General features: G+C 69.2%; 107 protein-coding genes and 3 tRNA genes (2 of these 110 running past the window's edge). 67 read left to right on the forward strand and 43 right to left on the reverse strand.

Annotated elements, in window-relative coordinates; genetic code table 11:
- The 10 genes in view from ACIO3S_RS18335 to ACIO3S_RS18380 are tightly spaced (at most 35 nt apart) and all read left to right on the forward strand, a layout consistent with a single transcriptional unit that may run on beyond the window.
- A protein-coding gene (locus ACIO3S_RS18335; protein ID WP_400467539.1) for an MlaE family ABC transporter permease crosses the window boundary here: on the forward strand, positions 1–353 show its 3' portion. It extends 370 nt beyond the left edge of the window; 353 of the gene's 723 nt are visible here — the last part of the coding sequence; the start codon falls outside the window, past its left edge; its stop codon occupies positions 351–353.
- 1 nt (position 354) lies between these two features.
- Positions 355–1,197 (forward strand): ABC transporter permease, encoded by an 843-nt coding sequence (locus ACIO3S_RS18340; protein ID WP_160026635.1) that lies wholly within the window; start codon positions 355–357, stop codon positions 1,195–1,197.
- Positions 1,194–2,474 (forward strand): MCE family protein, encoded by a 1,281-nt coding sequence (locus tag ACIO3S_RS18345; RefSeq protein WP_400466580.1) that lies wholly within the window; start codon positions 1,194–1,196, stop codon positions 2,472–2,474. The genes ACIO3S_RS18340 and ACIO3S_RS18345 overlap by 4 nt, the downstream gene beginning before the upstream one ends.
- Positions 2,471–3,502: an MCE family protein gene (locus ACIO3S_RS18350; protein ID WP_400466583.1), complete on the forward strand. Its 1,032-nt coding sequence runs from the start codon at positions 2,471–2,473 to the stop codon at positions 3,500–3,502. Before ACIO3S_RS18345 ends, ACIO3S_RS18350 begins: the two co-directional genes overlap by 4 nt.
- Positions 3,502–4,515: an MCE family protein gene (locus ACIO3S_RS18355; RefSeq protein WP_400466585.1), complete on the forward strand. Its 1,014-nt coding sequence runs from the start codon at positions 3,502–3,504 to the stop codon at positions 4,513–4,515. Before ACIO3S_RS18350 ends, ACIO3S_RS18355 begins: the two co-directional genes overlap by 1 nt.
- Entirely contained in the window at positions 4,512–5,540 is a 1,029-nt protein-coding gene (locus ACIO3S_RS18360; protein ID WP_400466588.1) for an MCE family protein, read from the forward strand. The genes ACIO3S_RS18355 and ACIO3S_RS18360 overlap by 4 nt, the downstream gene beginning before the upstream one ends.
- Before the next feature lie 35 nt (positions 5,541–5,575).
- The gene (locus ACIO3S_RS18365; protein WP_400466591.1) at positions 5,576–6,919 is read left to right on the forward strand and encodes an MCE family protein; all 1,344 of its coding nucleotides are present in this window, start codon (positions 5,576–5,578) and stop codon (positions 6,917–6,919) included.
- A complete protein-coding gene (locus ACIO3S_RS18370; RefSeq protein WP_400466594.1) occupies positions 6,919–8,064 on the forward strand; it encodes an MlaD family protein in 1,146 nt (381 codons plus the stop codon). The genes ACIO3S_RS18365 and ACIO3S_RS18370 overlap by 1 nt, the downstream gene beginning before the upstream one ends.
- Positions 8,061–8,642 (forward strand): hypothetical protein, encoded by a 582-nt coding sequence (locus ACIO3S_RS18375; protein ID WP_400466596.1) that lies wholly within the window; start codon positions 8,061–8,063, stop codon positions 8,640–8,642. Before ACIO3S_RS18370 ends, ACIO3S_RS18375 begins: the two co-directional genes overlap by 4 nt.
- Positions 8,639–9,145, forward strand: a complete 507-nt coding sequence (locus ACIO3S_RS18380; protein WP_400466599.1) for a hypothetical protein — start codon at positions 8,639–8,641, stop codon at positions 9,143–9,145. Before ACIO3S_RS18375 ends, ACIO3S_RS18380 begins: the two co-directional genes overlap by 4 nt.
- Before the next feature lie 76 nt (positions 9,146–9,221).
- On the opposite strand, the gene ACIO3S_RS18385 is transcribed toward ACIO3S_RS18380, so the two are convergent.
- On the reverse strand, positions 9,222–9,452 hold the full coding sequence (locus tag ACIO3S_RS18385; protein ID WP_160026644.1) for a hypothetical protein: 231 nt from the start codon (positions 9,450–9,452) through the stop codon (positions 9,222–9,224).
- On the reverse strand, positions 9,440–9,874 hold the full coding sequence (locus ACIO3S_RS18390) for a hypothetical protein (RefSeq protein WP_400466602.1): 435 nt from the start codon (positions 9,872–9,874) through the stop codon (positions 9,440–9,442). Before ACIO3S_RS18390 ends, ACIO3S_RS18385 begins: the two co-directional genes overlap by 13 nt.
- A 155-nt stretch (positions 9,875–10,029) precedes the next feature.
- On the opposite strand from ACIO3S_RS18390, the gene clpB reads away from it, so the two are divergent.
- The 6 genes from clpB to ACIO3S_RS18420 all read left to right on the forward strand — a co-directional run bounded on the left by clpB (position 10,030) and on the right by ACIO3S_RS18420 (position 18,949).
- Positions 10,030–12,621, forward strand: coding sequence for an ATP-dependent chaperone ClpB (gene clpB, locus ACIO3S_RS18395; protein ID WP_400466605.1), 2,592 nt, complete (start codon positions 10,030–10,032; stop codon positions 12,619–12,621).
- 130 nt (positions 12,622–12,751) lie between these two features.
- Complete coding sequence (locus ACIO3S_RS18400; RefSeq protein ID WP_400466608.1) at positions 12,752–13,288, forward strand: hypothetical protein; 537 nt, start codon at positions 12,752–12,754, stop codon at positions 13,286–13,288.
- A 23-nt stretch (positions 13,289–13,311) separates the two neighbouring features.
- A complete protein-coding gene (locus ACIO3S_RS18405; RefSeq protein ID WP_400466611.1) occupies positions 13,312–13,857 on the forward strand; it encodes a chloramphenicol phosphotransferase CPT family protein in 546 nt (181 codons plus the stop codon).
- Between the two features lie 184 nt (positions 13,858–14,041).
- Complete coding sequence (locus tag ACIO3S_RS18410; protein WP_400466613.1) at positions 14,042–15,094, forward strand: hypothetical protein; 1,053 nt, start codon at positions 14,042–14,044, stop codon at positions 15,092–15,094.
- Positions 15,095–15,121: 27 nt separating this feature from the next.
- Entirely contained in the window at positions 15,122–15,790 is a 669-nt protein-coding gene (locus ACIO3S_RS18415; protein ID WP_400466616.1) for a hypothetical protein, read from the forward strand.
- 129 nt (positions 15,791–15,919) lie between these two features.
- Entirely contained in the window at positions 15,920–18,949 is a 3,030-nt protein-coding gene (locus ACIO3S_RS18420) for a family 16 glycoside hydrolase (RefSeq protein WP_400466619.1), read from the forward strand.
- A gap of 20 nt (positions 18,950–18,969) precedes the next feature.
- Here the strand turns inward: ACIO3S_RS18420 and ACIO3S_RS18425 are convergent, their stop codons facing one another.
- A complete protein-coding gene (locus ACIO3S_RS18425) occupies positions 18,970–19,644 on the reverse strand; it encodes a DedA family protein (RefSeq protein ID WP_400466622.1) in 675 nt (224 codons plus the stop codon).
- A 68-nt stretch (positions 19,645–19,712) separates the two neighbouring features.
- Complete coding sequence (gene pyrE, locus ACIO3S_RS18430; RefSeq protein WP_201451205.1) at positions 19,713–20,249, reverse strand: orotate phosphoribosyltransferase; 537 nt, start codon at positions 20,247–20,249, stop codon at positions 19,713–19,715.
- Positions 20,250–20,268: 19 nt separating this feature from the next.
- Here pyrE and ACIO3S_RS18435 point away from each other — a divergent pair, with 19 nt between their 5' ends.
- Entirely contained in the window at positions 20,269–21,435 is a 1,167-nt protein-coding gene (locus ACIO3S_RS18435; RefSeq protein ID WP_400466625.1) for an aminotransferase class I/II-fold pyridoxal phosphate-dependent enzyme, read from the forward strand.
- Here ACIO3S_RS18435 and ACIO3S_RS18440 read toward each other — a convergent pair.
- On the reverse strand, positions 21,432–22,163 hold the full coding sequence (locus ACIO3S_RS18440; protein ID WP_350844206.1) for a VTT domain-containing protein: 732 nt from the start codon (positions 22,161–22,163) through the stop codon (positions 21,432–21,434). The genes ACIO3S_RS18435 and ACIO3S_RS18440 overlap by 4 nt on opposite strands.
- A gap of 104 nt (positions 22,164–22,267) precedes the next feature.
- On the opposite strand from ACIO3S_RS18440, the gene ACIO3S_RS18445 reads away from it, so the two are divergent.
- Positions 22,268–22,957 carry a TrmH family RNA methyltransferase gene (locus tag ACIO3S_RS18445; RefSeq protein WP_400466628.1) on the forward strand — a complete coding sequence of 230 codons (690 nt, stop codon included), beginning with the start codon at positions 22,268–22,270 and terminating at the stop codon, positions 22,955–22,957.
- Positions 22,958–23,031: 74 nt separating this feature from the next.
- Here the strand turns inward: ACIO3S_RS18445 and ACIO3S_RS18450 are convergent, their stop codons facing one another.
- The 4 genes from ACIO3S_RS18450 to ACIO3S_RS18465 form a co-directional block, all read right to left on the reverse strand.
- Positions 23,032–23,763: a septum formation family protein gene (locus tag ACIO3S_RS18450; protein ID WP_400466631.1), complete on the reverse strand. Its 732-nt coding sequence runs from the start codon at positions 23,761–23,763 to the stop codon at positions 23,032–23,034.
- 253 nt (positions 23,764–24,016) lie between these two features.
- Positions 24,017–24,580, reverse strand: a complete 564-nt coding sequence (locus ACIO3S_RS18455) for a dihydrofolate reductase family protein (RefSeq protein WP_400466634.1) — start codon at positions 24,578–24,580, stop codon at positions 24,017–24,019.
- A gap of 68 nt (positions 24,581–24,648) precedes the next feature.
- Positions 24,649–25,140 carry a SigE family RNA polymerase sigma factor gene (locus tag ACIO3S_RS18460; protein ID WP_350715840.1) on the reverse strand — a complete coding sequence of 164 codons (492 nt, stop codon included), beginning with the start codon at positions 25,138–25,140 and terminating at the stop codon, positions 24,649–24,651.
- On the reverse strand, positions 25,137–26,300 hold the full coding sequence (locus ACIO3S_RS18465) for a hypothetical protein (protein WP_400466638.1): 1,164 nt from the start codon (positions 26,298–26,300) through the stop codon (positions 25,137–25,139). The genes ACIO3S_RS18460 and ACIO3S_RS18465 overlap by 4 nt, the downstream gene beginning before the upstream one ends.
- A 93-nt stretch (positions 26,301–26,393) precedes the next feature.
- Between ACIO3S_RS18465 and fbaA the strand changes: the two genes are divergently transcribed.
- The 4 genes from fbaA (at position 26,394) to ACIO3S_RS18485 (ending at position 31,271) form a co-directional block, all read left to right on the forward strand.
- Positions 26,394–27,485 carry a class II fructose-bisphosphate aldolase gene (gene fbaA / locus ACIO3S_RS18470; RefSeq protein WP_400466640.1) on the forward strand — a complete coding sequence of 364 codons (1,092 nt, stop codon included), beginning with the start codon at positions 26,394–26,396 and terminating at the stop codon, positions 27,483–27,485.
- Between the two features lie 189 nt (positions 27,486–27,674).
- Positions 27,675–29,456: a fibronectin type III domain-containing protein gene (locus ACIO3S_RS18475; RefSeq protein WP_400466643.1), complete on the forward strand. Its 1,782-nt coding sequence runs from the start codon at positions 27,675–27,677 to the stop codon at positions 29,454–29,456.
- Between the two features lie 436 nt (positions 29,457–29,892).
- The gene (locus ACIO3S_RS18480) at positions 29,893–30,615 is read left to right on the forward strand and encodes a GntR family transcriptional regulator (RefSeq protein ID WP_350661264.1); all 723 of its coding nucleotides are present in this window, start codon (positions 29,893–29,895) and stop codon (positions 30,613–30,615) included.
- The gene (locus ACIO3S_RS18485) at positions 30,612–31,271 is read left to right on the forward strand and encodes a cache domain-containing protein (protein ID WP_160026661.1); all 660 of its coding nucleotides are present in this window, start codon (positions 30,612–30,614) and stop codon (positions 31,269–31,271) included. The genes ACIO3S_RS18480 and ACIO3S_RS18485 overlap by 4 nt, the downstream gene beginning before the upstream one ends.
- Here ACIO3S_RS18485 and ACIO3S_RS18490 read toward each other — a convergent pair.
- A complete protein-coding gene (locus ACIO3S_RS18490; protein WP_400466646.1) occupies positions 31,263–32,741 on the reverse strand; it encodes a DHA2 family efflux MFS transporter permease subunit in 1,479 nt (492 codons plus the stop codon). The two genes, ACIO3S_RS18485 and ACIO3S_RS18490, sit on opposite strands and share 9 nt — an antisense overlap.
- 87 nt (positions 32,742–32,828) lie before the next feature.
- Here ACIO3S_RS18490 and ACIO3S_RS18495 point away from each other — a divergent pair, with 87 nt between their 5' ends.
- The 6 genes from ACIO3S_RS18495 (at position 32,829) to ACIO3S_RS18520 (ending at position 38,839) form a co-directional block, all read left to right on the forward strand.
- On the forward strand, positions 32,829–33,242 hold the full coding sequence (locus tag ACIO3S_RS18495) for a DUF3151 domain-containing protein (RefSeq protein WP_400466649.1): 414 nt from the start codon (positions 32,829–32,831) through the stop codon (positions 33,240–33,242).
- Positions 33,243–33,286: 44 nt separating this feature from the next.
- Positions 33,287–34,789 carry a lysine--tRNA ligase gene (gene lysS / locus ACIO3S_RS18500; RefSeq protein ID WP_400466652.1) on the forward strand — a complete coding sequence of 501 codons (1,503 nt, stop codon included), beginning with the start codon at positions 33,287–33,289 and terminating at the stop codon, positions 34,787–34,789.
- A gap of 27 nt (positions 34,790–34,816) precedes the next feature.
- Entirely contained in the window at positions 34,817–35,797 is a 981-nt protein-coding gene (locus tag ACIO3S_RS18505; protein ID WP_400466655.1) for a helix-turn-helix domain-containing protein, read from the forward strand.
- Between the two features lie 152 nt (positions 35,798–35,949).
- Positions 35,950–37,233: an adenylosuccinate synthase gene (locus ACIO3S_RS18510; RefSeq protein WP_160026666.1), complete on the forward strand. Its 1,284-nt coding sequence runs from the start codon at positions 35,950–35,952 to the stop codon at positions 37,231–37,233.
- 9 nt (positions 37,234–37,242) lie between these two features.
- Positions 37,243–38,538, forward strand: coding sequence for a phosphoribosylamine--glycine ligase (gene purD / locus ACIO3S_RS18515; protein WP_400466658.1), 1,296 nt, complete (start codon positions 37,243–37,245; stop codon positions 38,536–38,538).
- 22 nt (positions 38,539–38,560) lie between these two features.
- Positions 38,561–38,839, forward strand: a complete 279-nt coding sequence (locus tag ACIO3S_RS18520; protein ID WP_400466661.1) for a hypothetical protein — start codon at positions 38,561–38,563, stop codon at positions 38,837–38,839.
- A 70-nt stretch (positions 38,840–38,909) separates the two neighbouring features.
- On the opposite strand, the gene ACIO3S_RS18525 is transcribed toward ACIO3S_RS18520, so the two are convergent.
- Positions 38,910–40,124, reverse strand: a complete 1,215-nt coding sequence (locus ACIO3S_RS18525; RefSeq protein WP_400466664.1) for a DUF4032 domain-containing protein — start codon at positions 40,122–40,124, stop codon at positions 38,910–38,912.
- A 39-nt stretch (positions 40,125–40,163) separates the two neighbouring features.
- Between ACIO3S_RS18525 and purB the strand changes: the two genes are divergently transcribed.
- Genes purB through ACIO3S_RS18540 form a run of 3 tightly spaced genes read left to right on the forward strand, consistent with a single transcriptional unit; the run spans position 40,164 to position 42,932 of the window.
- Complete coding sequence (gene purB / locus ACIO3S_RS18530) at positions 40,164–41,594, forward strand: adenylosuccinate lyase (RefSeq protein ID WP_400466667.1); 1,431 nt, start codon at positions 40,164–40,166, stop codon at positions 41,592–41,594.
- Positions 41,595–41,599: 5 nt separating this feature from the next.
- A complete protein-coding gene (locus ACIO3S_RS18535; RefSeq protein ID WP_400466670.1) occupies positions 41,600–41,992 on the forward strand; it encodes an NUDIX domain-containing protein in 393 nt (130 codons plus the stop codon).
- A gap of 40 nt (positions 41,993–42,032) precedes the next feature.
- The gene (locus tag ACIO3S_RS18540) at positions 42,033–42,932 is read left to right on the forward strand and encodes an oxygenase MpaB family protein (RefSeq protein ID WP_400466673.1); all 900 of its coding nucleotides are present in this window, start codon (positions 42,033–42,035) and stop codon (positions 42,930–42,932) included.
- On the opposite strand, the gene ACIO3S_RS18545 is transcribed toward ACIO3S_RS18540, so the two are convergent.
- Positions 42,919–43,236 carry an antibiotic biosynthesis monooxygenase gene (locus tag ACIO3S_RS18545; protein ID WP_160026672.1) on the reverse strand — a complete coding sequence of 106 codons (318 nt, stop codon included), beginning with the start codon at positions 43,234–43,236 and terminating at the stop codon, positions 42,919–42,921. The two genes, ACIO3S_RS18540 and ACIO3S_RS18545, sit on opposite strands and share 14 nt — an antisense overlap.
- A gap of 58 nt (positions 43,237–43,294) precedes the next feature.
- Here ACIO3S_RS18545 and ACIO3S_RS18550 point away from each other — a divergent pair, with 58 nt between their 5' ends.
- Entirely contained in the window at positions 43,295–43,873 is a 579-nt protein-coding gene (locus ACIO3S_RS18550; RefSeq protein ID WP_400466676.1) for an antibiotic biosynthesis monooxygenase, read from the forward strand.
- On the opposite strand, the gene ACIO3S_RS18555 is transcribed toward ACIO3S_RS18550, so the two are convergent.
- Positions 43,870–44,202 (reverse strand): ArsR/SmtB family transcription factor, encoded by a 333-nt coding sequence (locus ACIO3S_RS18555; RefSeq protein ID WP_400466679.1) that lies wholly within the window; start codon positions 44,200–44,202, stop codon positions 43,870–43,872. The two genes, ACIO3S_RS18550 and ACIO3S_RS18555, sit on opposite strands and share 4 nt — an antisense overlap.
- A gap of 86 nt (positions 44,203–44,288) precedes the next feature.
- Here ACIO3S_RS18555 and ACIO3S_RS18560 point away from each other — a divergent pair, with 86 nt between their 5' ends.
- A complete protein-coding gene (locus ACIO3S_RS18560; protein ID WP_400466682.1) occupies positions 44,289–45,497 on the forward strand; it encodes an MFS transporter in 1,209 nt (402 codons plus the stop codon).
- 5 nt (positions 45,498–45,502) lie between these two features.
- Here the strand turns inward: ACIO3S_RS18560 and ACIO3S_RS18565 are convergent, their stop codons facing one another.
- Both ACIO3S_RS18565 and ACIO3S_RS18570 read right to left on the reverse strand, forming a co-directional pair.
- Entirely contained in the window at positions 45,503–46,102 is a 600-nt protein-coding gene (locus ACIO3S_RS18565) for a nucleoside deaminase (protein ID WP_400466685.1), read from the reverse strand.
- Positions 46,102–46,698: a hypothetical protein gene (locus ACIO3S_RS18570; protein WP_350715812.1), complete on the reverse strand. Its 597-nt coding sequence runs from the start codon at positions 46,696–46,698 to the stop codon at positions 46,102–46,104. Before ACIO3S_RS18570 ends, ACIO3S_RS18565 begins: the two co-directional genes overlap by 1 nt.
- Positions 46,699–46,859: 161 nt before the next feature.
- Here ACIO3S_RS18570 and ACIO3S_RS18575 point away from each other — a divergent pair, with 161 nt between their 5' ends.
- Positions 46,860–47,756 carry a hypothetical protein gene (locus ACIO3S_RS18575; protein WP_400466688.1) on the forward strand — a complete coding sequence of 299 codons (897 nt, stop codon included), beginning with the start codon at positions 46,860–46,862 and terminating at the stop codon, positions 47,754–47,756.
- Here the strand turns inward: ACIO3S_RS18575 and ACIO3S_RS18580 are convergent.
- Positions 47,740–48,726, reverse strand: coding sequence for a sulfotransferase family protein (locus ACIO3S_RS18580; protein WP_400466691.1), 987 nt, complete (start codon positions 48,724–48,726; stop codon positions 47,740–47,742). The genes ACIO3S_RS18575 and ACIO3S_RS18580 overlap by 17 nt on opposite strands.
- An 83-nt stretch (positions 48,727–48,809) precedes the next feature.
- Between ACIO3S_RS18580 and ACIO3S_RS18585 the strand changes: the two genes are divergently transcribed.
- The 3 genes from ACIO3S_RS18585 (at position 48,810) to ACIO3S_RS18595 (ending at position 52,450) form a co-directional block, all read left to right on the forward strand.
- Positions 48,810–49,718, forward strand: coding sequence for a phosphoribosylaminoimidazolesuccinocarboxamide synthase (locus ACIO3S_RS18585; RefSeq protein ID WP_400466693.1), 909 nt, complete (start codon positions 48,810–48,812; stop codon positions 49,716–49,718).
- Between the two features lie 93 nt (positions 49,719–49,811).
- Entirely contained in the window at positions 49,812–51,374 is a 1,563-nt protein-coding gene (locus tag ACIO3S_RS18590) for a long-chain fatty acid--CoA ligase (RefSeq protein WP_400466696.1), read from the forward strand.
- A gap of 101 nt (positions 51,375–51,475) precedes the next feature.
- Positions 51,476–52,450: a hypothetical protein gene (locus tag ACIO3S_RS18595; protein ID WP_400466698.1), complete on the forward strand. Its 975-nt coding sequence runs from the start codon at positions 51,476–51,478 to the stop codon at positions 52,448–52,450.
- A 40-nt stretch (positions 52,451–52,490) separates the two neighbouring features.
- Here ACIO3S_RS18595 and ACIO3S_RS18600 read toward each other — a convergent pair whose 3' ends face one another.
- Complete coding sequence (locus tag ACIO3S_RS18600) at positions 52,491–53,429, reverse strand: NADP-dependent oxidoreductase (RefSeq protein ID WP_400466701.1); 939 nt, start codon at positions 53,427–53,429, stop codon at positions 52,491–52,493.
- Between the two features lie 105 nt (positions 53,430–53,534).
- Between ACIO3S_RS18600 and ACIO3S_RS18605 the strand changes: the two genes are divergently transcribed.
- Positions 53,535–54,089: a hypothetical protein gene (locus ACIO3S_RS18605; RefSeq protein ID WP_400466703.1), complete on the forward strand. Its 555-nt coding sequence runs from the start codon at positions 53,535–53,537 to the stop codon at positions 54,087–54,089.
- On the opposite strand, the gene ACIO3S_RS18610 is transcribed toward ACIO3S_RS18605, so the two are convergent.
- Positions 54,069–55,310 carry an MFS transporter gene (locus tag ACIO3S_RS18610; protein WP_400466706.1) on the reverse strand — a complete coding sequence of 414 codons (1,242 nt, stop codon included), beginning with the start codon at positions 55,308–55,310 and terminating at the stop codon, positions 54,069–54,071. The genes ACIO3S_RS18605 and ACIO3S_RS18610 overlap by 21 nt on opposite strands.
- A gap of 79 nt (positions 55,311–55,389) precedes the next feature.
- On the opposite strand from ACIO3S_RS18610, the gene purS reads away from it, so the two are divergent.
- Together purS and purQ are read left to right on the forward strand one after the other, a co-directional pair.
- Positions 55,390–55,641, forward strand: a complete 252-nt coding sequence (purS, locus tag ACIO3S_RS18615; protein ID WP_160026681.1) for a phosphoribosylformylglycinamidine synthase subunit PurS — start codon at positions 55,390–55,392, stop codon at positions 55,639–55,641.
- Entirely contained in the window at positions 55,638–56,306 is a 669-nt protein-coding gene (purQ, locus tag ACIO3S_RS18620) for a phosphoribosylformylglycinamidine synthase subunit PurQ (protein ID WP_400466710.1), read from the forward strand. Before purS ends, purQ begins: the two co-directional genes overlap by 4 nt.
- 31 nt (positions 56,307–56,337) lie before the next feature.
- Here purQ and ACIO3S_RS18625 read toward each other — a convergent pair whose 3' ends face one another.
- Both ACIO3S_RS18625 and ACIO3S_RS18630 read right to left on the reverse strand, forming a co-directional pair.
- Positions 56,338–57,690, reverse strand: coding sequence for a glycoside hydrolase domain-containing protein (locus tag ACIO3S_RS18625; protein ID WP_400466713.1), 1,353 nt, complete (start codon positions 57,688–57,690; stop codon positions 56,338–56,340).
- A gap of 77 nt (positions 57,691–57,767) precedes the next feature.
- Entirely contained in the window at positions 57,768–59,207 is a 1,440-nt protein-coding gene (locus ACIO3S_RS18630; protein ID WP_400466717.1) for an MFS transporter, read from the reverse strand.
- Positions 59,208–59,381: 174 nt separating this feature from the next.
- Between ACIO3S_RS18630 and ACIO3S_RS18635 the strand changes: the two genes are divergently transcribed.
- The 6 genes from ACIO3S_RS18635 to ACIO3S_RS18660 all read left to right on the forward strand — a co-directional run bounded on the left by ACIO3S_RS18635 (position 59,382) and on the right by ACIO3S_RS18660 (position 63,892).
- The gene (locus tag ACIO3S_RS18635; RefSeq protein ID WP_160026684.1) at positions 59,382–59,933 is read left to right on the forward strand and encodes a TetR/AcrR family transcriptional regulator; all 552 of its coding nucleotides are present in this window, start codon (positions 59,382–59,384) and stop codon (positions 59,931–59,933) included.
- Between the two features lie 24 nt (positions 59,934–59,957).
- On the forward strand, positions 59,958–60,464 hold the full coding sequence (locus tag ACIO3S_RS18640) for a general stress protein (RefSeq protein ID WP_400466720.1): 507 nt from the start codon (positions 59,958–59,960) through the stop codon (positions 60,462–60,464).
- Positions 60,465–60,566: 102 nt separating this feature from the next.
- Complete coding sequence (locus ACIO3S_RS18645) at positions 60,567–60,986, forward strand: hypothetical protein (RefSeq protein ID WP_350841963.1); 420 nt, start codon at positions 60,567–60,569, stop codon at positions 60,984–60,986.
- Positions 60,987–60,997: 11 nt separating this feature from the next.
- On the forward strand, positions 60,998–62,794 hold the full coding sequence (locus ACIO3S_RS18650; RefSeq protein WP_400466724.1) for a M91 family zinc metallopeptidase: 1,797 nt from the start codon (positions 60,998–61,000) through the stop codon (positions 62,792–62,794).
- Positions 62,781–63,389 carry a hypothetical protein gene (locus ACIO3S_RS18655; RefSeq protein ID WP_400466727.1) on the forward strand — a complete coding sequence of 203 codons (609 nt, stop codon included), beginning with the start codon at positions 62,781–62,783 and terminating at the stop codon, positions 63,387–63,389. The genes ACIO3S_RS18650 and ACIO3S_RS18655 overlap by 14 nt, the downstream gene beginning before the upstream one ends.
- A complete protein-coding gene (locus ACIO3S_RS18660) occupies positions 63,389–63,892 on the forward strand; it encodes a hypothetical protein (RefSeq protein ID WP_400466730.1) in 504 nt (167 codons plus the stop codon). Before ACIO3S_RS18655 ends, ACIO3S_RS18660 begins: the two co-directional genes overlap by 1 nt.
- Here ACIO3S_RS18660 and ACIO3S_RS18665 read toward each other — a convergent pair.
- Both ACIO3S_RS18665 and ACIO3S_RS18670 read right to left on the reverse strand, forming a co-directional pair.
- Complete coding sequence (locus tag ACIO3S_RS18665; protein WP_400466733.1) at positions 63,875–65,227, reverse strand: glycoside hydrolase domain-containing protein; 1,353 nt, start codon at positions 65,225–65,227, stop codon at positions 63,875–63,877. The genes ACIO3S_RS18660 and ACIO3S_RS18665 overlap by 18 nt on opposite strands.
- 61 nt (positions 65,228–65,288) lie before the next feature.
- A complete protein-coding gene (locus ACIO3S_RS18670) occupies positions 65,289–66,677 on the reverse strand; it encodes a sulfatase-like hydrolase/transferase (RefSeq protein WP_400466736.1) in 1,389 nt (462 codons plus the stop codon).
- Positions 66,678–66,859: 182 nt separating this feature from the next.
- Between ACIO3S_RS18670 and ACIO3S_RS18675 the strand changes: the two genes are divergently transcribed.
- Both ACIO3S_RS18675 and purL read left to right on the forward strand, forming a co-directional pair.
- Positions 66,860–67,507 (forward strand): hypothetical protein, encoded by a 648-nt coding sequence (locus tag ACIO3S_RS18675; protein WP_400466739.1) that lies wholly within the window; start codon positions 66,860–66,862, stop codon positions 67,505–67,507.
- 41 nt (positions 67,508–67,548) lie between these two features.
- Positions 67,549–69,837: a phosphoribosylformylglycinamidine synthase subunit PurL gene (gene purL, locus ACIO3S_RS18680; RefSeq protein ID WP_400466742.1), complete on the forward strand. Its 2,289-nt coding sequence runs from the start codon at positions 67,549–67,551 to the stop codon at positions 69,835–69,837.
- On the opposite strand, the gene ACIO3S_RS18685 is transcribed toward purL, so the two are convergent.
- Entirely contained in the window at positions 69,756–70,505 is a 750-nt protein-coding gene (locus tag ACIO3S_RS18685) for a DUF2306 domain-containing protein (RefSeq protein ID WP_400466745.1), read from the reverse strand. The two genes, purL and ACIO3S_RS18685, sit on opposite strands and share 82 nt — an antisense overlap.
- A gap of 103 nt (positions 70,506–70,608) precedes the next feature.
- On the opposite strand from ACIO3S_RS18685, the gene ACIO3S_RS18690 reads away from it, so the two are divergent.
- Together ACIO3S_RS18690 and ACIO3S_RS18695 are read left to right on the forward strand one after the other, a co-directional pair.
- Complete coding sequence (locus ACIO3S_RS18690) at positions 70,609–71,340, forward strand: TetR/AcrR family transcriptional regulator (RefSeq protein WP_400466748.1); 732 nt, start codon at positions 70,609–70,611, stop codon at positions 71,338–71,340.
- A 20-nt stretch (positions 71,341–71,360) separates the two neighbouring features.
- A complete protein-coding gene (locus ACIO3S_RS18695) occupies positions 71,361–72,470 on the forward strand; it encodes a CAP domain-containing protein (RefSeq protein ID WP_400466751.1) in 1,110 nt (369 codons plus the stop codon).
- A 3-nt stretch (positions 72,471–72,473) separates the two neighbouring features.
- On the opposite strand, the gene ACIO3S_RS18700 is transcribed toward ACIO3S_RS18695, so the two are convergent.
- The 3 genes from ACIO3S_RS18700 to ACIO3S_RS18710 are packed head-to-tail and all read right to left on the reverse strand — an operon-like array spanning position 72,474 to position 75,856.
- A complete protein-coding gene (locus ACIO3S_RS18700; RefSeq protein ID WP_400466754.1) occupies positions 72,474–73,976 on the reverse strand; it encodes a DHA2 family efflux MFS transporter permease subunit in 1,503 nt (500 codons plus the stop codon).
- Between the two features lie 54 nt (positions 73,977–74,030).
- Entirely contained in the window at positions 74,031–74,837 is an 807-nt protein-coding gene (locus tag ACIO3S_RS18705; protein ID WP_160026697.1) for an ABC transporter permease, read from the reverse strand.
- Positions 74,834–75,856 (reverse strand): ATP-binding cassette domain-containing protein, encoded by a 1,023-nt coding sequence (locus ACIO3S_RS18710; RefSeq protein WP_400466757.1) that lies wholly within the window; start codon positions 75,854–75,856, stop codon positions 74,834–74,836. Before ACIO3S_RS18710 ends, ACIO3S_RS18705 begins: the two co-directional genes overlap by 4 nt.
- 289 nt (positions 75,857–76,145) lie before the next feature.
- Between ACIO3S_RS18710 and ACIO3S_RS18715 the strand changes: the two genes are divergently transcribed.
- A complete protein-coding gene (locus ACIO3S_RS18715) occupies positions 76,146–77,102 on the forward strand; it encodes a helix-turn-helix transcriptional regulator (RefSeq protein ID WP_400466760.1) in 957 nt (318 codons plus the stop codon).
- On the opposite strand, the gene ACIO3S_RS18720 is transcribed toward ACIO3S_RS18715, so the two are convergent.
- The 3 genes from ACIO3S_RS18720 to ACIO3S_RS18730 are packed head-to-tail and all read right to left on the reverse strand — an operon-like array spanning position 77,082 to position 79,181.
- On the reverse strand, positions 77,082–77,642 hold the full coding sequence (locus ACIO3S_RS18720) for a GNAT family N-acetyltransferase (RefSeq protein ID WP_400466763.1): 561 nt from the start codon (positions 77,640–77,642) through the stop codon (positions 77,082–77,084). The genes ACIO3S_RS18715 and ACIO3S_RS18720 overlap by 21 nt on opposite strands.
- A gap of 8 nt (positions 77,643–77,650) precedes the next feature.
- On the reverse strand, positions 77,651–78,442 hold the full coding sequence (locus tag ACIO3S_RS18725) for a serine hydrolase (RefSeq protein ID WP_400466765.1): 792 nt from the start codon (positions 78,440–78,442) through the stop codon (positions 77,651–77,653).
- 10 nt (positions 78,443–78,452) lie between these two features.
- Positions 78,453–79,181, reverse strand: a complete 729-nt coding sequence (locus ACIO3S_RS18730; RefSeq protein ID WP_400466768.1) for a hypothetical protein — start codon at positions 79,179–79,181, stop codon at positions 78,453–78,455.
- A 63-nt stretch (positions 79,182–79,244) separates the two neighbouring features.
- Between ACIO3S_RS18730 and ACIO3S_RS18735 the strand changes: the two genes are divergently transcribed.
- From ACIO3S_RS18735 to ACIO3S_RS18745, 3 genes are all read left to right on the forward strand, one after another.
- The gene (locus ACIO3S_RS18735; protein ID WP_400466771.1) at positions 79,245–79,625 is read left to right on the forward strand and encodes a sterol carrier family protein; all 381 of its coding nucleotides are present in this window, start codon (positions 79,245–79,247) and stop codon (positions 79,623–79,625) included.
- Between the two features lie 319 nt (positions 79,626–79,944).
- Positions 79,945–80,802 (forward strand): hypothetical protein, encoded by an 858-nt coding sequence (locus ACIO3S_RS18740; RefSeq protein ID WP_400466774.1) that lies wholly within the window; start codon positions 79,945–79,947, stop codon positions 80,800–80,802.
- A gap of 126 nt (positions 80,803–80,928) precedes the next feature.
- Entirely contained in the window at positions 80,929–82,293 is a 1,365-nt protein-coding gene (locus tag ACIO3S_RS18745; protein WP_400466777.1) for a dipeptidase, read from the forward strand.
- On the opposite strand, the gene ACIO3S_RS18750 is transcribed toward ACIO3S_RS18745, so the two are convergent.
- The 3 genes from ACIO3S_RS18750 to ACIO3S_RS18760 all read right to left on the reverse strand — a co-directional run bounded on the left by ACIO3S_RS18750 (position 82,290) and on the right by ACIO3S_RS18760 (position 88,012).
- Positions 82,290–84,059, reverse strand: coding sequence for a sensor histidine kinase (locus tag ACIO3S_RS18750; RefSeq protein WP_400466779.1), 1,770 nt, complete (start codon positions 84,057–84,059; stop codon positions 82,290–82,292). The genes ACIO3S_RS18745 and ACIO3S_RS18750 overlap by 4 nt on opposite strands.
- Positions 84,060–84,232: 173 nt before the next feature.
- Positions 84,233–86,074 carry a sensor histidine kinase gene (locus ACIO3S_RS18755; protein WP_400466782.1) on the reverse strand — a complete coding sequence of 614 codons (1,842 nt, stop codon included), beginning with the start codon at positions 86,072–86,074 and terminating at the stop codon, positions 84,233–84,235.
- Positions 86,075–86,122: 48 nt separating this feature from the next.
- Positions 86,123–88,012 carry an ATP-binding protein gene (locus ACIO3S_RS18760; protein ID WP_400466785.1) on the reverse strand — a complete coding sequence of 630 codons (1,890 nt, stop codon included), beginning with the start codon at positions 88,010–88,012 and terminating at the stop codon, positions 86,123–86,125.
- A gap of 149 nt (positions 88,013–88,161) precedes the next feature.
- Here ACIO3S_RS18760 and purF point away from each other — a divergent pair, with 149 nt between their 5' ends.
- Both purF and purM read left to right on the forward strand, forming a co-directional pair.
- Complete coding sequence (gene purF / locus ACIO3S_RS18765; protein WP_400466788.1) at positions 88,162–89,709, forward strand: amidophosphoribosyltransferase; 1,548 nt, start codon at positions 88,162–88,164, stop codon at positions 89,707–89,709.
- Positions 89,710–89,723: 14 nt separating this feature from the next.
- Positions 89,724–90,791, forward strand: coding sequence for a phosphoribosylformylglycinamidine cyclo-ligase (gene purM, locus ACIO3S_RS18770; protein ID WP_400466791.1), 1,068 nt, complete (start codon positions 89,724–89,726; stop codon positions 90,789–90,791).
- A 108-nt stretch (positions 90,792–90,899) separates the two neighbouring features.
- On the opposite strand, the gene ACIO3S_RS18775 is transcribed toward purM, so the two are convergent.
- Positions 90,900–93,032: a PhoX family protein gene (locus ACIO3S_RS18775; protein WP_400466794.1), complete on the reverse strand. Its 2,133-nt coding sequence runs from the start codon at positions 93,030–93,032 to the stop codon at positions 90,900–90,902.
- A gap of 288 nt (positions 93,033–93,320) precedes the next feature.
- On the opposite strand from ACIO3S_RS18775, the gene ACIO3S_RS18780 reads away from it, so the two are divergent.
- Positions 93,321–93,512 (forward strand): DUF3073 family protein, encoded by a 192-nt coding sequence (locus tag ACIO3S_RS18780; protein WP_160026710.1) that lies wholly within the window; start codon positions 93,321–93,323, stop codon positions 93,510–93,512.
- A 42-nt stretch (positions 93,513–93,554) separates the two neighbouring features.
- On the opposite strand, the gene ACIO3S_RS18785 is transcribed toward ACIO3S_RS18780, so the two are convergent.
- The 3 genes from ACIO3S_RS18785 to ACIO3S_RS18795 form a co-directional block, all read right to left on the reverse strand.
- Positions 93,555–94,856 carry a hypothetical protein gene (locus tag ACIO3S_RS18785; RefSeq protein WP_400466798.1) on the reverse strand — a complete coding sequence of 434 codons (1,302 nt, stop codon included), beginning with the start codon at positions 94,854–94,856 and terminating at the stop codon, positions 93,555–93,557.
- 32 nt (positions 94,857–94,888) lie between these two features.
- Positions 94,889–98,311 (reverse strand): SCO7613 C-terminal domain-containing membrane protein, encoded by a 3,423-nt coding sequence (locus ACIO3S_RS18790; RefSeq protein ID WP_400466801.1) that lies wholly within the window; start codon positions 98,309–98,311, stop codon positions 94,889–94,891.
- 125 nt (positions 98,312–98,436) lie between these two features.
- A tRNA-Phe gene (locus ACIO3S_RS18795) sits at positions 98,437–98,510 on the reverse strand.
- A 115-nt stretch (positions 98,511–98,625) separates the two neighbouring features.
- Between ACIO3S_RS18795 and ACIO3S_RS18800 the strand changes: the two genes are divergently transcribed.
- Both ACIO3S_RS18800 and ACIO3S_RS18805 read left to right on the forward strand, forming a co-directional pair.
- Positions 98,626–98,701, forward strand: a tRNA-Glu gene (locus tag ACIO3S_RS18800).
- Positions 98,702–98,961: 260 nt separating this feature from the next.
- On the forward strand, positions 98,962–100,686 hold the full coding sequence (locus tag ACIO3S_RS18805) for an alpha/beta hydrolase (RefSeq protein WP_400466804.1): 1,725 nt from the start codon (positions 98,962–98,964) through the stop codon (positions 100,684–100,686).
- Positions 100,687–100,789: 103 nt separating this feature from the next.
- On the opposite strand, the gene ACIO3S_RS18810 is transcribed toward ACIO3S_RS18805, so the two are convergent.
- The 3 genes from ACIO3S_RS18810 to ACIO3S_RS18820 form a co-directional block, all read right to left on the reverse strand.
- Complete coding sequence (locus ACIO3S_RS18810; RefSeq protein ID WP_400466807.1) at positions 100,790–101,800, reverse strand: S1C family serine protease; 1,011 nt, start codon at positions 101,798–101,800, stop codon at positions 100,790–100,792.
- Positions 101,801–101,889: 89 nt separating this feature from the next.
- Positions 101,890–102,120 (reverse strand): nucleoside monophosphate kinase, encoded by a 231-nt coding sequence (locus ACIO3S_RS18815; protein WP_400466810.1) that lies wholly within the window; start codon positions 102,118–102,120, stop codon positions 101,890–101,892.
- 226 nt (positions 102,121–102,346) lie between these two features.
- Entirely contained in the window at positions 102,347–102,637 is a 291-nt protein-coding gene (locus tag ACIO3S_RS18820; RefSeq protein ID WP_400466813.1) for a YiaA/YiaB family inner membrane protein, read from the reverse strand.
- A gap of 94 nt (positions 102,638–102,731) precedes the next feature.
- Between ACIO3S_RS18820 and macS the strand changes: the two genes are divergently transcribed.
- The 5 genes from macS (at position 102,732) to ACIO3S_RS18845 (ending at position 107,772) form a co-directional block, all read left to right on the forward strand.
- A complete protein-coding gene (gene macS / locus ACIO3S_RS18825; RefSeq protein ID WP_400466816.1) occupies positions 102,732–103,865 on the forward strand; it encodes a MacS family sensor histidine kinase in 1,134 nt (377 codons plus the stop codon).
- Positions 103,862–104,503, forward strand: a complete 642-nt coding sequence (locus tag ACIO3S_RS18830) for a response regulator (RefSeq protein ID WP_400466819.1) — start codon at positions 103,862–103,864, stop codon at positions 104,501–104,503. Before macS ends, ACIO3S_RS18830 begins: the two co-directional genes overlap by 4 nt.
- A 52-nt stretch (positions 104,504–104,555) precedes the next feature.
- The gene (locus ACIO3S_RS18835) at positions 104,556–106,349 is read left to right on the forward strand and encodes a hypothetical protein (protein WP_400466822.1); all 1,794 of its coding nucleotides are present in this window, start codon (positions 104,556–104,558) and stop codon (positions 106,347–106,349) included.
- Positions 106,350–106,426: 77 nt separating this feature from the next.
- Positions 106,427–106,500 (forward strand) — tRNA-Asp (locus ACIO3S_RS18840).
- A 537-nt stretch (positions 106,501–107,037) separates the two neighbouring features.
- On the forward strand, positions 107,038–107,772 hold the full coding sequence (locus ACIO3S_RS18845; protein WP_400466825.1) for a hypothetical protein: 735 nt from the start codon (positions 107,038–107,040) through the stop codon (positions 107,770–107,772).
- 182 nt (positions 107,773–107,954) lie between these two features.
- Here the strand turns inward: ACIO3S_RS18845 and ACIO3S_RS18850 are convergent, their stop codons facing one another.
- The gene (locus tag ACIO3S_RS18850) at positions 107,955–109,001 is read right to left on the reverse strand and encodes a hypothetical protein (RefSeq protein WP_400466828.1); all 1,047 of its coding nucleotides are present in this window, start codon (positions 108,999–109,001) and stop codon (positions 107,955–107,957) included.
- Between the two features lie 297 nt (positions 109,002–109,298).
- Here ACIO3S_RS18850 and ACIO3S_RS18855 point away from each other — a divergent pair, with 297 nt between their 5' ends.
- Together ACIO3S_RS18855 and ACIO3S_RS18860 are read left to right on the forward strand one after the other, a co-directional pair.
- Complete coding sequence (locus tag ACIO3S_RS18855) at positions 109,299–109,631, forward strand: WhiB family transcriptional regulator (RefSeq protein WP_400466831.1); 333 nt, start codon at positions 109,299–109,301, stop codon at positions 109,629–109,631.
- Between the two features lie 21 nt (positions 109,632–109,652).
- Complete coding sequence (locus ACIO3S_RS18860) at positions 109,653–110,018, forward strand: metallopeptidase family protein (RefSeq protein WP_400466834.1); 366 nt, start codon at positions 109,653–109,655, stop codon at positions 110,016–110,018.
- On the opposite strand, the gene crcB is transcribed toward ACIO3S_RS18860, so the two are convergent.
- The 3 genes from crcB to ACIO3S_RS18875 are packed head-to-tail and all read right to left on the reverse strand — an operon-like array spanning position 110,015 to position 111,828.
- Positions 110,015–110,383, reverse strand: a complete 369-nt coding sequence (gene crcB / locus ACIO3S_RS18865) for a fluoride efflux transporter CrcB (protein WP_350842019.1) — start codon at positions 110,381–110,383, stop codon at positions 110,015–110,017. The genes ACIO3S_RS18860 and crcB overlap by 4 nt on opposite strands.
- Positions 110,380–110,868, reverse strand: coding sequence for a fluoride efflux transporter FluC (locus ACIO3S_RS18870; RefSeq protein WP_400466838.1), 489 nt, complete (start codon positions 110,866–110,868; stop codon positions 110,380–110,382). The genes crcB and ACIO3S_RS18870 overlap by 4 nt, the downstream gene beginning before the upstream one ends.
- 18 nt (positions 110,869–110,886) lie before the next feature.
- Positions 110,887–111,828, reverse strand: a complete 942-nt coding sequence (locus ACIO3S_RS18875) for an ATP-binding protein (protein WP_400466841.1) — start codon at positions 111,826–111,828, stop codon at positions 110,887–110,889.
- Between the two features lie 319 nt (positions 111,829–112,147).
- Between ACIO3S_RS18875 and ACIO3S_RS18880 the strand changes: the two genes are divergently transcribed.
- Positions 112,148–112,429, forward strand: partial view of an NAD(P)/FAD-dependent oxidoreductase gene (locus ACIO3S_RS18880; protein WP_160026723.1) — the 5' end (the start) only. 1,161 nt of this gene lie beyond the right edge of the window; only the first 282 of its 1,443 coding nucleotides appear in the window; the start codon lies at positions 112,148–112,150; its stop codon lies off the right edge, out of view.

Consider the following 112,429-nt stretch of genomic DNA (forward strand, 5'->3'; position numbering starts at 1 on the left):
TCGCCTGCGTGCTCGCGGCGGTGCTGCTCAACGGCCTGGTGAGCGTCGTCGGCGTCCTCGGCGGCTACTTCTTCAACGTCATCATCCAGGGCGGGACGCCCGGGGCGTACCTCTCCTCCTTCACCGCCCTCGCCCAGCTCTCCGACCTGTGGGTGGGCGAGCTCAAGGCGGTGCTCTTCGGGCTCATCGCCGGACTCGTTGCCGCCTACCAGGGGCTCAACACCAAGCCCGGGCCGAAGGGGGTGGGGGAGGCGGTCAACCAGTCGGTCGTCGTCACCTTCCTGCTCCTCTTCTTCGTCAACTTCGTGATCACGACGCTCTACCTCGAGCTCGTGCCCGGGAAGGGGGCCTGAGATGGCGACGGTCGATGTGGTCAAGAAGCGGTCGCGCCTGGACCGCTCGCTGGACGGGCTGGTGCAGTCCGGCCGAGACATCCGGTTCTACGGGAAGGTGCTGGTCGGGATCCCGTCGGCGATCCGGCACTACCCGCGCGAGATCCTCCGGATCCTCTCCGAGGTCTCCTTCGGCACCGGCGCGCTCGCGGTCATCGGCGGCACCATCGGCGTGATGACGGGGATGAGCATCTTCGTCGGCACCGTCGTCGGCATGCAGGGGTACGCAGCGCTCGACCAGATCGGCACCTCGACGCTCAACGGGTTCATCTCCGCCTACTTCAACACCCGCGAGATCGCGCCGCTGGTGGCGGCCCTGGCGATGTCGGCGACCGTCGGCGCCGGGTTCACCGCCCAGCTCGGCGCGATGCGGATCAACGAGGAGATCGACGCGGTCAAGGTGATGGGGCTGGGCACGATCCCCTACCTGGTCTCGACGCGGGTCGTCGCCGGCTTCGTGGCGATCATCCCGCTCTACGTCGTCGGGCTGCTGACCTCCTATGCGGGCTCGCGGATCGTGACGGTCTACTTCCACGGGCAGTCGGCCGGGACGTACGACCACTACTTCCAGCTCTTCCTGCCGCCGATCGACATCCTGCTGAGCTTCGGGAAGGTGCTGATCTTCTCGATCCTGATCATCCTGATCCACTGCCGGCTGGGCTTCTACGCCAGCGGCGGGCCGTCGGGGGTCGGGATCGCCGTGGGGCGCTCGGTGCGGCGGACGATCGTGGTCGTGGCGCTGCTCGACCTGGCGCTCTCGATGGCGATGTGGGGCGCGACGACGACGGTGAGGATCGCGGGATGACGCTCTCGAGGCTCCGCGATGCCTTCCTCGGCCTGTGCTACCTGGCCGTGGTCGCGGCGGTGGCGCTCGGCGCCTGGCTCGCCTACGACCAGACCTTCGTCGACCGCTCCGAGGTTACGCTGACCACCGGCACCTTGGGCAACGCGCTCCAGGCGGGCTCCGACGTCAAGCTGCGTGGGGTGCCGGTCGGCACCGTCCGCACCGTCTCGGCCCGCGAGGGTGGCGCCGAGCTGACCCTGGCGCTGGAACCCGAGGTCCTCTCCGATCTCTCGGCCGACACCACCGCGCGGCTGCTGCCCAAGACGCTCTTCGGGGAGCGGTACGTGGCGCTGCAGCCGACGGCGGGAGGGGCGGAGCTGTCGGCCGGCGATGTCATCGAGCAGGACCGCTCCGACGAGGCGGTCGAGCTGGAGCAGGTGCTCGACGAGCTGCTCCCGGTGCTCAAGGCGATCCAGCCCCACAAGCTCAGCGCGACGCTGAGCGAGCTGGCCACGATGCTGCGCGACAACGGCGACGACATCGGCGAGGTCTTCTCGGCGTGGGCGGACTACCTGAGGAAGCTCAACCCGCTGGTCCCGCAGATGGCCGACGACCTCGCCGCGCTCGGCCGGGTCGCGGGGCACTACGAGGAGGCGGCGCCGGATCTGCTGGACGCGCTGGACACCATGACGGTGACCGCGGCGACTCTGGTCGATCAACAGAAGCAGCTCGCAGACACGTTCCGGTCGGTGACCACGACGGCGGCCGACACCGACCGCTGGCTGGAGCGCAACCGGGAGACGATCGTGGTGCTCTCCGACACCTCGCGCGACGCGCTCCGCGCGGTCAGCCCGTACGCCTCCTCCTTCCCCTGCCTCTTCAGCGCCCTGCGCGACTACGCGCCGGTGATGGCCAAGAACCTCGGCAAGGGCACCGACGAGCCCGGCTTCCATGCGCTGGTCAGCGTCTCGGAGATCCGGCAGCCCTACCCCTCCGGCTACGTCCCGAAGCTGCGCACCGGCGGCCCCCGGTGCCCGTACGTCACCGGCCAGACCGGCAGCCAGCCGGCCGTCACCGGGACGGCCGACACCGCCGAGCGGATCGAGGCACCACCGACGGACCGCGTGCGCACCTTCGGTGCGACCACGGGGCTCGGCGAGCAGAACTCCCCGGGCGAGAACCAGCTGATCGCCGAGGTGATGGCACCAGCGGAAGGCCTGGCACCTGATGAGTATCCGACCTGGTCGAGCCTGCTGCTCGGCCCGACCCTGCGAGGCACGGAGGTGATCGTCCGATGAGACCCAACAGCGGCGGCTCGGTCGCGGTGACGCTCACCAAGTCGGTGATCTTCGCGCTGGTGACGGTCCTGGCGATGGCGGGGCTGGCGACGACGATCTCCAACGGATCGACCTCGTCGGGGCGTACGTTCACGGCGCTCTTCACCGACGTGACCAGCCTCAACAAGGGCGACGACGTGCGGATGGCGGGGGTGAAGATCGGCACCGTCCAGTCCATCGGGCTGCGCCACAACGACACCGCCGAGGTTGTCTTCACCGCGGCCGAGTCGGCGCCGATGGTCGAGGGCACTCGGGCGGAGCTGCGGTTCCGCAACCTGATCGGGCAGCGGTACATCGCACTCGAACCAGGCTCTCCGGGCGGCGACCCGTTGCGCGCCGGCTACACGTTCGAGCTCGACGAGACCCAGCCGGCGCTGGACCTGACGATGCTGTTCAACGGCTTCCAGCCGCTGTTCAAGTTCCTCGACCCGGAGGACGTCAACAACCTCAGCGCCCAGATCATCGCGGTCTTCCAGGGCGAGGGGGCGACGGTGGAGTCGCTGCTCTCCTCGACGGCCTCGCTGACCTCGACCCTCGCCGACCGCGACCAGGTGATCGGCGACCTGATCACCAACCTCAACTCGGTCCTGGAGGTGGTCAGCCAGCGCACCGGGATGCTCGACACCACGCTGGTGACGCTGCAGCGGCTGGTCTCCGGGCTGGCCGCCGACCGGGAGACGCTCGGCTCGACCATCGAGGGGATGGGCGAGCTCTCGCAGAGCGTCACCGGGCTGCTGGAGGAGGGCCGCGAGCCGCTGCGCGACTCGATCGACTCCCTCGGCGACGTATCGGAGAACCTCGCTGAGAACGACGAGGCACTGACCACGTTCCTGACCACCATGCCGCAGAAGACCGACCAGATCGGCCGGATGGCCACCTACGGAGGCTGGCTCAACTTCTACATCTGCTCCATCGACGGGCGGATCCCGAGACCCGAGGGCTACTACGGCGACCTCGGGGTGGACTCGCCGGCAGGAAGGTGCCAATGATGGCCCGCTATCCGAAGTCGTTCGCCGAACGCAACAAGATCGTCATCGCCGTGGTCGGGATCCTGGCCATGACCGGCGTCTTCTTCGCCACCTTCTACGCCGAGGACCTCCCCGTCATCGGCGGCGGCGACACCTACGAGGCCTACTTCGCGGAGGCAGCCGGGATACGTCCCGGTGACGAGGCGCGGGTCGCCGGGGTGAAGGTCGGCGAGGTCTCCGAGCTCGAGCTCGACGGCGACAAGGTGCTGATCAGGTTCCGGGCCAAGGACGTCTCACTCGGCTCGCAGACCACCGCGTCGATCAAGGTGAAGACGCTGCTCGGACGCAAGTTCCTCGCCCTGGACCCGGGCGGCTCGGGCCGTCTCCGCGAGCCGATCCCGGTCTCCCGGACCACGACTCCCTACGACGTCAACGCCGCCTTCTCCGACCTCTCCACCACCGTCGGGGAGATCGACATGGCCCAGGTCGAGCAGTCGATGGACGCCCTCTCGGAGGTCTTCGAGGACACCCCCGAGGACGTACGCGGCATGGTCTCCGGCCTCACCCGACTCTCCCGCACGATCTCCTCGCGGGACCAGGAGCTGGCCGAGCTGATGAGGACGACGACCGAGGTCACCGGCACCCTCGCCGAGCGCAACGAGGAGATCGGGATCCTGATCGAGGACGGCGACAAGCTGCTCGAGGAGCTCGCCGCCCGCCGGCAGGCGATCCACCAGATGCTCACCTACACCGACGACCTCGCCAAGCAGGTCACCGGTCTGGTCGAGGACAACCAGAAGCGCCTCCAGCCGGCCCTGAAGAAGCTCGATCAGGTCTCCGAGATCCTGCAGCGCAACCAGGACCACCTCGACAAGGCGCTCTCCCAGATCGGCGCCTACTACCGGGTGATCGGCGCTTCGATGAGCAACGGGCCGTGGATCGACGTCTACGGCTGCGGCCTCTTCGACGAGAACAACGCACCGGTGCTCGACAACGACGTCCAGCGTGACTGCAAGCCAGGAGGGACGAGATGAGACGGCTCATCGCCGGGCTCCTCGTGATCGCCGTCGTCGGCGCGATCGGGTGGGGTGCTGCGTACGGGATCCGGGAGGGGCGGAAGGGCACCACGTTCTCCGCGCTCTTCGAGGCCTCCGTCGGCCTCTATCCCGGCTCCGACGTGCAGATTCTCGGCGTACCGGTCGGCGAGGTGACCGCGGTGACCCCGGCCGGCGAGCATGTGAAGGTCTCGATGACGCTCGACCCCGGCCAGACCGCCGCGGCCGACACCTCGGCGGTGATCGTCGCGCCGACGCTGGTCTCGGACCGCTTCGTCCAGCTCACCGAGCCGTACGTCGACGGGCCCGAGCTCCGCGACGGCACCGTCATCGAGGAGACCGCGGTGCCGGTGGAGATCGACGACCTCTACGCCTCGCTGACCGAGGCCGGCGACCAGCTCGGTCCCAACGGCGCGAACAAGAACGGTGCGCTCTCGCGGTTCCTGGAGGTGATGGCGGCCAACCTCGACGGGCAGGGCGCCGACATCAACCAGGTGATCCGGGAAGGAGCCGATGCGTCGGCCACCCTGGCCGGCATCGACCAGGACTTCTTCGCCACCGTGGAGAACCTCGACACCTTCAACCAGACCCTGCTCGAGCACGACGACGGGGTCGAGGACGCCAACCGCCGGTTCGCGCAGGTCACCGAGTACCTCGCCAAGGACCGCGACGACCTGGCCTCCGCGGTCAGCAACCTCGGCGAGGCGCTCGCCCTGCTGGAGTCGTTCATCAAGGACAACCGCGGCGAGATGCGCACCAGCGTCGAGAACCTGCAGGGCCCGACCCAGGTCCTCGTCGACCAGAACGAGTCGCTCGAGGAGGCGGTCGCCACGATCCCGCTGGTGCTGCAGAAGTACGTCAATGCCTACGACCCGGCGACCAACAGCCTCGTCGGCCGCACCAACCTGAACGAGCTGAGCGTCTGGTCCGGCGACGGCCTCACCGGCCAGACCTCCGAGGACGCGCCACCGGTCCTGCTTCCCGGTGTCGGAGAGGAGCAGTGATGTCGCGCTCGTCGAGACCTCTGTCGAGACCGCTCATGGCCCTCCTGGCCACGGCCGCCCTGACCCTCTCCGGCTGTGGTCTCGGCGCCGTCAGCGGAGGCGTCTACGAGGCCCCGCTGCCCGGCGGCGCCGATGTGGGGGAGGATCCGATCATGCTGAGCGCCGAGTTCAGCGACGTACTCGATCTGGTCCCTCAGTCCAGCGTCAAGATCGACAACGTCGCGGTGGGCCGGGTCTCCAAGATCCGGCTGACCGAGGACGGCCGCAGCGCGCGGGTGTCGCTGGTGGTCAGGGACGACGTCTCGCTTCCCGCCGGCACCACAGCTCGACTGCAGCAGACCTCCCTGCTCGGTGAGAAGTACGTCGCGCTGATCCGCCCCGCCACGCCGGTCGCAGGCTCGCCCCTGGGCGATGGTGCGGTCCTCGGGAGGGGTGACACCGAGGCGGCCGCGCAGGTCGAGGAGGTGCTCGGAGCCCTGTCGATGGTGCTCAACAGCGGCGGGATCGCGCAGTTCCAGGAGATCTCCCGCGAGATGCAGCAGATCTCCGACGGACGGCCCGAGGAGATCAAGGCGTTCCTGACCGAGATGGACCGGTTCGTCTCGGTCCTCGACTCACGCTCGGCCTCGATCACCTCCGCGATCGAGTCGCTCAACGAGCTCGCGGTCACGCTGGAGAAGGACAAGACCAAGATCGCAGAAGCGCTGGAGGGGCTCTCGCCGGGCATGCAGGTGCTCGTCGACCAGCGTCCGCAGCTGGTCGCGATGCTGGAGGCGCTCGACAAGCTCTCCAAGGTCACGATCAGCACCCTGGACGAGGCCCAGGACGACATCGTCGCCGACCTGAAGCTGCTCGACCCGATCCTCGACCAGCTCGCGAAGGCCGGCTCCGACCTGCCGTACGCGCTCGAGATCCTCTTCACCTACCCGTTCCCCGACGAGGTGCTCAACGCGCTCCGCGGTGACTACATGAACCTGTTCATGATCACGAACTTCCGTACTCCCGCCGGCTGCCAGTCCAAGGGCTGCGAATGGCTCCAGCCGGCGGTCGGAGGCGGGTCCGGCGGCTCGGTCAGCTCCCAGTCCGGGTCGTCGGACGCACCGCCCGGACTGCTGCCGTCGACCACGTCGCCGGTGCCGGGCTCGTCCTCGCCGTCGATCCCGGGGGAGTCGATCCTGCCCTCCGCTCCCGGGTCGTCCTCGTCCTCCTCGGATCCGTCGCAGTCCGGGTCGTCCTCACCGTCCTCGTCCCCGTCAGATCCCTCCGGGTCGCCCTCGGAGTCACCGACCGAGCCGTCGTCCGGGTCGGGGTCGGCGACCTCCGAGACGTCGCCGGAAGGCGCGGCGAGCGACGCCGGCTCCGTGGAAGGGAGTGAATGATGCAGCGGCTCACCGGAGGCGTACGCGTCAAGCTGGGGCTGTTCGTCGCTCTCGCGCTCGTGGGCACCAGCTATGTCGGGGCCCGCTATGTCGGCCTGGACCTGCTCGACGAGCCCTACCGCGTCGACGTCTCGCTGCCCGAGGGCGGCGGCCTCTTCGTCAACTCGGAGGTGACCTACCGCGGGGTGCCCGTGGGCGAGGTGACCTCCCTGGAGGCAGGCTCCGACGGCGTACGCGCGGTGCTGGAGATCGAGGGCGACGCCCCCGCCATCCCCGAGGACGTCACCGTGAAGGTCGCCAACCGGTCGGCCATCGGCGAGCAGTACCTGGACCTACGCGGTGGCGCGGTGGGCTCCGCCCGGCTCTCCGAGGGCGACCTGCTCTCTGCGGGGGAGGAGGCGTTGCCGTACGACGCCTCCCAGGTCATCGAGACCGGCCGCGACTTCGTCGCCTCGGTGCCCGAGGAGGCCCTGGTGACGACGATCGACGAGTCCTACCTGCTGTCCCAGGGAGCCGGGTCCGACCTGCGGAAGCTGGTCGACACCTCGCTCTCGTTCCAGCAGGAGGCCGACCGCAACTTCCTCGTCTCGGCGAGCCTGATCCGCAACTCCGACCAGGTGCTCGCGACCCAGGAGGAGTCGGCGACCAGCATCAAGGCCTGGAGCAACGACCTCGCACTCTTCTCCTCGACCCTTGCTGACTCCGACAAGGACCTGCGCGACCTGATCGGGGCCGCGCCCGGCACGGCCACCGAGATCTCGCTGCTGGTCAAGGAGGTCGGGCAGCCGCTCGGGATCCTGATGAGCAACCTGGTCACGCCCGCGACGCTCTTCGGCACGAACGCCGCCGCGCTCGAGTCGACCTTCGTGACCGTGCCGGAGGCGGTCAGCATCGGCTGGGCGATCAACACGTCCAACGGGCCCCGGCTGAGCCTGATGCCGTCCTTCTTCAACCCGCCCCCGTGCATCTCGGGTTATGAGGGCACCGACCTGCGCGCCGGCACCGACCTGAGCAAGGGCAAGCCGTTCAACACCGCGGCCGGCTGCGATGCCGTGCCCCGACCGAAAACCACGAAGACCGAGACAGTCGAGCCGGGGACGGTTAGCGTCCCCACCACGCTCGCCGGACTGATGGGGGAGCGATGAGCACGACGACGGATCGACGAGCGGAGGCCTCGGTGGTCGAGCTGGTCCCCGAACAGCCGTCGAGGCGCGACCGGGTGCTCACCTGGGCCCTCCCGCTGGTGGCGCTGTGCGTGCTGGTCGCGGGCGCGCTGACCTGGTGGCGTGCGACCGGGCACGACCAGGAGATGATCGACGAGGCCGCCCTGCGCGACCGGGTGCTGATCGTCGCGACCAGCCACATCGAGACCCTCAACTCGCTCGACTACCGGAAGGTGGACGAGGGGCTGAAGGGGTGGGCCGCGGTCACCACCGGGACCCTGCACGATCAGCTGACCAGCGTCTCCGAAGAGGACCGCAAGGTCCTCGCCGAGCAGGAGAAGATCTCGACCGGCTCGGTGATGGAAGCCGCCGTGACCGAGCTCGACGACGACAGCGCGACCGTGATCGCGGCGGTCGAGATCACGGTCCGCGACGGCTCTGCTTCCGGTGAGGACGCCGAGCCGACGGTCAAGCGCAACAGGTTCGCGGCCGACCTGGTCAAGGTCGGCGACGACTGGCTCCTGGAGAGCCTCGAGCAGGTAGCGGTGAACATGTCATGAGCACTTCTTTCGTACGTCGCTGGGCACCGTTCCTCGCCGCGCTCGCCCTGATCCTGGGACTGGGATCGTTCTGGCAGGCCGACCGGGAACGCAGGACCGACCACGTCGGCAACCGTGCCGTCGTCGACGCCGAGGCCACCACCGAGGTGCAGTCGGCCGTCACCACCGGCCTGCTCCAGGTCTTCTCCTATGACTTCTCCGATCCCGGTCCGACCGCTGCCGCCGCTGACGAGTTCCTCGCCGGCGACGCCCGCAAGGAGTACGACCTCCTCTTCAAGCAGCTCCAGGAGAAGGCCCCCGGCCAGAAGCTCGTGCTCAGCGCCGAGGTCCAGGTCGCCGCGGTCAAGTCCCTCGACGCCGACTCCGCCGAGCTCCTGGTCTTCCTGGACCAGGCCTCCCAGCGATCCACCGACAAGGAGTCGTCCATCTCCGCAGCGCAGATCGCAGTCGAGGCCGCGAAGGTCGACGGCCAGTGGAAGGTGACCGCCCTCGACCTCTTCTGATGCCGAGTCGGCTCGTTGTGACGAGCCGACTCGACGCGGATCTCGGTCAGGACGAGCCGACTCGGCAGGGGAGGCGTCAGTCGCCGCCGCCTCCACCGCCGCAGCTCGAGCCGCAGGAGGAGCTGCTGCACGCGTGGTGGTTGTTGTCCCCGGAGTCGTAGGTGGAGCCACACGAGCTCGACCCGGAGCTGCCGCCGCCGCGCCTGCGGGGACCTCGGCGGCGGTTGCCTCGGCTGCTCGTGACGGCGGCCTGAATGCACCCGAGGATGATCAGGCCGAGGACGACGATGATGATCAGGTTTTCCATGTGAAGCTCCGTTTCCAGGTGCGGCGGCTGAGGTGCCAGATCTGTGAGCCGAGACCGATGGTGAGCACCCGTCGCCCGGTGATCCTGGTGAGCGCCAACCGCCGACGGCCTTCGTAGACCTCGTGCAGCCGGAGCCAGTCGGCGCCGATGCTGGTCAGGAAGCCGCGTACGTCATCGTGGGCGCAGCCCTGCTGCGGGTGCTGCGCGGCCCAGGCATGGAAGCGGGCCCGCCAGTCCGGGAGCAGGTCGAGCTCGGGGGCGGCGTGCTCAGCGGCCGAGGACCGCTTGTGGTGGAGGACCCGCGTCGTCGCGGTGGTCCCGGCGGGGTCGAACCCCGGAGGCGTACGTCCCGCCAGCAGGTCGTCGAGGACCTCGCGCTGCCGCGCGGCGAGCTGCTCGCGTACCGCGCCTGGGGAGTCCATGTGAGGAGTGTGCCCGATTCGTTTGTGCCGGCGCCGCACTATATAAATGTCAAAGTTGAGTGGAACAGACTCAACTTTGGTTGTGTTGAGATAGATGCGGGTGACAGGCACTCGCGGCAGACTCAGGTGCGTCCCCAGGAGGAGAGCAGAGACAGATGAGCCAGTTTTCGGCAGACAAGTTCACCACCAAGGCTCGCGAGGCGATCGAGGCCGCGCAGCTTTCCGCCACGACGGCGGGCAACACCACCACTGAGCCGATCCACCTGCTCGTCGCGCTCCTGCAGCAGGACGAGGGCACCGCGACGTCGATGGTCACCAAGTCCGGTGTGGACGCCGAGGAGCTGTCGCGTGCGGCGGCCGCCGATCTCGCCGGTCTCCCGCGTGCCAGCGGGTCCACGGTGCAGCAGCCCGCTGCCTCGGGTGGGCTGACCCGGGTCCTTGCCGGCGCGATCACCCTGGCCACCTCCCTGAAGGACGACTACGCCGCCACCGAGCATCTGCTGATCTCGCTGGCCACGGTCGAGTCGTCGGCGCAGAGGGTGCTCAAGAGCGCCGGGCTCACCGAGAAGGGGCTGCGCGAGACGCTGAAGGCGGTCCGCGGCAACCGCCGGGTGACGAGCCAGGACGCCGAGGACTCCTACGAGGCGCTCGAGAAGTACTCCCAGGACCTCACCGAGGCCGCCGAGCGCGGCAAGCTCGACCCGGTCATCGGCCGCGACTCCGAGATCCGCCGCGTCATCCAGGTGCTCTCGCGACGTACGAAGAACAACCCGGTCCTCATCGGCGAGCCCGGCGTCGGCAAGACGGCCGTCGTCGAAGGGCTCGCCCAGCGGATCATCGCGGGCGACGTACCCGACTCGCTGAAGGGTCGCCGTCTCCTGTCGCTCGACCTGGCGGCGATGGTCGCCGGTGCGCAGTACCGCGGCCAGTTCGAGGAGCGGCTCAAGGCCGTCCTGGAGGAGATCAAGGCCGCCGAGGGTCAGGTCATCACCTTCATCGACGAGCTCCACACCGTCGTCGGCGCGGGCGCAGGCGGCGACTCCGCGATGGACGCCGGCAACATGCTCAAGCCGATGCTCGCGCGTGGTGAGCTGCACATGATCGGTGCGACCACGCTCGACGAATACCGCGAGCGCATCGAGAAGGACCCCGCCCTGGAGCGCCGGTTCCAGCAGGTCTTCGTCGGCGAGCCGTCGGTCGAGGACACGGTGCAGATCCTGCGCGGCATCCAGGAGAAGTACGAGGCCCACCACGGTGTCCGCATCACCGATGCCGCCCTGGTGGCCGCCGCGACCCTGTCCGACCGCTACATCACCGGCCGGCAGCTGCCCGACAAGGCGATCGACCTGATCGACGAGGCCGCCTCCCGGCTGCGGATGGAGATCGAGTCGTCTCCCGAGGAGATCGACCAGCTCCGCCGCGCCGTCGACCGACTGAAGATGGAGGAGTTCGCGCTCTCCAAGGAGTCCGACGACGCCTCGCTCGAGCGTCACGCGGCGCTGCGCAAGGAGCTCGCCGACAAGGAGGAGGAGCTGCGCGGGCTGGAGGCGCGCTGGGAGCAGGAGAAGGCCTCTCTCGAGGGTGAGGGTGCCCTGCGCAAGCAGCTCGACGCGCTGCGCAGCGAGGCCGAGCGGCTCCAGCGGGAGGGTTCGCTGGGGGAGGCCTCGGAGATCCTCTACGGTCGCATCCCGGAGCTGGAGCGGCAGATCGCCGAGGCCGCCGAGGCCGAGGGCGAGGGCGAGGTCGCCGACCGGCTGGTCGGCGAGGAGGTCGCTGCCCAGCAGATCGCCGAGGTCGTCGAGGCCTGGACCGGCATCCCGACCGGCAAGATGCTCCAGGGTGAGCAGGCCAAGCTGCTCGAGATGGAGTCCGTCATCGGACGGCGCCTGATCGGGCAGAAGTCCGCGGTCACGGCCGTTTCCGACGCCGTCCGCCGCTCTCGTGCAGGCATCGCCGACCCCAACCGCCCCACCGGCTCGTTCCTGTTCCTGGGCCCGACCGGCACCGGTAAGACCGAGCTCGCCAAGTCGCTCGCCGACTTCCTCTTCGACGACGAGCGAGCGATCGTACGCATCGACATGTCCGAGTACTCCGAGAAGCACTCGGTCGCCCGTCTGGTCGGAGCGCCTCCGGGCTACGTCGGCTACGAGGAGGGTGGTCAGCTGACCGAGGCGGTGCGCCGCCGCCCCTACTCGGTGGTGCTGCTCGACGAGGTCGAGAAGGCCCACCCCGAGGTCTTCGACATCCTGCTGCAGGTGCTCGACGACGGGCGCCTGACCGACGGCCAGGGCCGCACGGTCGACTTCCGCAACACGGTCCTCATCCTCACCTCCAACCTCGGCTCGGCCTTCCTGGTCGACCCGGTCATGGACGAGCACGAGAAGCGCGAATCGGTCATGGCGGTGGTCCGGGCGTCGTTCAAGCCCGAGTTCCTCAACCGCCTCGACGAGGTCGTCATGTTCGACGCCCTCTCGCTCGCCGACCTCACCAAGATCGTCGACATCCAGCTCGGTCTGCTCGAGAAGCGTCTGGCCGCCCGCCGCATCTCGATCTCCGTCACCCCCGAGGCTCGGGAGTGGCTGGCCGAGACCGGCTACGACCCGGCGTACGGCGCTCGGCCGCTGCGCCGCCTCATCCAGTCCGCCATCGGCGACCCTCTCGCCAGGATGCTCATCGGCGGCCAGGTGTCCGACGGTGGCCAGGTCACCGTCGACCGCGACGGCGACGGCCTCACCCTGAAGGTCTGACCACCGCCGGCCGAAACCGTAGTTCTGGCGGGCCGAATCCGTTGTTGTGGGCGACGAAACTGCCGTTTCGTCGCCCACAACTACATTCTCGGCGGGATGATCGAGGCCCGGTACGAGTCGGAGGAGCGAAATGCTGGACCAGCTGTCGGATGGACTCGCCCGGGCGTACGACGACGTCGGCTACTTCCTCATCGCGGTCTGGATCGGCCCGCCGTTGGTGTTCTGGGCGATCGCGGCCCGCGCAGATCGGTCGATGCGGAGGTTCGTGGCGCAGTTCGAAGAGATGTTTCCTGGCATCCCGACCGTTGTCGGTGAGGCTGCCGAAGTGACCGGCGACGATCGTGTCGGGAAGGTCGTGAAGCTGAGGTCCGGGTGGCTGCAGACTGCGGCAGTGATCGTGCTGCCAGACCGGCTGGAGGTGTGGGGCAAGGATGCCGAGGCTGCCGACATCGTCCTGGACCGGAGTCGGTTGGAGGTCACTCGGGAGGGAATCTGGATTCGATATCTGGGTGGCGACGACGTCAGTGCCGGTCTCTGGCTCACGGACGGTGACAAATCGGTCATCGTCATCCCGTACGGCCGCTCTGCCCGAAACGCCCGCCGTGCCCTGGTGCAGGCGCTGCGTGACCTGGGTGAGGAGCCCGAGGATCACCTCGACGCGGCTTGAGCCATGGCCAGTAGGTTGACCGCATGCGCAACGGTCGGATCATCCTGCTCAACGGGGCGTCGAGCTCGGGCAAGAGCAGCATCGGGCAGGAGCTGCTGCCGCTGCTCGAGGACCCGTGGTTCCTGGTCCCGGTCGACGGGATCAGCGGGATGCGTTCGACGGTCCATACGCGGGAGCTCGACGACGCCGACATCGCCGAGATGCTGCGGCGGACCAGGCTCGGCTACCACCGCACGGTCGCGGCCCTGGCGTCGGTCGGCAACGACGTGATCATGGACTACCCGCTGAGCGAGGCCTGGCGGCTCGAGGACCTGCTCGAGGTGCTCGACGGCTACGACGTCACCCTCGTCGAGGTCTGGTGCTCGCCCGAGGAGCTCGAACGCCGGGAGACCGCCCGCGGCGACCGGCCCGCCGGCCTCGCCCGGTCGCAGACCCTGGTCTACTCGCACCCGTACGACATCCGCGTCGACTCCACCACCGCGACCCCGGCCGCGTGCGCGAAGGAGATCGCCGAGGCCCTTCCCGCTCTCTCCGCACCCAAGGCCTTCGACCGCCTTCGCGCCGAATAGGCGCTCCCGTCGGCCGAGGCGTCGCTTGCGCGAGCCGAAGCGTCACGTGCGTCGGCCGAGCTGTCATCGCCGTGCGCACTCGGCCGACGCGAGCGACTTCTCGGCCGACGTAGGCGACGTCTCGGCCGACGCGACCGCCCTCTCGGCGGGTGGGGTTGGCAGGGATGAGAAAATGATTCCCGACATGTCTGAAACGAAGCTTCCCCGCCCCGGTCAGGCCACCCTCGCCGGGTGGCTCATCGTGCTCGGCTCACTGCTCACCGTGGTGACGGCCTGGGACCAGATCTCCGGACTGCGCAGCCTGGACACCCGGGAGCGGGTGGAGGAGGTGCTGGCCGAGCCGCCGCTGGCTGGCTCGGGGATCGGCCTCGACAACGTCCTCGATCTGATGCACGTGATGGCGCTGGTCACCGGCGCCATGGCGGCAGCGGCGGTGATCCTCGGCTGGCATGTGCTGCAGCGCAACAAACAGGCCCGGCTCGCGCTCACGGTCATCGCGGCGCCGCTCTTCTTCGCCGGCATGTTCGGCGGAGGGTTCTGGTCCACGCTGTCCGCGGTGGCTGTCGTACTCCTGTGGATGTCGCCCACCCGCGACTGGTTCGACGGCGTCTCGCCGGCCAAGCGGGAGGCGCTCGACAGCGGCGATCCCGACCAGGAGTCGTACGTCGCGCCGGCTCCGCCGGAGACCCCGACCGCCCCGACAGGCTCGACCTCCGGACCGGCTCGGCTCTCGCAGCAGCAGCCGCCGCCGTGGACCGGTGCGATCGCCCAGCCCGCCAAGGCAGCGCCCAAGCGCCGTCCGGGCGCCGTGACGGCGGCGGCGGTGCTCACCTGGATCGGCTCCGGGTTGACCGCGCTGATGATGCTCGCCTCGGCGGTGACGGCGACCGCCAACCCCGACCTGATCCTCGAGCAGGTGCGCAAGCAGGCGGAGAGCGACCCGAGGATGCGGGAGGTGGCGGGGCTCTACACCACCGACATCATCGTCGCCTCGGTCTGGATCACGGCCGTGCTGGTCGCGCTCGTCTGTGTCGCCGCCGCCGTGTTCGCCGCCTTCGCGATCCGCCGCCACTCCTGGGCCCGGGTCGCGTTGATGATCTCCGCAGGCGTGTCGGCGCTCTCCCTGCTCCTCTTCGCTCTCGCCTTCCCGCCGGCGGTGGTCATCTTCGGTGCCGCGGTCGCGACCTTCTCGTTCCTGCTGCGACCCGAGGTCGCCGCGTGGTTCCGCAACAGGTGATACCGCGGGCCGGATAGGCTCCGCGGCATGTCAGATCAGTTCGGCTCCTTCGACAACCCCTACGGCGGCAAGCCGCCGTTCGAGGGGCAGGAGCCGCCGCCCCCGACGCCGTACGCCACACCCCAGCCGTACGCCGCCCCGCAGCCGACACAGCCGCAGCAGCCCCAGGGATGGGGCCAGGCGCCCCCGGCCTACGGCCAGTACGCGATGGGTCAGCAGCCCCCGGCGTACCTTCGCCCTCACTATCCGCAGCCCGATCCCGACACCCGCCCGGGGACGGTGGTCGCGGCGTCGATCATGACGATCGTGGGGTCGGTGATCGCCCTGCTGATCTCGGTGTTCATGGTGCCCGCGGGGATCGCCGACTACAACGACCCGACGTCCTCGGACAAGGGCGTGACGCTCGCGATGATCATCTGGTTCGCCGTCTGCGGCGTACTCAGCCTGATCGCCATCCCGCTCGGGATCATGGTGCTGTTCCGCTCCAAGGTGGCCCGGATCCTGCTCACCGTGGTCGGCTCGGTCGCCGCGCTGCTCTCGCTCTTCGTGGTGCTCTATCCCGCGCTGATCATCGCCGCGCTGCTGATGCTGTACATCGGCAGGGCAGGCAACTGGTTCGCCAGGAAGAAGCCTGCCGACCCTTGGCAGCCGCCGTCGATGCCGGGCGCAGGACCGCCGACACACCAGCAGCTCTGACGACCTCGAGCCCAGCCAAGTCAGGACATTGCAAACTGACTTGCGAAAGTTCCAAAACTTCTTGACGAAGTTCATCGGCGCCCCTACCTTCAGGTGTGGCACTCGTCACATCCCCTCGTGGAGGCCTCGATGATCCATATCCCCCCGTCCCGGGCCGTGCTCGGCTCACTCGCCGGCCTGTCGGTCGTCGCCGCGCTCCTCGGCAGCGGCCCGGCCACCGCCGCTGAGCAGGCGGACCTGCCACCGCAGGAGCCCGGCGTCACACTGCGCACCTACGACATGGCACGACCCATCGACCAGCTGTGCACGCTGCGCGCTGGCCAGACGCCCAACGTCGACAAGCTCACCTCGCTGATCGACTACGACTCGCCGGCCGACTTCGGCCTCGCCGACCGGTTCATCTCCCACGCGCTGGCCAACCTGAACATCGCCACCGCCGGGTCCTACGACTTCCGGCTGATCAGCGACGACGGCTCCCGGCTGGTCATCGACGGCGAAGAGGTCATCGACCACGACGGCCTCCACGGGGAGACCGCCAAGGACGGCACCGTCACCCTGAGCGAGGGCTACCACGACCTGCGCGTGGAGCACTTCGAGGACGGCGGCGGCGAGGTGCTGCGCCTGCAGTGGCGCCCGCCGGGTGCCGCTGACTTCGCATTGGTGCCGACCGAGGTCCTGAGCACCGAGGCCGGGGTGGTGCGGGTGACCGCGCCCGGCACGAAATACTGCGAGGGACAGGACGACACAGCCGGTGACGGCATGCAGCTGGACAGCGTCCACCCGGCGTACGACCTGACCGACCTGCGGCCGGAGGGCTTCGAGCCGATGGTGGCCGCGATGGACTGGGCCGCGGACGGCCGGCTCGCCGTGGTGACCTCCGGGTCGGTGAGCCCCTCAGGCTGGGTCGAGGACCCCGAGCCGGGCGAGATCTTCCTGCTCAGCAACCCCCGCACCGCCACCGGTCCCGAGGACGTCACGGTGGAGAAGGTCGCGACCGACCTGTTCAACCCGATGGGCGTCGCCGTCATCGGCGAGTCGATCTTCGTCTCCGAGCGCGACCAGCTCACCGAGCTGACCGACCCCGACGGAGACGGCTTCTACGACCAGCACCGGAAGGTCGCGGAGTGGCCCTTCGGCGAGAACTTCCACGAGTTCGCCTTCGGCCTCCTCCACGACAAGGAGAGCTTCTACGTCAACCTGTCCGTCGCCATCAACTTCGGCGGCGCGACCACCGACCCGCAGCCGGCGCGCAACCGCGGCACGACGCTGAAGATCGACCGCGACACCGGTGAGGTCACCTACCTCGCCGGCGGGCTGCGGACGCCCAACGGGATGATGCGCGGACCCGGCGGCGACCTGTTCGTGATGGACAACCAGGGTGCCTGGCTGCCCAGCTCCAAGCTGGTGCACGTCAAGCCGGGGAGGTTCTTCAACCACTACACCAACCCGTCCGGCCCGTTCGACGACAAGCCCGTCACCGGCCCGGCCCTGTGGGTGCCGCAGGGCGAGATCGGCAACTCCCCGAGCAGCCCGATGATGCTGAAGAAGGGTGCGTACGCCGGTCAGATGCTCTTCGGCGACGTCACCTACGGCGGCCTGCAGCGCGGCTTCCTGGAGAAGGTCGAGGGCGAGTACCAGGGCGCGGTCTTCCGCTGGTCCGCCGGCCTCGAGGCGGGCGTGAACCGCACCCTGCTCGGCCCCGACGGATCGATCTACGTGGGCGGCATCGGCGAGGCCGGCAACTGGAGCGAGCCGGGCAAGCTCCGCTACGGACTGCAGCGGATGAGCCCGACCGACGGCAAGGCGTTCGACATGCACCAGATGCGCGCCACCAAGAACGGCTTCAAGATCCGGTACACCCAGGCGCTGTCCCAGGAGACGGTCGACAAGATCGCCGCGGACCCGAACGCCGCGTTCCGGATGACCCACTGGCGCTACGCGCCGCGGCCGACGTACGGCGGTCCGAAGGTCGACGAGCGACCGCTCTTCGTCTCCCGGGCCACGGTGTCCGACGACCGCACCTCGGTGGCCCTCACCGTGGACGGCATGGAGGAGGGTCGGGTCGTGCACCTGCGCTCCCCGCGACCGTTCACGGCCGTCGGTGGCGACGAACTGTGGAACACCGAGGCCTGGTACACCCTCAACGAGATCCCCGGGTACGTCTCGCCGGCCGACCGCAACTACCTCGAGGCGGAGCAGGCGACCCTGCGCGGCAGCGCCAACGTCACCGTCGAGCACAACGGCTACTCCGGCTCCGGGTTCGTGGACGGCTTCGGCAACGTCGGCGCCTCGGTCACCTTCGACGCCCAGGTCGCTCGCGCCGGGACGTACCCGGTCCGGGTGCGCTACGCCAACGGCCCCGACCCGGCGCCCGGCACCAAGCGGGTCTCGGTCTACCTCAACGGCACCGAGGTCGAGCCATGGGCGCTGGAGTCCACCGGCGATTGGCAGACCTGGGGCACCGCGACCCGGTCGATGCGGCTGAAGGCCGGGGTCAACCGGATCACCCTGCGCTACGACCAGGGCGACGAGGGGAACGTCAACTTCGACTCCCTCAAGGTCGGCGGCGGCGAGGACATCTGTACGCCGCAGCGACCCGCCGCGGGCTACACGTCGCTCTTCGACGGCACCCTGAGCTCATTGGCCTCGTGGCGGATGGCCGGACCGGGATCGTTCGGCCGGCAGGACGACTGCTCGCTGCGTACGACCAACGGCCTGGGCCTGCTGTGGTACGCCGAGAAGGAGTTCAGCGAGTACAGCCTGAGGCTGGACTGGAAGCTGGTCCGCGATGACAACGGCGGTGTCTTCATCGGCTTCCCGAACCCCGGCAACGACCCGTGGGTCGCGGTCAACCAGGGCTACGAGGTCCAGATCGACGCCAGCGACGCCCCGGACCGCACCACCGGCGCCATCTACACGTTCCAAGGAGCCGATCCGGAGGCAATCTCGGCCGCGCTCGAGCCGGTCGGGTCGTGGAACTCGTACGACATCCGCGTCGAGGGATCGAACGTCAAGATCTTCCTCAACGGGAAGCTGGTGAACGACTTCACCAGCACCGATCCCGCCCGCGACCTGGCCGGCTTCGTGGGCATGCAGAACCACGGCGGTGGCGAGACCGTCTACTACCGCAACGTCCAGATGAAGGAGCTCACCGACTGACGCAGATCCCGACAGCGGGGTCAGGAGACGAGCGAGTCGTCCTTGGCCCCGTTGTCGGATCCGCGCACGATCTTGTAGATGCGCAGGCCGATCCAGGCCACGACGGCGACCGCGACGACCAGGATGACGATGTTCTGGAAGCGGCCGACGATCGGCTCGACCTTCTCCCAGTTGTCGCCCAGCTGGTAGCCGGCGACGACGAAGATGGTGTTCCAGATCGCCGAGCCGACGGTGGTGAGGAGCAGGAACTTCCAGATCGGCATCCGGGTGACCCCGGCGGGCACCGAGATCAGCGACCGGAAGATCGGGATGAAGCGGCCGAAGAAGACCGTCCAGGCGCCGTACTTCTCGAAGAACGCCTCGGTCTTCTCCAGGTCGGAGGTCTTGACCAGCGGCAGCTTCTCGCCGACCCAGTAGACCCGCTCCCGGCCGATGGCGGCGCCGATCAGGTAGAGCACGAGCGCACCGACGACCGAGCCGAGCGTGGTCCAGATCAGCGCCTCGGCGATCGTGAAGCGGCCCTGCGCGGCGGTGAACCCGGCCAGCGGCAGGATGATCTCCGAGGGCAGCGGCGGGAAGAGGTTCTCCAGCGCGATGCCGAGCCCCGCACCCACCGGGCCGAGCTTGTCCATCAGGTCGACCGCCCAGCCGGCGACGCCGGTGAGCTCCTCGGGCTGGGTGGCGGTGAGGATCATGATGCTCTCTTCGAAGTGTGTGGGTGGGCCGGGGCGGCCGAAGCCTAGCGACCTGAGCTGTGGATCCCCTAGGAGGCCGCGTTGACCGCGTCCAGGTCGGCCCGGGTCAGCACCGACCGGATCTCCAGCTCGACGTCGCGCAGGGACTCGCCGGGCTCGGGCGACCGGTCGATCGCACACACCACAGTGTCCACGACCGCACCAAGCGGACGGAGCGCGTTGACGGCGTCGCGTACGGCACCACCGGAGGTGATCACGTCCTCGATCAGGGTCACGCGCTTGCCCTCGAAGGACGGGCCCTCGGCGAGCTTGGCGGTGCCGTACTCCTTGGCCTTCTTCCGGATGAAGATCGCCGGGATGCCGGTCTTGGCCGACACCATGGTCACGATCGGGATGCCACCGAGCTCGAGGCCGCCGAGCAGCTCGGTCCCTTCCGGGAGCAGCTCGACCATCCGTGCTGCGACGCGGTCCAGCAGAGCCGGGTTCGCCTCGAAGAGGTACTTGTCGAAGTACGTGTCGCTGACCTGCCCCGAGCGGAGCGTGAACTCCCCGTGCAGGCGGCAGGTGGCGTCGATGTCGGCAGCAAGGGCAGCGTCGGTTGTCACGGCCCCTAGCCTAAGTCTTATGACCGCGCGACGACTCCACGGCATCCCGCCGACGATCTTCTCCGAGATGTCCGCCCTGGCCGCCGCCACCGGCGCGGTCAACCTCGGCCAGGGCTTCCCGGACGTGGACGGCCCCGACGAGATCATCAAGGAAGCCGTCGCTGCCCTCGAAGGCGGACGGAACCAGTACGCCCCCGGCCCGGGTATCCCGGCGCTGCGTGAGGCGGTCGCGGCCCACCAGGAACGCCACTACGGCCTGACCTTCGACCCGGCGCGCGAGGTCGCGGTGACCACCGGCGCCACCGAGGGGATCGCGGCGGCGATCCTGGCCCTGGTCGACCCGGGCGACGAGGTGATCCTCGTCGAGCCCTACTACGACAGCTACCCGGCCATGGTGCAGTTCGCAGGCGGCGTACGTCGCCCGGTGACGTTGAGCCTGGACGCGTCCGCGGCGGGCGGCAGGCTGCCGCGCGAGGCGCTGGAGGCCGCTGTCTCACCGAAGACGAAGGTGCTGCTGCTCAACTCCCCGCACAACCCGACCGGCACGGTGCTCACCCGTGAGGAGCTGGAGACGGTCGCCGCGTTCGCGGTCGAGCACGACCTGACGGTGGTCTCCGACGAGGTCTACGAGCACCTGACGTTCGACGGGACGCCACACATCCCGATCGCGACGCTCGCCGGGATGCGCGAGCGCACCCTGACCCTGTCGAGCATCGGCAAGTCGTACTCCTTCACCGGCTGGAAGGTCGGCTGGGCGACCGGCCCCGAGCACCTGGTCCAGGCGCTGCTGGGCGCCAAGCAGTGGCTGACGTTCACCTCCGGTGCCCCGCTGCAGCCGGCCGCTGCGTACGCGCTCGAGCATCTCGACCACTGGCCCAAGGAGCTCGCCCTCGACCTGCAGAGCCGGCGCGACCTGCTCTGCGACGGGCTGAAGCGGATCGGCCTGGACGTGACGATCCCGGAGGGCACCTACTTCGCCGTCTCCGACATCACCGACCTCGGCTGGGACGACGGGCTGGAGTTCTGCCGGGCGCTGCCCGAGCGAGCCGGCGTCGTGGCCATCCCGTTGCAGGGGTTCTACGACACGGACGCCGGGAAGCAGCTGGTCAGGTGGACCTTCACCAAGCAGCGCGAGGTGATCGAGGAAGCCCTGGAGCGGCTCGCGCGGGGGCGCCTGACGCGCTAGTGATCGGCCCGGGTCTCGGCGTCGTCGTCCGCCGGCGTGCGCGGCGGCACCGCCATGCCGAGGATGTCGCGGTCCGCGTGACCGTCGTGGTCGAGGTCCCCGGCGAGCCGGGAGGCCGTACGCCGCCGGCGCCACCACTCCACCATCGCTGGCAGGAACGCGAGCGCGAAGAGCAGCAGGATCAGGTAGTCGATGTTGTCGGCCAGCCAGGGCCAGCGGGATCCGACGAAGAAGCCGAACAGCGTCACCGCGAGCACCCACAGCACGCCGCCGACGAGGCTCCAGAAGTAGAACCGTCGCCGGTCCATGTGGGTGACTCCGGCGACGACGGTGACATAGGTGCGTACGAAAGCGATGAACCGGCCGATCACCAACGCCTTGTTGCCGTGCTTGTCGAAGAACTCACGGGTCTGGTCGAAATGCCTCTTTTTGATGAAGCGGCCGTCTCGTTCATAGAGCCGTGGACCGATCTTTCGGCCGATCTCATAGCCGGTCACGTTGCCGGCGAATGCCGCCGCGACGAAGAAGAGCATCGCGAGCACGATCTCGACGCCGGGAGGCCCGGGAAAGATGTCGATCTTGCCGGTCGCGATGAAGATTCCGAGCGCGATCAGGAGGCTGTCACCGGGGAGGAACGGGAAGAAGAGACCGCACTCGATGAAGATGATGATCAGGCTGATCCAGAAGAGCGGCTCGCCGAAAGTGGCCAGCAGAAAGTCCGGACTCATCCATTCCAAACCGGCCAACATCGGCGCAAAATTCCCCGCACCTGTCACGGCCCCTACGGTACCCATAGGTAACAACTCTTGTTGTCGAATATTCTGACTCGGCGATGAACGAGACACGACCGTCCGAGGCTGATTCCAGAGCGCCATACGACCCGATGCCCCACGGGCAGCCGGAGGTCGGAGTGGGCCCGTGGCCAGGTGAGTGGCCCGAGGGTGAGCACTGGGATCCTGAGCTGCTGGCCAACGGCGACCGCCGCAACGTGGTCGACCGCTACCGCTACTGGACCCTCGAGGCGATCGTCGCCGACCTCGACCGACGCCGCCACGGCTTCCATGTCGCCATCGAGAACTGGCAGCACGACTTCAACATCGGCACCATCGTCCGCACCGCCAACGCCTTCCTGGCCGCCGAGGTGCACATCGTCGGCAACCGCCGCTGGAACCGCCGCGGCGCGATGGTCACCGACCGCTACCAGCACGTCCATCACCACCCGGACGTGCCCGCGCTCGCGGCGTACCTCCATGAACGAGACGTACGCCTCCTCGGCATCGACAACCTGCCCGGCTCGCTCCACCTGGAGACCATGGAGCTGCCGAAGTCGGTCTGCTTCCTGTTCGGGCAGGAGGGCCCCGGGCTCTCCGAACAGGCCCGCGAGAGCGTCGACGGCACCTTCTCGATCGCCCAGTTCGGCTCGACGCGGTCCATCAACGCCTCCGCGGCCGCGGCGATCGCGATGCACTCCTGGGTCGTTCAGCACGCCGATCTCTCCTCCGAGCAGGCCTGGCGCGGCTGACCGGACCACCCGTAGATGCGTCGATCCCCCGGGGAGCACCCCGGGGGATCGACGCGTCGTGACCGATCAGCGGATCAGTTGCTGTTCCGCTCGTAGCAGACGACCCAGTGGTCGCCGGTCTGCCACTCCCACTTGCCCGGCACCTCGTAGGCCCTCGTCCGGGCCGGGCAGTTGGCGCCGACGGCCCGCTCGAACGAAGCAGCGGTCGGGTAGGTCGTACCGGCCTTCTTGAAGGCCGAGATCGACTTGTAGGTGTGCGAGCTCAGGCACGAGTAGGGCCCGACGAACTTCGCGCTCAGGCAGCCGCGGGTCCGCTGGGTGAGCGATACGCCCTCGAGGAACCTCGCCCGGTTGGTCGGCAGGTTCTTGAGAGTGCCCTTGCCGAGCAGTACGACGTCGCAGCGGAACCAGCGCTGGCCGGCCCTGAACTGCTCGGCGTTCGGCACGAAGAACGCCGAGTTGTACGCCGACTGGTTGCGCTTCGAGTACGTGCTGCCCAGCTTGTTCCGCAGTGCGCGGATGCACGTCTTGGAGATGTGCTCCAGGCTGGCCGAGCGGTAGATGGACTCCTCGGTGCGGGTCGTACCGCTCAGGAGGGTCCCCAACGCGATGGTCTTCGCGGTGTGGGCGCTGCTGCACGAGACCTTCTTGCCTGTCTGGGACATGGCGTTGTAGGCGGTCCAGCCGTAGTTGTAGCAGGTGCCGACCGTGGGCTTGGGCGGCACTGCCGCGTCGGCCTTGGTGGCGGTGAGTCCGATGAGGGAGAAGACACCGATGACGAGCCCGAGGATGAGGGCAGCCGTCATGGGCTTCTGCGCAGGCGCGAGTGCGCCGGCACGAAGACGAGACATGATCGTGCTTTCGAATGGGTGGGATGTGGCGGCTGAATCCTCGCAGCGAGATGCCCAGCGGGGCATAGTCAATTCGGGTGGTTGTAAACCCGTTACGACCCGGTGTCATCCATGAGAACAGGACCCGCTAAAGTTAACTCCCGGGTCGCCCGGATGTGCTCCACTTTCGTGGGTGCGTGGCCTCGGGGCCGGGCGGCAGCGGGGGCTTTCAGCGCCTCTCGATCCGGTAGCGGATCTGCACCTGCTCGCCGGTCTGCAGGACGTCGATGACGCGCATCCGCTTGCTGGTGATGCGGCGGGGGAGCAGTGGCGCTCCGGCGCCCAGGGTGACCGGACAGATCCCGGCGACGACCTCGTCGAGCAGACCGGCGTCGTCGAACTGGCCGACCAGGTCGCCGCCGCCCACGAGCCAGATCCCGCCGTCGACGGTGGCCGCGATCTCGTCGTAGACCGGCTTCACGTCGCCCTGCACGAACCGCACCTGCGTGCCCTGGACCTCCGGCAGGTCGGTCGCGTGCGTGAACACCCACACCGGCCGCTCGTCGTAGTACTCCCGCCACTTCTCCGGCGCGGTCAGCATCTCCGGATCGTGGTCGATCATCCAGCGGTACGTCGTGCCGCCCATCACCAGCGCAGCCGACTCCGCCATCAGCCGCTCCCAGGAGGTCTCGTCGTCGCCGTGCTCTGTCTCGAAGAGCCAGTCCAGCGAGCTGTTCTCATCGGCGATGTAGCCGTCCAGGGATGTCGCGGTGAAGTAGGTGACCTTGGGCATGCCCCTGACGCTAGGCGCGTCAGAGGCATGCCCGCCCGACCGTTCTTGCTCTGTCTCCTGCTGGTCCGTCAGGTCCGGGAGGCGTCTCCCGACTCCAGGCAGGTACGCAGCGCGGTGAGCCCGCGCGAGGAGTGGCTCTTGACGGTGCCCTCGCTGATCCGCAGCTCGCGCGCGGTCTCGGCGACCGACAGCTGCAGCCAGTGGCGCAGGACGACCACCTTGCGCTGCATCTCCGGCAGCGCCTGCAGCGCCGCGAACAGCTCCGACCGCTCCTCGAACCGCGCGGCCGGCATCGGCCGCTCCGGGATGTCGCCCGAGCGTTCCCGCTTCCACCACTGCCGCCGGGTCTGGTCGATGTGGGCGCGGACCAGGATCGTCCGGACGTACGCCTCCTCCGACCCCGGCTCCACCCGGCGCCACGAGGCGTACAGCTTCAGCAGCGACGTCTGCACCAGGTCGTCCGCCCGGTGCCAGTCGCCGCACAAGGCATAGGCAGTTCGCAGCAGATGCGGGCGTCGTGCGGCGACGAACCCGGAGAATGCCTCATCACGTGTGCTCACGGGAACAACGACCCTCCGCCCGTCTCCTCGTCGGTCTCGATGGCCTTGACGATGACCAGGACGTCCGCGAGGGAACGTGTGGTGCGATCCTCGGATCGGCGTTCGTCCGCCACCTCGATGGTGTAGACGAGCGTGAGGCCGTCCTTCTCGCGAGCGATGGCGACCTGTTCCTTCCTCTTGATGGTGATCCGAGCCGCCGCGGACCGGGTGGCGCCTTCGGCGAACTTCTCTCCGAGATCGGGGTCGGCGACCTGCTCGAGAATCTCCACGCCGTCCTCGGCCGGGACCAGCTCCGATCCGGGTCCGAACTCGACCGCCTCGGACATGCTCGCGCTGTAACCGCCCGCCGACGCGGCCATCTCCCTGTCGATCCGCTCTTTCTCGTGAGCGAGGTATCCGTCGATGGTCTGCCCCGGAGCGGCGTACGCCACCCCGTAGCCTTGACCGCCGCCACCGCCCTTCGGCCGGTCGCCGCTGAAGAGGATCCACACCTCCATGCCCTCGCGCTCCGCGACGGCTGCGTCCGAGTCCCAGGGCAGGTCATAGTCGAGCGGGTTGTCGATCTCGCGCGTAACCGTCCAGCCGCCGCCGACCCGGATCGACCCTCCGACCGACCATCGGGGCTTGACGTGGTGCGCGGCCACGTCCTCGGCCCACTCGCCGAGGCTCTTCCCGTTGGTCTGCGCCGCGTCGGCGTAGGCGATCTCGGTCGGGTTCATGAAGTTCGCATAGATCGTCTTCCTCCCGTCGGTCGCGGCGAGGAACAGCTGGGCATAGTCGTGTCCGATGAGTCGGCGGATCTCCTTCCGCTCGATCCGGCCGGCCTCCTCCCAGCCGTCCTGGAGCGTGACCTCTTTCGTGTCGAAGTCGTACCTGAGGGGGGAGGCGTCGCTCAACGGCGGCTGTGTCGGGTAGACGCCGGGTGCCTCGCCGGCGTCCGACTGGGTCGCGATCGGTGGGGTGGGTGCCGCCCGGTCGCGCCACGGTGCGTACGCAGATCCCAGGCCGATCACCGCCGCGACGAGGAGAGCGGTCCCGCCGGCGGCGACGGCCTGTCGACGGCGTACGGCCTTCTTCCCGGCGGCCACCAGGGCAGCCGGATCCGCGGGTATGGGTGGGGGTTGCGGGATCGCCCGATCGAGGACGTCGTGCCAGTCCATGGTTCCTCCAAGGTCAGTCTCACCCGTGGATACGGATCCCGCGGCAGATCGGTTGTCCTGCTTGATCGATCCAACTCCGAGCGTTGGCAACGGGTGGTCGGAGGCGCATTACGCTGGCCACCAGCGCACCGGTCGACAACGGATCTCAAGGAGAACCTCCAGATGCCCATCGCCACCCCCGAGAAGTACGCCGAGATGCTCGCGACCGCGAAGGAGAAGGGTTTCGCCTTCCCCGCGATCAACGTCTCCTCGTCGCAGACGCTCAACGCGGCGCTGGCCGGGTTCGCGGAGGCCGGCTCGGACGGCATCATCCAGATCTCCACGGGCGGCGCGGAGTACCTCTCCGGCCCCACGGTCAAGAACATGGTGACCGGCTCGGTGGCCTTCGCCGCGTACGCGACCGAGGTCGCCAAGTCCTACGACGTCAACATCGCGCTCCACACCGACCACTGCCCCAAGGACAAGCTCGACGGCTTCGTACGTCCCCTCCTCGAGCTCTCCGCCGAGCGCGTCCAGCGCGGTGAGGCGCCGCTGTTCCAGAGCCACATGTGGGACGGGTCCGCGGTGCCGCTGGCCGAGAACCTGCAGATCGCCGAGGAGCTGCTGGCGAAGGCCAAGGCCGCCCACATCGTGCTCGAGATCGAGGTCGGCGTGGTCGGTGGCGAGGAGGACGGCATCGTCGGAGCGATCGACGACAAGCTCTACTCGACCCCCGAGGACGCCATCGCGACCGCCGACGCGCTGGGCGTCGAGGGCTACCTGACCGCGCTCACCTTCGGCAACGTGCACGGCGTCTACAAGCCGGGCAACGTCAAGCTCCGTCCCTCGATCCTGCGTGACGCCCAGGACGCGGTCGTCGCCAAGCTCGGCCTGCCGGCCGGCGCCAAGCCGTTCGACCTCGTCTTCCACGGCGGCTCGGGCTCGAGCGCCGAGGAGATCGCCGAGGCGGTCTCCTACGGCGTGGTCAAGATGAACATCGACACCGACACCCAGTACGCCTACACGCGCCAGGTCGCCGGCCACATGCTCGCCAACTACGACGGTGTTCTGAAGGTCGACGGCGAGGTCGGAAACAAGAAGCAGTACGATCCTCGCGTCTGGGGCAAGCTCGCTGAGGCCGGTATGGCCACTCGGGTCGTCGAGGGTGCCCAGCATCTCGGTTCTGCGGGCAATTCCATCGGCTGAACGACACGCCGGGGATGGGCCAATGGTCCCGGTTCGGAAAACGTTGTGGCACACGGCATAGCAAACTCGGGCTTATGTCGTTGTGCCGGTCATTGGTAAAGCGATTCAATGCCCTAGCTGGACGGCGACCCTCGGGTAACAAGGTCGGACCGTCCCCTCGGCGTTGATCTTGGGAGGGACATCCTCGGTATGGAAACCACTGCGCGAAACCGCACAATCGGCGGAATCGTCATAGGCGCGATCATTCTGATCCTGCTGCTCGTCTTGTTCTCGTGCACCGTAAACAGCGATACACAGAGCTCGCCGAAGAAGGAGCCGAGCACCGGGGAGTCTTCGCTCCCCAGTGATCCGGACACTCTTGAGCCTGACGACAAGCCGTCGGAGAAGGACTCCGACGAGCCGGAGGTCGTCGACGACGACATCGTCCCGGCTGCGAACACCGGCGTGACCTTCATCCCCGCGGGCAACGTCCCGTCGGGCAGCACCCCGACCTGTGAGCTCGACCCGAGCGCCTGCGAGGACACTCGTCCGCCGGGCGCCGGTGTGGACATCTGCGAGATCCGCCCGGACCTGGCCCAGTGCCAGGAGCCCGAGCCGACCCCGCCGCCGACCGAGCCGACGGATCCGACGGACCCGACCGACCCGACGGATCCGACCGACCCGATCTGCGAGCTCTTCCCCGACCTGCCGATCTGTGACGACGACGGTCCTGGTCCCGGTGACCCCGAGGACGAGACTGCTCCGGACCCGGTCACCATCAGCGGGTGCGAGGTGCTGACCAACACCTCCGCGAAGATCGACTGGTCCAAGGCGCAGGACAAGAGCGGGATCTCCCACTACACGGTGACCTCGTCGCCGGACGCCGGAAACCCGGGTCGCACCGAGGAGACCGCGGCGACCTTCCCAGGCCTCGACGCGGGTGTCACCTACACCTTCTCGGTCACCGCGACCGACAAGGCGGGCAACGAGTCCGAGGAGAGCAACGAGGTCGACTGCGTCATGGACGTGACGGCGCCTGAGGTGCCTGCGGACCTGACCGTTGAAGAGGGCGACCCGAGCGACAGCACGCTGAACGTGAGCTGGTCCGACTCCGAGGACAACGAGAACGGCGTCGGCGATGTCAGCTACAACCTCTACCGCGACGGCGAGCTCATTGCGGCCGGCAACAACACCTCCTTCGAGGACACCGGTCTGAAGGCTGGCACGGAGTACACCTACTCCGTGCAGGCTGTGGACGGTGCCGGCAACGAGTCCGCGCGCTCCGCCGGGGTCTCGGGTACGACCACGAAGATCGCGCCGACGGTCCCGACCGGCCTCGACGCGAGCAACGAGGGCCTGCTCGGCTTCGACCTCAAGTGGAACCCGTCGACGGATGAGGACGGCGTCACGCCGGCCGCGGAGATCGACTACCGGGTCAGTGTCACCGGCGGAATCTGCGTCGGTGGCACGACCACCGGCGAGACCACGTTGCGGGTGACCTGCATCGTTCTGTGGGACACCGTCGAGGTCACGGTGACGGCGATCGACGGTGACGGCAACGAGTCGGCCCCCAGCCGGAGGCTGACGGTGAACTCCGACGGCAGCGAGGCCAGGGAGGTCAACGGCAACACCGCGCTCCGCTCGAACACCCCGGGCGAGGACATGTCCGACGCTCCGGCCGACAAGCCGGCGTCGCCGGAGGCCCCGGCCGAGGACGCTCCTGCCGAGGAGCAGCCGACCGAGGAGAACTCGCCGCTGCTGCCGGGTCTGGATGACATCCTCCCGGGCGGCGAGGACACCGCTGAGGCTCCTGCTGAGGAGCCGGCCGAGCCTGAGGCGACGCCGAGCGAGTCGGAGTCTCCGGCCGCGCGGCCGACGACCGAGGAGCCTGCTGACGAGGCGACCGAGGAAGCTCCCGCCGAGGAGGACGAGGACGGTCTGCTGGAGAACATCGGTGACGCGCTGACCAGCGCCGTGGCCGCGGTGTTCTAGCCGATCACACGCCGAGATACAGGGCGGGGAGAGCCGAGAGGCTCTCCCCGCCCTGTCGCATCCCGGGATGGTCGAGAGCACGCCGAATGCTCACCGAGGTACCTCGGCGAACACGCACTGACTTCGTGGAGTTCGCCGAAGGAAGCGACCGTTCACCGAGGTACCTCGGTGAGCATCCGGGACCGCCCGGGCGCAAACGACCCAAAACCAAGGAGTCGGATGCCCAGCGCCCCCCACAAGCCCTGGACATCCGACGATCTTGGGTGACCGACACAAGTGTGCGTCAGTCGTGGGCTCAGGTTAGGCATAGAAACGCCCATGGATCCAGATGGTTAAGACGAAATTCATGAACTTTCTGTGCTCATTCGAACAGATTCGAACAGATCTGAGGGCCGAATCATCTAGATCCATACATTAGGATTTCGGTGTGCGTGTGATGACGTCCCGAGCTCGCGCGGCCATCTTCGCCCCGATCGGCGACGAGGGCCGGGCGGCGCGCGTCGAGAACCGGCTCGCGGAGGCGATCCGCTCCGGCGTGCTCGCGCACGGCGAGCGGCTCCCCAGCGAGCCGGAGCTGGCCCAGATGCTCGGCGTCGCGACGGTCACCGCACGGGAGGCATTGGTCGCGCTGCGCGCCAAGGGCCTGGTGGTGACGACCCGGGGGCGGGGCGGTGGCTCGTTCGTACGTGCCCCCGAGAGCGGCGACCTCGTCGAGGACCGGCTCGCGTCGATGTCGCGGGTCGAGCTGCGCGACCGGGCGACGGTCTACCTGGTGGTGCTCACTGGTTGTGCGGAGATCGCGGCGGAGCGTACGGACCCTGACGAGGTCGAGGACCTGCGTGACCTGCTGATCCCGCTCAACGTCAGCGACGTGGCCCGCTGGCGCAGCGCCGACAGCGAGCTCTACCTGTCGGTGGCCGCGTTGACGCAGTCGGCCCGGATGACCCGCGAGGTGGTGCGTCAGGAGGCCGACTTCGGCGCGCTGCTCCGGATCCCGCTCAACGAGCCGGGCTTCCGGGAGGCCACGGCGACCCGCCACCAGGAGCTTGTCGAAGCCCTCGCAGCAGGAGATGCTGTCAGGGCACGGGAGAGCGTACGCGAGCATGTCGCCCACTCCCTTGAACGCTTGGCCGAGATCCATGAGGCGGTGCGACGATGACGAAGACCATGACTCCCATCGACTGTGTGGCTCAGGTCGAGCAGCATTTCGGGCCGATCGTGACCGAGCTCGAGCGCGTACGCAGCGAGGTGGCCGCCCTCTTCGAGGCCGGCCCGGTCACCACCGCGTCCCTGCGCGAGCGGCTCGAGCCCGGCTCGCTGGAGTTCCTGCGCAACCCCAACCTCATCGGTGGTGGCTTCGTCGCGGCCCCGGGCGTGCTCAGCGACCGCCGGCTCTACCTCGTCTGGTGGCAGGGCGAGGAGCGTGACTTCCTCGGCGACGCCGATGCGCCGGGCACGGGAGAGGCGATCGACTACACCCGCCAGCCTTGGTACCGCACCCCGGAGCGCACGGGGGAGCTGACCCTCGTCGGGCCGTACGTCGACTTCGTCTGCACCGACGAGTACGTCATGACCACGACGATGCCGGTCTACGCCGGGGGCCGCATGGTCGGCGTCGCGGGGGCAGACACCCTGGTCGAGACGCTCGAGACGATGCTGCTGCCGGGACTGCGCGAGGCCGGTGCCACGCTGGTCAACGGCCACGGCAAGGCGATCGTCTCCGCCGACCCGCAGCTGGCCACCGGTGCCCCGCTCACCACCGCCCGGGACATGATCCCGTGCCGCGGGCTGCCGCTCTCGGTCGCTCTAGGCTGACGGCTTCACCATGTGACGCGGGGTGGTGAAGAAGAGCACCGCCACGAAGCCGACCGCCAGGGCGGCCGCCGGCAGCAGCATCACCTCCGACATCGCCTCGGCGAACTCCGTGGCCACGGCGGGCGGGACCGAGGAGCCTGCTGCGGTCTCGTGGCCGCCCGCGAGCGATCCGCCGAGGCCGTGGGCGTTGAGGCGGAGGTCGATGAGCACGGCGACCCCGGCGGAGCCGATCACCGACCCGACGAGCCGGGTGGCGTTGTAGACCCCGGCGCCCGCGCCGGCCAGCCGCATCGGCACGTTGCGGGTGGCGGTCGCCGCAAGGGGCGCCCACACGGCGGCCGAACCGAGACCGAAGACGGCCATCGGCACCAGCAGCTGCCACAGCTGGGAGTCGACGGTCATCGGCACCGCGAGCCAGAAGAGCGAGAGGGAGCAGAGGAAGAAGGCCACGCCGGTCAGCAGCCGCGGATGCACGCGGTCGCTCAGCCGACCGACCAGCGGCGCGGCGAGGAGAGAGACGAAGGCCATCGGGACCATCAGCAGGGACGCCTCGAGCGCGGTGTAGCCGCGGACGAGCTGGGCGTAGAGCATCAGCGGGAAGCCCTGCGCGACGGCCGCGAAGCCCATGCAGGAGATCGCCAGGCTGGAGACGGAGAAGTTGCGGTCGGTGAAGATGGACAGCGGCACCAACGGCTCCTTGCGGTTGCGCGCCTGCCACCAGACGAAGAGCGCCATGATCGCGACGCCCCCGGCGACGAGCGCCCAGGTGACGGCGTCCCAGCCGCGCTGCTCGCCGTTCTGCAGACCGAAGACCACGCAGAACATCCCGACGCCGCTGAGCGCCACCCCGAGCCAGTCGAAGACGTGGGCGTGGGTCTCCAGCGCAGGGACCATCAGCCAGTTGAGGACGATCGCGATGATGCCGATCGGCACGTTGACGCAGAAGATCCACTCCCAGCCGCCGACCGCGACCAGCGCCCCGCCCGCGAGCGGACCGACGAGCGTCGCGACGCCAGCGGTCGCACCCCACAGCGCCATCGCCGAGCCCCGCCGCTCCGCAGGGAAGATCCGGGTGATGGTCGCCATCGTCTGTGGCGTCATCATCGCCGCGCCGAGACCCTGCACCGCCCGCGCCGCGACCAGCGACTCGATGCTTCCGGCGAGCCCGCACCACAGCGACGAGGCGGTGAAGACGGCCAGGCCGGCGATGTAGACCCACTTGGGTCCGAACCGGTCACCGAGCCTGCCCATGATCAGGACCGGCACGGCGTAGGCCAGCAGATAGGCGCTGGTCACCCACAGCACCGCGTTGGCGCTCGCGTCGAGCTCGGCCATGATGTCCGGCGTCGCGACGGTCACGATCGTCATGTCGACCAGCAGCATGAAGAAGCCGATGCACAGCGCGACCAGCGCCCGCCAGGGGTGCTCGGTCGTCTGCGCTGCGGTCGTCTGCGTCACGGGCTGGCTCATGGCCACAGTCAACACCCGCGCGCCGACATCTCCCTGATCGGTCTGCCCGGGGAAAGACGGTCGGTGGCTGCAGGCACAATGGTGCGTATGACCCACCAGGACCTGATGGCCGGACCGCCGCCGACCCACCTCCCCGCCGACCCCGCGACCGACGAGCTGGCCGCCGGCACCGACCCCGCCGAGGTCGTACGCCGCCACCCGGCCTCGCCCTCTGCCTGGGCCGCGCTCGCGACGGCCGCCAAGGAGGCCGGTGCCGAGGACGTGACCATCTACGCCTACGCCCGCGTCGGCTACCACCGCTCGCTCGACATGCTGCGCCGCAACGGCTGGAAGGGCCACGGCCCGGTGCCGTGGGAGCACGAGCCCAACCGCGGCTTCCTGACCAGCCTCGCCCTCCTCGCCGAGCAGGCCAAGGCGATCGGCGAGACCGAGGAGTGGGAGCGCTGCAGCGAGTTCCTGCGCGACAGCAGCCCGACGGCGTACGACGCGCTTCTGGGGTGATTACCGAATCGCGTCGGACCAGCGATTTCGCCTAGCCTTGACCCGTGACTGAGCAGACCACCAACGCGCCAGAGCCGGACCTCAACGAGCAGATGCTGGTCCGGCGCGAGAAGCGCGAGCGCCTGCTGGCCGAGGGCAAGAAGGCGTACGCCATCGAGGTCGGCCGCACCCACACGCTCGCGGAGGTGCGCGAGGCCTACGAGGACAAGCTCGAGGCCGGCGACGAGACTCAGGACGTGGTCACCGTCGCCGGTCGGGTCATGTTCGTCCGCAACACCGGCAAGCTCGCGTTCGCGACGCTGCAGGAGGGCATCGGCACCCGGCTCCAGGTGATGCTCTCGCTCGCCGAGGTGGGGGAGGAGTCGCTCGCGGAGTGGAAGAGCCTGGTCGACCTCGGTGACCACGTCGCCGTCACCGGCCGGGTGATCTCCTCGCGGCGCGGTGAGCTCTCCATCATGGCTTCGAGCTGGCAGATGGTGTCCAAGGCGCTGCGGCCGCTGCCGGTGCTCCACAAGGACCTCTCCGAGGAGGCCCGGGTCCGGCAGCGCTACGCCGACCTGATCGTGCGCCAGGAGGCGCGCGACATGGTGCGTACGCGCGCGAAGATCACCCAGGCGATCCGACGCCGGCTGGAGGACGACGGCTACCTCGAGGTCGAGACGCCGGTCCTGCAGCTCATCCACGGTGGTGCGCACGCGCGGCCGTTCAAGACCCACATGAACGCCTTCGACCAGCCGATGACGCTGCGCATCGCGCTCGAGCTCAACCTGAAGAAGGCGGTCGTCGGCGGCGTCGACAAGGTCTACGAGATCGGCCGGATCTTCCGCAACGAGGGCGTCGACTCCACGCACAGCCCCGAGTTCACGATGATCGAGGCCTACCAGGCCTACGGCGACCAGTTCACGATCGCCGAGGAGATGCGGCAGATGTATCTCGCCGCCGCCGACGCGGTCGGCTCGCGCCAGGTCGAGACGGAGGCCGGTGTCATCGACCTCGACGGCGAGTGGAAGTGGCTGCCGGTCTACGAGGGCGTCTCCGAGGCCGTCGGTGTCGAGGTCACCCCTGACACCGACGTCGACACGCTGAAGGCGCTCGCCGACAAGCACGACGTCGAGCTCGACCCGGCCTGGGACGCGGCCAAGATCGTCATGGAGCTGTGCGGCGAGCTGGTCGAGCCCCACCTGCTCCAGCCGACCTTCCTGTGCGACTTCCCGGCGATCGCCCAGCCGCTGGCGCGGATCAACGACGAGGAGCCGGGCAAGGTGCTCGCCTGGGACCTGATCATCGGCGGTGTCGAGCGCGGCACCGGGTTCACCGAGCTGATCGACCCGGTCGTGCAGCGCGAGGTCCTCACCGCCCAGTCTCTCCTGGCCGCCGGCGGCGACCCCGAGGCGATGCAGCTCGACGAGGACTTCCTGCGAGCGCTGGAGTACGGCGCCCCGCCGATGGGTGGCCTCGGGCTCGGCCTGGACCGGGCGATCATGCTGTTCACCGGCGCAGGGATCCGCGAAACGATCCTCTTCCCGCTGCTCAAGCCGGAGGCCTGACGACTAACTGGCATTAAAGTGCCAGATATGGAGAACGGCCGGTCGGAGACGTTGATGACCGCGCTCGGGTTCGACCCGGGCGCGGCACAGCTCTACAGCCGTCTTCTCCCGCTCAACGGGTGGCCGTTGGTGGTCGTGGCGGCGACGCTGTCCTCCTCCGAGGAGGAGCTGCTGGAGGAGGCCGCGCCGTTGGTCGACAGCGGTGTCGTCTCCATCGGCGAGACCTTGACCGTGCTCAGCCCGACGGCGGTGGTCGCCCACATGCTGGAGCGGGCCGCGACCAGGGCCCAGGACGCCCACGACCATCTGCTCAAGATCTCCCAGTCGGTGCCGTACGTCGCCGGCACCGCCGCGCGGCTCCCGGCCCAGATCGGCGAGGAGCACCCGATCGAGGGCGAGGTGATCGCAACCGAGTTCACGCCGGAGACCTTCGAGCGGCTGGTCTCGGCCACCTCGGGCGACATGATGTGGCTGCGCCCGGCGGTGACCGTGCATCCCTCGGAGATGCGGTTCATCTCGGTCATCGAGTCCACGATCAAGTCGGGTCGCCGGTGCCGTGGCATCTACCCGGTGGCCGCGCTGAAGCACTCACCCGACGTGCTGCGGATGCGGGTCGCGATCGGTGAGGAGATCCGGATCCTGCCACGCGTCGGCACCCACCTGATGGTGGTCGGCAGCACGCACGCGATGTTCCCCGACCCGCTCGGGACGGTGGAGCAGCCGATCATCAACGTACGCCAGCGGGGCATCGTCGAGGTGGTGACCAGCTACTTCGAGGAGCTGTGGCGTCGCGCCCTCCCGGCGGCCGAGCTGGAGGACCTGCCGAGCGCCGAGCGTCGTCTGCTGCTCGCCGAGCTGGCCAGCGGAGCCCAGGACGAGCAGATCGCCCGGAGGCTGGGGGTCTCGCTGCGTACGGTCCGGCGACGGGTCGCTGAGCTGCTCGAGGAGCTCGGTGCGACGTCGCGGTTCGAGGCGGGTGTGGAGGCCGCCCGGCGAGCCTGGCTGTGACGTACGAGTCCGAATTTGCTAGCGTGTGGTCGCAAGAGCCCTGGTCTTGCCAGGGCTTTCTGCATTTGATGGATCCAGCACACACTAGGTAATGGTGCGTTGAGCAGCCGCCGCAGGGCGGAGGGACTCCGTCCGGAGCGAAGGAGCAACACATGCCCGCGATCACGATCATCGGCGCCCAATGGGGCGACGAAGGCAAGGGCAAGGCGACCGACCTGCTCGGTGAGCACGTCGACTACGTCGTGAAGTTCAACGGCGGCAACAACGCCGGCCACACGGTGGTGATCGGCAAGGAGAAGTACGCCCTCCACCTGTTGCCCAGCGGCATCCTGACCGCCGGCGTGACGCCGGTGATCGGCAACGGCGTGGTCGTCGACCTCGCGGTCCTCTTCGAGGAGCTGAGCGGTCTGGAGCAGCGCGGCGTCGACATCTCCAAGCTGAAGCTGTCCGCCAGCGCCCACGTCATCGCCGACTACAACCGCCAGCTCGACAAGGTCACCGAGCGATTCCTCGGCTCTCGCAAGATCGGCACCACCGGCCGCGGGATCGGGCCGACCTATGCCGACAAGGTCAACCGCATCGGCATCCGCGTCCAGGACCTCTTCGACGAGTCGATCCTGCGCGGCAAGGTCGAGGGTGCCCTGGAGCTGAAGAACCAGCTGCTCTCCAAGGTCTACAACCGCCGTGGCTTCACCGTCGACGCGGTCGTCGAGGACCTGCTGTCCTACGCCGACCGGATCGCGCCGATGGTGTGCGACACCGGCCTGCTGCTCAACCAGGCGCTCGACCGGGGCGAGACGGTGCTGCTCGAGGGCGGCCAGGCGACCCTGCTCGACGTCGACCACGGCACCTACCCCTTCGTGACCTCCTCCAACGCCACCTCGGGCGGCGCCTGCACCGGCTCCGGCATCCCGCCGACCCGGATCGACCGGGTCGTCGCGATCGTGAAGGCCTACACCACCCGCGTGGGGGAGGGGCCGTTCCCGACCGAGCTCTTCGACGCGTCGGGCGACTACCTGCGCGACAACGGCCACGAGTTCGGCACGACCACCGGACGCCCGCGTCGCTGTGGCTGGTATGACGCGGTCATCGCCCGCTACGCGGCCCGCGTCAACGGCGTCACCGACTTCGTCCTGACCAAGCTCGATGTGCTCGACGGCCTCGAGGAGATCCCGGTGTGCGTGGCGTACGACGTCGACGGCGTCCGCCACGACGAGATGCCCGTCAACCAGTCCGACTTCCACCACGCCAAGCCGATCTTCGAGATGCTGCCCGGCTGGAAGGAAGACATCTCGGGTGCCCGGTCGTTCGCCGACCTCCCGGCCAACGCCCAGGCGTACGTGAAGTACGTCGAGGAGATCTCCGGCGCCCCGATGTCGGTCATCGGCGTCGGCCCGGCCCGCGACGAGACGGTCATCATCAACTCGCTGACCTAAGGTTGGCGCGTGACTTCTCGCAAGATCCTCGTCGTCGGCACCGGTGGTCGTGAGCACGCGCTCGCGCTGAAGCTCTCCCAGGAGGGGAACGAGGTGTACGCCGCGCCCGGCAACCCCGGGATCGCGGCGTTCGCCACGCTCCGGGATGTGGACATCATGTCCGGTCCTGCCATCGCCGCCCTGGCCGGCGAGCTGGGCGTGGACCTGGTCGTCGTCGGGCCCGAGGCGCCGCTGGTGGCCGGGGTCGCCGACGCGGTCCGTGAGGCGGGGATCGCGGTCTTCGGGCCGTCGGAGGCTGCCGCGCAGCTCGAGGGGTCGAAGGCGTTCTCGAAGGACGTGATGTCCGTGGCCGGCGTGCCGACCGCGGGCTCGCGCGTGGCGACCACGCCCGAGGAGGCGGCCGCCGCGCTGGACGAGTTCGGCGCTCCGTACGTCGTCAAGGACGACGCTCTTGCCGCGGGCAAGGGCGTCGTCGTGACACGTGACCGCGAGGAGGCGCTGGCCCACGCAGCCGCCTGCGAGCGGGTCGTCATCGAGGAGTTCCTCGACGGCCCCGAGGTCTCGCTCTTCGCGATCTGCGACGGGACGCGGGCCCACGCGCTGCAGCCGGCCCAGGACTTCAAGCGGATCTTCGACGGCGGCAAGGGCGGCAACACCGGTGGGATGGGTGCCTACTCGCCGCTGCCGTGGGCGCAGCCGGACCTGGCCGACGCCGTGCTGACGACCGTCGTCCAGCCGACCCTGGTCGAGATGGAGAAGCGCGGCGCTCCGTTCGTCGGGTGCCTCTACGTCGGGCTCTCGCTGACCGCCAAGGGTCCGAAGGTGATCGAGTTCAACTGCCGGTTCGGTGACCCCGACATCCAGCCGGTCCTCGCTCTTCTGGAGTCCTCCCTCGGCGACCTGCTCCTCGCGGCGGCCACGGGCACGCTGGACACCGTCGATGCGCCGACCTTCTCCGACGGTGCCTCGGTGACCGTCGTGCTGGCCTCGGCCGGCTACCCCGAGTCGTCTTCGAAGGGCGACGTCATCACCGGCGCCGGCAACGCCAACTCGATCAACGACGTGGACGTGATCCACGCCGGCACGGCGATCGTCGATGCCTCCACCCCCGAGGAGCCCGACCACCGCCACCTGGTCACCGCGGGAGGCCGGGTGCTGGCGGTCCGCGCGAAGGGCTACGACATCGACGACGCGCGCTCACGGGCATACGCCGCCGCCGACCTGATCACGTTCGACGGACTCCAGCGGCGCTCCGACATCGCGGCCGAGCCGCTCGGCGTCGTCGAGGGCGCCTCGCTGCTTTGAGCATCGGCGTAGTCTGCCGAGCATGACCTGGGTCGTGTTCGGGATCGCTGTCGTCGTCGTGCTCGGCCTGATGATCGCCGCGTGCAACAAGGTGCTGCGGTCCTCCCGGCGAGGAATCTCGTCCGGTCTCGGCGACGGCCTCGGCAACTTCATCGACGTCTTCGATCCCGGCAACGCCCGCGCCGCGCGCGACCTCAAGGAGCAGGACAACGTCGGTCACGTGATCCCGTCACCCGACGGTGACGACCCGCCCCACGGGGTCGACCTGAAGGCCGGCCGGGTCACCATCCGGCGGGCCTGAGACGTCCAGGTGACGCCGAGTCGGCTCGTCAGAACGAGCCGACTCGACGAGCTCAAGGGAGACTCGGTGGTCAGTCCTCGGCGGGCGGGGTGACGGCCTCGTCGGGCCGGTGTTCTATGACGTCCTCGTAGTAGGACTCGGCGGCGTTGATGAGCTTGACCCACTCGCCGGCGAACTGGGAGAGCACCCAGCGGTGCTCGAGGATCTCGTGGAACATCTGCGCCGGGGTCAGCTTGGCGGCGGCGCCGGGCGGGCGCATCGCGACGATGGGCTCGTAGACCTCGCGCAGCCAGCGGCTCGCCGCGACCTCGATCGGCCGGTCGCCGAGCTCGCGGGTGGCGCGGAAGGCGGAGATGTCGTTGAGGATCCGCCGCGCCTGGGCGTCCTGGACGTCCAGCCCGGTCAGCGTACGCAGCTCGCGGCGGTGGTGGCCCAGCTCGACCACCCGCGGCCGCAACGCCACCGTGTCGCCGTCCTCGCTGGTGGTGATGTCGAGCTCCTCGACGTCGAAGCCGAGGTCGTGGAGGCGCTCGATGCGCTGCTCGATGTGCCACATCTCCTCGGCGGAGAAGACCTGCTCCTCGGTGAGCTCGCGCCACAGCGCGTCGTAGCGGCTCTGCAGCCGCTCGACGATCGCATCGATCGGGAAGGCCTCGGGCAGGGACTCGCTCGCCTGCAGGTCGAGCAGCTCGCCGTAGATGTTCTGGTAGGCGACGTCGAGGTCGTACTCCCGCAGCCGGTCGGAGAGCTCCGGCTTCAGCTCCCCGGTCTCGGCATCGACCAGGTAGGCGGCGAACCCGGCCGCGTCGCGCACGAACAGGACGTTCGACAAGGACACGTCGCCCCAGTAGAAGCCGGCCAGGTGGAGGCGTACGAGCAGGACGACCAGCGCGTCGATGAGCGCTGGGAGCCGGTCGGCTGCGAGCCCCCGCTCGAACAGCGCGCGGTAGGGGAGCGAGTAGGTGAGGTGCTCGGTCATCAGCGCGGCGCCGAGGTCGTTGCCGTCGCGGTCCTTGCGACCGGTGACCACGCTCTTGGCGACCACGGTCGGCAGGCCGAGGCGCTGCAGCTCGCGCAGCATGTTGTACTCACGCCGGGCGATGTCGGCCTGGGTCTCCTTGACCGCGTAGATGTGGTTGCGCACTCGCACGATGCGTACGACATGGCGACTCAGCCCGCGGGCCAGCGGCACCACGACATCATCCGGCCAGTCCTCCAGGGGAAATGACCAGGGCAGGGTGTAGATCGCCGGATCGGGCCGGCTGGCGAGGATCCGCAGGGCCATACCGCCACGTTAGTGGGGGTGGGCACGGAGCATGGGAGAATGTCCGCCGTGACTGTGGTGCCCAACGTTCTCGCCAACCGCTATGCCGCGGCCGACCTCGCCGGGATCTGGAGTCCCGAGCACAAGATCGTCCTGGAGCGTCAGCTCTGGATCGCGGTGCTCAAGGCCCAGAAGGATCTCGGCATCGACGTCCCCGACGGGGTCGTGGAGGCGTACGAGAAGGTCGTCGAGGACGTCGACCTCGACTCGATCGCGGCCCGCGAGCGGGTGACCCGCCACGACGTGAAGGCGCGGATCGAGGAGTTCGCCGCGCTGGCCGGTCACGAGCACATCCACAAGGGCATGACCTCGCGAGACCTCACCGAGAACGTCGAGCAGCTCCAGGTCCTCTCGAGCCTGAAGGTGATCCGCGACCGTGCCGTCGCGACGCTGGCTCGCCTGGCGCGGCTCGCGGCCGAGCACGAGACCACCGTCATGGCCGGTCGTTCGCACAATGTCGCTGCCCAGGCGACGACGCTCGGCAAGCGGTTCGCGACGGTCGCCGACGAGATGCTGGTCGGGCTCCAGCGGGTCGAGGAGCTCATCGCCCGCTACCCGCTGCGCGGGATCAAGGGCCCGATGGGCACGGCGCAGGACATGCTCGATCTGCTCGACGGTGACGCCGACAAGCTGGCTGCGCTCGAGGAGCGGGTCGCGGCCCACCTCGGCTTCGAGAACGTCTTCACCAGCGTCGGCCAGGTCTACCCGCGCTCCCTCGACTTCGACGCGGTCTCGGCGCTGGTCCAGCTCGTCTCCGGCCCCTCCAACCTCTCGACCACGATCCGGCTGATGGCCGGCAACGAGCTGGTCACCGAGGGCTTCAAGGAGGGCCAGGTCGGCTCCTCCGCGATGCCTCACAAGATGAACTCGCGCTCCACCGAGCGGGTCAACGGCCTCTCGGTGGTGCTTCGCGGCTACCTCTCGATGATCTCGGAGCTGGCCGGCGACCAGTGGAACGAGGGCGACGTCTCCGACTCCGTCGTGCGCCGCGTCGCGCTCCCGGACGCGTTCTTCGCCGCCGACGGCCTCTTCCAGACCTTCCTGACCGTGCTGGACGAGTTCGGCGCCTTCCCTGCCGTGATCCAGCGCGAGCTCGACCGCTACCTGCCGTTCCTGGCGACCACCAAGGTGCTCATGGCAGCCGTCCGCAACGGCGTCGGCCGCGAGGAGGCGCACGAGGCGATCAAGGAGGCCGCCGTCGGCACCGCGCTCTCGATGCGCAAGGGACAGGCCGAGAACGACGTCTTCGCCAAGCTCGGCGCCGACTCCCGGCTCGGTCTGACCGAGGACCAGATCCAGTCGCTGGTGGCCGAGCCGATCGAGTTCACCGGTGCCGCCGTCGCGCAGGTCCAGGAGGTCGTACGCCGCGTGGAGGCCGTCACCGCCCGCTACCCCGAGGCCGCCGCCTACGTGCCGGGAGAGATCCTCTGAGTCCCGTGATCACCGTCGCGGCGGTCGTCTTCCGGGACGGTGACGGGCGCATGTTGACCGTCCGCAAGAACGGCACCGCGAAGTTCATGCTCCCCGGCGGAAAGCTGGAGCCGGGGGAGTCGGCCGCGCAGGCGGCCGTCCGCGAGGTGGCGGAGGAGCTCGGCGTACGACTTCGGGTCGAGGACCTGGCGCTGCTCGGCGAGTTCGAGGCGGACGCCGCCAACGAGCCGGGTCACCTGGTGCGCTCGACGGTCTTCACCTGGACCGGAGAGGTCGCCCCGGACGCCGCTGCCGAGATCGCGGAGCTGCGCTGGGCGACGCTCGCCGAGATCGCCGACGGAGCCGACTTCGCCCCGCTGACCAGGGAGTACGTCGTCCCCGCGCTCGAACCCGCCTGAACCGTCGCGGCCGGCCGCGACGCGGTGTCAGACTGTTGGTGTGTCCGGGTACTTCGCCGCCGACTCGATGGTCGTCCGTGTCATGCGTCAGCGGGCCGTCGGGCTGAGCTGGGGACAGCGGGCGCTGGTGATCGGTGGCCTGCACCCACGGCTCTTCGTCGGCACCGCGCAGCACACGGTGCACCGGTCGACGCCCTACACGCGGCTCGCGCTGACCGCTCGGCTGATGGAGACGGTCTTCCTCGGCACCAAGGAGGAGGCCGACCGGGCGCTCGCCTTCACGGCGAAGCGGCATGTGCCCGTCGCGGGGACGATGGAGGTCCCCGGCGGTCCCGCGCATCCCGAGGGGTCGCCCTACTCGGCCGCCGACCCCGGGCTGATGTGGTGGACGGCGGCCTTCGCGCTCGACTCGGTCGAGTTCATGTACGACGCCCTGGTCCGCCCGCTCCGCCCGGACGAGCGCGAGGAGCTCTTCGACGGGTTCGTGACCTGGGCTGGTCTCTTCGGTATGCCGTCGTCGGCCGCGCCGGCGTCCTATCCCGACTTCCGCCGCCGCTTCGACGCCTGGCTCGCCTCGGACGAGCCGTATCTCGTGGACGAGGCGCGCCTGGTCGGCCGGCACATCGCCGGCAGCGCCGGCTACCACCTCCCTGGCGGGCCGCCGACCTCCGAGACTCTCCGGACCGTCGTCCAGGGCAGCCTTCCGGCGCTCGTCCGCGAGCACTACGGCATCCCGTGGTCGGCTGCCGCCGAGAGGAGATGGCAGGCCGTACGCACCGCCAGCCGGCTCGCCCACGGCCGCCTCTCGCTCATCGGGTCCACGCCGTTGCTGCGCGGGCGGAGCGAGCACTTCTACACGGTCGTCCAGCAGGGAGAACAGGCGTTGGTGCGCCGAGGAGGCGTCAGCATTCCCGGCGTCTCCGACGTCACGCCGGCTTGACGTCCAGCACGACCTCGAACTCCAGCAGATCGGCGCCGGTGGCGACGGGCTTGCGCGGCGCCTCACCCGGCGGAGTCGCGTGCGCGGCGCGGGCATCCCCGTCGCGCCAGGCCGCGAAGGACTCCTCGGAGTCCCAGTGGGTGACGACGAAGTAGCGGTCGTCACCTGCGACGGGGCGCAGCAGCTGGAAGCCGAGGAACCCCGGCGACTTCTCGACCGCACCGGCCCGCGCCGCGAACCGCTTCTCGAGCTCCGCTCCCGCCTCGGCCGGAACCTGGATTGCATTGATCTTCACCACAGACATGCCGCAAACCTATGCGAGGGCTGGGGAGGCGGCGTACGTGCCTGCGACGATGGACGGCATGTCCGAGCCGGTAACCGTGACCATCGCCCGTCGAGTCTCTGTGGAGCGCCGCGACGAGATGGTCGCCTGGATGCAGGCGGGGATCCGGCTGGCCAGTGAGTTCCCCGGCTTCCTGGGAGCGGGCTGGGTGCGGCCGTCACCGGACTCCGACCAGTGGCACCTGCTGTACCGCTTCGACTCCCACGAGACCCTGGGCAGGTGGGACAACAGCCGGCAGCGCGGCTGGTGGCTGGGGGCGGGCGAGCCGTTCGTGGAGGAGACCCGGATCGAGCGGCGCACCGGCATCGAGGGCTGGTTCGACCCGCCGAGCACCTACGACGTCGAGCAGGTCTCCGGGGTCGCGACGGCCCCGCCGCGGTGGAAGCAGACGATCACGATCTTCCTGATGTTCTACCCGGTCAGCCTGCTCGCCAACTGGCTGCTCGGCCCGCTGGTCGCGGAGTGGGCGCTGCCGCTGAAGGTGCTCGGGGTGATGGTCGTGACGCTGCCGTTCATGACCTACTTCGGGCTGCCGTGGATCACCCGCAACATGGAGTGGTTCCTGCACGGCCGCCCGGCGCCCTGGCGCCGAGGCTAGGGCTTCGCGTCGCCGTCTTCGGCGGAGAGCACCACGTCGAGGAGCCCGGGGAACCGGGCATCGAGATCCTCTCGCCGCAGCGAGAGGCGCCGGGCGCGGCCGTTGGCCTCGTTGCGGACCACACCTGACGTACGCAGCACCTTCATCAGGTGCGACTTGGTCGACTTCGGTACGTCCGGGTTGCTCAGGTGGCACTCCGCCATGTCGAGCGGTCCGTCGACCAGCTGACGGGCGATCGCCAGGCGCTCGGGGTCGCTGAGCGCGAAGAGAACGGTCGTCAGTGAGATCTCCGACCGCTCAGGATGCGGAAGGTCCGGGGAAGAACTCATGGTTCGATAATAGTTGCACAGTCGACGGAAGGCACGTACTCTCGAACGAAAGGTTCGAAATAATTCGAACGATGGATGGAGTGGTGATGTCGGCAGAGGCAGTGAGCGGTGTGACGACGGACGCCGTCTCGGGGCGGCGGCTCGGGGCCGGGGTGGCTCTCGGGGCGGTCGTGCTGATGATGGCGGGGGCCAGCGCCCCCTCGCCGTTCTACCCCGACCTCCAGGTCGGCCTCGGGCTCCAGCCCTGGGTGATGACGGCGATCTTCGCCGTCTACGCCGTCGCCCTGCTCGGCACGCTGCTGGTGTTCGGCTCGGTCTCCGACCACGTCGGGCGACGCCCGGTGGTGACTGTCGGGTTCGTCCTCCTGGCGGCCAGCTTCCTGCTCTTCCGCGGCGCCGATGCCGCCGCCGCCCTCTTCGAGGCTCGGATCCTGCAAGGGGTCGCGAGCGGGTTGCTGCTCTCGACCCTGTCCGCAGCCGTGGCCGACTTCGAGCGGCCGTCGCGGCCCGGCTCCGCCGCGGTGGTCAACGCCGTCGCCCCGATGGCCGGCCTGGCGGTCGGTGCCGTCGTCGCCGGCGTGGCGATGGAGATGGCCGCCGACGCGCGGCTGCTCGTCTTCGACGCCCTCATCCTGCTGTCCCTGCTGCTCGCGGCAGGTGTCTGGCTCGTACCGGAGACCGCGCCCCGCCACGAGGGCCTGGTGGCCTCGCTGCGCCCGCGGATCGCGGTGCCGCCGGCGATCCGGGGCCTGCTTGCCCGCAGCGCCCCGGCGATCTTCGCCGGCTGGGCCACCGGTGGGCTGTTCCTCTCCCTCGGTGCCGCGATCGTGCGCTCCGAGCTGGGCGTGACCAACCACATCCTGCAGGGGCTGGCGATCGGCGCCCTCGCCGGTGCGGGAGGGCTGGCGTCGTACGTCTTCCGGCACCGCTCGGCGCGGACGACGACGCTCTACGGCACGGCCGCGCTGGCCACCGGCACCGTGCTCAGCCTGGCCGCACTCCTGGCCGGTTCGGTGACGGCGTACCTCGTCGCGGTGGTCGTCGCGGGCACCGGCTTCGGCACGGCCTTCTTCGGCATCCTGCGCTCGATCATGCCGCTCCTGCCGGCACATGAGCGGGCGGAGGTCTTCGCGGTGATCTTCATCGTGTCCTACCTCGCCTTCGGCATCCCGGCGGTCGTCGCCGGGCTGCTGACGCCGCAGATCGGTCTCACGACCACGACGTACGTCTACGGCGCCGTCGTCGCGGTGCTCTCCGCCATGGCCGGCCTGCTGCGCTGGCGCAGCGGCGACTGACCTAGTCAGGGGTGCGCGATCGCGCCGCCACCCTTCCTCTCCTGGTACGTCGCCGAGAGCTCGTCGTAGGTCCGGGTGATCCGGGCGAGCTGGTCGGGGTCGGCGAGCGGGGCGAGTCCGGTGCTGACGAAGTAGGCGTTGGTGCGGTTGTAGAGATCTCGCCCCGGCGCGACCTCGTCGCGGTCGGGGTCCGGGACGGCGTACACGCCCTTCAGGATCGCCAGATCGTAGGGGATCGCGAAGGAGTCGGCCGAGTCCTGGTGGCTGAAGAGATAGGCGAACTCGGGAAACCCTGACCAGGCGATCCCCGACAGGCACAGCGAGCACGGCTCGTGGGTCGCCAGCAGCAGGCAGTCGGCGGGAGCCGGCCGGTCCTCGGCCGCGAGCTCGAAGAAGCGCTTGATGGCATGGATCTCCCCGTGCCACAGCGGGTTCTCGGTCTCGTTGTTGGTCTCGGCGACCACCGTCGAGAGGTCAGCGCGGCGCACGATCGCGGCACCGAAGATCTTGTTGCCCGCGGCCACGCCGGCACGGGTCAGCGGGACGATCTCCTGCTCGATGACGTCCAGCAGGCGGCGTACGTCTGCCTCGTCGCTCAGGTCCATCAGACCAGTGCCTCGCCGCCGTGGGTGGCGAGCTTGCGGGCGACCTCGGCCAGGTCGGCGCGCCAGATCTCCTCGGGGCCGGGCGGGAGGATGTCGTCCCAGTCGGGCGAGAAGCTGCCGCGTACGGAGAGCAGGTCCTTCGTGCGGGCCAGGAACCACATGTGCAGGTGCTCGGCACCGTCGCCGATCCGCATCGCGTGGCAGCGGGCGATGTTGGGCAGGCTCTCCACGATCCTGGCGAGTCGCACGGTGAGGACCCCGAACTCCGCCGCCTGGTGCTCGTCGAGATCGGGCAGGTCGTAGTGCTCGAGCGGCTCGAGGATCAGCACCAGCGGCAGCCCGGACTGCTTCAGGTGCTTCACCCGCCAGCTCTCGTCCTGCCAGATCACGCCCGGCAGGTCGGTGCCGCACAGGGTGCAGTCCACCCCGTCCTCGCCGCTGCGCGGCTCCTCGGGAGCCGGGGGAGCGAGCGGCTTGGGGGCGATCTCGCCGTCGCGTACGACCCACGGGAAGATGTCCCACTCGGTCACGCTCGGTGCGGGCAGGTCACCGCCGGCCTGGACTCGGGCATAGATCTGATCAGCTGTCTCGGCCATGGCTCGAAACCATGCCACAGCGAGCGGCGGTGTAACACGCTGTTCGTAGCACTATCCGGTCGTTCCGATAGGGCGAGTAGTACTCCGAACGACGTGTTACACCTCGCGGCGACCCGGCGCGGCTGATTAGTCGAGTGAGTGGATTGACTATCATCGGCACCATGAGCATCGCGACGCTGTCATCCCTCCCGTCCTACGACGGCGCCGAGCTCGTGATCCCGGCGCCGGGCGAGGGCCCGGGCAACTGGGCCGGCGCCGCGAGCGCGGTCCTGGTCGACGGGGTCTTCTGGCTGACCTGGCGCAACCGGCGGCCGCTCTCGGACGGGCGCGGGGTGACGGTCAGCGTGGCCCGGTCGACGGACGGGGTGCGGTTCGAGACGGTGACCGAGGTCCACCGCGACCAGTTCGGCTGCGAGTCGCTGGAGCGGCCGGTGCTGGTCCCGCTGCCCGATGGCGGCTGGCGGCTCTACCTCTCCTGCGCCACCTGGGACTCCAAGCACTGGTGGGTCGACAGTCTCACCGCCGACACGGTCGACGGGCTCCCGGACGGCCACCGCCAGGTCGTCCACCCCGGCAGCGACACCGTCGCGGTCAAGGACCCGGTGATCGCGATCGACCCGGTGACCCAGACCTGGCAGATGTGGCTGTGCTGCCACCCGCTCACCGAGCCGGGCCACGAGGACCGGATGACCACTCGCTATCTGACGAGCACCGACGGCCTGGAGTGGCACGACGACGGCGAGGTCCTCGCCGGCCGCCCCGGCCGCTGGGACGCCCGCGGGGCCCGGGTCACCACGGTCGTCACGCACGACCCGCTCGTCGTCCTCTACGACGGCCGGGCCGACGCCGAGTCGAACTGGTACGAGACCACCGGCGTCGCCCGCTGGGACGGCACCCGTCTGGTCGCCGACCCCGATGCGGCCCCGGTCGCCAGCCCTCACTCCGACGGCGCCTTCCGCTACGCCAGCGCCGTTCCGCTGCCCGACGGAAGAATCCGTTACTACGTGGAGGCCGCCCGTGAGGACGGCGCCCACGACCTGATCACGCTGGTTCGCTGAGGTTCTCCGCGAGTCTCGCGCGCTCCTGGAACGATCCCCGGCTCGAGGTGGAGAGCCAGTCGGAGAAGTCCTGCCCGCTCACCTTGGTGAGCAGCTCGATGTCCTCGGCGAAGGCGGGCAGGAGCTGCTCGCGCTGCTCGGGCGTCAGCCGGGGCCGGTGGTGGTCGCCCGGTCCCGCCAGCTGGCGCAGCAACGGCGGGTAGCTCCTGCGCCAGACCTCCGGCGGCGCGAACTGGGCGAGCCAGGCGCCGCCCCTGACCACGGGCCCGAGCACCTTCGGGCGCCAGCCGGGTTCGACGTACGTCCTGCTGTTGTCCTTCGGGATGTGATCGACATGGCCCTGCTCGATGCCGAGGAAACGGCAGGCGCGGTCGACGGTCGCGGCGGGCTCGTCGACGATGTCGCGGTAGCGCACCACCAGCACGCGGTCCTCGCCGACCAGCCCGTAGAGGTGGTCGAGCTGCCGGCCGTAGAGCCCGAGCTCGCGATAGCGCCAGAACGGCGCCCAGCCGTCGTGGGCGCGCCGGTCCTGGAGCCGGAAAGCCGTGGGGAAGTCGGCGACCGGCTCCAGTCCGTCGCACCACAGATGCATCCAGTTGGAGTAGGCGCGGTCGATCGGGTCGCGCACGACAGCGATCAGCTTCACATTCGGAAGCTCCTGGGCGATCCGCCGCTGGGCGCTGGTGGACCAGAGGTAGAACGGCGTGCTCTCGCCCCGGATCGCGTGCTCGGGGGCGGTGGCGAAGAGCCGGTCGTAGTCCGTACGCCGCCAGACCCACTCCTGCTGAGAGTGCTTGTCGCCGGGGCCGCGCCAGTGGGGCGGCGGAGCGTCGTCGCAGAGCCAGTACTTCGGTTCCTTCGGTGTCGTGGCGAACACCTGCGGGTGCCTCGCGAGCGCCGAGTGCAGCGCCGTGGTCCCTGCTTTCGGTGCCCCGATGATCAAGAAGTCTGGCTGTGGTCGTCGCTCCATGGGCGGCCCTTCCGCTTAAATCGCTCGAAACAGTCTACTTAAGCGAGAAACGGTTCGGGAGGACTATCTCTTAGGCTGATCCCGTGGCTGAACTCAACATCCCCCCGGCGCCGGCGATCCCGGGCGCGAAGCACCTCCACTCCGGCAAGGTGCGCGACCTCTACGAGCTGGAGGAGGGTCCGTACGCCGGCCAGCTCCTGATGGTCGCCAGCGACCGCATCTCGGCCTTCGACCACGTCTTCGACACGGTCATCCCGGACAAGGGTGAGATCCTCACGAAGCTCTCGCTGTGGTGGTTCGAGCAGTTCGAGGACCTGGTGCCGACCCATGTGCTCTCGACCGATGTCCCCGAGTCGGTGGCCGGCCGGGCGGTGGTCGCTCAGAAGCTCCACATGCTCCCTGTCGAGTGTGTCGCGCGCGGCTACCTGACCGGGTCGGGCCTGCGTGAGTACGAGGCGACCGGCGAGGTCTGCGGCATCCGGCTCCCGGCCGGTCTGGTCGACGGCTCCCGGCTCACCCCGCCGATCTTCACCCCGGCCACCAAGGCCGAGCTCGGCGACCACGACGAGAACGTCACCTACGAATACATCTCCAAGCTGATCGGCGAGGACGACGCCGCCGCGGTGCGCCGGCTCACCCTGGCGGTCTACCAGCGCGCCGACGAGATCGCCCGCGGCTGCGGCCTCATCCTGGCCGACACGAAGTTCGAGTTCGGCGTACGTCAGGACGACCTGGGCATCCGCACGATCGTGCTCGCCGACGAGGTGCTCACTCCGGACTCCTCCCGCTACTGGGACGCGAGTCAGTGGCATCCCGGGAGCGCGATCCCCAGCTTCGACAAGGACGTCATCCGGCGCTGGCTGCTCTCGCCCGAGTCCGGCTGGGACCGCGCTGCCGGTGGTCCGCCGCCGGAGCTGCCCGAGGAGATCGTCGCGCGCACGCGGGCGAAGTACGTCGAGGCGTACGAGAAGCTCACCGGCCACCGATTCTGAGACACGTGTCGCACTAAAAACGCGGACCCTGTTTCTTGGGGGGCTACTTGCGGGTAGGTTGTGACGCGTAACACGCACACCACTGGAGGCCATGTGTCCACGTACAACCTCGCTTCGCTGCTCGAAGACTCCGCGGCGAACTATCCCGAGCGCACCGCGATCGTGCTGGGAGACATCCGTCTGAACTACGCCCAGATCAACGGTGCCGCCAACCAGGTCGCGAACCTGCTGGCGAGCAAGGGCATCGGGGCGGGCGACCGGGTCGCTCTGATGAGCCCGAACCTGCCCTACTTCACGATGGTCTACTTCGGCATCCTCAAGGCCGGGGCAACCGTCGTGCCGCTCAACGTGCTGCTCAAGGGGCGCGAGGTGGCCTACCACCTCAAGGACTCCGACGCGAAGGCCCTCTTCGCCTTCGAGGGCACGCCGGAGCTCGCCATCGGTGCCGAGGCGCACGCCGGCGCGCAGGAGGCCGGGGTCGAGAACTTCTTCCTGATCACCGTGGACCCGACCGCCGCGTCGCCGATCGAGGGCGTGACCACGCTCGGCCAGGGCATCGGGACCCAGCCGCCGACCTTCGACACCGTGGCCACCGACGAGGACGACACCGCGGTCATCCTCTACACCTCCGGCACCACCGGGCAGCCCAAGGGCGCCGAGCTGCGTCACCGCAACATGCGCGACAACGCGCTGGCCGGCGCCGACCTCTTCGGTGCCTCGGCCGAGCGGCCCGACACCTATCTCGCCGTGCTGCCCCTCTTCCACGCCTTCGGTCAGACCGTGGTGCAGAACGGCGCGATCGCCTTCGGTGGCACCGTCGTGCTGCTGCCCCGCTTCGACGCCGCTGCCGCGCTGGCGACGATGCTCAAGGAGAGCGTCACGTTCTTCGCCGGCGTACCGACGATGTACTGGGGCCTGCTCGGTGCCCTTTCCGAGGACACCGACGTGGACACGCTCGCCAAGAACCTGCGCGTCGCCGCCGCCGGTGGCTCGGCCCTCCCGGTCGAGATCCACAAGGAGTTCGAGAAGCGCTTCGGCGTCACCATCCTCGAGGGCTACGGCCTCTCCGAGACTTCGCCGGTGGCGTCGTTCTCGCTCTACGGCCAGCCGGTGCGCCCGGGCTCGATCGGCGTCCCGATCCCCGGTGTCGAGATGCGCCTGATCGACCCGGCGTCGTGGGACGACATCGAGTGGACCCCCGACGCGATCGGCGAGATCGCGATCAAGGGCCACAACATCTTCAAGGGCTACTACAACCGCCCCGAGGCCACCGCCGAGGTGCTCACGTCGGAGGGCTGGTTCCGCTCGGGCGACCTCGCCAAGCGCGACGAGGACGGGTGGTACTACATCGTCGACCGCGCCAAGGAGCTCATCATCCGCGGCGGCTTCAATGTCTACCCGCGCGAGATCGAAGAGGTCCTGCTCACCCACCCGGCGGTCTCGCTGGCCGCCGTGATTGGCGTCCCGCACGACTCCCACGGTGAGGAGATCAAGGCGGTCCTCGTGCTCAAGCCCGGCGTCTCCGCGACCTCCGAGGAGATCGTCGCCTGGAGCAAGGAGCAGATGGCGGCCTACAAGTACCCGCGCATCGTCGAGATCGTCGACGCCCTCCCGATGACCGCCACCGGCAAGATCCTCAAGCGCGAGCTCAAGTAGGACATTCCACACGCCGGCAGCAACGTAGCTCGAAGATCGCAGTCACTTGGTGGCTGCGATCTTCGAGTTTACGAGGGCCTGATCTGGGGTAGAACGGTTTCGTGGAGCACTCGGGGGACGCGAAGCAGCCGTTCGACCATGACGGCATGGTGCGACTGCGTGACGAGATCCAGGGCGGTGTCATCTCGCGGCGACAGCTGCGTGACCTGCACGCACAGGACCACGACATCCGTCGCCTCGTACGAAACCGCGAGCTCACCGCGATCCATCCGGGGGTCTACGTCGGTCACACCGGCATTCCGACCTGGGGTCAGCGGGCGTGGGCGGCGGTGCTGGCGTGCTGGCCGGCGGCACTGAGCGGGAGATCGGCGCTGCCGAAGCCGCCGGAGCGTGCGCCGATCGAGGTGATGATCCCGACGAGCCGGACGATCAGCGCGCCGGACGGCGTGATCGTTCGCCGTCGCGCACGATTCGACGGATACGTCGACTGGTCCGCCTACCCGCCCCGGCAGCTCCTCGCGGAAGCAGCGATCGACGCGGCCTCGGAGGCGGGTGGTGTCAACGAGGCGTTCGCATTGCTCGCCGACCTCGTCCGGGCCAAGGCCGTACGGGCCGCGGCACTGGTCGAAGCGTTGCGCCGTCGCCCTCGGATGCGCGACCGGCGCCTCCTCGGTGAACTGCTCGCGGATCTCAACGACGGCGCGTGCTCGGTGCTCGAGCGCGAGTACCTCCGCCGCGTCGAGCGCGCTCATGGTCTGCCCGCAGGCGAGCGACAGGTCGCCGACTCGATCGCGGGGACCCCCATCGAGCGGGACGTCATCTATGCGGCGTACGGCCTGGTAGTGGAGCTCGACGGCCGCGCATTCCATGGCAGCGCTGCCGCCCGGGATGCCGACCATGCTCGCGACCTGGACGCCACCGTCGCCCGCAACCTTCGGACCGTTCGGCTGACCTTTGGCCAGGTGCTCGGCGACCCGTGCCGGACGGCTGCTCGCGTCGGCGAGCTGCTCAGGCGTGGTGGCTGGTCAGGCGAGGTGGCGCCCTGCTCGGCGTGCCTGGCGGACTCTGCTCCATAAGCTCGAAGATCGCAGTCGCCAGGTGACTGCGATCTTCGAGTCAGGCTGGGATGAGGAGGATCTTCCCGCGCACTCCGCCGCGCTCGAGGTCGCGGTGCGCGTCGGCCGCGCCCTCGAGTGGGCGTCGGTCCGCCACGACCGGTTGTAGGTGGCCTGCGTCCACCTGCCGGGTGAGGTGTCTCAGATCGCCGGTTGACGGGTTGTTACTGAATGCCACGATCCGTCTGGACCCGTACCTCCCGCCGACGATCGTCGCGAGCGTCCGTAGTGGCTTGCGCGCATCGAGGGCCAACGCTACGAGAGTGCCGCCGGCCCGCAATCGGCGCAGCAACGGCGGAAGCTCGGTTCCGACGAGGTCGATGATCCTGTCGAACCGAGGCAGGTCCCGAATTCTCGTCGTCCGGTAGTCCACCGTTTCGTCCGCGCCCAAGGTGCGGAGCCAGTCGGCATCGCGCGCGCTCGCAAGAGTTGTGATGTGGGCGCCGTGCGCGCTGGCAAGCTGCAGGACGACGTTGCCGACACCTCCTGCGGCGCCGCGGACCAGGAGTGCCGCACCTGGCTGCAGGCCCTCGAGCGCGCGAAGGGCGGTCGTGCCCGCCGCCGGCAGCGCTGCGGCATCGACGAGGTCGATGCTCGACGGCGCTCGCGTCAACCGCTCGACTGGCACGATCAACTGCTCGGCGGCAGCCCCGAAGGTGCCGTGGGGCATGACTCCCCAGACGTGGTCACCGACCGTGACGTGGTCCACGCCGGCACCGATCTGCGCGACCGTACCGGAGAAGTCGACCCCGGTCCCCGAAGGAAGCGGTCGGCGCATGACGAGGCGATAACGCCCGGCGCGGATGGCCGGTTCTCCACCAGCGACCCCTGCCGCTGCTACGTCGACAAGGACCTGCCCCGGGGCCGGGTCGATGACGGGGACATCGTCGACGACGAGCACGTCAGGCCCGCCGTAGCTATGAAATCGGACGGTACGCATGGTGTTGCCTTTCGAGGCGATAGGCACCGGGAAGGATCCCGCTGCGGGAGTGGTTGCATCCGGAGAACGGGAGACCCTTCGGCGACGACTCCCGATAGGAGCGAAGTGAGCCAGTCCGGGCGCGAGCCAGGTCAGATCAGGCGCGTCGACGCGCGCCGCAACCGGGCCGTCGTCATCGAGGAGGCCCGCCGACTCGCGCTGCTGGGCGAGCGAGTGACCATCCCTCGTGTAGCCACAGGAGTCGGGCTCGGTGCGGCGACGGTGAAACGTCACCTAGGCGACCGGCGACAGATGGAACAGGCCGTGGCTGACCGCAGCGCCGCGTTGCTGTGGACGGAGATCGTCAAGGCCGAACGGATCCAGGATCCGCTGGATCGGTTGGGGACCATCCTTCGGATCCTCGCCAATGCCCAGGCCGATGCCCGTTGCGTCCCCACCGGCGAGCAGGTCGAGGTGGCCACACGATGGCGTGCCCGCGTGATCGCCGTTGCCGAGAAGGCCTTCCTGCAGGCTTCGGGTGCCGGTCTTCTGCGGCCCGACGCCCGCCCGATCGAGCTGACGACTCACCACGAGATCGTGCAGGCTCTGGTCGCCGGGGGAGGATCGCGGATGCTCGCACAGCAAGCGGTGACTCAGCTGTTACGGGCGCTCAAGCGCTAGTTCGCCGGTCCGGAAGGCGAGCATCGGCCGGGAGGTGGCACCGACCGCGGCGAGGGCGAGCAGGCAGGTGATGCCGCCGCTGACCAGGGCGAACGAGCCTGAGGTGAGCTCGGCGACGGCGCCGCCGCGAAGGTTGCCGACCTCCGGCCCACCGGCGCCGACGATCATCTCGATCGCGGCGGTCCGGCCGCGCAGGTCGTCGGGCACCGCGAGCTGGATCAGCGTCCCGCGGGTGACGACGCTGACCGAGTCGGCGGCTCCGGCGACCGCGAGCAGGGCGAGGCACAGCCACGGTGAGGTGACCAGCCCGACGGCGCCGAGGCTGGCGCCCCACACGGCGGCGGCGCCGATCGTGATCAGTCCCGGCCGGCTGCGTCTGGTGAACGAACCCGAGAAGAGAGAGGCAGCCACGCCGCCGACGGCGATCGCGGTCAGGAACAGCCCGAGGGTGCGTGGGTCTCCGCCGAACAGGGCCTCGTTTACCAGCGGAAACAGGCTGACCGGCATGGCCAGGACGGTGGCCGCCAGGTCGACGAGGAGCACACCGCGTACGACCGGCTGGGTGGCCGCGAAGCGCAGGCCCTCGAGGATGCCGCCGCCGGTCGTCCTCGTCGCGGGCGCGAGGGCGGGGAGGCCGATGACACCGAGGAACCCGGCGGCGAAGGAGGCCGCGTCGACGGCGTACGCGATCTCGAGGCCGGCGTATCCGATGATCATCCCGCCCAGCGCCGGGCCGAGGAGCATCGAGCCCTGGAAGCTCAGCCGGTTGAGGGCGAGCCCGGCGGCGACCTGGTCGGTGGCGAGCAGCCGTGGGATCACTCCCATGCCCGCTGGGGCGGCGACCGAGCCCGCGGCGGCCATCAGCGCGACCAGCACCAGGACGAACCCGAGCGAGGATGGCGAGGTGCCCAGCCAGAGGGCCTGCGCCATCAGCAGCAGCGCCAGCACGAGCTGCGTGAGGTTGGTGGCCAGCAGGATCGAGCGCCGGTCCGCGCGGTCGGCCACCGCACCGCCCCAGAGCCCGATCGTGAGCATCGGGAGGAGCTGCGCGAGCGCGACGCTGCCGGACCAGAACGGGCTGTGGGTGGCCTCCCAGACCTGGTACATCACAGCGACCACGGTGATCTGCCCACCGAGCCCCGACACCGCCCGACCGATGAAGAAACGGCGGAAAGCGGGAGACGTACGCAACGGGGTGATGTCGATCAGCAGCTGGCGCACGAGCAGCGATCGTAAAGACCGGATCGGGAGGGTGCCAACGGTTTAGGTGAGCGGCGTATGGCCCACCTAGACTGCAGCCATGCCTCGCGTTGTCGTCGACGTCATGCCCAAGCCCGAGATTCTCGACCCGCAGGGGAAAGCCGTACTCGGCGCCCTGCCGCGGCTCGGGTTCACCGGGGTCACCGAGGTCCGTCAGGGCAAGCGGTTCGAGCTGGAGATCCCCGAGGTCACCGACGACGCGCTCGCCCAGATCGAGAAGCTGGCCGAGACCTTCCTGGCCAACACGGTGATCGAGAACTACGTCGTGCGCGTGGAAGAGACCGCGAAGTGAAGATCGGCGTCATCACCTTCCCGGGCACGCTCGACGACGTCGACGCGCAGCGCGCCGTCCGAGTCGGCGGCAACGAGGCCGTTGCGCTGTGGCACGGCGACCACGACCTGCAGGGCGTCGACGCGGTGATCCTGCCGGGCGGCTTCTCCTACGGCGACTACCTGCGCTGCGGTGCCATCTCCCGCTTCGCGCCGATCATGACCGAGGTCATCGAGGGCGCTCAGAAGGGCCTGCCGGTGCTCGGCATCTGCAACGGCTTCCAGATGCTCGTCGAGTCCCACCTGCTCCCCGGCGGCCTGCTGCGCAACGACCACCTCAAGTTCATCTGCCGCGACCAGAAGCTGCGCATCGAGAACACCTCGACCGCCTGGACCTCCGCCTTCACCCAGGACCAGGAGATCGTGGTCCCGCTGAAGAACGGTGAGGGGCAGTACGTCGCCGACGCCGACACCATCAAGCGGCTCGAGGACGAGGGCCGCGTCGTCGCGCGCTACCTCGACGTGAACCCCAATGGCTCGGTCAACGACATCGCCGGCATCGCCAACGAGACCGGCAACGTCGTCGGCCTGATGCCCCACCCCGAGCACGCCGTGGAGACCCTCACCGGCTCCGGCACCGACGGGCTCGGCTTCTTCACCTCGCTGGCTGAGAAGGCCTTCGCCTGAGGCTGTTCCACCGCCTTGATGAAGGAACGCATCAGCGGCCGCGGGACAGGTCGTACCAGGTGACGGCCGTGGCCATGCCGTCGGGCGTGCGCCCGAGCCGCCGCTGATAGGCGACCAGGCCTACGTGGGTGTTCCAGTCGAGGACCCCGGTGACCTTGACCCGCTCCTCGGTTCGAGTGGTGGAGTTGAGCGCGCGCTGGAGGTCGCGGACCTGGTCACCGGCGGAGCCGCGCTTCAGGATCGGGTGCCGGTTGGCGGCCCACAGCGTCTTCCAGGCGCCTCGGGTCCACAGGTCGCGGACGGCCAGGCCGTGGCTGCGCTGCCAGTTGTGAACAGCGGCGCGCAGCGCTGTGCCGTAGTAGCCGCTCATCACGCCGTCGAAGGTGCCGCGGGTGCTGAGCATGCACTTGAGCGCCATCACGTACGCCGCGGGAGGCGTGTAGGTCGACGTCGCCGGACGGAGATCGGGGTAGTAGTCGAAGTCGACGCGTACGCCACCGCACCGGACCACCGGCGGGGCGTAGGAGCCGCGGCCGACGTCGAGATAGTCGGAGTCGATGTTGATCGTGACGCCGCCGTGGGTCTCGTCGTGGCCGCCGCGGTACTGCTTGACGCGGTCGTGGTCGCTCCACACCGAGTCCGGGATGTACGTCGTCGAGGTGTTCGCCTTGCCGTCCCAGTCGGCGATCCACAGATCCGAGGGGAAGGTGAACCCGCTCGGCTGGGCGCGCCAGACGTCGTAGATCGCCTTGATCCCCGACGAGGCGCTGGAGTACATCGCCGAGCGGTAGCCGAGCACCTTGATCCGGTAGCTCCACGCCGAGATGAACCACATCGCCGACTCGCGGCAGGCCCGGTTGGTGATGTCGAAGGCCTCGAGGTCGTAGAACATCGTGCTGCCGGCCGCGATCCCGTAGCCCTTGGCGGCCGTGATCGCCGTGTTGGCCTCGTTGATCGCCTGACGCCTCGCCGCCGCGTACCCGTCGGCCGGGTCAGGGTTGATCTTCGGGTCGTCGCCGTAGCGGGGATAGCGCGGGTTGCACGATGCCTGCGGGCCGAGCGTGATCGGCAGGAGCCGCCAGCCGCGGGCCTGCTGGTTGCGCACCCAGGTGGCCGAGAGGTGCGTCTGGGTGCGGCAGGCACGCGACCTGCCGGAGATGTAGATGCCCACGCCCGTGAAGTTCGAGGTCCTCCACCACTGGTCCATCGAGGTCTGCGACGGCGCCTGGCACTGGTCGAAGCCGAAGCCGGTGAAGTTGCCCGGAGTGACCGGGTTGGCAGCCGTCGCGGGGCCGGCCGAAGCCAGCCCCGCGACGACCAGGATGCTTGCGATGACGCCGGCGCCGAGTGCTCGCCGGGTGCGCCTGAAACTGATACCCCCCATGGTTCATGGGAGCACCGGGAAACCCCTCGCGCCATAGCCCAGGTGACTCATGCCGCGAGCCACCCGTACGTGATGATTCAGTCGACCTCGACCGCTGCTCGTCCGGTGGCGAACGAGCGGGTTCCGAACGGTCGGCGGATCACCACGCTCAGCGAGGCGATGATGCCGAGCGCGCCCAAGGCGGCCGCGGCATAGAAGGCCTCGCGCATCCCCGGTACGACCTCGCCGGGGGTGCCGTTGGCGACGTAGACCGAGGCGATCACGGCCAGCCCGATCGAGCCGCCGAGCTGCTGCATCGTCTGCACCAGACCCGAGGCCGAGCCGGCGTGGGCGGCGTCGACACCTTCCAGGCCGAGAGCCGTGGTGGAGGTGAAGACGAGGGAGGCGAAGGCGCCGTTGAGGAGGAATGGAGCCAGCACGGCGCCGGCGTACGTGCTCGTCTCCGTCAGCGTGCTCAGCCACACGAACGACAGGGTGAGGCCGGTGGCGCCCAGGACCAGCACCCGCGACATCCCGATCCGGGCCGCGATCCGAGGCGCCACCCGGGACACCGCGAAGATCATCAGCGTCAGTGGCAGGAACGCCAGCCCGGAGGCGAGCGGCCCCATGCCGAGCACGCCCTGCAGGTAGATCACGGTCAGGTAGAACGTCGCGAACTGAGCCCCGACCAGCCCGACCGCGGCAATGAACGCGGCGACGCGGCGGTGGCTGTTGAAGAGGTGGAGCTGCAGCAGCGGGTGGGCGACCCGGCGCTCGGTGAGCACGAGGGCGACCAGCAGGAGCAGGCCGACCGCGATTCCGCCGAGAGTGCGCGCGGAGGTCCAGCCGTGCTCCGGGGCGCCGATCAGCGACCAGACGATCGCGGCCGCACCACCGGTCGCGGTCACGGCGCCGACGATGTCGAAGCGCCCCGGTCGCGGCGCCGTCTCGGCGACGAGACGGCCGACGAGGGCGAGCACGACGAGCCCGATCGGTACGTTGATGAACAGCGTCCAGCGCCACGACGCGATGTCGGTCAGGATGCCGCCGAGGATCAGCCCGATCGAGGCGCCGCTAGAGGAGACCGCGGAGAAGAGCGCGATCGCCCGGGCCCGGCCGCCCTCGTCCTTAGCGGACGTGGTCAGCAGGGCGAGCACCTGGGGTGCGGCGATCGCGGCGCCGAAGCCCTGGAGGGCGCGGGCGATCACCAGCAGGTCGTCGGTCGGCGCGAGTCCGCCGGCCAGTGAGAAGAGGGTGAAGACGGAGAGGCCGGCCACGAACACGCGCCGCCTGCCGAAGACGTCGCCGAGGCGACCGCCGAGCAGGAGGAGCCCGCCGAAGGCGAGCGTGTATCCGTTGAGCACCCAGGTGAGGGCGGCCGGAGTGAATTCGAGGTCGTCGGCGATCCGGGGGAGCGCGACGTTCACGACCGCCGCGTCGAGGACGATCATCAGCTGGGCGATCAGGACCAGGGCGATCCCGGCGCCGGCGGCCTTGGTGGCCGCGGGTGGCTTGGGTGGTGCCACGGTGGATGTCATGCGAGAGCTCCTGTTGGAGACGGAGAAGGAGTACAGTGAAGCGGAGGAAGTCTCCGCTTGATGAAGACACTACCGGAGAGTGTCTCCGGTTAGCAACGCATTTAGTTGCTGTGGCGGAGGCTGCTGTTAACCTGAGGCGCCCGCAGCGAGGCGGGAGCCACTGAGGAGGTCCGGATGAGAGCCGACGCGCAGCGCAACCGCGAGCGGCTGATCGAGGTCGCCCACGCGGTGTTCAAGGAGCGCGGTCTCGACGCACCTCTGGACGAGGTGGCTCGGCGTGCGGGTGTCGGTCCCGGCACTCTCTACCGCCACTTCCCGACCCGCGAGGCGCTCCACGAGGCGATCATGGCCACCTGGATCGAGGAGGTCGCCGCCCACGTCGAGAAGGCGATGGCGACCGAGGGCGGGTGCCGGGAGAAGCTCCTCGCCTGGTTCGAGGAGTACGTCTCGCTGCTGACCCGCCACCAGGGCGCCGCCGCCAAGATCACCGCCTCCCTGGGCTGCCAGGACTCCCCGCTGCGCACCAAGTGCCAGACCTACGCCGACGCCAACGAGAGCGTCCTGAAGGAGATGGCAGAGCACGGCGTGCTCCGCGAGGGTGTCGACAACCTCGACGTGTGCCGTCTCCTCGGCGGCGTCGCGACCATGGCCGACCACTCCTCGCTCGAGGCCAAGGACGTACGTCCCATGCTCGATGTCATCGCGAACGGCGTCCTCAAGAACTGACCTCGCCTGGGGCACACTGGGCATATGTCCTTCACCTCGCCGGTCAGCGGCCCGCAGAGCCCGCTGAAGCTGGAGTTTCCCCAGTCGCTTGCGACCTATGACGACTACGCCGCCGCGCAGAAGACGGTCGACTTCCTCTCCGACAAGGAGTTCCCGGTCGAGAACTGCATGATCGTCGGCACCGAGCTGAAGCAGATCGAGCGGATCACCGGCCGGCTCACCTGGAGCAAGGTCGCCCTCGCCGGCGTCCTCTCCGGCGCCTGGCTCGGTGTCTTCGTCGGCCTGATCATGTCGCTCTTCGGCAACGAGAACTTCCTCTTCATCCTGCTGTCGACGGTGCTGCTCGGTGTCGTCTTCGGCCTCATCTGGTCGATGATCGGCTACGCCGCCACCCGCGGCACCCGCGACTTCTCGAGCGTCAAGGTCATCGTGCCGACCAAGTACGAGGTCCTCGTCGAGCACAAGGTCGCCGCCCGTGCCCGTGAGCTCCTCGCCGACCTCCCGGGTGCCCTCCCCAACCCGTTCTCCTGACGGGGCACCCTTCTCCTGTGTCTCGGATCGTGAGATAGGCGCGGCGTTCGCGTGTAGTCACGCGTGTTCCGGGGAAGAACTCCGATGGAGAAGGAGGCCCCGATGTCATCTCAGATCAACGTACGTCCCGCCGAGCTCGTCAGGCTCGCCGACCGCTGCATCGACTGGGCGATGGACCTGACCGGTGCGACCACGGACAACGCCGGCGCCCTCGTGGTCGCCTCACGCGACGCCGGCAACACCCAGGGCGGCTACGACACCATGGCTGCCCATGGGCCGCTGGTCGAGGCCGCGTCCAGCGCGCTCGAGTCGTTCGCGGCCGTCTTCGAGGCGGACGCCGACGCTCTCATGCTGTGCGCGTTCGACATCTCCGCGACCGACGAGGAGATCGCCCGGGCCGCCCAGTCGAGCAACTCGCTGGAGCCGGGTCCGACGCCGCGGCCTCCGGAGCCGACCCCGGGGCCGCAGCCGCCTTCACCCACTCCGAGCCCGTCACCGGGCCCGACCCCGACCCCGCGCTGAGAGGCACCGAGATGTCCGAAGGCACCTGGAAGCTGTGGGACGATGCGGCGTCGATCGACGACGCCTCGCGTGGCTGGACCTCGATCGCGAAGGCGCTCGACAGCGTCACCGAGGCGTTCATCAGCGGCTCCAAGGACGTCGTCGCCGACTGGGAGGGACAGACGGCCGAGTCCTACGAAGGGCATCGCAAGACGCTCCTGACCGACCTCGACACGGCGCGCGAGCTCGCCGACAAGGCGTCCTCGGCGACGGCCCGGATCGCCGGCACCGTACGCATCGCCCAGGGCCACCTCGACCAGTCCTGGGCGACGGTGGCCCACATCCCGCACCAGGGCAGCCCGTCGGGCGACATCCGGTTCGAGCCCGAGACCCCCGATGACAGCAAGCTGGTCACCGACGCCATCGCGCGTGCCTCCGAGCTCCGGACCGGCCTCGATCGCGACCTCAGCGCCGACCGGCAGGTGCTGGTCGACACCACCGCTGCCTGGCGGGGGCTGTCGACGCGCATGGCGGCGATCGCCGAGTCCGGACAGGACCCGTTCCATCTCCCCGCCGACGTCGACTCGGTCGGCATGATCAACGTCGACGGAAAGACCTACATCAACACCGGCAGCGGCGACGACGTGGTCACGGTCGGGATCAACCCACTGACCGGAAGGCAGGTCGTCACCGTCAACGGCCAGATGTACGACGTGCCTCCCGGCAACGAGATCGTCATCCGCGCAGGCGAGGGCAACGACGAGATCAACGTCCCGCAGGGCACCAACGTCAACCTCTCGCTGCTCGGCGGCAGAGGTGATGACCGGCTCAACGGCGGCAGCGGGAGCGACCGCATCCTCGGTGGCCAGGGCCGCGACCACGTCTTCGCCGGTGACGGCGACGACCGGGTCTCAGGCGGCACCGATCGCGACTACATCGACGCCCAGGGTGGCAACGACCTTGCCACCGGGGCGGGTGGCGACGACACCGTCTACGGCATGGCCGGAAACGACCGGATCAGCGGTGGTCGCGGCCAGGACTACCTCGAAGGGGCCGATGGCGACGACCTGCTCGTCGGCGGCGACGGCAACGACATCGCCTCCGGCGGCGATGACAACGACCGGATCCACGGCGGCGCCGGCGATGACGTGACGTACGCCGGGCGGGGGACCGACACCACCTACGGTGGCTCGGGTGACGACAAGGCCCACAGCGAGTCCGGCGACACCGACGAGGACGTCGAGCAGCACGTGACGGTCCAGATCACCGAGGTCCCGGAGTGGATCAAGATCGAGGGTTCGCCGGAGTTCGTCGCCCGCACCCGCGCGGACCTCGAGATGCTGGCCGCGTCGCCGACCGGGCAGCAGATGCTCGCCGCGTTGGACCGGAGGCACGACGACTCGGGCGTGTTCGGGATCGGGCAGGAGAACCTGACCATCCGCGAGTACGTCGGTGACACACCGAACAGCTCGGCGTCCAACGGACCGATGGGCGGCAACGAGATCGAGTACATGCCGGACATCGACACGATGAACACCGGCAACCGTGCTCCCCAGACGCCCGTCGACGGCCCGCCGGTGGCGGTGCTCTACCACGAGATGGCGCACGTCTACGACTACATGCACGACACGCTCGAGCCCGGCGAGTATCACGGCGACGACCCCGAGAACCAGGGGACGAACAACCGTGAGCGTGAGGCTGCCGGTCTTCCCGTCGATCACGACAACGACCCCAGCACGCCGGAGCAGATCGACCCGGACCACCCGTACGTCTACACCGAGAACGGGCTCCGCGACGAGATGGGAGCTCCGCACCGTGACCACTACTAGGTTGATGCTCCTGGCATCGCTGCTGGCGGGAGGTCTGGTGATGAGCGGCTGCGCGAAGGTCCCGGAGGGGGAGCGTGAGATCGAGGGGGTGCGCTTCGAGTCCGAGGTCGCCCAGACGGGCGGCGCGCTCGAGGTCAGCTATCGGGTGGTCAACGACGCGGATACCGACGTCTACGTGGTCGACTCGGTGCCGACGTACGCCAATGGGGCGCTGCAGACGGCGTCGGCCGACACCGTCTACGTCCTGGGCAGCGGCGGGAGCCGAGCCGAGGTCAGCAAGCGGATCTTCGCGCTGCCCGACGACAAGGACTTCGCGCAGATGCCGGCGGTCGGTTGGGTCAAGCTCGCGGCGGGCGAGGAGATGAAGCGGAACGTACGCGTGCCGTTGCCGCTCGAGGAGTATCGACCGTTCGACGACGACTCCGTCCCGGAGCTCCCGGACCCGGTCGAGGAGGTCGTCTTCTGCATCGGCGTACTCGACCTCCGCGACCTCTATCCGGAGGGCGTCCCGGCCGACGTGACCGGTCTCGCCCACTCCGACTCGGCAGCCGAGTCCCAGCAGATCTTCTGCTCCGATCCAGCATCCCTGGACTGATGACGCGCGTCGGCGTACTCGTGGTGGCGCTGCTGATGTCTCTCGGCGGGTGCGCCGAGGACTCCCCCTACGGCGAGTTCGGTCCGTCGGGCTCGGCGTCGGCGCCGGAGGCGAGGTTCGATGCCGAGGTGAGGGTCCGGGACAACGAGGTGCAGGTGGCCTACCGGTTCGCCAACGACGGTGACGAACCACTGCTGCTCATCAACCGGCCCGGGGTCGCGGCGGGCGCCGGCGTCCGCTACCGGGAGGAGGCGGCGTACGTGACAGAGGACGCCGACGGCGGGGCATTGCTTTCACAGGCGCTGTTCGGCTTTCCGGACACCGACCAGACCTGGGCGTCGATCCCGAGGGACGTCGATGAAGTCAGGTTCTGCCTCGGTGTGGTCACCCCGCCCTTCCCCGAGTCGATGACGCCGCGAACCGAGGAGGACGGGACCAGGATCGTCGGCCACGCGAGCGCCAAGCAGCACCTGTACTGCTCGGAGTCAGCGGCCGTGGGCTAGGTCGTACCAGGTCACCTCGGTGGCCATGCCGTTCGCGGTGCGGCCGAGACGCTTCTGATAGGCGACGAGGGCGACCTGGGTGTTCCAGTCCAGGACGCCGGTGATCTTCGGACGCTCGGGCGCGGAGGTGGCGCTGAGGGCGCGCTGGAGGTCGCGGACGCTCTCGCCGGCGGAGCCGCGCTTGAGGAGCGGGCGGCTGTTGGCGGCCCACAGCGTCTTCCAGGCGCCCTGCGTCCAGGTCTTCCTCACCGTCAGGCCGTGCGAGCGCTGCCAGGCGTTGATCGAGCTCACCAGCCCTCGGTCGTACGTCCCGTCGATGGCGCCACCGAAGTTTCCACGCTCGCGGAGCATGCACTCGAGCGCCTTGGTGTAGATCGGCGAAGGAGTGTAGGAGCTGGTGCGCGGCCTCAGGGCGGGATAGCTGGTGAAGCTGACCGGCACGCCGCCGCAGTGGGTCACCGGCCGCGCGTAGGAGCCCCGGCCGAGGTCGACGAAGTTGGAGTCGATCTCGATGGTGGTGCCGCCGTGGGTCTCCTTGTGCGGGCCGCGGTACTGCTTGACGCGCTTGTGCGGGTTCCAGGGGGTGTCCGGGATGTAGCGGGTCGAGGTGCCGGCGCGGCCGTCCCAGTCGGCGATCCACAGATCCGCGGGGTAGACGAAGCCGCGCGGCTGGGCGTGCCAGACGGCGTACATCGCCTTGATGCCGGAGGACGCGCTCGAGTACATGCTCGGTCGGTAGCCGAGCGCCTTGATCCGGTGGCTCCAGGCCGAGACGAACCACATCGCCGACTCACGGCAGCGCTTGTTGCCGATGTCGAAGCCCTCGAGGTCATAGAACATCGTGCTCCCGGCGGCGATGCCGTAGCGCTTGGCGGCGTCCACGGTCGCGTTGGCCTGGTTGATGCCCTGGCGCTTCGCCGTGGCGTACTGGTTGGTCGAGTTGGCGCTGATCCGCGGGTCGTCGCGGTAGCGCGGGAAGTGCGGGTTGCAGGATGCCTGCGGGCCGAGCGTGATCGGCAGCAGTCGCCAACCACGCGCCAGCTGGGTGCGCACCCAGGTCGAGCTGAGGTTGGTCTGGTTGCGGCAGCCGCGCGAGTTCCCGGCGATGTAGATGCCGACCGCGCCGAAGTTCGAGTGCCTCCACCAGCGGTCCATCGCCGTCTGCGGAGGAGCCTGGCACTGGTCGAAGCCGTAGCCGGTGAAGTTGCCCGGCGTGACCCGGTTCGCGGCGGCCGCGGGGCTGGGCATTGCCAGCCCCGCGACGCCGACGACGCCCGAGATCAAGCCCGCGCCGAGCGCCCGTCTGACGTACTTGAACCTGGTGAAGTCCCCCATATTTCGTCACGGTAGTCACAACCGTCACTCAGTTACCAGTGGACTCGCCAGGCGTACGTCCTTAGTACGCCAGCAGGGTCTCGTCGATCTTCTCCCAGGCAGCGCGGAGCTCCGCCAGATCCTCGGGCCGCTTCCGGGCCAGGTCGGCCTGCTCGCGTACGTCCTCACTCAGGTCGTAGAGGTGGTCGGTGCCGTCGAGCTGCAGGTACTTCAGCGAGCCGCGGCGCAGCGCCCGCTGTCCGCGCATGCGCCAGAAGAGGTCCTGGGTCTCGCGCGGCCGGCCGCCGAAGAGGAGCGGCACCAGGCTGGTGCCGTCCAGCGGATACTCCGGCGACGGCGCGGCGCCGGCGAGCTCCAGGAAGGTCGCGGTCCAGTCGGTCGTGACCGCGGGCTCATCGCTGACCTGGCGGCCGGGCAGGGTGCCCGGCCAGCTGAGGATGGTGGGCACCCGGATGCCACCCTCGTTGAGGCCCGACTTCGCTCCCGTGAACGGCCACACGTTGGAGAACCGCTCGCCGCCGTTGTCGCTGGCGAAGAAGACGACGGTGTCGCGGAGCTGGCCGGTGCGCTCGAGGGCCCGGATGACCTGGCCGATCGACTGGTCGAGGTCCTCGACCATGGTCTTGTACGTCGCCAGCGAGCCGCCGTCGTTGTGGAAGAGCACGCCCTTCTCGCCGTCCTCGATCCGGGCGGTCAGCTCATCGCTCACCGCCTTGTCCTCGGGGCCCTCCCAGGGCCAGTGCGGGGTGGTGAAGTTGAGGTTGAGGAGCCAGGGGGCGTCGTGGTCGCGCTCGATGAAGCTGACGGCCTTCTCGGTGACGATCTCGGTGTAGTAGCGAAGGTCCTCGACCTCCACCTCGTCCTCGTAGAGGTCGTGGTCGCCGTTGTGGTTGACCTTCGAGAAGTAGTCGAGGCCGCCGGAGAAGTTGCCGAAGAACTCGTCCCAGCCGACCCTGGTCGGGCTGTACCAGGGCAGATATCCGCAGTGCCACTTGCCGAACAGCGCGGTCCGGTAGCCCTGGTCCTTGAGCAGCGAGGCCAGTGTCGGATGGTCGAGCGGGATGCCGTGCAGCTCGTTGGGCGAGCTGATCGGCTCCGGCAGGCCGCCGGCGAGGCGACCGGGGTAGCGCCCGGTGTAGAGGCCGAAGCGGGTGGGGGAGCAGACCGAGGAGGCGGAGTACGCATCGGTGAACCGCACGCCCGAGGCCGCGAGCCGGTCCAGGTGGGGCGTCTTGATGTCGGGGGAGCCGTAGGCGGACAGATCGGCCCAGCCGAGGTCGTCGCCCAGGATGACCAGGAGGTTGGGCTTGCGCTTGGGCCGGTTGACCTTACGGGCCTGGAACGGAGTCTCGGTGGCTGCGTTGGCGGGGGCGGCGAGGCCGGTGGCGGCGACCGCGCCGGCCCCGGTGGCGAGCAGGCTGCGTCGGCTGAACGTGCTGGGGGAGGACACCGAATGGCCTTTCTTTAGTGAATAACTACGAATAGAAGACTAGGGGTTGGTCCAACCTGCGGGCAGAGGTCTCGGTCGGCGGACGCGACGGGACGTTGGTCCCGTTACATATGGGCCCTAACCAAACCCGCCTGGCGGCGTTACCTTGGTAAAGGAATGGATCGCCAAGGGGGTGGGGGCCTGTGCGGCAGCGACGACGCGATCGGGTGACGCCGGTCCTCTTCGCGATCACGGTCATGCTCGCGCTGACGGTCGCCGGGATCATCCATGTCGCGCACGGCGGCGAGGTGATCGGGCCGTTCGCGGTCGCCGACCAGGTCAGCTCGACCACCAGGCAGGTCAACACGCCCTACGTCTGCTGGGACGGCAACGGCTCCGGTTCCCTGACCCGGTGCCCGGACCCGCGCGGTGCGGACGGCATGAAGTGGGTCTTCCCCGGCTACGAGGACGCTGCCCGGAGCGCCGAGTGCGCCCCTGGTGAGACCGAGGCGCGCGACCTCTTCGTGGAGTGCTCGATGTCCTGGCGCGGCTCCCAGGTCTACCTCCACTACGCCTACTGGAGCGAGTGGCGGACCGGTCAGAGGAAGTACGCCGCCACCGGCTCGACGCCGAGGATCGAGCAGCGCCTCGACGGCGCGATGTCGCTCTCCTGGCGCCCGCGCCGGTTGCCCACCCCGCACGGCGAGGCCTCCTGGGTCACGGCCGAGATGGTGGAGGGTCACGGCTGGAGCGTCGCCGCGTACGCCGGGGACGGCGAGGTGGCTCGGCAGGCGCTCCACGAGTTCGGTGAGATCCGCGACCTGCGGGAGTGGCGCGGGCTGCCCCGCTGACGACTAAGGGGATTGGGCACTTCTGACGTAGATTTCTGCCCGTGACCGAGACTTCGTCCGCTGCCGTTGCGTCCGATCTTCCGCTCCTGGACACCGTGCACCACGCTGCCGGTGACCCCGACCGCGAGCAGCCCTGGGCCGAGCTCGGCCTGAAGGAGGACGAGTACGCCGAGATCAGGCGCATCCTCGGCCGCCGGCCGACCGGCGCGGAGCTGGCGATGTACTCGGTGATGTGGTCGGAGCACTGCTCCTACAAGTCCTCCAAGGTGCATCTGAAGCAGTTCGGCGAGATCCCGCAGGAGACCCCGGCCGGCAAGATGCTCGCCGGCATCGGTGAGAACGCGGGCGTGCTCGACGTCGGCCAGGGCTACGCGGTCACCTTCAAGGTCGAGTCCCACAACCACCCCTCCTACGTCGAGCCCCACCAGGGCGCCGCGACCGGTGTCGGCGGCATCGTCCGCGACATCCTCGCGATGGGCGCGCGGCCGGTCGCCGTCATGGACCCGCTCCGCTTCGGACCGCTCTCCGAGGAGGACACCCACCGGGTACTGCCCGGGATCGTGTCCGGCATCGGTCACTACGGCAACTGCCTCGGTCTGCCCAACATCGGTGGTGAGGCCGTCTTCGACGCCTCCTACCTCGGCAACCCGCTGGTCAACGCGCTCTGCGTCGGCGTACTGCGTCACGAGGACCTCCACCTCGCCAAGGCGTCGGGCGCCGGCAACCTGGTGATCATGTACGGCGCGCGCACCGGTGGCGACGGCATCGGCGGCGCCTCGATCCTCGCGAGCGTCGAGTTCGACGAGGACGGTCCGGCCAAGCGCCCGAGCGTCCAGGTCGGCGACCCGTTCATGGAGAAGCTGCTGATCGAGTGCACCCTCGAGCTCTTCGCCGCCGGCATCGTCCGCGGCATCCAGGACTTCGGTGCGGCCGGCATCTCGTGTGCCACCTCCGAGCTCGCCGCTGCCGGTGACGGCGGCATGCACGTGCACCTCGAGCGGGTGCCGCTGCGCGACTCGACGCTCGCTCCGGAGGAGATCCTGATGAGCGAGTCGCAGGAGCGGATGATGGCGGTCATCGCGCCCGAGGACGAGGCGACCTTCATGGACATCTGCGCCAAGTGGGACGTCGAGGCGGCTGTGATCGGCACCGTGACCGGCGAGGGCCGGCTGCGCGTCGACTGGCACGGCGAGACCATCGTCGACGTCGACCCGACCACCGTGGCCCACGACGGCCCGGTCTACGAGCGCCCCTACGCCCGCCCGTCGTGGCAGGACGCGCTGCAGGCCGACGTGGCCGAGAAGCTCCCGCGTGCGGCCTCGGCCGACGAGCTCCGCTCGACCGTCCTCCAGCTGGTCGCCTCGGAGAACCTGTGCGACAAGTCCTGGATCACCGAGCAGTACGACCGCTACGTGCGCGGCAACACCGTCCTGTCCCAGCCGGCCGACGGCGGCATGATCCGGGTCGACGAGTCGACCAACCTCGGTGTCGCGCTCGCGACCGACGCCAACGGCCGCTTCGCCAAGCTGGACCCGTACGCCGGTGCCCAGCTCGCGCTGTCCGAGTCCTACCGCAACGTGGCCTCCGTCGGCGCCAAGCCGCTGGCCATCTCCGACTGCCTCAACTTCGGCTCCCCGGAGGACCCCGACGTGATGTGGCAGTTTGCCGAGGCCACCCGCGGCCTGAAGGACGCCTGCCTCGAGCTCGGCATCCCGGTCACCGGCGGCAACGTCTCCCTCTACAACCAGACCGGCGAGACCGCCATCCACCCCACGCCGGTGGTCGCGACGCTCGGTGTGATCGAGGACGTCACCACGCGTACGCCTTCGGACTTCCAGGCGGCCGACGAGGTCGTCGTCCTGCTCGGCGAGACCCATGAGGAACTCTCCGGGTCGGAGTGGGCCCACGTCGTGCACGGCCACCTCGGCGGGCTGCCGCCGAAGGTGAACCTGGCGGCCGAGAAGGCGCTCGCCGAGCTGCTGCTGGAGGCACGTTTCGTCACCTCCGCCCACGACCTCTCCGACGGTGGCCTGATGCAGGCCCTGGCCGAGCCGGCGATGTCGTCGGGGATCGGCGTCTCGGTCACGCTCGCCGGCGACCCGTTCGTCGCGCTCTTCTCGGAGTCGGTCGCCCGCGCGGTCGTCACCGTGAAGGCCACCGACGTCGAGCGGCTCACCTCGCTGGCCGAGCGCCACGGGGTCGCGGCGACGCAGCTCGGTGTGACGGGTGGCGCTGCGTACTCGATCTCCTACGACGGCGGCAGCGTCGAGATCCCGCTCGAGGAGCTCACCGGCGTCTGGCGCTCGACCCTGAGGGACGCGCTGGCCTGATCGGCGCGTCGCCGGCGCGGCTTGCGGTGGATGATCCACTCGGCGATCAGCAGGTTCACGACCCAGCTGACCCACGCCGAGGCCGCGGCTGCGCTGGCGAGGGTGGCGTCCTCGGTGCCGAGCTCGGTGTTGGTCATGATGTCGGGCACGAAGATCAACATCAGGGCCATGCCCCAGAAACGGTTGGCGATGATCGAGAACGCCATCGCATAGCTGCGGTACATCCACTCGCGGTGGTCCTTGAAGCGACGCTGTCGTGCGGCCCGGTAGCCCTGCACGGTGAACAGCAGGAACAGCACGGCCAAGAAGGTGTTGCCGACCTGCTGGGACGGTCCGGCGGCGGGGAACTGGCTGGTGACCAGCGCCCCCACGCCTGTCGGGATCGCGGTGACGACATAGGTCCGCCCGGTCCAGCGGTGCACCTTCGGATGGTTGGCGCGCAGCCACGGCCACAGCTGGAGTACGCCGCAGCAGAGCATCACCGAGCCGAAGAAGATGTGTGTCACCAGCGCCGGGTAGAAGAGCGGCCCGCGGTCGGTCTCGACGAGCGACTGCGACGGGTCCAGGCCGACGTATCGCGGCAGTGCCGTCACCAGGAAGATCACCGTCGCCGCGGCCAGCGGGAAGACCCACCACTGGCGTGCCAGAGGTCGTTTCGAAGTGCTCATGAGCCGTCCGATCTAATAGCGTACGCGATTAACAGTTTATAGAGTACGCAGAAGCGAGAGGCGGTCAACCCGTTTCTGGAGGGAGCAGGGCATGATGGAGGGAATGAGTTCCGACCTGATCCCTCGTCTGTGGGGCAAGTCCCCGCCCGGCCGACGCGGCCCCAAGCCGGCGCTGAGCGTTGCCCAGATCGTCGAGGCCGCCTACGTCATCGCTGATGAGCAGGGCCTCGCCGCTGTCTCGATGGCGCGGGTCGCCGAGGCGCTGGGCTGCTCCCCGATGGCGCTGTATCGGCACGTGAAGAACAAGGACGAGCTGCTCATCCTGCTCGCCGACCGTCTCTGTGCGGAGCTGCCGGCGCCGTCGCGCGACCTGGACTGGCGCGATGGTCTGGCAGCCTGGATGCGCGCGCAGGTCGACCTGTCGCTGAGTAGGCCGTGGTTCCTCGACCTGCCTCTCGTCGGCACGCTTCCCGGACCGAACCGCCTCGCCTGGATCGATCTCGGGTTCTACTACCTCCGAGAGGTGACGCTGCCCCCCGAGGAGAAGATGGCGATTCTGGGCATCATCTCGCAGTACGCCTTGGGTGAGGCGAGGATCGAGATCGAGGCCGCCCGGTTCCCGGAGAACCCCTATGCGAGGTTCGAGGAGATGCTCGTGACGTACGCGGATCCGGAGCGTTTCCCGAACCTGATGGAGTCGATGGCCACCTGGCGGCCCGCTGGGCCGGGCGAGGAGTCCGACTCCGACGACCCGTCGGCCTTCGGGCAGGGCCTGCTGATGGCGGGGATCGCGGCCCACATCGAGCGTCACATGGGGCGCAGCACTCCCAAGTAAAGGTAGATACCCTGGCGGGGATGTTCCCCCACCTGCATCGCCCCGTGTCCTATGTCCTCGCTCTGCTGTTGGCCGCTGCCGCGCTGTTCGTCAGCGCTGGTCCGGCGTCCGCAGGGGAGGGCGGAACGATCAAGCGGCTCGCTAACTCGGCTCGTTCCGAAGCGGGCCTGGACCCGCTGACACGCGACTCCGCACTCGACGCTCTGGCGCGGAAGTGGGCCTACAAGATCGGCGCCGACAGGGCGCTCTCGCACAACCCCGACCTCGCCGAGCAGGTGCCGGAGGGGTGGCAGGGGATCGGGGAGAACGTCGCCATGGGCTACCGGACCGGTGCGGAGATGCACCGGGGCTGGATGAACTCCGACGGGCACCGGGCCAACATCCTGGGCGACTACACCCACATCGGGATCGCCTTCGTGGAGGTCGACGGCACCACCTGGGGCGTCCAGGTCTTTGCGAAGTATCCGCCGGGCGTGCGGCCGACCGAGAAACCGAAGGCCACCACCGCCCCGGCGCCGACCACCCCGGCGGAGACCAAGGCCCCGACTCCTCGGCAGACCGCGAAGCCCAAGAAGTCGGCGACGGCTTCCCCGACCCCGTCGCGTACGCCCTCCGCGTCCGTCTCCGCGTCGCCGTCGACGTCGCCCTCGGCGTCGCCGTCTGAGTCGGATTCTTCCTCGGCCGCGCCCGTGGGCGACTCAGAGACGGCGGGCCCGGTGACGTTCACCGACGTCTCGGACGGTCCTGCTCCTGGTTCGAGCGGGCTGTTCGGGATCGGCTACGTAGAGATCGCCGTCGGGCTGCTCGCGCTGTCGGGGCTCGGGCTGCTCATCGCTCTGCTCCTGGCCCGGCGCCGGCGCCACGAACCGTCCCGGCCTGGCCCGCAGGGCCCTCGGCACGCCCGGCCCGTCGGGCCCGTCGGGCCGTACCCCGGTGGCGGCCCGGTCTATCGGGGCCAGGTCCACCCCGCCGGGCCCGGCCCCGGTCACCCCAACCCGGGCCGCCCCAACCCGGGTTACCCGAACCCTGGTCTCCCCAACCCTGGTCTCCCCAACCCTGGTCTCCCCAACCCGGGTCGCCCCAACCCGGGTGGCCCGACGCAGTATCCCGGCGACCGCCGCCCCTGGTAGGACCTAGTCGGCGACCGCCGCGGCGATGGGTCGCGGGCTGTCGGTCGAGACGCTCCGAGCCGACGGCGTACGCCGGAAGACGACGAACGCGACCACGCCCGAGATCGCCATCATCGTGACCGGCAGCCAGAACGCGACCTGCAGGGCCTCGGCGGCCAGCGGCGCGACGGCTGCTCGCTCGGCGGGAGCGAGGGAGCTGAGCGCTCCGATGCCATCGCTGCCCAGCCCGGGAAGGCGGGACGAGAGGGCGCCGGCCAGGAGTACCGAGACGCCGGCGGTGCACAGGGCGGTGGCGACCTGGTTCAGCACGTTGATCATCGTGGAGCCGGCCGGGATGGCGCTGTCCTCGAGGTAGCGGGTGGCGATGGTCATGGTCGGCAGCATCACGAACCCGGCGCCCGCGGTCGCGATGGCGTGGGTCGCGGCCAGGGCCAGCATCGGCGCGTCCGCGCTCAGCTGGAGCGCCAGGGCACCGAAGCCCAGGGTGGAGATCACGATGCCCGAGCCGATCACCGGCAGCGGCGGGAAGCGGTCGATGAGCCGTCCGGAGACCTGGATCATGATCCCGGCCGCGATGCCGGCAGGAGCCATCAGCAGCCCCGCGGTGGTCGCGGACTCGCCGCGTACGACCTGCCAGTAGAGCGGCACCAGGATCATCGAGCCGAAGTAGCCACCGGCGAAGCAGACCAGCAGCGCGGCACTGCCGCCGGTCAGGCGCCGGCCGAGGAGCCGGATGTCGAGCAGGGGAGCGGCGGCGCGGAGCGCGTGCCGGACGAAGAGCGCCACCAGGACGATCCCGGCCCCGATCGGGACCAGCACCTGCGCCTCGAACAGCGTGCCCTCGGCGAACGAGGTGCCCAGCACGAGGAGAGCCATCGCGGGAGGAAGCAGGAGCAGGCCGCGTACGTCCAGGCGGGCGCTCGGACCGCGCTCCAGGCGCGGCAGGTTGCGCATCCCGAGGACGAGGCCGATCAGGCCCAGCGGCAGGTTGATCAGGAACATCCACCGCCACGACATCGTGTCGAGCAGCCAGCCGCCGAGCACCGGTCCGAAGACGGGGCCGACCAGCACCGGCAGGCCCATCAGGGCCATCAGCCGGCCGCGCTCCTCGGGCGGGGCCGAGCGCAGCGTCAGGGTCATCGCGGCCGGCATCACGAAGCCGCCGCCGAGCCCCTGCAGCACCCGGAACGCGATCAGCGACTCGACGTTCCACGACGCCGCGACCAGGCCGGATCCGATCGTGAAGACGCCGATCGCGGTCAGGAAGACCTGGCGGGCGCCGAACCGGCTGATCGCCCAGGCCGCGGCCGGGATGACCGTTGCCAGGGCGAGCGTGTAGCCGGTGGCGACCCATTGGATCACCGGCAGCGAAGCGCCCGTCTCCTGGGAGAGACGGGCGATCGCGACCGCGACGATCGTGATGTCGATCGGGATCATCACCGTGCCGGCGATGACGGTGAGCACGATCGTTGTCGGGCTCGGGGCCGTGCGGAGTCGGGGTGTCATGCGTCCAGTCTGGAAGCTAAAGTGAACTTGAGGTCAAGGGGTTTCGGCCCGACGTCAGCTCGACCTCTCCATGGTCCGTACGCCGACGAGCACCCCGCCCACCGCGACGGCAGCGGCCGCGACGAAGCCGCCGATGACGACATCGGCCGGGAACTGACCGGCGAAGAGCGCCCGCTCGGCCTCCACGACGTACGTCATCGGGTTGATGTCGCTGAGGAACCGCAGCCAGCCGGGAGCGCCGTCGAGGGGGAGGAGGACGCCGGAGAGGAGAAGCAGCGGGAAGATCAGCATCTGCTGGACCGTCCAGAAGACCCAGTCCTGCTCCTTCGCGGCGGTGGCCAGGGCGAAGCTGAGCGCACCCAGTCCGATCGCGAAGAGCGAGACGATGACGGCGCCGACCAGGACCCCGCCGAGGTGGAGGTCGAAGCTGAACGGGGTCACCACCGCGAGGATGACCGCCGTCTGGAACAGGACCGGGACGACCTCCTTCAGGGCCCGTCCGACCAGCAGGGACGGCCGTGAGAGAGGCGAGACGAGCAGCCGCTCGTGGGAGCCGGAGCGGATCTCGGCGGTCAGGTCGGCACCGGTCATCGATGCGCCCATCAGCGCGGTCATGACGACGATGCCCGGCACGAACCACTGCAATGCGCTGCCGCTCTCGACGGCCGGCAGGAGTGGCGCGAAGAGGCCCAGGAAGACCAGCGGCTGCATCATCGCGAAGAGCATCGAGGCGGGCTGGCGCAGCTTGGGCGTGAGCTCGCGGAGCAGCACGGTCCAGGTGTCGGTGAGGAAGCCGGTCGGGCGGCTGGGCACTCGGGTGGTGGTCCGGACCTGTGCGTTCGGGACGGTGAGGGTGGTCATGCTGCTGCTCCTTCGGTCTGGGTGGTGGCGGACTCGGTGGACTCGGCCGACTCGCGCAGGCTGCGGCCGGTCAGGTCGAGGAAGACGTCGTCGAGGGTGGGGGCGTGGACCTCCATCCGGATCGCGGGGGTGCCGTGGGCGGCCAGGTCGATCGCCAGGGCCGGCGCACTGTCGGCGCCGCGCGGAGTGCGGATCGAGACCTGCGTCCCGGTGCGCTCGATGACGGTCGGGCCGGACAGTGCCGACTCGGCGCGGGCCGCGGCGGCCGTGGCATCCGCCTCGGTGCCGAAGCCGAGGAGAACCAGGTCGCCGAGCCTCTCCTTGAGCCGGGTGGCGGTGTCGTCGGCGATCACGAGGCCGTGGTCGATGACGATTACCCGTCCGGCGAGCGCGTCGGCCTCCTCGAGGTAGTGGGTGGTGAGCACGATCGTGGTGCCGTCCTCGTGGAGCCGGCGGATCTGCTCCTGCAGATTGGCGCGGTTCTGCGGATCGAGGCCGGTCGACGGCTCGTCCAAGAACAGCACCTCGGGGTGGTTGAGCAGCCCGATCGCGATGTCGAGCCGCCGCCGCTGGCCGCCGCTGAGCGTCTGGACCGCGCGGTCGGCGTACTCCTGGAGATCGAAGGCCACGAGCAGCTCCTCGATGCGTGCCTTCGCGGCGGCGCGCGGGATGCCGTGGGCGCGAGCCTGCGACATCAGCTCGTCGCGGCCGCGCTGGATGAACGCGGCGGCGTTGCCCTGGCCGACGTAGCCGATCGAGCGCCGGACGGCGCCGCGCGAGCGGACGACGTCGTGGCCGGCGACCTCGGCGGTGCCGGAGGTGGGCGGGATGAGGGTGGTCAGCATCCGCAAGGTGGTCGACTTGCCGGCTCCGTTGGGGCCGAGGAAGGCGACGAGCTCACCTTGGTGGATCTCGAGATCGAGCCCGCGTACGGCCTCGACGGTCTTCTTGCTTCGGGTGAAGTGCCTGGTCAGCGCCTGAGTGCGGATCACCGGCCGCTGGTTGCTGTGGTTCGTCATGTCTTCAGCCTCTGACCTCATCCGGTCAGCTTCTGTCCGCTTTCGAAAATTTCTTCCGAGTTCCGGTTTAGAAGCTCGGCGAATGGGTAAGAGAGAGGTAGCGCGGCGTCGGTCGGCTCGAGGAGGGGGCGAGCCGACCGACGCGCGGGCCCCAGGCTGCCGAGGAATCAGGCCACGAACTGACCGCAATGGCCCCTAAGGTCGGTCTCATGAGCGAGCGTCAGCGAGCGACAGTCAGCCTCAGGCTGTCGCGTCCGTATCCTTGCCTCTGCCCAACGGAGGCGACGGCATGAGTACGAGCGCCCGCATGCTGCAGCTGCTCTCGCTGCTGCAGACCCACCGTTTCTGGCCAGGCACGGAGCTGTCCTTACGCCTCGAGGTCAGCGACCGTACGCTGCGGCGCGACATCGAGCGGTTGCGCGATCTCGGTTATGACGTGGACGCCACCCGAGGGGTGGCCGGCGGCTACCAGCTCCGGGCCGGAAACGCGCTGCCGCCGTTGCTCCTCGACGACGAGGAGGCGGTCGCGATCGCCGTCGGGCTGCGCACCGCGGCCGCAGGCATGGTCGCGGGGATGGGGGACGTCTCCGCCCAGGCGCTGGGGAAGGTCGTCGCGCTGATGCCGCCGCGGCTGCGGCGGCGGATGGACGCGGTCACCTCGCAGACCGACTCCATCCCCTGGGGCGGCCGGGTGCCGCTGGACGCCGGCGTGCTCGGGATCCTGGCGCAGGCCTGCCGCGACGACGAGGCGCTCACCTTCACCTATCAGGCGCCCGAGGCCGAGCCGACCCAGCGCCGCGTCGAGCCGCATCGGCTGGTGACGCTCGGCAACCGCTGGTATCTCCTCGCCTACGACCGGGTCCGCCAGGACTGGCGCTCCTTCCGCGTCGACCGGGTCAGCGACCCGATCACCACCGGCCAGATGTTCCGCCCTCGCGAGATCCCGGGCGGGGATGCGGCGGCGTACGTGCAGGCGGGGATCCGCTCCCGCCCGGCGGCCTTCGACGTCTGCGTTCTCTTCGGCGTCGAGCCCGACGTGGTCGCGCGGCGAGTGGGGCGCTGGGGCGAGGTCGAGCCAGCCGAGGGAGGCTGCCGACTGCGGATGCAGGTCGACGATCTGAGCTGGCCGATGATGATCCTCGCCGGCGTCGACGCGGACTTCACGGTCGAGCAGCCTGCCGAGCTGGCCGAGCTGGTCAAGCAGGCGGGGGAGCGGTTCGTCCGCTCAGGCGCCGTCACGTCCTGATCGGGTCAGCCACTCCTCGCGCAGGAGCCCGTAGACCACCAGGTCCCGGCGCTCGCCCGGATAGGCCTGTGCGCCGCGCATGGTGCCCTCGTGGGTGAAGCCGAGACGCTCGGCGACCGCACGGCTGCGCTTGTTCATCACCGAGGTGTCGATGATCGCCCGGGCGATGTCGTACTCGTTGAAGAGGGTGTCCAGCAGCGCCGAGACGGCCCGGGTGATCAGCCCGCGGCCCTCGTACGCCTCGCCCAGCCAGTAGCCGATCGTGGCCGACTTCTCGTAGAGGTTGATCCGCGCGGTCGTGGCCCCGGCGACCTGGCCGTCCTGGCGGATGACGCACGGGATCGCCTCGCCCTTGACCCACTGGCCGAGCAGGTAGGTGCCGAACCCGGCGACGCTGAGCATGGTCTGCTGCCCGTGGGCCCACGGCTCCCATGCGCGGAGGTGGTCGAGGTTGGCGTTGATGAGCTTGTGGACGGCGAAGTCGGTCGATCGGTCACGCAGGACCATCTCCGCGCCGTTCCCGAGGTCGATACTGAACAACTGATCTCCTACCGTGCCGGACCGGGACCTGGAGCGTAGCCGCCCTGCAACGCGTCCAGGATCAGCGTGCCGTACGCCCGCATCTGAGCGAGCACCGGGACGACCTCCCCCTGAAAACGGCAGATGACCGCGTACGCCGCATGCCGGCCACCGACGTCGAGCAGCCCGACCTCGGCGCGGACACCGTCGTCGGTGCCGGTCTTGCTCCACACCCGCAGGTTGTCGCCCAGGTCCGTGGGGGCAGGATCGGTGTGGGCCAGCGGGTCCAGGCCGAAGGCGGCGGAGACCATCGACAGGTCCGTGGACGGCGCCAGCCAGGACATGACGGTCGGGTGGGGCGTACGGAAGTAGGCGACCCAGTCGGCGGCGCAGCCGACGGAGAGCATCGGCGGGTCCTCGGGCCTGCGTACGTCCCGGACCGAGTCGTTCAGCATCGACCCGCCAGCGGCCACTCGCCGGGCGACGGCCTGGACGGGAGCCAGGCCGACGTGGTCGAGGAGCACGTTGGTGGCCAGGTTGTCCGAGACCGCGCCGACCAGCCGGGCGCAGTCGTTCATGGTCAGCGCGGGAACGTCGAGGTGTTGCCACAGGCCGCTGTCGGCGACCGGCGCGACGCTGTCCTTGCGCAGCATCAGCTCTCCCAGCGACCGGTCCTCGTCGAGCAGTTCGGCGAGGTGGTGGAGCAGGAAGATCTTGGCGACGCTGGCGGTCGGCAGCAGCAGGTCCGGAGCGGACTCGACCAGGGTCTCACCGGAGCCGGTGTCGACCGCGAGGATCGACCATTCCGTCCGTGAACTCATGCAACGGAGCCTAAACAGTCGGGGATGACTGGTCCTCGCGCAGCTCGCCGACGACCTGGATCTTCTGCCAGATCTTGCGCGAGAGATCGACGGTGAGGCCCTCGACGGTGCTGACCGTGTCCAGGACGACGTTGTCCTGGGAGTCCTCGGCGCACAGCGCGGCCGTCTTGCCGACGAGGCTGAGCAGCTCGGAGCAGTACTCCAGGTAGTGGATCAGCTGGTCGGCGTCGAGGGTGAGCCGGACGCTGGCCGAGGTCGGAGTGAACCCGGTACGCAGCCGCTCGGGGTCCTTGGTGAGCTGGTGCATGTCGATGATGTGGGCCAGCGAACGCAGCCGGTGCAGCAGTTTCAGCGCCCGTGACCGCAGCAGCCGCTCCGGGATCGTGTAGAGGAAGAAGATCGCGACCGCGGCGAAGATCAGGTCGTTGACGGTGCTCTCCATCAGCGGCAGCCACTGGACGCCGGTGAGCGTATCGTCGCCGAACGCCGTCGCCAGGCCCCAGATGATGGCGGCCAGCGTCAGTGCGAGGACGGCCACGATCAGCACGCGAGAGGCCGCGCGCGTCCACACCAGCCGTTGCCGGAGCCGGTCCCCGGCGCCGGAGGACTCCCTGATCAGGCCGGCCAGCTCCTCGGCGACCTTCACCAGGCCCCGGTCGGGGAACCGTGCCGCGATCCGTCCGTGCAGCGTCTCGACGGTCTTCAGCACCATCTCCGACTCGAGTCTCTCCAGTCCCACGTCTCCGGAGCGTAGTGGTCGCGCGCCGCCGCGGTGGGCAACTGCCGCAGATAGGGTGAGAACGTGCCAGCTCGACTCAAGCCCGCGGCCGCCGCCGACGTGGCCGACGCCCTGGATCGCGTACGCGCCGAGGAGCCCGCCAAGGCAGATCTCCGCCTCCTCACCAAGCACTTCCTCGCCGTGCTCGAGGAGCGTGCGCCGGGCAGGAGCGTCGAGGTGCGCGTCCCTCCGTACGCCGCGGTGCAGTGTGTCGAAGGGGTCCGGCACACCCGCGGCACTCCGCCGGCGGTGATCGAGACCGACGCGGTCACCTGGATCGCCCTCGCCACCGGCGCGATGACCTGGTCCGATGCCGTCGATCAGGCCCTGGTCAGGGCCTCAGGAGAACGCACCGACCTGTCGCCGTACCTGCCGTTGGGCGGCGACGTTGGGGTAGTCCGGTAGCGAACTGCCCAAATACTCGGGAGTAATAGGCAGTTCGCTCCCGGACTACCCGGACGATCACCGTTATCCACAGGCCCGGGGATAAGTCAGTGAGCATTTCGGGGACGGCATTCATGCTGAGGCCATGATGAAGCGTGCGGAGTATTTCAGGCCACGGCCATGGTCGGACGAACGACCCCAGGTGGTGATGCCGGTGGCTCTCGATCAAACCGGGCGCACGGGGCCGACCACGAGACAGGCACGTGGTCGCAGGTGGCGGCGGGTCTGGCGGGGGCAATACGTTCCGGCGAGCGTCGATCCGGACGACGTACAACAACGCGTGCTGGAGGCAGCGGTGCTGCTGCCCAACACGGGAGCCGTGACCGGATGGGCAGCGTACGCGTGGGCCGGTGCGAAGTGGTTCGCCGGGATGGGTGAGGGGCGAGCGGTGACGTTGTCGACGTACGGTCACAAGATCGTCCCGCAGCCCGGTGTCGAGATCTCGGCCGAACGCATGCCACCCCAGGAGCGCTGCTGGGTGGACGGGATCCCCGTTACGAGCCCGGCGAGATCGATCGTCTTCGAGATGCGGTATGCGCCGGACGTACGCGAGGCGGTCCGATGGCTTGATCTGGCATTGGCGAGCGACCATGTCAGTCGGGTGGAAGCGGCGGCGTACGTCTCGACCTTGAACGGATGGACCGGCGTCCAGCTCGCCCGGGATGCGATCGTCCTCTCGGACGAGAACGTCTGGTCGCCGACCGAAGTAGACCTGCGGCTCTGCTGGCGGCTCGACCTCCAGCTCGAGAACATCGTCTGCAACCGTCCGGTGTTCGACCTTGACGGTCGGCACATCGGTACGCCTGACGTCCTCGATCTCGAGGCCGGCGTTGTCGGAGAGTACGACGGAAAGGTCCATCTACAAGGAAAGCAGCGCGCCAGCGACATCCAGAGAGAAGGTCGCTACCGTGCATCCGGCCTTGAGTACGTGACCATGGTCTCCCGAGATCGCTTCGAGCGGAGCGGGTTCCTTCGCCGGACTTTGGAAGCGAGGTCCAGGGCCCGCCGACTCCCGGTGGCCGACCGCAGTTGGACGATCGACCTGCCTCGATGGTGGGTCCCCACCCACACCGTCGAACAGCGCCGCGCCTTGAGCGCCGCAGAAAGAGAGCGATTCCTTGGGAGTCGTGCCGCGTAATCGTCGATCGTCGGGGTAGTCCGGTAGCGAACTGCCCAAATACTCGCGAGTAATAGGCAGTTCGCTCCCGGACTACCCCGACGACCCCGCCTATCCCACCGTTCCCCTCCCGGATAATCTCACCCTATGAGCCACTCCACCGAAGACATCAAGGCCCGTGTAGACGACCTCTTCCCCGGGATCCGCAAGGACCTCGAGGACCTGGTGCGGATCGAGTCGGTCAGCGCGGACCCCGAGCGCCTGAGCGAGGTCGAGAAGAGCGCGGAGAAGACCCGCGACCTCTTCGCGGCCGAGGGCTTCGACGTGGAGATCGTGCGTGCCTTCGACGGCGCCCCGCCGGCCATCGTCGGTGAGAAGAAGGGCCCGGAGGGTGCCCCGACGGTGCTGCTCTACGCCCACCACGACGTCCAGCCGGAGAACGACCACGCCGACTGGGACACCCCGCCGTTCGAGCCCACCGAGGTCGGCGACCGGCTCTACGGGCGCGGTGCGGCCGACGACAAGGCCGGCATCGCGGCCCACATCGGCGCCGTCCGGGCTCTTGCCAGCCTCGACGAGAACGGTGAGCTCCCCGTCACCGTGCGCCTCTTCATCGAGGGCGAGGAGGAGGTCGCCTCCGCGACGCTCCCCGAGCTGCTCGGGAAGTACCAGGACAAACTGAGGGCCGACGTCATCGTCATCGCCGACTCCGGCAACTGGGACATCGGCGTCCCGGCGCTGACCACCTCGCTGCGCGGCCTGATCCGCGTCGACGTCGAGCTCCGCACCCTGGGCCACGCGGTCCACTCCGGCATGTGGGGCGGTCTGGCTCCCGACGCGATCATGGCTCTCGTACGCCTCCTCAACACCCTCTGGGACGAGGACGGCGCTCCCGCGGTGGAGGGGCTCGTCTCCGGTCCGGCGGCCGACGTCGACTACCCCGAGGAGCGGCTCCGCGCCGAGTCCGGGGCCATCGCCGGTCTGCAGTGGGTCGGCAAGGGCAGCGCGGTCGAGCGGATGTGGACGCAGCCGGCGATCACGATCACCGGTCTGGATGCTCCCAAGGTCGACGGCGCCTCCAACACGCTGTCCCCGAGCGCGCGCGCCAAGGTCACCATCCGGATCGCCCCGGGCGACACCGGTGAGAACGCCGTCGCCGCCCTCACCCAGCACCTGGAGAAGCACGTCCCGTGGGGTGCCGAGCTGACCACCAAGGTCGTCGACACCGGTGAGCCGATCGCCCTGGACGCGACCGGCCCCGCCTACGACGCGGCCCGTGCCGCCTTCACCGAGGCCTGGGACGGCACCGCCCCGATCGACATGGGCGTGGGCGGCTCGATCCCGTTCATCGCGGAGTTCCTCGAGGCGTTCCCGCACGCCAGCGTGCTGGTCACCGGCGTCGAGGACCCCGACACCCGCGCCCACGGCGCCAACGAGGGGCTCCACCTCGCCGAGTTCCGGAAGGTCGTCGTCGCCGAGGCGTTGCTGCTCCAGAAGCTGGGAAGCTCCTAGCTCCCCGGCAGCGTCAGCGCCACCCGGGTGCCCTCACCAGGGCGTGAGTCGAGCTCGACCAACCCGTGGTGGCGCCTGGTGATCTGCTCGACCAGCGTCAGCCCGAGCCCAGCTCCGCGCGAACCACCCAGCGCGGAGTTGGAGCCTCGGTAGAACGGGTCGAAGACCTCCGGCTGCTCCTCGTACGCGATGCCGACACCGCCGTCGGCGACGATGATCGTGACCTCGCTGCCGGCGCTGTAGAGCATCACCTGCACCCGCGAGCCGCGATGGCTGTAGGTCAGCGCGTTCTTCACCAGGTGCAGGAAGGCCGCACGCAGCTCGCGCGGGTCACCGACGACGTACGCAGGCCCGGTCGGCGTCGTCAGGACGCACTCGATGTCCTTGTGGGCGGCGTCGGGATCGAGCTCGTCGAGCACGTCGTCGAGCATCTCGGAGACCTCGATCGTGGTCTGGCCGGGGGCGTTGGCTGGGTCGCGGATCCGGGAGAGGAGCAGCAGGTCGCTGACGATGCCCTCGATCTGGGCGCTGCGTACGGTCAGCGTCTCCACCTGGACGATCCACGGCAGCGTGTTCGGGTGCTCGCCGGCCAAGGCGTTCAGCGAGGTGCCGAGCGCGTTCACCGGGATCCGGAGCTCGCGGGCGACGGCCTCGATCAGCCGGTTGCGTTCGCGGTCGGCGTGGGCGAGCTGCTGGGCGAGGTCGCGCTCCTGCGTGTAGGCGTTGGCGGTGAGCACGATGCGACCGAAGTCGCGGCCCAGCTCCATCGCCAGCCGGCCCTCCGCGTCGGTCCAGGTGGGCCGCCCGGGCGAACGGAGCAGGACGATGTGGCCGAGCCACTCGTGGTCGGCGCCGACCGGTACGACCAGGGCGCTCCCCGCTCCCAGGGTCTCGAAGAACTTGTTGACGACGGTGGCCTGCTCGTTCCACTCCGAGGAGTCCGTGATCCGCTCGCGGCACAGGATCGAGTAGGTGCCATCCGCCCAGTAGCGGGAGGAGTTCCGCGAAGTGAGCGCGGCCAGGCCCGGGTCGGGATCCCAGTTGAGGCCCGGGGTGGCGTGCACGACCATCTCGTTGTGGGGGCCTTTGGTCGCCATCCAGATCCCGTCGGCGCCGAGGCCGCGGATCAGCGCGTCGTGGCTGGCGTCGAGCACGTCGGCGAGGCTGAGCTTGGAGCTGGCGTCGCGCAGGAACTCCTTGGCGGTCTCGAGGTTCGCTGCGCGCTCGTAGAGCCGCTCGCGCTCGAGGTAGCCGTGTACGACCCGCTGGGCACGCTTCGCGAACCGGTTGAGCACCCGGCGCTGGGTGAAGTCGGGCCGGCGGCCGCTGACCGGCATGTCCACCGAGAGGCAGCCCTGGATGGAGCCGTCGTCACCGAGGATCGGCGCGATCAGCATGTCGTGGGGATGCCACGCGTCGGGAGCGTCGATCATGTTGGTGGTGGAGACCCAGCTGCCCTCGTGAAGGTTCACCCGCTCCTGGGGGATGAACCGCCAGGAGCCCCAGTTCTCGCCGCGGGAGAGGTTGTCGCGCAGGTCGGAGAGGGCCCACCGGGTGCCGAGGATCTCCTCGGCCGTCTGCCGTTGCCCGTGTGCGTTCAGGCCGCTGGTGAAGCCGTGGACCGCGACCACCTCGAGCTCATCGCCGCGGACGACGTTGATCGCGGAGATGCCGAAGCCGAGCAGCTCGCAGATGCCCTCGGAGATCATCTGGAGCGCGGGATCCGCCACCGGCAGCGACGTCCTGCTCGGCGTGCTCGCAGGCACGTCGAGGGCATCGACTGACTGTGGTGGGGGCATCCTTGCTCTCGGGTAGGTCGGTCAGGGCGGGTGTTGCAACTGCGTGGCAGTCCTGAGGACCTGGGCACCACGGAGTGTTGCACGAAACGCGCGCGCTGTGCAGCCGTAGACGTCCGTCTCGACCAGATTGTGACGTTTGGTTAACCAGGCGAGGTGGCGTCGTTGGCCAACGGAAGGACGAGCGAGACGCGGGTGCCGGTGCCGGGCTCCGAGCGCAGCGTGACGCGGCCGTCGTGGCGGCGCGCGACCCGGTCGACGATGCTGAGCCCGAGGCCGACGCCCTTCCGGCCGCCGATCGCCTGGCTCGACCCGCGGTAGAACTCGGTGAAGACCTGGATCTGCTCCGCCGCGGGGATGCCGACGCCGTTGTCGGTCACCGAGATGGCCGCCTCACTGGCGCTCTCCACGATGTAGAGCCGCACGTGGCCGCCGCGGTGGGTGTAGACCAGCGCGTTGTCGACGAGCCGGAGGATCGCCGCCTTGATCTCGCTGCGGTCGCCCATCACGTAGACGCTGCGCGAGGGCACGTCGATGCTCATCTCGATGCCACGCTTCTCCGACTCGTACGTCCTCTGCTCGAAGATCTCCTGCAGGAGGGACGTCAGGTCGACGTGGGCGAGCGCCGGGCGCGAGGAGGGGTCGGAGAATCGGGAGAACAGCAGCAGGTCGTCGACCATCGCGACCAGCTGGTCGGACCGGCTGATCAGGTTGCCGACCTGCTGGAACCAGGTCGGCGATCCGCGGTCCTCGTGACGCATCGCGTCGATGCCGGTGGTGAGGGCGGTCAGCGGGTTGTGCAGCTCCTGTGCGACCGCCTCGATGAGCCGGCTGTGCACCTTGTCGGCGGTGGCCAGCCGCTGCGCGAGGTCACGCTCCTGGGTGTAGGCGTTGGAGGTGAGCACGACGCGCCCGAAGTCGCGACCGAACTCCATCGCGAGGCGCCCCTCGGCGTCGGTCCAGCGCGGCCGGCCCGAGCCACGCACCAGCACCAGATGACCCAGCGCGGTGGTCTCCACGCCGATCGGCACGACCAGGAGCGAGTCGGCCCCGACGGCATCGAGGAACTCGATGCCGACCCTGGCGAACTTCCGCTGCTCGGCATCACCGTGATGCAGCGTATGGAGGAGCAGCTCGCGGTTGACGATGGCGTGCTCGCCCCGGTTCCACAGCCGAGTGCTCTGGTAGGCCTGACCGGTCGCGATGTTGCTCTCGGTGGCGGTCCACCCGAGGCCGGGCGAGGCGTACGCCACGGAGCCGCCCTCGCCGTCCTGGGCCTGCACGTAGAGACCGTCGGCGTCGAGACCGCGGCTCATCGCCTCCTGGGTGGCCTCGAGCACACCGGTGAGACCGAGCTGGGAGTTGGCCTCGCGCAGGAAGCTCTGGGCCTCGAGCAGGTTGTTGGCCCGCTCCTCGAGGTATTCACGCTGCAGGCTGAGCAGCACGGCTCGCCGCGCCTGGCGGGCGAACCGGTTGAGGATCCGCTGCTGGCGCCGGCCGGGCCTGCGGCCGTTGGTCGGGCGGTCGATCGAGAGTACGCCGACGAGCTCGCCGTTCTCGTCGTAGAAGGGCGCCAGGAGCTCGTCGAGCCGGTGCCAGTCCTGCGGGTCCTTCAGGATGTCCTCGTCGGTGTCGGGGACCCAGTAGCCCTCCGCCTCGCCGATGGTGTTCTTCTCGTGGGGGACGAACTTGATGTCGCCCCAGTCCACGGACATCTCCAGCAGGTCGGTGACCACCGAGACCGGGAACCGGGTGCCGAGCATCTCGGCGACGGTCATCTCGCCCTCGACGGTGTGGCCGGTCTCGTCCCCGTACGCCGCGACGATCTCGAACTCGTCCCCGCGGCGGATGTTGATCACGGCCGCGCCGAAGCCGACGAGCTCGGTGACCCCCTCGGCGATCAGCTGCAGACCGGGATCCGGGCTCGGGTACGCCCCGGAGGCGCCGCTTGGCGCGTCCGGACCCTCTGAGGGCGTACTGGTCATGAGTTCTCCGCCGAGATGGGAAATGCAACCCGTTACCGGTGCGTAAGGTTAAACAATGGGCAGCGTCACACGGAATGTGCTTCCCACGCCAGGGGTCGAGTCGACGGATATCAGTCCGCCGCGTCGACTGACGATTCGAGACACGATCGTCAGACCGAGTCCGGTGCCTGGCTGTTTGAGGGCTGTGGGGTTGGTCGAGCGGAAGAACTCGGTGAAGAGCCGGTCCTGGTCCTCCGGCGAGATCCCGAGACCGTGGTCGGTCACCCGGAGCTCGAACCAGCCGGGGCTGGTGCGGGTGCTCACGATGACCTGACCGCCGTCGGGGCTGTACTTGATCGCGTTGGTGACCAGGTTGATCACCACCCGGTCCAGATCGCCCGGAGCCAGGGTCACGTAGACGTCGTCGGACGGCATCTCGAAGACGAGCTCGTGGGCGTCGCTGGTGGGCATCTCGGCGCTGAGCTGGCTGTAGACCTCCTCGAGCACGGCCGCGACCTGGATCGGCACCGTGGTCGGCAGGTGGTCGGGGTCGGAGACCTTGGACAGCATCGCCAGGTCGGCCACGATCTTCTCGGTGCGGTCGCGGTTGCGCGTCAGTGCGGTCAGCACCTCGGCGTACTCCTCCTCGGACTCCGCGTAGGGCAGCGACTCGATGTTCCACCGGAACGCGGAGAGCGGGTTCTTCAGCTCGTGGGCGACCGTCGCGATCAGCCGGCTCTTGTGGGCTTCGAGCTCACGCAGGGAGTCGACCGCCGCCTTCTGGCGCAGGTAGGCCCTGGAGTTGTGGACCACACGGCCGAAGTCCCGGCCGAGGTCGGCGGCCGTGATCAGCTCGAGCTCGCTCCAGTGGGGCTTGTCGGGACCGCGGCCGAGGAGCATCGCGCCGTACCACGTCTGGCCCGAGCCGATCGGGACCCCGACGATCGAGCCGACCTTGTAGTGGCGGATCCACTCGGTGATCAGCTGCTGGGTCTCCGGGTCGGGGTGGGGGAGCCGTTCGGCGCCGTCAGGGGTCTGCACCGTGATGCTGCGCTGGTCCCAGAGGTATTGCCCGTAGTCGACCATGAACGGGCTGGTCAGGTCCTCGATCGGGAGCTTGAAGTCCTCCCGGTAGACCTTGGTGCGGATGCCGCGGCCGCCCGGCTTGGACATGTGCAGCCAGAAGTCGGTCAGGTCGAGGACGTCGACCAGCCCGGTGCTCAGCGAGTTGAGGATCTCGTCGGGGTCCAGCTCGCGCCCGGCGCGGCGGATCACGTCGCGGGCGGCCTCGGCGAGGCGTACCTGCTCGGAGAGCTCCTCACGCTCCAGGGCGAGCAGGATGGCGCGCTGCGCCTGCACCGCGTGGCGGCCGAGGACGGCGCGCTTCTCCGGGTTGGGGCGGAGGCCGTCGGTCGGTACGTCGACGATCAGGGTGCCGCGGAGCCTGCCGGCGTCGTCGCGCAGCGGCGCGACCAGCAGGTCGAGCGGGTTCCAGGCGCCGGCGGCGTCGACCGTCGTCATCGTCGGGATCCAGCCGTACACATCGGCGGTCGGGTCCAGCCGCTCCGCCGGCACGAACTTGAAGATGCCCCAGTCGTCGGCCCGGGCGAGTTCGGCCTCGAGCCGCTCGATCGGGGTCACGGTGCCGAGCAGGTCGGCGCGGGCGGAGTCCTGGCCCGAGACGACCACCATGTGGAGGTGGCCGTCGGCGCGCGCGACGCTGATCGTGGCCATCTCGAAGCCCGCCAGCGCGGTCAGGCTGTCGGCGATCAGCTGCAGGTCGGAGAGATCCTCGCCAGGGGTGAGCAGACCACCGATCTCGGCCAGATCGGTGGTGATCGTGGTCATCGTCGTGGTGAGGTCGCTTCTGGCGCGTTTCCCGCCCAACGGTGGTGGGGCGAATCCCGGTGGCACCGTCAGTCGGTGACCGCCGGCGGGCTTGGGCGCTGGAGAAGTCATCGGATCGATTATCCGGGATGTCGGTCCCGGGCGGTAGGGCAGACGTGGATCGTTCTTTACATTCATGATTCCGAGACGTTCATGTGACCACCCTTACAGGACTGTCAAGGGTTCGGTGATCGCCTGCGTACGCCCTTACACTCGATGCCGTGGTCAACCTCACCAGCTCAGGTAGGCACGTATCCCGACGCAAGGGTGGCGACGGCCGGCTCACCGCCGCCCTCGACCCCCACGACCAGGGTCCCCAGGACCACTGCGGTGTCTTCGGTGTGTGGGCGCCGGGCGAGGACGTCGCGAAGCTGACGTACTTCGGCCTGTACGCACTGCAGCACCGTGGCCAGGAGTCGGCGGGTATCGCGGTCAGCAACGGGCGCCAGATCCTGGTCTACAAGGACATGGGCCTGGTCAGCCAGGTCTTCGACGAGCCGACCCTGGAGTCGCTCAAGGGCCACGTCGCGATCGGCCACGCCCGCTACTCCACCACCGGTGCCTCGGTGTGGGAGAACGCGCAGCCGATCTTCAAGCCGACGCCGGACGGCTCCGTCGCCCTCGGCCACAACGGCAACCTGATCAACGTCGCCGAGATGCGCTCGGCCGTCGAGGCGCTCCCAGAGCACTCCGAGGGCCGCCACGCCCCGGTCTCGACCAACGACACCTCCCTGCTCACCGAGCTGCTCGCCTTCCACCCCGACTCCTCGCTGGAGGCGCGCGCGCTGGAGGTGCTGCCGACGATCAACGGCGCCTTCTCGCTGGTGTGGATGAACGAGGACACCCTGTTCGCCGCACGTGACCCGCAGGGGATCCGCCCGCTGGTCCTCGGCCGCCTCGACCGCGGCTGGGTGATCGCCTCGGAGGACGCCGCGCTGGCCACCGTCGGCGCGAGCGTGGTCCGCGAGGTCGAGCCCGGCGAGATGATCATCATCGACGAGTCCGGTCTGCGCTCGGTTCGGTTCGCCGAGGCCGACCGCAAGGGCTGCGTCTTCGAGTACGTCTACCTGGCCCGCCCCGACGCCAACATCGCCGGCCGCAACGTCCACGAGTCCCGGGTCGAGATGGGCCGCGAGCTGGCTCGAGAGTTCCCCGTCGACGCCGACCTGGTCATCCCGGTGCCCGAGTCCGGCATCCCCGCCGCGACCGGCTACGCGCTGGAGAGCGGCCTGCCCTTCGGCCAGGCGTTCGTGAAGAACGGCTACGTGGGGCGTACGTTCATCCAGCCTTCCCAGACCCTGCGCCAGCTCGGCATCCGGCTCAAGCTGAACGTGCTCGAGCACATGGTGCGCGGCAAGAAGGTCGTCGTGGTCGACGACTCGATCGTGCGCGGCAACACCCAGCGCGCCCAGGTGCGGATGCTGCGTGAGGCAGGCGCCCTGGAGGTCCACGTGCGGATCTCGTCGCCGCCCGTCAAGTGGCCGTGCTTCTACGGCATCGACTTCGCCACCCGCGCCGAGCTGATCGCCAACGGCCTCTCGGTCGACGAGATCGCCGCCTCGGTCGGTGCGGACTCGCTCGGATACATCTCCCTCGACGGGATGATCTCGGCGACCCGCCAGGAGCGCACCGCGCTCTGCACGGCCTGCTTCACCGGCGAATACCCCGTGGAGCTGCCCGACGAGAGCATGCTCGGCAAGCACCTCCTCGAGGTCTCGCTGCAGTCCCCGACCGAGGGCAAGGCCCTTCCGGTCCTGAACAACCCCTGATCGGAGATCCACCAGTGAGCCAGACCGAGCCGACCAACGCGTACGCCGCAGCAGGTGTCGACATCCACGCCGGCGACCGCGCCGTGGATCTGATGAAGGTCTGGATCGAGAAGTCCCGGCGCCCCGAGGTGCTCGGCGGGGTCGGCGGCTTCGCCGGTCTCTTCGACGCGAGTGCCCTGAAGGCGTACGAGCGCCCGCTGCTGGCCACCTCCACCGACGGTGTCGGCACCAAGGTCGCGATCGCGCAGGCGCTGGACAAGCACGACACGATCGGGTTCGACCTGGTCGGCATGGTCGTCGACGACCTCGTCGTCTGCGGCGCCGAGCCGCTGTTCATGACCGACTACATCGCCACCGGGAAGGTCGTCCCGGAGCGGGTCGCGGCCATCGTCAAGGGCATCGCGGAGGCCTGTGTCGAGGCCGGCTGCGCGCTGGTCGGCGGCGAGACCGCGGAGCACCCGGGGCTGCTCGCGGCCGACGAGTACGACGTGGCCGGCGCGGCCACCGGCGTCGTCGAGGCCGACAACCTGCTCGGTGCGAACCTGGTCAAGGAAGGCGACGTCGTCCTCGCCATGGAGGCCTCCGGCCTGCACTCCAACGGCTACTCCCTGGTCCGCCACGTGCTGCTCAACTCCGGCGCCTACACGCTCGACGCGCAGATCGCCGAGTTCGGCCGTACGCTCGGCGAGGAGCTCCTCACCCCGACCCGCGTCTACGCCAAGGCGTGTCTGGACCTGGCCCGCGGGACCCGTACCCACGCCATGTCCCACGTCACCGGGGGCGGCCTCGCCGCCAACCTGGAGCGGGTCATGCCGCCGGAGCTCTCCGCGCGCATCGACCGCACCACCTGGACCCCGGCGCCCGTCTTCGACCTCGTCCGTCGCACCGGCTCCGTGGCGCTGGAGGACCTGGAGATGACCCTCAACTGCGGCGTCGGCATGGTCGCGCTGATCGACCCCGAGGACGTCGACGAGGCCGTACGCATCCTCGCCGGCTACGACATCCGCGCCTGGGCCGCCGGTGAGGTCACCGCCACGCCCGGCGGCAAGGTCGAGCTCACCGGGTCGTACGCGGGCTGGTGAGCTCGTAGGAATACCCGGTTAACCGGGTATTCCTGCACTTCTCTGGCATTGCAACACCTGAGAAGTGCAGGTTTCACCGGTTAACCGGGTATCCCATCACAAGGACGATCAGCCCTTGAGCACCTGCACGACGGACGGCCGCGGGCCGGCGAACTCGCCCTCACCCGCGGTGCCCTCGACGTAGTCGGGGAAGCGGGAGTTGGGCGCGTCCCAGGTGCCTTCCTCGCCCGGGTGCTGGACGGCGACGAAGACTGACCCGTCGCGGTCGTGGATGACCGGGCCGCAGGTCTCGGCGTCGCGAGGCACCGCGAGGAACTGCTGGACGTGGCCGCGCTCGCGACCCTCCAGCGGGACCTTGAACAGCCCGTCGAGCTTCTGGATCGAGCTCGGCTGGCCGTCGGTGGAGATCCACAGGTTGCCCTCGGAGTCGAAGGCCAGGTTGTCCGGGCAGGAGATCGGCGAGACCTTGTCCTTCGGGTAGCCCGCGAAGTAGGTCGACGCGTTGGTCGACGGGTCGCCGGCGACGATCATGAGGTTCCACCGGAAGACGCGCGAGGTGTGGTCGCCGTCGTCCTCGGTGATCTCGATGACGTGGCCGTCGCGGTTGGTGTTGCGCGGGTTGGCCTCGTCCACACCGGCCTTGCCGGTGGTGCCGCGCTGCGAGTTGTTGGTGCAGGCGACGTACACCTTGCCGGACTTCGGCGAGGGCTCGACGTCCTCGCAGCGGTCCATCTTGGTGGCGCCGGCCTTGTCGGCGGCCAGGCGCGTGTGGACGAGAACCTCCTCGACGCTCATCCCGGAGACCTTGCTGCGGCCGTTGACCACGAGCGGGATCCACTGGCCGTAGCCGTCGAACTTGCCGTCGCTGGGCAGCTTGCCGGTGCCGTCGATCTCGGTGGCGGGGGAGTCGCCGTGGAAGCGGGCGACGTAGAGGCTGCCCTCGGTGAGGAGCTCGAGGTTCTTGCGACGGTTGCGCTTGTCGTAGCGGCCCTTGGAGACGAACTTGTAGAGGTAGTCGAACCGCTCGTCGTCGCCGGTGTAGGCCACCACGTGACCGTTGTCGGCGATGACCACGTTCGCGCCCTCGTGCTTGAGGCGGCCGAGCATGGTGTGCTTGCGCGGGGTCGAGGTCGGGTCGGTCGGGTCGATCTCGACGATGTAGCCGAACCGGTTCGGCTCGTTGGCGTAGTCGGCCGAACGCGCGTCGAAGCGCGGCTCGATGGCCTCCCAGCCGTACGTCGAGGCAGCATCGGTCAGGCCGTAGCGCTTCTCCGCCGCCGAGGTGCCGGTCGCGCGGAAGTAGCCGTTGAAGTTCTCCTCGCCCGACAGGATCGTGCCCCAGGGCGTGGTGCCCCCGGCGCAGTTGCCGATCGTGCCCAGTGCGACGGTGCCGGTCGGGTCGGCCGCGGTCTTGAGTAGGTCGCTGCCGGCCGCGGGACCGGTGAACTCGAACGGGGTCGAGGCCGTGATGCGACGGTTCTTCGGAGCCGAGGGCACGTAGTTCCACTTCTCGCCCGGCGCGGAGCGCTCGAGCTCGACGATCCCGAAGCCGTGGGCGGCCATCGCGATCTTGAGCTGCTCGGTGGCGTCGAGGTCCGGCGGGAACATGATGTCGGGGTTGACGTACTCGTGGTTGCAGCACAGCAGGCCCTTGGTGCCGGCCTTGTTGGTCACGATGACGTCGGTGTAGTCGTTGTTGTAGCCCCAGGCGAGCGCCTGCTTCTCGGCGGTCTGGCTGGTGACGTCGAAGGGAACGCCGCCGGGCAGGATCGGGTCGCCCCAGCGGATGATCGGCTCCCAGGTGTAGCCCTGGGGCACGACGAAGGTGTCCTCGGTGGCCGCGACGGGGGTGATCGCCTTGAACGGCAGGTTCGTACGCCCACCGTGGCCGCGCCCGGCGGCGAGACCCGCCTGGACGGGGCTGGCAGCGGCCGCCAGACCGCTGCTGCCGACCGCGAGCGCGACCGCGCCCGCACCGGCCAGGCCCAGCGCGTGGCGGCGGCTGAGCGCCTTGCCGGCGATGTCACGGAAGTAGCCGTTGTCGGAGGTGTTGGGCGCGGGCTTGGCGCAAGCGCTGTCGCACTTGAGGGCGCAGGTCACCGCGCTGCGCTTGCCGCGGGTGTGTCCGGCCATGGGAAGCAGGGACAACATGGAGCGCCGGCCGTCGGTGACGGCGGGCGCAGCCTCGTCGCTGCACGAGGGACAGGCGGTGTCGGTCTGGATGTCGCTCAGTTCGGTCACTGCATTTCCGTTCAAGACGCGTTGTTGTCAGGTCTCCCAAGAATCGGAAGGGAGGCTATGCGCGGTGAGACAACCGTCCGACCCCTCAATCTGTCGTCAGGGTGAACGGCGAATGACGAGTCGTCAGGCTCAGATTCGTGTGACCTCAGTAACATTCGCTCCTAGCGAACGGATTTTCGACACCCCGGCGTGCGGATTCTTGGCATGAACCGGTAGCGTTATCCCTACGAGAAACCTGTGAACAGCCCGGGACTATCCCGGCCAAGTGCGACGAGGGGGCTGGACCCTATGGGGCGCGGCCGAGCGAAAGCCAAGCAGACGAAGGTCGCACGCGACCTGAAGTACCGGACCTATGAGACGGACTTCGGGGCCCTTGCGCGCGAACTTCACGGTGATGAAGACACCAGTCAGAAGTCCGATCCGAAGCCGGACGACTACGACGACTGGTCGGACTACGACGCGGGATCCTCGCGCGACTAGGGTTTGTCGGCCAACGGCGGCGACGTCGTGGTCGACATCCCCTCAGACTGATCGGCTGATCACAACCTCCCCGTGAGTGCCGTAGCCGGGTAGCCGGCCGCCGTGAGGCGTGCCGTCGAAGGCGACGTGCAACCACTCGTCCCCTACAGGGATCAGAGTGGGCCACGGAAGGTTCGTGACGTACGCCGATCGGAGCTCTGCGACCTCGTTGAGGTCCAGGTCGAAGATCGGGTAGCGAGCACGGACGTGACGCGGGTTGTCGCGTCCGTCGCTTGCGCCGACGACGACTGTGCCGCCCAGCGGGACAAGCGTGGTGCCCTCGGTGGCCGTCCGGTCGGTTCGTGCTGCCCGGAGCCTGAGCGCGTCCAGGCGGGGTCCGCTGGCGAGCACCGTATGGAAGTCGAAGTACTTCCTGGCGCTGACGTAGCCGACCAGCCACTCGTCGTCGCGGCGTAGAACATGGGGATCCCAGACGCCGACCGACATGAGCCCGTCTGTCGGGAGCGCGAGCGGGGTCGAGTCGAGGACGTGCTCGCCGCGGGTCAGGTCCGCGCGTGAGCGGGCGATCGTGACTCCGACCGGGTTCCACGGCTTGCTGGGGTCGGCCTTGTCCGGTGCCTTGAAGCCACCCCACGTGCTCGTCGTGACCAGCCACTCGTCGCCGTCGCGAACGAGGTGGGTGGCGTGGTCGCCGTAGACGAGTCCGTCCCGGCGGAAGTAGAGCGCGCCGCGATGGACGAGGTCGTACGTCACCGGGTCCAGCGCCCACACCGACGTGTGCGCCGTGGGGAAGAAACCCGGCCCCGCGCTGGTGGCGGTGAGCAGCAGGGTGCCGTCGTCCTCGCGGAACGGCGAGCCGTCGGCGTACGTCACCACCCGGATGTCGCGCAGGCCGAGCTGCCCGAAGGCGCCGCTGCGTACGTCCTCGGCGGAGCCCTCGTGGCCGGCGGCGAGGCGGGCGAGCCATGACTCGTCTCGCGGTTCGATCCCGACCTCGGTGAGATCGACGCGCGCTCGGGCCACCCACGCGCCGTGCTGACAGGTCAGCGCGGTCAGCATCGTCCCGGTCAGGGTCAGCGCGAACCGGGTCGCTCCGCGGCCGACCCTGCCATGGCGCCGGCTCGCGTGAGAGGTACGCCGCGACCCGGTCGTCACCTCGAGCCGCACCCGCCGCCCGTCGTAGCACCCGGTGAGCACATCCCCACCCGAGGCGAAGCTCAGCGAGACCGGGCCGTCACAGGCCGCCTCGATCGCGGCGTTGGCCGCGGGCCGGGAGAAGCTGCTGGACTCGACCGCGATCGTGACGGGGCGCTGGCGACGTACGATCTTGAATTCGGGGAACATCGGCTCCAGTCTTCCGGATCGCGAGGCACGGACTAGCGCAGCCCCCGGACATAGGCGGTGGCCCGGCGCAGGTCGTGGAGGCGTGCCTCCCAGGTGATGCCGAGGAAGAGCAGCAGGAGTCCGGCCGCGCCGAGCACCCACCACTGCTGCAGCGCCTGCGCCGACGGCATCTGCGCCAGAGCCAGGACCGAGGCGACCAGGGCGCCACCGACCAGCGGTGCTGCCCAGCGCAGCCAGGCGCCGCCGAGGATGAAGACCAGGCAGGCGATGCCGAGCACGGCGGTCCGCATCGAGACCGGGTCCTGGAGGGCTGCCGGGACGGACGGGATGAGCGCGAGGAAGACGCCCGGTCCGAGCACCGGCAGTGAGGCGACCTCTCTGTCGAGGCGGAGCTTGACCACGCCGAAGACGACCAGCGCGATCGCGGGCGGCAGGGTGTAGTACTCCCAGGTCGTGACCGAGGTGTCGGCCAGCCGGATCCACAGCGCGACGGTGGCCAGGCCGGCGCCGACCCAACCCAGCCAGCGACGCTCGTGGTGGGCGATGGCGTGCGCGGAGACCGCGGCTCCGGCCAGGATCAGCAGGATGCTCAACCAGGGCAGATCGACTCCGCGAGATCCGACCGCGGTCGGCCCGTCCGGGGTCAGGACGATCGTGGGGCCGAGGCTGACCGTGCCGACGACGATCGTGACGACCGCGGCGACGGCGGCCGTGATCTCGGCCGAGGGCAGCAGACGGAAGATGGTGACGACGGCCAGGATGACGATGATCCCGGCCGCGGCGTACGGCTTGGGGATGTCGTTGAGGTTGGCGAACATCCAGCAGAACGCGGTCAGCGTGATGATCCAGTAGGGCGCGGTGACGGCCTTGGTCTGCAGTTCCTGGGTGAGCCGGTCGACGGAGACGGCCGCGGCGGTGAGCACGCCGGCCACGACCAGTGCCAGCAGCTCGTTGGTGAAGGCGGCGCCGAGCGATCCGAGGCCGAGCAGACCGGCGACCGTGAGCCGGGGCCCGGACTGCTGCGGCTCGTGACGCAGGATCGTCGCGATGCACATGACACCGGCGATCAGCAGGAGGATCGCCAGCCAGTCGGTGTCGAACGCCCCGGCCTCGTTGAAGGCACCCAGGCCGATCGACACGGCGGCGCCGGCGGCGGCAGCGGCCTCGATGGCGGGGCTGCGGCGTACGAGCACGATGACGCCCATCGCCACGACGACCACCACGGCGGTGTAGGGACGCTCGATGTCGGCCAGCCGGGCCGCCTGCCACACGGCAGCGGTCAGGGCGAGGATCCAGTAGGCGGTCGCCACCTCTCTGGTCGTGCCGGACTGGACGCGGTCGACGATGATGCCCAGGGCGGTGAGGATGAGGGTCACGGCCAGCGCGAGCACGTCGTTGGAGAGGACCGCGGCCGTGGCGGCGCCGAGCCCGACAGTGCCCGCCACAGCCAGCGCGGGAGGCTGGCGATGGTGCAGGCCGATGGCCGCGGCGAGGATGGTGGCGATGGTCAGCAGGACCGCCGCCCAGGTCACGTCCACGGCGCCGATGCCGATCGAGATCGCGGCGCAGGCCACGGCCGCCCACCAGCCCGACCCGCGGAAGCGGAAGAGTGTGATCAGCCCGAGGACCGTGACGATCACGCACGCGGCCCACTGCCGCTCCACGTCGATCAGCGGCGCGAGCGACCACAGACCGAGGGCGAGCGTGGTGACCGAGTAGCTCGCGGCGACCTCGCGGTCGACGCCGAGCAGACCCTGACCCGCGTACGCAGCCACCCCCGCCAGCGCGAGCGCGACGACCACGGTGAGCAGATCGCTGGGCAGCGCCGCGGCGAGCGCGACCAGCCCGAAGATGCCGGCGGCGAGGAGCCGTGGCCACCGCTCCGCCCACCAGGCCAGCGCGACGGCGACACCGAGCAGCAGCAGCGCCGGGAACAGCAGCGGGGCGCCGTAGCAGGCCGCCGTGATCGCGAACCCGGAGACGCCGCCCGCGATGGTGATCCAGCCGATCGTGGGGCGGTAGGTGCGGAACGCGGGCGGGTTGTACCGGTAGAACCAGGCGGTCCCGAGGGCGAGGATCGCGAGCATCGACGGCAGCGTCAGCCAGCCCGGCAGCAACGGCTCCGGACCGGTGACCGGGGAGAAGGCGGACTCGGTCCACGGCACGGCCGCGAGCCGGACCGCGGCCGAGACCGCCAGGATGAGGACGGCGATGCCGAGGCCCACGGCGTACGGCGTCAACGCGGTGGCGGCCCAGCGCCAGGGCCGCGGGAGTGCGACGAGCGCGCCGGCGGCGACGATGGTGACCACCACGGCGACGACCGTCAGGGTGACCGCGCCGTCGTCGAGAGCGGGCTGGGTGAAGGTGTAGGCGGCGATCAGGAGGGACACCCCGACCATCGCGACCTTCGCGTCCTTGGGCAGCGGGAACAGCAGCGCCACGACCGTCAGCACCGCGGCGGCACCGAGCAGCAGCGGCAGGGTGCCGCCTCGCAGCAGCTCGGAGCCGGTCAGGGCGGGATCGGCCAGGCCGCGGACGAGCAGCATCAACCAGAAGCCCGCCATCACGACCATCGAGCCGAGGGTCAGCGCCTGCAGGTCGGTCTTGCTCGCCACGATCACCACGAGGAGGGCGATGACCGCTGCGACCAGCGGGAACCAGATGAGGTCGGAGATGAGCTCGAGACCGATCAGGGCGGTGAGTACGCCGGCGGCGGCTGCCACCTGTGGCCCGATCACCGCGGTGAGCTTCTCGCTGCGCGCGCCGATCAGGGACATCACGGTGCCGGCCAGGAAGACGACCACGCCGACGATGACCAGGAAGCCACGGTCCCAGTCGACTCCGTCGAGCCAGCCGGCGTACTTCATGCCGGCTATGTCCAGGGCGAGCAGTCCCAGTGCGAGCGTCCAGACGCCTTCGGTGCCGGCACGCAGCTCCAGATGCATCAGCACCGCGCCACCGATCGTGAAGAGCGCGGTGAAGACGAGCAGCATCGTGGTGCGGCCGCCAACGCCCATCGTCGCCCAGGCGACCGCGAGGAAGATGACGCCCGCGACCAGCAGGAAGAGCACGCCGACGCCGACCAGGATCAGCGGCACCGTGATCGGCGCCCGCCGGGCGACCGGAGCACCGGGGAACGGCGCCGGTCCGGCCATCGCGGTGGCGGCCGGATCCGCGAGAGGTGTGGCCTCGGGCTCGGGCTGGATCTGCGGCGGCGCCGCGGGTGGCGCGGCGACCGGCAGGGGAGCGGGCGGCGGGGTCCGTCGCGCGGCTCGGCTCGCCTCCTCCCGGATCGAGCGCAACCGCGTCATGAGTACGTCGGCCCGCAGCAGGGTGCCGTAGAGCTCTTGCGCGACGGCGTTCTCCAGCGGCAGCCCGCAGTGTGGGCAGGGGCTGGTGCCGGGCTCGAAAGCCTCCCGGCAGTCGGGGCAGCGACCAGGATCGGCGTACTTCACAGCCCACCATCCTTGCGTAGTTCCGCCGAAGCGCGTGCGGGAAACGCAGGGTGTGCGCTGAGACTTGATCCAGAATGACAACCGGCTTCGACCCATAACTGCTGGTCGAAGCCGGTTGTTGCTTGTGGGCAGGGGCGGGGTCGAACCGCCGACCTATCACTTTTCAGGCGATCGCTCGTACCAACTGAGCTACCTGCCCAAGCGAGGTGAAACATTACCGGAAGCGACCGCGACGTTCCGAATCGGGACCCGAAACCGGACGTACGGCCTCGCTTTGGCGGGCTCGGACGCAGACCTCTAGGATGTGCCGGCAGGCCCCCTTCGTCTAGCGGCCCAGGACCCCGCCCTTTCACGGCGGTAGCGCCGGTTCGAATCCGGTAGGGGGTACCACTCCGGACAGCGGCTCTGATCAGCGGGAACGCTGAGCGGAGCCGCTGCGGCATATCCGCGGTGCCCGGCGCGATCGAGGGACGGCCGCAGTCCTGTTGACACACTCCACGCACGCCCCGTGGTTGGGCCTCACGGAGGGATTCCTAGACGCGGTCCTTCGTTGCGATCGACGGCGCTGATGTAAAATCGTGAGGTGGGCGGTCGCCGGTGACCCGGTCACGCGTGGACATCGTCGAGGAGGCCCGGACAGGGGTGCCCTCATGGATGACGGTGAACGCTCGGTCGTCACTTCGACGTCACATGGATGGTCGATTCTGGCGAGGCCGTCGTGGTGGGGCTTGGTAGTCGGCCTCGTCTTCTGGCTGCAGTCCGTGACACCCACTCTCATCCCGAGGTCGTGGTTGACCCAGGCGCTGGTCAGTGGCGTGTGCCTGGCTATCGGATACGGAATCGGTGCGTCAGCCGGGCATGTGATCAGCGCAATTCTCTCCGGGACGCGACGGCACCCGTCGCCGCGGCAGCGACGGGGCGCGTGGATCGTCCTGGGCGTCTGTTGGCTCGTCGCGCTCTGCTGGGGGTCTGCCCTGTGGCTTGGCTGGCAGCAGGACCAGTTGGAGCTGATGGGCATGCCGAGCATCGACGTGGCTGACGCCGCGCAGATGGCGGTGGCCGGCGTAGTGGCGGCGACACTGCTCGTGCTCGTGGGCCGGCTGATCGCCCGTGGCATCGCGGCGCTGCACCGGCGGGTGCGGCAGCGCGTTCCGGTGCGGCCGGCCGCGGCCGCGACTACCTTCGCGCTGTCGGCCTTGACTGCGGTCCTGGTCATTGGGATGGCACTCGCCGGACTCAACACCTGGGCGAACTCGTTCTACGCGGCGCAGAACGAGGAGACCGAGGCGGGCATCACCCAGCCGTCCTCGGCGACGGTCTCAGGAAGTCCCGTATCGCTGGTCTCTTGGGAGAGTCTTGGTCGAACCGGTCGCGACTTCGTCGCGAAGGCCACCACACCTGAGGAGCTCGCGGACTTTCACGATGCTGGCACCCGGGTCACGGCACCGGTACGGGTCTACGCCGGCGTGCAGTCCGCCGACACGCTCCAGGAACGGGCCGAGCTCGCCGTTCGCGAGCTCGAACGCGCCGGGGGGTTCGACCGGGAGGTTCTGGTCGTATGGGTTCCCACCGGGACGGGGTGGATGATTCCCGAAGCGGCGGAGGCGCTCGAGCAGCTGTACGCAGGTGACACCGCCATCGTCGGGATGCAGTACTCCTACCTGCCGAGCCTGCTTTCGGTGTTCCTCGACGCCGGGCTCGCAGTCGAAGCCGGCTCAATTCTCCTCCACACGGTCGCCGAACACTGGTCACGCCTGCCGGCTGCGTCCCGTCCGAAGCTCCTGCTCTTCGGGAAGAGCCTCGGCACCGCGGGTGTGGAAGCGCCGTTCGCGGCCATCGACGCCACCTCGTCGCTTGGCAACCTGGCTGCGCGCATGGACGGCGCGCTCATCGTCGGCACCAAGCACGGCAATCCGATCACGACCCAGCTCACTGACGAACGGGACAGTGATTCACCGGTGTGGCAGCCGGTCTTCGACGGTGAACGCACCGCGCGCTTCCTGAACCGGGACCCCGCGCAGCAACAGCAGCCCAGCACATCGCCCGGCCCACAGGTGGTCTACCTCCAGCATCCGTCGGACCCAGTGCCGTTCTGGGGCATCGACGCGTTGTGGGAGCCGCCGGAATGGATGGACGAGCCGCGTGGCTTCGACGTGCCTGCAGCGGCTCGCTGGTTCCCCATCGTCACCGCTGCCCAGGCCGTCGCCGATCAGGTACATCAGCTCAGCCCGCCCCCGGGCTTCGGACACGACTACGCCGCCGACTATGTCGACGGATGGGCCGCCGTCCTGCCGCCTGATGGGTGGACAGACGCTGACACCCGACGGCTGGACGAGCACCTCGACCACGGAGGAGCCGGCGAATCCGAGGAGTGATGCCGTCGTCGACCCCCAGACCGCCGACCAGGTCGACCTCAACGTGACCCTGCTGATCGTGGCCGTAGCCGAGAAGAGAATCGTCTTCCACGTCCGCTGACCGTCACGGTGGGGCGTCGAGGGTTATCTCTGTGGTGCGTTCTTCGCCCGTCCGCAGGTAGGTGACTGGGATCGTGTCACCGATGTCGTGTCGCAGAGTCGCCAGCACCAGCTGCTCGGTGTTGCGGGCGGGACTGCCATCGAGGTCGACGATGGTGTCTCCGACCTCCAGGCCGGCCCGTGCCGCAGGTCCTGCCGGCACGATGGCGGTCACCTCGAGTCCCGTTGTGGGCTGCCCCTCTTCGTCGGTCACGGTGCGGGCAGCGAGCCCGAGCACCGGGTGGTCGGCTCGTCCGGTGTCGATGAGCTGTTCAGCGATGGGCTCTGCGATGCTCATCGGGATCGCGAACCCCAGGCCGACGCTGCCGCCTCCGGCGACGCCCTGGCGGTCCGGGACTGTGGAGATCGCCGAGTTGACGCCGATCTGGGCGCCGGAGCAGTCAACGAGTGGCCCCCCGCTGTTGCCGGGGTTGATGGCGGCGTCGGTCTGGATCGAGTCGAGCAGATGGGCGACGCGTCCGGTCGCAGCCGGCACGGGCACGTAGCGACCGAGCGCGCTCACGATTCCTGCCGTGACCGTGTTCGACAGGCCGAGCGGAGCGCCAAGCGCGACGACCGGCTCACCGACCAGCACATCGTCGGAGTCGCCGGCCTCCAGCAGCGGTCGGCCCTCGGCGCCGTCGTCGGCCTTGATGACGGCCAGATCGGTCGCGAAGTCCGCGCCGATCACCGTCGCGGCCGACGTCGTTCCGTCGCTGTAGTGGACAGTCACGTTCGCATCGCCCGCTTCCGCGGCGGCGATGACATGCTGGTTGGTCAGAATGTACCCGCCGTCCTTGAACAACGCCCCGGTCCCGTTGCCACCCGAACCTTCGGCTGTTGTGACCGAGACCGTCACCACCGAGGGCAGCACGTCACGGGCGACGGAGATGGCTGAACACGATCGGTCGTCGTCTTGGACCGCGAGGACTACCAAGCCGCCGAGAAGTCCTGCGACGACAGCTACAACGGCCATAGAAGCCCCGAGGCGCCAGCGCTGGGCTTTGCTCGACGGTCTCGGAGGATCTGCCGGGGGTGGGCTGCCCAGGACTTCGTCGGCGTCCATCACGGGTGCGCGTTGCCGAGAGTGGATCGGATCCGGTCGGCGACCTCGTCGGGCACGTGCTCGCAGGCCGGCAGGTACCGCTCGGCGTCGGCTTCGCGTGGGCTACCCGCTGCAATGCCGGCGCGGAACGCGTCCCCGATGGAGAGCGCCGAGATGTCGTAGCGGTCGGAGATCCGCGCGGCTTGGGTGCACCTTTCGGCACCGGGAGGACCCATGATCAGCACACGCATACCGTCCTTTCGCTCAGAACACCATCACAAAGCCCAGCGTAGTGGCGCCCCTTGCGTGCATGGAAGGTTGGCAAGCACCGCGTCACCGCGCGGCCGGAGGAACCTCCGCGGCGGGACCGGCGTCCGGTGGCGGCTGCTGTGTCCATGACCTGCAGGCCGAGCATGAGTCGGCCCGGCAGGCGCGGTCAAGACCAGAGTGAAGAGCGTCCGGTGCGGCTGCCACGCGTCAGCTCACCTCTTTCCAGGGGTCGTGCTCGGCGAGGATCTTGTCGACCCGCGCCTGGTCGAGTCGCGTGACGACGTACTGGCTCTCCTGCGAGTCGCGCACGCACTTGGCCAGGGCGAACGCCGAGGTCGTCAGGAAGATCGTCGCGAGAGCGAGGAACGCCTTCGGCCACGGGTCGGTGGGCAGATAGAGGATCGCGGCCAGTGTCGTGACCAGAGCGATCGCGAAGGCGAGCGCCGACTGGGCGAAGAAGAGCGTCGTCGGCTTGCTCGAGGGTGCCTGGTTCTCCATGCCTTCGAGTCTCGTGCCCGTGCGCAGTCCCGGCATCCGCACGGATACTCATATCCGGGGCGTACGCGGCGGCGCAGATGCGACACTTCCGACTGTGAGTGCGTGGACGTCGCCAGCTGCGATCGAGGTCGAGAGCCGGCTCTTCCGTGCTCTCGCGGTGCTGCGGGTGGTCGTGCTCGTCAACGCGGTCGGGTTGACCATCTACCGCGCCGCCAACTTCGACCCGCCCGCGGCCGCGCTGGTCTGCGCGCTCGTCATGGTGGGGTGGACCGCCTTCGCCGTCTGGGCGTACGCAGCACCCGCCCGCCGCACGGCGGTGCTCGTCGGCGCTGACCTGGCGATCGCGCTCGGACTCATGCTCGTGACCCCGCTGGTGAAGGGGCCGGGATTCCAGGCGAGCGTGCCGGGGTTCTGGGTGAGCGGCGCGCTGCTCGCGTGCGCGATCCACTACCGCTGGCTCGGTGGACTGCTGGCCGGGGTGGCGCTGGCGACCGTCGACCTGGTGCTGCGGCAGGAGATCGACCAGTCGATCTACGGGAACGCGTTTCTGCTGGTTATCGGCGGCCCGGTGGTCGGATACATGTGCGAGTCGGTGCAGCGGATGGCGCTGGAGCGGGACGAGGCACAGCGCGCGGCAGCGCGGGCCGAGGAACGGGCCCGGCTGGCTCGAGCCGTCCACGACGGGGTGCTCCAGGTCCTGGCCCTGGTCCAGCGCCGCGGCGGCGAACTGGGTGGTGACGCCGCCGAGCTCGGGAGGCTGGCGGGAGAGCAGGAGCGCGAGCTGCGAGCGCTGATCCGCGGCGAACAGCCCGGCCGTGACCCGGCCGTCGGGATGGTCGACCTGGCCGCCGCTCTCGCCGAGCTCGAGACGGGGACCGTGACCGTGTCCGGACCCGCGGCCGCCGTCGAGATGCCCGCAGGCCCGGCCGAGGAGATCGTCGCGGCGACCCGCGCGGCCCTGGACAACGTACGCCGCCACGTCGGTGAGGACGCCCGTGCCTGGGTGCTCCTGCAAGCCTTCCCCGACCACGTCGAGGTCTCGGTGCGTGACGACGGGCCGGGCATCGCGGACGGCCGGGTCGTCGAGGCCGGGGAGCAGGGCAGGCTCGGCATCAGCGAGTCGATCCGTGGCCGGATCGAGGACCTCGGCGGCAAGGCAGAACTGATCACCGGAGCAACCGGGACCGAATGGGAGCTCACGGTCCCTCGAACAGGAGTGCACGCATGAGCAGAGTGATGGTCGTCGATGATCACCCGATGTGGCGCGACGCGGTCGAGCGCGACCTGATCGGCGCGGGCTTCGAGGTGGTGGCCACGGCCAGCACCGGCCGTGAGGCGATCACCCGGTTCGCCGCGACCCGGCCGGAGGTGGTGGTGCTCGACCTGCACATCCCCGAGCCCGACGGTGTCCAGGTCACCACCGAGATCATCGCGTTGCACCCGGTGGCCAAGGTCCTCATCCTCTCCGCCTCGGGCGAGCAGAACGACGTGCTCGCCGCGGTCAAGGCCGGCGCGACCGGCTACCTGGTCAAGTCCGCCTCCCGCGACGAGCTCCTGGAGGCCGTACGCCGGGTCGCGGTCGGCGACCCGGTCTTCACCCCCGGGCTCGCCGGTCTGGTCCTGGGCGAGTTCCAGCACAGCGCCGCCACCGAGGTGCGCGGCGACAAGCCCATGCTCACCGACCGCGAGACCGAGATCCTCAAGCTCGTCGCCAAGGGCCTGAGCTACCGCCAGATCGCCGACCGCCTCGTGCTCTCCCACCGCACGGTCCAGAACCACGTACAGAACACCTTGCGCAAGCTCCAGATGCACAACCGCGTCGAGCTCACCCGCTACGCCATCGAGCAGGGCCTGGACGCCGACTGACCCCGACGTCCCAATAGGCGGAGCTGCTCCCGACATGGGAGAGAATCGAGAGGTGGTCTCGCTTCTCTACCTTCACGGCGTCGGCAACGGCGACCCCCGCGACGCCTGGCGCCGCGCGCTGGACAACGCGCTGCAGGATGCCGGCTACCCGGGGCTCGACGAGGTCGAGGTGATCGCTCCGAAGTATCCCGACGTGCTGCGCACCGACGACGGCGACAAGACCATCAAGATCCCGCCGGTCACCACCCCGAGGCTGAGCGCCGCCGAGCAGCGGGACGTACGCCGCCGGGTCGAGCGCGCGACCGCCGAGCTCGAGTCGATCCTCGGCGAACCGGTGCCCGCCTCGCCGGTCGGCGTCACCGACTCGCTGGCGCCGATCGTGCTGCGCGTGCTCCGCCAGGCCCACAACTACGTGACCAAGCCCGGCATCCGGGCACGTACGCTGCGGATGGTCCTCGACGAGCTCCCTGAGGAGGGCGAGATCGTCATCGTCGGCCACAGTCTCGGCTCGATCATCGCGATCGACCTGCTGCGCCGGCTTCCCCCGAAGCTGACGGTCACCGGGCTGGTGACGATCGGCAGCCCGGCCGCCCACCCGAACCTCCACGAGGACTCCGACCGGCTGGAGATGAAGGCGCCGGTCGACCACGTCGGCTGGTGGGTCAACGTCTGGAGCAACGGCGACGCGGTGACCGGCCTGCGCGGCATCTGGCGCCACTTCCCGTGGGCGCTCGACCTCCAGGTCGGGCTCGGCCTCGACCACCGCACCACCACCTACCTCCGGTCCAAGCCGGTCGCCACCGCGATCGGGCGCGGCCTGTTCGGCTCTCTCACCAAGGAGCTCGCGATCGTCGAGGGCACCCCCGACGTCGCCTTGAACTCGCTCGAGGTCCGGCTGGCGCTGTGGCTCGCCTACGCCCAGTTCCTGCGCGACCACCTCAAGGGCGCCACCCAGGAGCGCTTCGGCGCCGCGCTGCGCGTCGTCCAGCACGAGGTCCTGGAGCGGTTGCTCGAGAACTACCGCAACGACGGCGTACGCATCCCTCAGCAGCTCCTCGACCTGCGAGTCTCACCAGACACCCCCAGTGACCGAGACCTGCCGCGGCCCAAGCCGCTGACCCAGCTCTCCAAGGAGGAGGCCGTCCTCGCCCTGGTGGCGCTGGCGACCGCCAACCCGGTGCGGCCCTACGAGATCGACGTGCCCGACGACGTACGCCGCCAGGCATTCCACGACCTGACGGTCTGGATGGGGCTCGGGGGCGGGCTCGGCGAGAACCTGCACATCGCGATGCAGTCCGCCTCGAAGGCCGTCTACCCGGTCGACCAGTGGAAGCTGTGGGTCGGCATCGGGATCGGCGCCGCTGTGCTGGTCGCCGGTCCGATCGGGCTCGCCCTCGCCGCCCCCGCCGGGCTTGCCGGGGGAGCGGCGATCATCGGCGCGCTCTCCGCCTTCGGTCCCGGCGGGATGGTCGGCGGACTCGTCACCGCCGGTGCGATCACCACCACCGGCGCCGGCACGATCGCCGCCACCCTCGTCTCCAGCTCGTCCACCGCCGAGGACGTCGAGGTCACCGTCATCCAGCTCCTCACCGCCGCGATCCTGCGCTCCAGGGAAGGCCTCGAGCAGGACCTCGGCGTCTGGCTCGCGATGTCCGAGATCCAGCGTCAGACCGGGCGCGAGGTCGCCCGCCTCGCGGCCTACAGCGACGAGAAGGCTCCCACTGTCGAGGCCCTCCGACGCAAGGCGCGTGCGGCCGAACGAGCCATGGCCTACATGGTCAAGAACCGGCTCGTGGAGGGCCTCACCGACGAGGAGCCCAAGGGCGAAGAGCCCTTCGAGGAGTAGGACCCCTCCCCGATTGTGAATCCTCCGCACCCATGGGCTATGTTTTTCCCGTTGCCGCACACAGCGGAAACAAACAAGGCCCTGTAGCGCAGTTGGTTAGCGCGCCGCCCTGTCACGGCGGAGGTCGCGAGTTCAAGTCTCGTCAGGGTCGCGGAACGAATCACAGAGGACGTGTGTCGCAGAAATGCGACCACGTCCTCTTCGTTGTTTACATGGCGGCCTCCGGCCGCGGCGGGGGATATCCCCCGCACCCCCTTAGTTGCTCGGGGGATCGTTCGCTCTCGGGGTGATCGTTCGCTCTGCCGCTGTCGTGTGCGTGCTCGCGGTTAGAGCCTGTCGTGCCACTTTGCGCTCTGGTTGGTGTGGCTGGAGAGGCTTGTTTCTGCCGGTGTGACTTGTGGGTCGGGTGTTGTTCCCGGAGGGCGTGACACGCCGGGGTGTGGCGAGCGCGGGGGGCCTCGGGCGTGGGAGGGTGGTCGTCCTGCTTCGGCAGGAGTCTCGGGCCAGAGATCCCCCGATCTCACCCCCGGTTCGGGCCGTTCGTCCCTGTGGGATATAAGCCGATTTGGCGGTAACGTGCGGGCTGCTGTCCTCTCGTGAGAGGATTCTGCCGCTTGTGTCGACGTCGCAATTCGGCAGGGCACGGGGGAACGACTAAGACGTTCGGTATTCAGGAGGCAACACCACCATGTCGTCGTACTACCCGCATCGGCCGCCCCATGCGGCGAGTGCGGACGAGCTTGCGTCACGGATGCAGACGAACGGTGCCTACCGCACCCCGGCCGCCCCCGCGCAGCAGCAGCCCCCCGCCCTTGGTTGGGACCAGCGTCCGCAGCAGTCCCAGGCCCAGCCTCAGTACCAGGAGCCGGCGATCCAGCAGCCGGCCGTGATGGCGCAGACGACCGGAACGCACTGGCCGCAGTTCGTCAACAACAACCGCCTCATCGGCGCGCTCGTGGCCGGCTTCGCCGCCACTCAGCTCGCCACGATGTTCGGCTACTGGATCTACGGCCTCGGCATCATGGAGGGCCCGCTGGACTTCGCGTTCTTCAACGGCGTCATCCTGACCCCGAACGCCACCGCCAACGAGGCCGGCTTCGCCGTCTCGCAGTGGTTCGCCGGAATGGGCTTCCATTACTTCAACGGCATGGTCTTCGCGCTCGGCTACGCTCTGGTGATCTTCCCGTGGCTCGGCAAGACCCACACCACCTCCAGCAACCTCGCGCGTTCGCTCGGTATGGGCATGTTCCTCGCCACCGCTTCCTGCGGTTGGTGGATCCCGGCCCTGCACCCGGAGGACGTCATCGGCGTCGACCCGGGCTTCTTCTCGATCAACCTCGGGTGGGGCACCGTCCTGGGTGTCTACCTGTGGCACCTCGTCTGGGCGGTCGCGCTCGGGCTGTTCTTCAACCCGCAGGACTGACGCGACTAGCCGACTCCACGACGAAGGAGTGGAGTCGGCGCGGGAGCGGCAGATCGAGCAGCGGCGCGGCTGAGCTTGCGAAGCCGCGACCCGCGTGTCGAGATCTCAGCAGCAACGACGGAGCCCCAGCCACCTGGCTGGGGCTCTCGTCGTAGGTAGAAGCAGATCTACGCCGCGGCCGGCTACTCGGGCCAGGCGTCGAAGACCTGGCCACCGTTGGTGGTCAGGTGGTTGTGCAGCTGCTCGCCGGCAGCGGCGTCGCGCAGCGTACGAAGTACGAGGCGGCGCCGATCGGACGGATTGGCCGTCGGCGGTCCCGGGGTCAGCGCCATGGTCTCAGTGACCCGGTCAGCCAGCAGCCGGAGGTGGCTGCGCTCGCCACCGGCGTAGATGACGTGGGTGTGCTCCAGCGGGGAGGCCCACAGGATGTTGCCCTCGACGACGATCAGGCGTGACTCGGTGGCCATCACCTTCATCTCGACGTCGGTCATGTTCTGGATCATGTCGGCCCCGGCGAGAATCGACTCACCCTCGTGCAGGAAGGCGGGCAGCGCGTGGGCGAGGTTGGCCTCGATCAGCGCGGCCTCCTCGCGGGCACGCTGCTGGGCGCCCTGCTGACCGACGTACGGGCCGTTGCCGACGGCGCGCTGGGCACCCGTGTTCGGCGCCTGGCCGTAGGAGCCGGTGTTGGTTCCGTACGAACCCTGGTTGGGGTAGTAGGAGCCGGTGTTCGGGTAGGAGCCCTGGTTCGGGTAAGAGCCCGGGGCGGGCGCTACGCCGTAGCTGTTCGGGGAGGGCTGGCCGTAGGGGTTGCCCGTGCCGTACTCGCCACCCCAGTTGGCGTCGACGTTCACCTGTGCGCCGGCGGCTCGCGCGGCGTAGTCGAGGGTGGGGAAGAAGTCGTGGAAGGCGTCCTTGTCCCGGATCTTCATCGTCGTGGAGTAGGACGATCCGGGGACCAGCGCCTCGATGATGAAGTCGCCCAGGCTGGGCGGGGGCGGAACGCCGATGAAGGTGAGGACGGCCAGGTTGACGGAGAAGACGCGCTCGTGGAACTCGAACATCACCCGGCGGTCGGTCAGGAAGGCGTGACCCGAGGCGTTCCCCTCGTGGGGAAACTTGACCGCGACCCGGGCCCACTGGACCTCACCGGGCTGCAGCAGGGACTTCACCAGGAGCCAGTCGCGGGTCTCCGACGCGATGGCTCGACTGTTGGGATCATGCGCCATCCGTCGGTGGAAATCCTCCACGGGTCGGTGGCCTACGGTGATGGACGCCGAGGCCCTTCTCATTGAGCGCATGTTCGCAAACCCTAGCCCTTCCACCCTCTAGTGTGGACAGTTTGTACCAGCAGGGTCGCGATGTTGTGGAATCCCCTGATGTAGATGACGTCTCAACTCTGCGTGACCGCTCCAAGCACCTGCCTATTGACAGAAAACTGACAGGCCATCCGACCACCCTCTTCAGTGGGTATCCCTGACGAGGGGGATCAGCGAGGGGATGGGGCTGTGATGACTGTTTCGCCTGTGGCGACGGCAAGAGAGACGACCGGCGTGCACTGGAGCGAGCTGCCGTGCGCGATCGAGGACGGCGATCTGTGGTTCGCCGCGACCAGCGCGGACGCGGACCGTGCCAAGGAGCTGTGTCGTACGTGTCCGCTGCAGCGCTCCTGTCTGCAGGGTGCGATCGCCCGGCAGGAGCCGCACGGTGTGTGGGGTGGCGAGGTCTTCTACGAGGGGATCGTCGTCGCTCGCAAGCGCACCCGCGGTCGCCCGCGCAACGGAGAGCTCCATCAGCGGGACATGGAGCGCCAGGCTCGCGCAAACCTTCGGAAAAATACTTCGGAAGCAGTTGCGTAGGGGTAACTGTCACCCGGCAGAATGTCTGTTGTGGGGATTGAGATAAGCCCAGAGCGCTTCGACGAACTCGTGGACCAGGCGCTCGACGCCATTCCGGACGAGCTGGCCGCCCAGGTGCACAACCTCGTCGTGCTCGTCGAGGAGTGGCCGCCCGAGGGCGAGCCCCAAGACACCCTCGGTCTCTACGACGGCGTGGCGCTGACCGACCGTAACGACCTCTACGGCCTCACGCTGCCGGACCGGATCTTCATCTTCCGCCAGCCCCTCCAGCAGATGTGCGTGGACGAGGTCGACCTGGCCGCCGAGATCCGCATCACCGTCGTCCACGAGATCGCCCACCACTTCGGCATCGACGACGAGAAGCTGCACCAGCTCGGCTGGGCCTAGAGAGCCGAGCCCGCAACCCAGCCGAGGGTGACCGCGACGGTCCCGACCGCGAGGGAGCCGAGGACGTTCAGTGCGGCCGAACGCCACCGGCCGTTCTCAGCCAGGCGGACGGTCTCGTAGGAGAACGTCGAGAACGTCGTCAGCGCCCCGCAGAAGCCCGTTCCGGCCAGGGTGAGCACCCACCCCGGAAGTACGCCGCTCGCGGCCGCCCCGGCCAGCAGGCCGAGCACGAGCGAGCCGGCGGCGTTGACCGCCATCGTTCCCCACGGGAAGTCTCCGCCGGTCCACTGCCGGACGTAGAGGTCGGTGAGGTAGCGCGCCGGCGCCCCGATCGCACCGCCGACCAGGACCAGGAGCGCGGTCATCCGTCCTCTCCTCGGGCAGGGTCGGGATCGAGGTCGGGATCGAGGTCGGGGTCGATGCCGTCGACCACGACCTTCCGGCCGCTGTCGAGCACGATCACCCGGCCGAGCGTCAGTCCGAGCCAGGCGGCGCCGATCCCGGAGACCACCGAGGCGAGCACGTAGAGCATCGCGAGTGCGGGCGCGGGCCCGCTCAGGACGTACGTCTCGAGCTCGTAGGTCGAGAACGTGGTGTAGCCGCCGAGCACGCCGACCCCGAGGAACGGGCGCAGGTAGCGGCCCCAGAACGGGACAGTGGCCAACGGGCCCAGGACGAATGCCATCAGCGCGCCCAGCAGCAGGCAGCCGGAGACGTTCGTGAGGAAGGTCGCCCACGGCCAGGAGTGGCCGCCGTGGGGGAGGACGGTGGTGAGGCCCCAGCGAGCCAGTGAACCGAGCGCTCCGCCGGCAGCGATGGGGGCGAGCAGGTCGCCATGCTCACGCAGCACGCCGACAGCGTACGGCTTCTAACGGAGGCCGGTCATCTGCGCCGCGCTCCACCTGGTGGGGCGGCCGCCGGCGGCCTGGGTGAGGTATTCGCCCAGGAACCAGCGCTGGAAGGAGACCTGCTCGGGCGAGCGGGCCAGGACGAGCAGCCGCTCCTGGCGGCAGAACTCGTCGATGAGGTCGAGCATGTCGAGGAAGCGGCGCATCGTCTCGGCAGCGGACCGCGGCATGCGTACGTGCAGGTCCGCCGTTTCCCGGTCGCGGCCGGAGCCGGACCCGATCACCCCGGAGAGCTGGCCGTGGCCGAGTCCGTCGAGGAGCTGGCGCTCCAGCGAGCCGAACAGGGCCGAGAGGCTGGCGGCGAGCGGGTAGTCGTTGGCGTGGGCGAGCGAGAGGAGGCGTACCTCCCGTCTCAGCTCCCGGAAGTGGTGCTGGAAGCCCTTGTAGAGGGCGAGAGGTACGCCGAGGATGCTGACCTCGACCGCCTCGGTGCCGAGGCGCTCGGGCTTCGGGGGTGCGCCGGGAGGTCCGGTGATCACGCCCTCGACACCGTCCCCCTCGTCGATCTCGGTCGCGGGGGTGAACCAGACGGTCTTGCCGGACGTGTCGATGTCGGCGCCCCAGGCCTCCGAGACGCTGGCCACGATCGAGAGGCCGCGACCGACCGTCAGCAGGACCTCGTCCTCGTCGTCGAGCGCGAGCGGGACCGGCAGCAGGGGCGGCTCGGTCGAGCCGTCCCGGATCTCGACGCGGGGGTGGTCGACGGTGCCGCGCATCCGGATCGTGACCGGGGCGGTGCCGTGGAAGAGCGCGTTGGAGACCAGCTCGGAGACGCCGAACTCAGCACAGTCGACGAGGTCGGTGCGGTCGATCTCCTCGCAGGCCGTCCGGACCCAGACGCGGGCGTCCTGGACGGCGCGGGAGCCGGTGCGGAGCAGGAGAGCTGGCCGGCTCAACGGCATGGTCTCCTCCGATCTCGCGGGTCGGCGTACACACGATCTCGTTGTGTGTTGTTCGTTGCAAGGATTTTCCGCACTTGAAGGTGTCTGATCCGGGCCATGGACCACTAGGGCACAAGGTCCCGGTGACCCTCACAGATTAAAGTCAGATGCTTTCGGCCGGGCGACGGACACGCGGTGAGCACGCATGCTCAACGGCGTGGCGGCAACTGTGACGTAGCAGTCGTGCGCCCCGGGATGAACAGAACCGGTGTGATGGTTCAGAATAGTGAGTGGAACGTTCAAACGGTCTCTTGTGTTGAGGTAGCGGAGGGTATAAGCAATGTCAGCGGACCAGGCAAAGCACCGGGTCGTCATCATCGGTTCAGGCTTCGGGGGTCTCTTCTCCGCGAAGGCGTTCAAGGGCCGCGACGACGTCGAGGTGACCTTGATCGCGAAGACGACCCATCACCTCTTCCAGCCGCTGCTCTACCAGGTGGCGACCGGAATTCTCTCGCAGGGCGAGATCGCCCCGCCGACCCGCGACATCCTGCACCGGCAGAAGAACGCCAGCGTGCTGCTCGGCGAGGTCAACGAGATCGACACCGAGGCCAAGACGGTCAAG

The organism is Nocardioides sp. NPDC087217, assembly GCF_044744805.1.
GTDB lineage: Bacteria > Actinomycetota > Actinomycetes > Propionibacteriales > Nocardioidaceae > Nocardioides.

Bases quoted from the DNA above. Each gene is read 5' to 3' on its own strand.
- purS (WP_160026681.1), top strand. From the start codon at position 55,390: ATGCCTCGCGTTGTCGTCGACGTCATGCCCAAGCCCGAGATTCTCGAC.
- ACIO3S_RS18520 (WP_400466661.1), top strand. From the start codon at position 38,561: ATGACCTGGGTCGTGTTCGGGATCGCTGTCGTCGTCGTGCTCGGCCTG.
- ACIO3S_RS18390 (WP_400466602.1), bottom strand. From the start codon at position 9,874: ATGGACTCCCCAGGCGCGGTACGCGAGCAGCTCGCCGCGCGGCAGCGC.
- ACIO3S_RS18745 (WP_400466777.1), top strand. From the start codon at position 80,929: ATGAGCCACTCCACCGAAGACATCAAGGCCCGTGTAGACGACCTCTTC.
- ACIO3S_RS18340 (WP_160026635.1), top strand. From the start codon at position 355: ATGGCGACGGTCGATGTGGTCAAGAAGCGGTCGCGCCTGGACCGCTCG.
- ACIO3S_RS18550 (WP_400466676.1), top strand. From the start codon at position 43,295: ATGTCCGAGCCGGTAACCGTGACCATCGCCCGTCGAGTCTCTGTGGAG.
- ACIO3S_RS18815 (WP_400466810.1), bottom strand. From the start codon at position 102,120: ATGCGTGTGCTGATCATGGGTCCTCCCGGTGCCGAAAGGTGCACCCAA.
- ACIO3S_RS18570 (WP_350715812.1), bottom strand. From the start codon at position 46,698: ATGGCCGAGACAGCTGATCAGATCTATGCCCGAGTCCAGGCCGGCGGT.
- purB (WP_400466667.1), top strand. From the start codon at position 40,164: ATGTCCGCCGTGACTGTGGTGCCCAACGTTCTCGCCAACCGCTATGCC.
- ACIO3S_RS18450 (WP_400466631.1), bottom strand. From the start codon at position 23,763: ATGACGGCTGCCCTCATCCTCGGGCTCGTCATCGGTGTCTTCTCCCTC.
- clpB (WP_400466605.1), top strand. From the start codon at position 10,030: ATGAGCCAGTTTTCGGCAGACAAGTTCACCACCAAGGCTCGCGAGGCG.
- ACIO3S_RS18715 (WP_400466760.1), top strand. From the start codon at position 76,146: ATGAGTACGAGCGCCCGCATGCTGCAGCTGCTCTCGCTGCTGCAGACC.
- ACIO3S_RS18640 (WP_400466720.1), top strand. From the start codon at position 59,958: ATGTCCTTCACCTCGCCGGTCAGCGGCCCGCAGAGCCCGCTGAAGCTG.
- ACIO3S_RS18405 (WP_400466611.1), top strand. From the start codon at position 13,312: ATGCGCAACGGTCGGATCATCCTGCTCAACGGGGCGTCGAGCTCGGGC.
- ACIO3S_RS18625 (WP_400466713.1), bottom strand. From the start codon at position 57,690: ATGGGGGGTATCAGTTTCAGGCGCACCCGGCGAGCACTCGGCGCCGGC.
- ACIO3S_RS18665 (WP_400466733.1), bottom strand. From the start codon at position 65,227: ATGGGGGACTTCACCAGGTTCAAGTACGTCAGACGGGCGCTCGGCGCG.
- ACIO3S_RS18375 (WP_400466596.1), top strand. From the start codon at position 8,061: ATGAGCACGACGACGGATCGACGAGCGGAGGCCTCGGTGGTCGAGCTG.
- ACIO3S_RS18695 (WP_400466751.1), top strand. From the start codon at position 71,361: ATGTTCCCCCACCTGCATCGCCCCGTGTCCTATGTCCTCGCTCTGCTG.
- ACIO3S_RS18555 (WP_400466679.1), bottom strand. From the start codon at position 44,202: ATGAGTTCTTCCCCGGACCTTCCGCATCCTGAGCGGTCGGAGATCTCA.
- ACIO3S_RS18545 (WP_160026672.1), bottom strand. From the start codon at position 43,236: ATGTCTGTGGTGAAGATCAATGCAATCCAGGTTCCGGCCGAGGCGGGA.
- crcB (WP_350842019.1), bottom strand. From the start codon at position 110,383: ATGACCGCGCTCCTGGTCCTGGTCGGCGGTGCGATCGGGGCGCCGGCG.
- ACIO3S_RS18480 (WP_350661264.1), top strand. From the start codon at position 29,893: ATGACGTCCCGAGCTCGCGCGGCCATCTTCGCCCCGATCGGCGACGAG.
- ACIO3S_RS18700 (WP_400466754.1), bottom strand. From the start codon at position 73,976: ATGACACCCCGACTCCGCACGGCCCCGAGCCCGACAACGATCGTGCTC.
- ACIO3S_RS18385 (WP_160026644.1), bottom strand. From the start codon at position 9,452: ATGGAAAACCTGATCATCATCGTCGTCCTCGGCCTGATCATCCTCGGG.
- ACIO3S_RS18760 (WP_400466785.1), bottom strand. From the start codon at position 88,012: ATGACTTCTCCAGCGCCCAAGCCCGCCGGCGGTCACCGACTGACGGTG.
- ACIO3S_RS18650 (WP_400466724.1), top strand. From the start codon at position 60,998: ATGTCCGAAGGCACCTGGAAGCTGTGGGACGATGCGGCGTCGATCGAC.
- ACIO3S_RS18420 (WP_400466619.1), top strand. From the start codon at position 15,920: ATGATCCATATCCCCCCGTCCCGGGCCGTGCTCGGCTCACTCGCCGGC.
- ACIO3S_RS18635 (WP_160026684.1), top strand. From the start codon at position 59,382: ATGAGAGCCGACGCGCAGCGCAACCGCGAGCGGCTGATCGAGGTCGCC.
- ACIO3S_RS18725 (WP_400466765.1), bottom strand. From the start codon at position 78,442: ATGAGTTCACGGACGGAATGGTCGATCCTCGCGGTCGACACCGGCTCC.
- ACIO3S_RS18415 (WP_400466616.1), top strand. From the start codon at position 15,122: ATGTCAGATCAGTTCGGCTCCTTCGACAACCCCTACGGCGGCAAGCCG.
- ACIO3S_RS18505 (WP_400466655.1), top strand. From the start codon at position 34,817: ATGGAGAACGGCCGGTCGGAGACGTTGATGACCGCGCTCGGGTTCGAC.
- ACIO3S_RS18630 (WP_400466717.1), bottom strand. From the start codon at position 59,207: ATGACATCCACCGTGGCACCACCCAAGCCACCCGCGGCCACCAAGGCC.
- ACIO3S_RS18455 (WP_400466634.1), bottom strand. From the start codon at position 24,580: ATGCCCAAGGTCACCTACTTCACCGCGACATCCCTGGACGGCTACATC.
- ACIO3S_RS18345 (WP_400466580.1), top strand. From the start codon at position 1,194: ATGACGCTCTCGAGGCTCCGCGATGCCTTCCTCGGCCTGTGCTACCTG.
- ACIO3S_RS18435 (WP_400466625.1), top strand. From the start codon at position 20,269: ATGACCGCGCGACGACTCCACGGCATCCCGCCGACGATCTTCTCCGAG.
- ACIO3S_RS18875 (WP_400466841.1), bottom strand. From the start codon at position 111,828: ATGCCGTTGAGCCGGCCAGCTCTCCTGCTCCGCACCGGCTCCCGCGCC.
- ACIO3S_RS18830 (WP_400466819.1), top strand. From the start codon at position 103,862: ATGAGCAGAGTGATGGTCGTCGATGATCACCCGATGTGGCGCGACGCG.
- ACIO3S_RS18660 (WP_400466730.1), top strand. From the start codon at position 63,389: ATGACGCGCGTCGGCGTACTCGTGGTGGCGCTGCTGATGTCTCTCGGC.
- ACIO3S_RS18575 (WP_400466688.1), top strand. From the start codon at position 46,860: ATGAGCATCGCGACGCTGTCATCCCTCCCGTCCTACGACGGCGCCGAG.
- ACIO3S_RS18360 (WP_400466588.1), top strand. From the start codon at position 4,512: ATGAGACGGCTCATCGCCGGGCTCCTCGTGATCGCCGTCGTCGGCGCG.
- ACIO3S_RS18350 (WP_400466583.1), top strand. From the start codon at position 2,471: ATGAGACCCAACAGCGGCGGCTCGGTCGCGGTGACGCTCACCAAGTCG.
- ACIO3S_RS18355 (WP_400466585.1), top strand. From the start codon at position 3,502: ATGGCCCGCTATCCGAAGTCGTTCGCCGAACGCAACAAGATCGTCATC.
- ACIO3S_RS18705 (WP_160026697.1), bottom strand. From the start codon at position 74,837: ATGACCACCCTCACCGTCCCGAACGCACAGGTCCGGACCACCACCCGA.
- ACIO3S_RS18805 (WP_400466804.1), top strand. From the start codon at position 98,962: ATGGATGACGGTGAACGCTCGGTCGTCACTTCGACGTCACATGGATGG.
- ACIO3S_RS18370 (WP_400466594.1), top strand. From the start codon at position 6,919: ATGCAGCGGCTCACCGGAGGCGTACGCGTCAAGCTGGGGCTGTTCGTC.
- ACIO3S_RS18400 (WP_400466608.1), top strand. From the start codon at position 12,752: ATGCTGGACCAGCTGTCGGATGGACTCGCCCGGGCGTACGACGACGTC.
- ACIO3S_RS18490 (WP_400466646.1), bottom strand. From the start codon at position 32,741: ATGAGCCAGCCCGTGACGCAGACGACCGCAGCGCAGACGACCGAGCAC.
- ACIO3S_RS18445 (WP_400466628.1), top strand. From the start codon at position 22,268: ATGAACGAGACACGACCGTCCGAGGCTGATTCCAGAGCGCCATACGAC.
- ACIO3S_RS18690 (WP_400466748.1), top strand. From the start codon at position 70,609: ATGAGTTCCGACCTGATCCCTCGTCTGTGGGGCAAGTCCCCGCCCGGC.
- ACIO3S_RS18525 (WP_400466664.1), bottom strand. From the start codon at position 40,124: ATGGCCCTGCGGATCCTCGCCAGCCGGCCCGATCCGGCGATCTACACC.
- ACIO3S_RS18380 (WP_400466599.1), top strand. From the start codon at position 8,639: ATGAGCACTTCTTTCGTACGTCGCTGGGCACCGTTCCTCGCCGCGCTC.
- ACIO3S_RS18860 (WP_400466834.1), top strand. From the start codon at position 109,653: ATGTCTGTTGTGGGGATTGAGATAAGCCCAGAGCGCTTCGACGAACTC.
- ACIO3S_RS18580 (WP_400466691.1), bottom strand. From the start codon at position 48,726: ATGGAGCGACGACCACAGCCAGACTTCTTGATCATCGGGGCACCGAAA.
- ACIO3S_RS18755 (WP_400466782.1), bottom strand. From the start codon at position 86,074: ATGACCAGTACGCCCTCAGAGGGTCCGGACGCGCCAAGCGGCGCCTCC.
- ACIO3S_RS18510 (WP_160026666.1), top strand. From the start codon at position 35,950: ATGCCCGCGATCACGATCATCGGCGCCCAATGGGGCGACGAAGGCAAG.
- ACIO3S_RS18425 (WP_400466622.1), bottom strand. From the start codon at position 19,644: ATGATCCTCACCGCCACCCAGCCCGAGGAGCTCACCGGCGTCGCCGGC.
- ACIO3S_RS18600 (WP_400466701.1), bottom strand. From the start codon at position 53,429: ATGCGTACCGTCCGATTTCATAGCTACGGCGGGCCTGACGTGCTCGTC.
- ACIO3S_RS18820 (WP_400466813.1), bottom strand. From the start codon at position 102,637: ATGGAGAACCAGGCACCCTCGAGCAAGCCGACGACGCTCTTCTTCGCC.
- ACIO3S_RS18850 (WP_400466828.1), bottom strand. From the start codon at position 109,001: ATGGCGCATGATCCCAACAGTCGAGCCATCGCGTCGGAGACCCGCGAC.
- ACIO3S_RS18565 (WP_400466685.1), bottom strand. From the start codon at position 46,102: ATGGACCTGAGCGACGAGGCAGACGTACGCCGCCTGCTGGACGTCATC.
- ACIO3S_RS18410 (WP_400466613.1), top strand. From the start codon at position 14,042: ATGTCTGAAACGAAGCTTCCCCGCCCCGGTCAGGCCACCCTCGCCGGG.
- ACIO3S_RS18440 (WP_350844206.1), bottom strand. From the start codon at position 22,163: ATGAGTCCGGACTTTCTGCTGGCCACTTTCGGCGAGCCGCTCTTCTGG.
- ACIO3S_RS18845 (WP_400466825.1), top strand. From the start codon at position 107,038: ATGTCGTCGTACTACCCGCATCGGCCGCCCCATGCGGCGAGTGCGGAC.
- ACIO3S_RS18785 (WP_400466798.1), bottom strand. From the start codon at position 94,856: ATGTTCCCCGAATTCAAGATCGTACGTCGCCAGCGCCCCGTCACGATC.
- ACIO3S_RS18365 (WP_400466591.1), top strand. From the start codon at position 5,576: ATGGCCCTCCTGGCCACGGCCGCCCTGACCCTCTCCGGCTGTGGTCTC.
- ACIO3S_RS18685 (WP_400466745.1), bottom strand. From the start codon at position 70,505: ATGAGCACTTCGAAACGACCTCTGGCACGCCAGTGGTGGGTCTTCCCG.
- ACIO3S_RS18810 (WP_400466807.1), bottom strand. From the start codon at position 101,800: ATGGCCGTTGTAGCTGTCGTCGCAGGACTTCTCGGCGGCTTGGTAGTC.
- ACIO3S_RS18475 (WP_400466643.1), top strand. From the start codon at position 27,675: ATGGAAACCACTGCGCGAAACCGCACAATCGGCGGAATCGTCATAGGC.
- ACIO3S_RS18780 (WP_160026710.1), top strand. From the start codon at position 93,321: ATGGGGCGCGGCCGAGCGAAAGCCAAGCAGACGAAGGTCGCACGCGAC.
- ACIO3S_RS18710 (WP_400466757.1), bottom strand. From the start codon at position 75,856: ATGACGAACCACAGCAACCAGCGGCCGGTGATCCGCACTCAGGCGCTG.
- ACIO3S_RS18560 (WP_400466682.1), top strand. From the start codon at position 44,289: ATGTCGGCAGAGGCAGTGAGCGGTGTGACGACGGACGCCGTCTCGGGG.
- ACIO3S_RS18465 (WP_400466638.1), bottom strand. From the start codon at position 26,300: ATGGACTGGCACGACGTCCTCGATCGGGCGATCCCGCAACCCCCACCC.
- ACIO3S_RS18485 (WP_160026661.1), top strand. From the start codon at position 30,612: ATGACGAAGACCATGACTCCCATCGACTGTGTGGCTCAGGTCGAGCAG.
- ACIO3S_RS18495 (WP_400466649.1), top strand. From the start codon at position 32,829: ATGACCCACCAGGACCTGATGGCCGGACCGCCGCCGACCCACCTCCCC.
- ACIO3S_RS18645 (WP_350841963.1), top strand. From the start codon at position 60,567: ATGTCATCTCAGATCAACGTACGTCCCGCCGAGCTCGTCAGGCTCGCC.